The sequence below is a fragment of the Arthrobacter sp. NPDC093128 genome, from assembly GCF_040683875.1.
In the GTDB taxonomy this organism is placed as follows: domain Bacteria; phylum Actinomycetota; class Actinomycetes; order Actinomycetales; family Micrococcaceae; genus Arthrobacter.
In genome coordinates this window covers 1-112792 of sequence record NZ_JBFBEY010000004.1, presented here as the reverse complement: position 1 = coordinate 112792, position 112792 = coordinate 1, and the positions used below count along the sequence as shown (strand labels likewise).

Below are 112792 nucleotides of genomic sequence, written 5' to 3'. Positions count from 1 at the left end.
GAGGGATGAGAACCAACGAACAGGACGACCATCTTCGCCCTCGGTGCACTTCACTGCGCCAGCAAGGCAGGCCACATCGAAGTTATTCTGACCTTCGTCCAGGCAAAGATACTCAACCTTGTAAGAATTCGGATCTTCAGGAGGCGATTGAGGGCTGTCCACCCAACCCCCGATGCCAGGATCGTAGCGCCATACACCAATGCCGGGACCAGACCAGGAAAGATCGGAATCACCGTCCGCCGCATGTACTAATCCGCTCGAAACGGTAAGAGCCCACAAGCAAGAAACAGCGAGAATCGATAGCCTCCCCCAGGCGACCACGAATTACCCGCCCAGTCTGTCGACATTGAGCGCCCGCCAAGATCCTCCGTCGTATTTCGCCACCATAAGGTCGCCTAGCATCCCGGATTCAGGAACCGTTTGACCGACACTGGCATCGGCATTGTGGAGGGTGCCGGGATATTGCTGCGACTGAACCGCAACCTGAAACTCCCCTTGCCCAGTTTCGACGAAATTTGTCTGAGCAGCGTGCACGGTGATGCTCGCGCCAGCGACCCATCTTCCATCTGCGTTCCATTTCACGATGCCGGGAAATATCTTGTCGCACATCGCGCAAGGGGTTCCTGTTACTGCTTTGACTGGTTCCAGGTCGCCGGTTTCGAAGGCGTAGTTCAGCAATGAATACCAATACTTCGCGAAAGCCTCTAGCCCCTCCTTCGTCTCCGCTTTCGCCGCCTCCGGCAGCACCGGGACCGGCACATTCTGGGCTTTGCCTTTGGCGTCGGCCGGTTTGTAGGCAGCGGACGGTGTAGGTGTGGGACTCGGCGTGGCTGGGGCCGACGCTGACTCGGAAGCCGGCGGAGACGTCGGGTCGTTGCCCGGCGGATTGCTGCCGCCATTGCACGCTGCCAGGACAAGGGCGGAAGCAGCAAAGACTGCAGCCGCGGAATAGCGCAACCGTGTGAAGGGCGAAATGCGAGATGTCATGGGCAGCTATTCCCCCGATAGTTTTCAAGACGTCCGAGCCGCCCGCCAATAAATCCGGACGATTATTAAAGGGTAACCGAGGTCACACTTTGAGGCTCAAAGTTATCCACAGCCATTGACTCCGTTCTTACCACTCGGCGCACTCGTTAGGAAGTCACAAATATCTCGCCCGGGAGCCAAAAGCCGGTGAACTCCCATTCGCATCCGAATAAGTCGTACGGCGCTGGCCTTTGGCCGCCGACGGCGGAACAATGGGCCCATGATGTTCACACACGCAGACGGCAATCCCATTTTGAATCTCGACGATGACCAGTCTTGGAGGCTTCTCGAGGGCACAAAACACGGCCGGCTGGTAGTGACTGTCGCCGGAGAACCGGACATCTTCCCCGTCAACTACGCAGTGGGCGACCGGAAGCTCTACCTCAGGACTGCTCCGGGAAACAAGCTTGCGGAGCTGACGATCAACTCGAAAGTCCTCCTTGAGGCGGACGGCATCTTGGCCGATGAGGCGTGGTCTGTGGTGCTTCGCGGAACAGCCCGCGTCCTGGATAACTCTGCCGATATCGCGGCGGCAGAATCACTCGGTTTGAAGTCATGGGTGCCCACACTGAAGGACTTCTATGTAGAGATCGAGCCGGTCTCACTCAGCGGCCGGCACTTCCAGTTCGGCGAGCAGCCGGAGCGTGAATTCTAGGCTACCGCTGCCCCCGGCCCCGGCCGCGTCGGATGTGGCCCGCCTAGACTTGAACTATGGTTGACCGGCTGACTCCAGAACTGCGCAGCTGGAACATGTCCAGGATCCGGGGCAAGAACACGAAGCCGGAATTGTTGGTTCGGAGCCTGTTGCACGCGAAGGGCTACCGCTACCGCCTGCATGGCAGTGCGCGCGGCGGCAAGCTACCCGGCAACCCTGATCTGGTGTTCGCGGGACGGCACAAAGTCATCTTCGTCAACGGCTGCTTCTGGCATTTCCACGACTGCAGGGCGGGTCAGCACTCCCCCACTGCGAACGCAGAATTCTGGGAAGCCAAACGGACGCGCACAAGGAACCGCGACGCCGAGCAGCGCCAGCTGCTCGAAGCCTCAGGTTGGCAGGTACTCACCGTCTGGGAATGCGAGCTCAAGGACATTTCTGCCTTGGAACTGCAGCTGGAGCGGTTCCTGGCGTGAGCCCTGTCACCACAAAACATCCGTGACGGTAAATCTGCGAAGACCTTGATGCAATCTTGAGGCTATGCCCGGACATTTACTGAGACAGGGCCAACAGGATGGATCCAGTGGCCCGGAAAGAGGGCCTTGAACTCCGTCTAAAGAGGCCATCTTGCAGTCAGCTCTACCGGCCACCACGGCGTCTTTGCCGGAGAACCTGGATTCCCGGGAGGCGGCGTGGCAACTGAGGGTAGTCGTCCTCGTCCCCGCGTACAACGAGGCCAACTCCATCGGTGCCACCCTTGATGGTCTGATGGTCCAGTGGCGCCCGGCGGACCGGATCGTGGTGATCCCCAACGGCTGCTCGGATTCAACCGCATGGGAGGCCCGGAAGTACCCCGTCACCGTCATGGAACTGCCGCGGCTCGAACACCGCAAGTCCGAGGCGTTGAACCTCGCGTGGAATGAATACGCGTATGACGCCGACGTGGTGATCTGCCTGGACGCGGACACAGTGCTGCCGCCCAACGCATTGGCAGCATGGGCCCAGGAATTCGCCGCGTCAGAGACGCCTTCCGGAAAACCCCTGGGCGGGTCGTCGTCGAAATTCACCATGCAGGATCCCGGCATCCTTAGCCGGCTGCAAAAGGCGGAGTTTGCCACGTGGACCGACGTCGCGCTCCGGCGCGGGCGGACAAGCGTGCTGGCAGGAACCGGCTGCGCCATCAACAACAGTGTCCTCCGGCAGGTCGCAGCCCGGGCCGACCGCGAAGGCCCTTGGGTCTATACCTCCCAGGTTGAAGACTTCGAACTCACCTACCGCATCCGGGAACTCGGCTATACCTGCCAGGTCTCCCCGGATGTCCGCGCCTACACGGACTCGATGAAGTCGGTGAAGGCGCTGTGGGGCCAGCGGATGAAGTGGCAGGTGGGCACGGTGGAGGACCTGCTCGACCTGGGCGTCAACCGGCTGACCCTGCGCGACTGGGGCCAGCAGGCCATGGGTTTGCTCGGGGTGTTCCTCAAGCTCCTGTGGCTCGCCGTGATGGCGGCGTCCCTGGTGCTCGGGGTTTTCCGGTTTGTCCTCTTCTGGTGGCTGGTGCCGATCCTTTTCGTGGCTCTGGACATCAAGCGGGCACGGCGGATTCCGCACCGCGACTGGAAGGACATTGCCCTCGCGGCTTCTTTCTTCCCGCAGGAAATTTTCATGTGGCTCCGGTCCGGATGGTTTCTGGCCTCCTGGTGGGCCGTGCTTACAGGCAAGATCACCCGGCGGCGGATTGACCGCTGGGAAGCGCAATACACAGCAGAGGAAATCAACTAAACATGTACGGAATGAACGCTGCAATGCCCGCGACTGGTGCAGGCGCCACTTTGGCCTACACCGGGCTCAATCTGGGCGCAGGCCTGCTCACCGCCCTCGGTATTATGCTGATCGGCGCAGCACTCCTGGCACTGGCCCGCCCCAGCGGCAGGGTCCGTCCCTAAGCGGCTCGGCGTCCCCAAGGGGTCGCGCGTCGGCCTGCACCAGCCGCTACGACGCCCGGCGGGCCGCCAACGCAGTTTTGAATGCGGCCGCCGAGGCGTCGGTGCTGTTGATGCGCCAGTCGGTTTCCTTTTGAAGGTGGAACCAGACGAAGCCCATGACATCAGGCTGGGCTCCAAGATAGCTGACCAGATCGGTGTTCCAGGCCGCTTTGGAGCCGCCGGCCTCACTCGAAGCCGTCTCTGCGATAAGGATGGGCACTCCGGGTGCCAGAGCACGCAACTGGGCTATCCCGGGGGCGAACAGGTCCTGCGGGGAAATCCAGCCGCTCCACGACGCCGAGGTTCCCCAGTTGTAGCCGTCGAGGGCCACGACGTCCACGTAGCTGGCGCCCGGGAACAGGCCGGCAAGGTCCGTGGACCCGAAGTAGGGAACATTTGGGCTCCATACCCAGGACACGTTGCTGGCACCGGCCGCGGCAACGACGTCGTGAACATGCCGCCAGGCCTGGACGTAGTCCCCGGACTGGTTTCCGTTCACGCCTTCGGCCCACGGGTACCAGTTGCCGTTCATCTCATGGGCGAACCTCAGCTGGACGGGCTGGCCCCACGACGCCAAGGCCTGGCCCCACTGCGCAATGTGGGCGTCAAAGTCGCCTGCGGCAATCCTGTCCAGGGAGTAGGCGGGCTGTTCCAGGCCGCCGCCCCAGGCCCAGGGTTCCCACGTGACCAGCGGGACGGCGCCACGCGCCCGTACGGCGTTCATCTCTGTGATGGGCGGCGCCTGGAGGAAGTCCTTGTAGAAGAGCACGATGGAGGGGCTCTCCCCCGCCAACTGCGACACTTCGTCCAGTTCAGCACTCGCCAGCGGGCCGCCGGGCGTGGCCACTCCAAAGCGCAGCGCCGCGGTGCTGACCGGCGGGACGGTGGGCGCGGGGGCAGCAACAACCTTGAACACGGACGATGCTTTGACGGAGGAGGTTTTGGCCGTGATGGTCAGCGAACCAGTGGCGGCGGCCGGGATCGTAATGGAAGTACTGAAGGCACCGGATGCCGCCGTGTTGAACGAAAAGGTGGAGGACCCGACGATGACGGTTCCTGTAGTGGACACCTTGAACCCTGTTCCACTGACTGTCACCGAGGACCCTGCCGGTCCTGTATTCGGGTTGAGTGAAATCTGTGCGGCCGCCGGCGCTGCCTGGACGGGCTGGATGGCCGCCAAGGTCAGTCCCAGCCCGACGAGAAGGCCGACAAGAAGTCTCTTCACGGTCCTGAACAAAGCGATCCCCGCAATCGGCTGGTGGCCGGAAGACCACAGGTCAGTTCGGTGCCGACAGGCACTTGTCCCGATCCTAAAGCTCAAGCGGGCCAGTCCGATCAAGATTGGCGCAAATTTTTTTGGAAAACGCATTCCGCAGCCGCGGGAGCCCTACTGTAAAAGAGGCAAGGTTTATGTCCGCACCCGCTATCCCAGCTGTGCGAGGCAAAGGGAAGGGGTGTCCAATGGATGGACAGGATGGCGCCAGCCAGCCGTACGTTGACCCCGCCGTGCTTCAAACACTCCGCTGCGAACTCGAGCCTGACCCGGACTACTGCGTCGTGTTCGTCAACAGCTACATCCAGCAATTGCCCCGACGGCTGGACCGGCTCCGGCATGCCGTGGAAGCCATGGATTTGGATGCGGCCATGGACGCCGTGCTGAGCGTCAAGACGTCCAGCCAGATGGTCGGGGCGGCGTATCTGGGGATGCTCGCTGACGAACTCGAGACCATCCTGAGGCACCTGGAGACCTCTCCGGGGATCCCCGGAGAGCAGCCTGCGTTACTCCAGTTGGCTCTTCTGGAAAGCATGGACGCCTGCACGGGCCAGACGGTGGCCGGGCTCTCCGCCGCCGTCGCGGCCTGAGCCCAGCGCCCTAAGCCCGCGGCCCAGCGCGCCCGGAGCTAGCGGCCGCAGAGCACGGGCGCAACTCTTGGCAGTCAGCGTTCGGCCGGGGCCAACCTGTATCCAACGCCGCGGACAGTCTGGAGCCACCGCGGATTCTGCGGGCTGTCGCCCAGCTTCTTGCGGAGGTTTCCCATGTGCACTTCAACGGACCGTTCGTCGGCTTCGGAGATGTAGCCGCCGACGTCGTACGGCTCGTCCCGCAGGCGCTTCACCAGTTCCGACTTGGTCCGCACCATCCGTCCGGCCTCAAGAAGGGCGTGCAGAAGGTCGAATTCAGTGCGGGTCAGGTGCAGTTCGCGCCCGTCCACGCTCACGGTCCGCGCCTCGTAGCTGAACTCAAGGCCGTTGTGCGTCAGCGTGTGGCCGGTGCCGCCCGCTGCGGCAGGTGCCTTGCCACCGGCAGAGGAGTCCGACGTCGAACGCGGACGCCGCATCATGGCGGCGACTCGTGCGCGCAATTCCCGGGGACGGAAGGGCTTTGTCAGGTAGTCGTCAGCCCCTGATTCCAGGCCGATGAGGGTATCCAGTTCCTCGGCACGCGCCGTCAGCATGACGATGTAGGCGTCGGAAAACTCCCTGATCTGGCGGGCGACTTCGAAGCCGTCAATGTCCGGCAGCCCCAGGTCCAGGGTGATGACCGCGGGATTGAGCTCCTTGGCCGCTACGACACCGGCCGCCCCGCTGCTGGCCACTTGGACATCGAACCCGGCCTGGACCAGCACAACCCGCACCAGTTCACGGATGTCGTGGTCGTCCTCGATTACCAGACCCACACGTGATTCACTCATCGCAGCCCCCTCAGTCCGCTCGATACCGTCAGAAGTATAGCGGTCGCCGGATATCGTGGTGGTATGCGTCCACTAAACCGCACTTCCTTTTTCGCCCTGTCATGAGCGGCAACCTCACCTGGGACATCTCATCCGGCCGGATATTGTTCTTCCGCCGGCCGTTCCACGAGTACTCGATGCGGGGGCGGGTGATGCTGAGCCAGATCCCGCTCGCCATCACGGCAGGGCTCACGGCCGTCCTGATGCTGATGTTTTTCCCCGGCACCCTGGCCAATCCCCTCTTCATCGCCTTCATGGTGACGCAGGTCCTCATTCTGGGCGTGTGCTACTTCACACCGTGGGACCGGCTGCCGTACGCCAGCTTCCTGGCGATCCCGTTCCTCGATTTCGTCTCGATCGCGTTGGGGCGGGAAGGCGGACAGGAAAGCCTCACGGGCATCAGCCTCCTGGCCGTCTTTCCCGCTATCTGGCTGTGCGCGTCGGGGATATATCCGCGCACTGCCCTGCTCATGTCATTCCTCGCTCCCCTGTGCATCATCTGGGTGCCCTTGTTTGTTCGCGGCGACGTCACTGGGCAGGATCTGGCGAAGTCCCTGCTGCTGCCCGTGATGATGCTGGGCATCGGCGTGTCAGTGAGCGTATTGACCCTCAGCATGGTCCGCCAGCAACGCGATCTTGAGGAGAAGGATGCGCAGCTGCGGATCGCCCTCGAGGACAGCAAGCGGCAGGAACGGCTGCTCAACTCGGTGCTGGAAACGGTGCACCTGGGGGTCCTGGCCGTGGACGCGGACGGGCATGACATCCTCATGAACCGGAAACAGCGGGAAAACCACCGGCTCGCCGCCCCGGCGGGAAACAGCGACCCGAACGAATCCCAGCTCCTGGTGTTCCAGCCTGACCGGATCACCAAGGTACCGGTGGAAGAGCGGCCTGTCCGCCGCGCGGTGTTGGGCGAGAATTTCACGGACAACCTGGTGTGGCTTGGCAGCGGCAGTGAACAGCGCGCCATTACAACCAGCGCCCGCGCCATGCGGGACCACGACGGCGCCTTCGCCGGCTCCGTCATTGTGTTCAGCGACGTCACGGACCTGGTGAACGCGCTGGCGGCCAAAGACGACTTCGTCGCCAACGTTTCCCACGAGTTCCGGACCCCGCTGACCTCCATCCTCGGCTACGTGGAGTTGCTGTTGGATGACGGAGAGGAACTGCAGGATTCCCATCGTGAACCGCTCAACATCATCCGGCGGAACTCCGAGCGGCTGCTGGGGCTTGTCTCGGACCTGCTTGCCAGCCGGAGCGGGCAGCTCATCGTGAGCCCGCAAGCGGTCAACGTGGCCGAACTTGTGCGGTCCAGCGTCAGCGCCGCACTCCCCCGCGCCGCGGCAGCCAAGGTCCGGCTCCATGCAGAAGCCCCTGAACGGCTGGAGGCCCACGTGGATTCCGCTCGCATGTCACAGGTACTGGACAACCTGGTCTCCAACGCCATCAAGTATTCGCCCAATGGCGGCGACGTGGTGGTGTCTTTGGGTTCGGAAGGATCAGAGCTGGTGTGCCACGTCAGTGATTCCGGCATGGGCATGAGCGAAAAGGACCAAGCCGAAGTGTTTAAGAAGTTCTTCCGGACCGGCAACGTGCGGAACACGTCCATCCCGGGAGTGGGGCTTGGACTGTCCATCAGCAAGGCCATTGTTGAGGCACACGGCGGCAGCATCCAGCTGCGGAGCGCGCTGGGAGAAGGCACCACCTTCACAGTCAAGGTGCCGGTCTAGGGTTGTGGCCGGAACTCCTCGATCAGCGTCCGGGCCATACGCTGGGCACGCTTGGAGGCTTCCAGGTCGCCTTCCGTCGCGGAGATGATGGACCCCTTCATCAGGATGTGCCATGAGCGGGAGAAGTCCTCGGCGTCCCGAAGCCCTGCCTCCTCCGCGAGCTGCTGGACGTGGCCCCGGATCCTGGCGAGGTAGTCAATGCTCGCACGTCCCAGCGGATGGTTGGCGCCCATTTCCAGCAGGATGTTGATAAAGGAACACGCCTCAAAGTCATCCCGGCGGAACCAGTCACCGAAGACATCGAAGATCGCCAGCAGCTGCTCGGTGGGGGTGCTGCCGCGGCGTCGGGCATCGGCCACGATCAAGTCCACGGTCCACACCCGGTCGCGTTGCTCGAGGAAGGCGAGCACCAGTTCATCCTTGGATGCAAAGTGCCGGTAGAACGTTGCCTTGGCCACCCCGGCACTGCTGATCAGCTCGTTGACGCCCACGTCGCGTATTCCCCGGCGTGCGAAAAGCTGGTATGCCGTATCGACAATCCGCTGCCTTGCGTCGGCAGGACTCATCACAGCCGCGCCCTGGGGCGCAGGCTGTACCGATACAGAATCTGGCGTTGGGGTCATTACAAATAGTCTAGCGCAAGGGGCAGACAGACTTGTCTGTCTGCGATAGGATTCTTACATTCCGGTCGGTCGAATTCCCAGGCGTTGAGCCAGGGCGCTCGTGCCACAGGAGGGTAAGAGATGCCGAAGAAGATGTTGTCAGCCGTTGAGTCCCACCAGGGCGATTCGTGGCAGGCGCGGTCCGGGATCCATGCCGTTGGGGGGCCCATCAGCGGGCGCGTGAATCTTGAGCCGATTCGTCACCAGTCGTGGGAAATTATCAATGCAATCCTGACGGACACCGATCCGGAGGGATCTGAAATCCGCACTCAACTGCGCCGTTGCCTCAACAAGAACCAAGGCAACCCTGAGAGGGCATTGCTCATGCACCTCATGTCAATGCCGGGCCGCTCCGAGCCCGCGATCCTTGATTAAGTCGGTTAAGTCCTGCCTGCCGCACCACTTCGCCCCAGGACTGCTGTGCCAGGTCAGCAACAGCTGCCAGAATGTCCGCCGGCGGCAGGGACAGATCAAGCGGGTACTCCACCACGTCGATGTCGGTATTGAGGATGCGGCGGAGCTTCATTTCTCCCGAGCCTGCATACACCAGCCAGGCGGTGGGAACCCGTAGGGCCGTGCAGAACGCCAGCATCTGGAAGTGGTCCGCGGACAGTGACGCGCCCTGGTCCGTCGCTGCGCGGTACTTCGTGTCGTAGACCACCACGGGACGGCCGCCCAGGAGGTGCACTGCGTCGGGACTCACCGTGAGCCGGTCCGAGTCGCGCACGGCCTCGTTCAGCAGGGCGTTGTACTGCAGCCGCATTTCGCCGGGGTGGGCAGCCATGGCCTCGCGGAGTGCCGCCCCCACGAAATCCTCGAACACCTGCGCCATGTCCACCACAAAGGACGCCGTCTGTTGCTTTCCGTCGCCCGCTTCGGCCGAGGCATTGCGAAGGATCACCTCGGACAGTCGGAGCACCGCGTGGTACCGGGTATTTTTCCGGCTTGCCTGCCACGGCGGCAGCGGCGCTCCGGACTGAAGTCGCGTGACGGCGTCGAGCTTTCCCTTCAGCTGCCGCAGGCGGCTCTGGACATCGGGCCGCACGCGAGGAACCCTGGCCATGCGCTCAAGGGCAGCCCGAAGGATGCGGTTCTCGGCAATGTCCTCGGTGAATTCGTCGTACGAGACTTCCAGCGGCACGAGCATTCCCGGCCGGCGGGAAATCTGGTCCGAGATCCGGATCCTGCCCTTGACCGTCCGCAGCGATTCGTCAACTGTGAGGTAGCCCTGCAGGACCCCGCGGCTCAGGGCACGGTCCGCCAGCTGCGCGAGCGATTCTGCCAGTGCGCTCCACAGGTCCGAGTCCTCCACGGCGGCCACCGGATCGTCGCGGAAGCCCTGGTTCCCCGCGTAGCTGAGCAGAAACAGCAGCCGGCTGAGGCCAAGGCGGTCCTTCGGCCGGACCTCCAGCTGCACCGTGGGTGTGCGCACGGACCCCACCATGCCCACCGGCTCGATCCGGAACAGTCCCATCCCCATCGGGGACGCCTTGGCCAGGCCGCTGGAGTTCAGGAAGGCGGCGCTGGCGGCGTCAAGCTTGTCCACCACGCCGCCGGAAAGCTCGTCCAAAACGATGTGGCGGACAGCCTGCACCGGGGTGGCGGGCTGCCGTGCCGGCAGCGGCGGAACAGCGACCTGCAATGCGTTAGCGGGACGCAAGGCGGCCCATCAGTTGCTCAAGCCCGAAGCGCTCTTGCAGCTGGGCCCGGTTCAGCTGCCCGTGGTAGTGCTCCTCCAGCAGGGGCATCAGCTCGTATTTCCAGATCCGGCGCAGGCCGGAAGGAGTCTGGGCCGCCTTCTTCATGAAGTAGGACGGCCCGATCATGAGGTCCCGGTCCCATTCGTCGATCGCGTCGTTGAGGGCGTCGAGCAGGAGGGCCGGGGTGGTGTCCAGGTCGCGGGCCTGCAGGAAACGCAGCAGCGAACCCTTCACCGGTTCGGTCTTGGGGTGCAGCTCGATGAAGGAGAAGCGCCGGCGGATGGCGGCGTCCATCATGGCGATCGAGCGGTCCGCGGTGTTCATGGTGCCGATGATGTACAGGTTGTCCGGGAGCGTGAATGGCTCATTGGGGCTGTACTGGAGGTAAATGCGGTCATCGCGGTACTCCAGCAGGAAGTACAGCTCACCGAAGACCTTGGCCAGGTTGGCGCGGTTCATCTCATCGATGATCAGGAAGTACGGCTTCTTTTCATTGCCGGGCTTCGCAGCTTCCTCCGCCAGCCGACGCAGCGGTCCGGCCACGAGCTTGAAGGACACCTGCCCCTCGTCGGTCTTGTCCGGGCGGAAGCCTTCGAAAAAGTCCTCGTAGGCGTACGACGGGTGGAACTGCACCAGCTTGACGCGTTCGTCCGTGCTGTCAGCGGCGAGCTCGGCCGCCAGGTGCTTGGCGAGGTAGGTCTTGCCCGTTCCGGGCGGGCCGTACAGCACGAGCTGCCGGTTCTCCTCCAGGAGCTCCGCGATTTCCTGTAGCGGTTCCAGGTCCATGTGCATGGACGCCGCGAACTCCTCCGTCAGCGGACGGAACCCTTCCGGGACAGGTTCGACGACGACGGCCGGCGCGGCGGCGTCGTCGGCCTCCGCTTCCGCTTCGGCGGGCAACAGCGCCTGCAGCGCCTGCACCACCCGGGTGACGTCCACAATGACCCCCGGCGTGGCCAGCTGGCGCTGGACGTGGCGGGGAAGGTCCGTCATGGTGTGTGCTTCATCGAACCAGCGGACCTTGCGCCGCATCCTGCGGTTGTCCTCGTTGTGCTCCGGCTCGCCCAGGACCACGCCGAGGCGAACAGCGCCGGCGTGCTGGTACAGGACGAGGTCGCCCGGTTTCATGACCGTGAGGAAAGCGAAGACGGCGGTCTTGTTGTCCTCGCGCTCCACGTAGCCAAGGTGCTTGTAGTCCTCGTCCACGGCGTGCTGGACCAGTCCCGCAGTGACGCCGGGGCCCAGGAGGCGCAGGTGCTCGACGTCGAGGGTCACCTTCTCTTCCCCGCGCCACGCCGCCAGCAGGTCCTTGGCGTCATGGTGGGTGCGCAGCAGCCATGCACGGCGGCCCGGGTCCCCCACCTTGCGCCACTGGCTCACCAGCTGGCGGGCATACCAGTCGATGCGCTGGCCCGCCTGTTTGTCGAGGTAGAGGCGGATGCGGTGGATGTCAGCGGTGATTTCTTCGTCGCTGTCGCCCTTGGCGCCGCCCACCAGGGAAGCAAAGGCATCCCGGATTTCCTGCCGCTCAACGTCAGCCACCACCGGCTCAAAGTAACTGGGCCAGGCCAGGTATTCGATGCTGCGGCGGATTGCGGGCTGGTCATCCGGTGTCGCGGCCGCGAGCAGATGGAAGGCCAGGGGATCCTTCAGTGCCTTCGCCATGGTGTCCGGGGCCTGCTGGTCCACGTGCTGGACAAAACGGCACAGCCACCTCAGGTGGTCCCAGATGGTCCAGTTGAATTCGGCAGTGCGGTCGCGGATGACGCCGTGGTCCGTCATGCCCTGGTAAAGCTCGCCGGGCAGTTCGAGCGGCGGCTCAAGCCATGAGGCCGCTTCTGCCACCCTGGCGCGCTTGACCTTGAGCGATTTCACTTCGTGGGCCAGCGGCAGCGACTGCAGGAAGAGCATCTCAACGGCCAATTGCTTGGCTCCGCGGGAGGCACCCGTCAGGTTCTGGCGCAGGTTGGTCATCATGGGGGCCTTGGGGTCCGCAACGCCCCGTTCCAGGCGCTCCAGGAGCTCTGCAGCGGCGCTGGCGGTCCATGTGGCAGTCCGCCCGTCCAGGGCCGACGGCCTGCCCTGCAGGCCGGCCCCGAGAACAAACCACGCCGCGTCCTCGATCTCCTTGGAGATACCGGGGGCGCGGGTCATGGCAGGCTTCGCGGTTGGGGTCATGCCTTCAAATTTACAGGCTAAACCTGAACGCCAACACCAAGGACCGCCGCCCGCTACTGATCGGTAGGTGTTGGGCCATTATGTACGTTGACTCGGCCGTTGGCCAGGGTTTCCCGCTATTTTCGGGCTCCTGGACACGTACCGGCCGGGGTTGATCGGCTACTTCGGGGCGGCGGGCAGGTTCTTGCGCCCGAACACAAAATAGCTTCCCGGACCCACGAAGTTGATCAGCGTGACCATCCGCCAGACCGCCTTGCTGCCGCGGATCTGCTCCGCGGGCCGGCGGGAAATGTCCCGCTGGGCTGCGACCAGGAGCGAGAGCTGCACTGCAGCTGCCACCAAGGTCCCAAAGCGCGCCAATGGCGGCATTTCCTTCCAGGACTTTTTCTTTTTCTTCGTGGCCATGGCCAATGCTCCTTGGTTCCGATAATGGTGCCGGGTGGTTCATCGTAGTGACGATCATAGGGATTCCGACCCGCCCGAAGGTAGGGGCTTTAGGCTCAGGCCACGAACGGCGCGAGCCGTTCCTTCTGCTCCGGAGTCAAGCGAAGCACCCTGCCGGTACCCTCATCCACGAATGCCAGGTGCGTGGTGGCCTTGACGCAGTCCTCCCGGGTCACCGGGTCCTGCACCAGGTAGTGGATGTCGAAGCTGGCACCTTTCACGGCGCCGATCCACAGCTGGACCACGGCCGGCACATTCCGGTATTCGAGCGTCCTGACGTAGCGGATCCTGTGTTCCACCACCAAGGCCATGGTGCCCTCCTCAACATCGTTGAAGAGGGACACCTTCGGCTCGATACCGGGCAGCCCGGCCCCGCGGGGCGGTCCGAAGGCCGCGATGCGGGCCTCCTCCAGCATCCGTACGATCTGCACATTGTTGATGTGGCCGTAGGCATCCATGTCGCCCCACCGCATGGGGATGAGGACCTCGATGCGCCGGCCGGCGGCGCTCAGCTGTGCACCGCCGTCGCGTCATCTTCCAGCGACTGCTCTGCGTCCTCGCCGGCGAACTGGGACATGTAAAGGCGGTAGTAGGCGCCCTTGAGTTCCAGCAGGTCGTGGTGGTTCCCCTGCTCCACGATCCGCCCGGCTTCCATCACCAGGATGGTGTCTGCGTCGCGGATGGTGGACAGCCGGTGCGCGATCACAAAGCTCGTGCGGTCCGTCCGCAGGGCCGCCATGGCCTTCTGAACCAGGACTTCGGTGCGTGTGTCCACCGAGCTGGTTGCCTCGTCCAGGATGAGCAGGGACGGGTTGGCCACAAAGGCACGCGCGATGGTGATGAGCTGCTTCTCACCGGCGCTGACATTGTTGCCTTCTTCATCGATGACGGTGTTGTAGCCTTCCGGGAGTGCCCGGACGAACCTGTCCACAAACGTTGCCCGCGCCGCCTCCATGACCTGGTCCTCGGTGGCGTTGAGGTTTCCGTATTTGATGTTGTCGTAGATGCTGCCGCCGAACAGCCAGGCATCCTGCAGCACCATGCCCACCTTGGCCCGCAGTTCGGACCGGCTCAGGTGCGTGATGTCCACACCGTCCAGCGTGATGCTTCCCGATGTGAGCTCGTAGAAGCGCATCACGAGGTTGACCAGGGTGGTCTTGCCCGCACCGGTGGGGCCGACGATGGCCACGGTGTGTCCCGGTTCTGCGTTGAAGGAAAGGTCCTCGATCAGGGGCTTGTCCTCCGAGTAGCTGAAGGTCACGTGCTTGAACTCGACGTGGCCGTCGGTCTTGGCAGGAAGGTGCTCTGTGGCAGTCTCGGCATCCTGTTCCTCGGCATCCAGGAATTCGAAGACCCGCTCAGCCGAGGCAACGCCGGACTGCAGCATGTTGGCCATGCCGGCCATCTGTCCGAGCGGCTGCGTGAACTCGCGTGAGTACTGGATGAAAGCGGTGGCGTCGCCCAGGCTCATACCGCCGGAAGCCACCCTCAGCCCGCCGACCACAGCGATGCCCACATAGCTGAGGTAGGAGACGAACTGCATGACCGGCATGATCATGCCGGAGACGAACTGGGCTCCGAAGCTGGCCTTGTACAGGGCTTCGTTCCGCTCGTCGAAGCGTTCCAGGATGTCGGCGTCACGGCCGAAGACACGCACGAGGTCGTGTCCGGAGAACGATTCCTCGATCTGGCCGTTGAGCTGGCCGGTGTTCTTCCATTGCGCGGCGAACAGCTTCTGGCTTCGTGAGCCGATGATGCCGGCGGCCACTCCGGACAGCGGGAGTGCCACCAGGGCGATGAGGGCCAGCTGCCACGACACGATGAACATCATGATGACGATGCCGAGCACCGTGAGCGCGGAACTGATCAGTTGTGCGAAGGCCTGTTGCAGGGCCTGCTGGATGTTGTCGACGTCGTTGGTGACGCGGGACAGGGTGTCGCCACGCTGACGCGTGTCGAAGTAGTTCAGCGGCAGCCGGTTGAGCTTCTTCTCCGTGTCGTCTCGCAGTTTGCGGACCACGCGCATGACCAGCACATTCAGGACATAGCCCTGCAGCCAGGTGAAGATGTTCGCCACGAAGTACATCACCAGCACAATGCTGATCAGGAACGACAGCTTCTGGAAGTCGATCCCCACGCCCGGAATGAGTTCCATCTTGGCGATCATGTCCGCGAAGTTGTTTTCGCCCTGGGCGCGCAGCCCGTCCACGAACTGGTCCTTGCTGACTCCTGCGGGCAGTTGCTTTCCCACCACTCCCCCGAAGATGACGTCCATGGCCTGACCCAGGATCTTCGGGGCGATGACATTGAGGACCACGGCGACCGTCACCATGGCGAGCACCAGGGCGATGCCGGCGGACTCGGGTTTCAGCAGGCCCATCAGGCGCTTGGCGGACGGCCAGAAATGCTCGGCCTTCTTCGCCGGCGTGCCGCCGAACATATCGCCGTCGGCCTCGGTGGGCTTGTATTCCTCTTCGTAGAAGTCGTCGTCCTCCACGGGAAGTGTGTCCTGCCCTGCGGGGAGTTTCTCGTTGGTGCTCATGCCACTTCCTCCGCGGTCAGCTGGGACTCGACGATTTCCTGATAGGTGGTGGAACTTAGCAGCAGCTCATCGTGCGTTCCCCGGTCCACGATCCGGCCGTTGTCCAGGACCAGGATCTGGTCGGCATCGGCGATGGTGGACACGCGCTGGCCCACGATGATCACCGTGGCATCGGCCGTTTTCGCCCTGAGCGCACGGCGAAGCCGGGCGTCCGTGGCGACGTCGAGGGCGGAGAAGGAGTCATCGAACAGGTACACCTTGGGCTGGGTTACCAAGGCCCTGGCGATGCACAGACGCTGGCGCTGGCCGCCCGAGACGTTGGTGCCGCCCTGGGCGATCCTGGAACCGAGGCCGTTCTTCTTGTCCCGAACGAAGTCCGCGGCCTGGGCCACCGTGAGCGCGTCCCACAGCTCCTCGTCCGTGGCCTCAGTCTTCCCGAAGCGCAGGTTGTGCTCGATGGTTCCGGAGAAGAGGTAGGGCCGCTGCGGCACCATGGCCACCTGGCCGGTGATTTCGGAACGCTCAAGGTTGGTGATGGGGACGCCGTCGAGCAGCACCTCGCCCGACGCGACGTCGTAAAGCCGCGGCAGCAGGGACAGCAGGCTGGTCTTGCCGGCGCCGGTTGAACCGACAATGGCCACGGTCTGGCCGGGCTCTGCGGTGAAGCTGATGTCGCTTAGGACGGGTTCTTCGGCCCCGGGGTAAGCGAACGAAACATTGCGGTACTCCACGCGACCGGTCCTGTGGGTGGGCGCCACCGGCGCCTCGGGTTCATGGATGGAGGGTTCGACGTCGAGCACCTCGCCGATGCGGTCCGCACAGACCGAGGCCCGCGGAATCATCATGGCCATGAACGTGCCCATCATGACCGCCATCAGGATCTGCAGGAGGTACTGCAGGAAGGCCGTCAGGGAACCGACCTGCATCTCCCCGGCATCCACCCGTTGGCCGCCGAACCACAGCACGGCTGCGGTGGAGACATGGAGGATCATCCCGATGGCCGGGAACATCAGCACGAACAAGGAGCCAATTTTCAGCGAGACATCGGTGAGTTCGCGGTTGGCCCCGCCAAAACGCTCCGTCTCGTGCGGTTCCCGGACGAAGGCGCGGACCACGCGGATGCCAATGATCTGCTCGCGGAGGATGCCGTTGATGCGGTCGATTTTCGTCTGCATGGAACGGAAGAGCGGCATGAGGCGGACCACGAGGTACCCCACCACGGCAATCAGCACCGGAACGGAGACCCAAACCAGCCAGGACAGGCTCAGGTCCTCGCGCAACGCCATGATGATGCCGCCGATGCACATGATGGGCGTGGCCACCATGAAGTTCAGCCCCATGAGAACCAGCATCTGGACCTGCTGGACATCGTTGGTGCCGCGGGTAATCAGGGTTGGTGCGCCGAAAACATTGACGTCCTTGGCCGAAAAGCTCGTCACCTTCCGGAAGACACCACGCCGCAGGTCCCGGCCGAAGGCCATGGCCGCCTTGGACCCGAAGTAAACACCGGCGATGGCGGTGGCTACCTGGATCAGTGCCACGCCGAGCATGACCCCGCCCGTTCGCCAGATGTAGTCGGTGTCTCCTCGGGAGACGCCCTCATCGATGATCTGGGCGTTCAGGCTGGGAAGGTAGAGGGCCGCAATGGTGGACGCCAACTGGAAAACAATGACTGCCGCGATATACGGCAAATACGGCTTGGAGTAGCGCCGTATGAGGGTGACAAGCATGCCCGGTAATCCTTTGGAAGAGCGCGAAGTGAATTGGAAGAAGTAAAACCAGCGAGGGCTGACACTCTTAGCCTTCCCACTCTACGAAATCCGTTGCCTATGCGAAACAACAGTAGGGAAATATCATCCGAAGGGCGTATCCGTGCCAGGGTGGCGGCAGAGCCCCACGTGCGTCCTGTTACGGGTGAAACGGGTGTTATCCCTCGGTCCCGAGGGAAGGGAATGTGAAAAACGGGTACCCAGTCAAGTATCGGCTACTCGCGACTACGCCAGTGCCTGAGCCTTAGCGTGAAGTGGTCAGTTAATTGACAACTCTGCAGGAGAGTCGCAGGCGATCTGGGCACCTACGGCCAACGGCCGGCCTCCGCCATGGGGCCTCCCGCTCCCGCAGTCTGGTCAGTCCAAAATGATCCAGATGGAGAATCCCATGAAGAGAATCCTCGCAACGGCCGGTATTGCGGGCATTGCGTTAATTGGCGTTACAGCCCCCGCAAATGCCGGCGACGACAAAGTCAGCATTTGCCACGCAACGGGCTCGGAATCGAACCCCTTCGTGAGCATCACGGTCAGCAAAAGTGCGCTCAACGGAAACGGCCATGCCTCGCACAGTGGCGACCTGATTCCCGCGCCTGCGGCCGGCTGCCCTGGCGGGTCAAAGGGTGACCACGACCCCAAGGACGACGACGACGAGGGCCACGGCTCCAAGAAGGTCACCATTTGCCACGCGACGGGATCCGACAAGAACCCGTACGTCGTCATCACCATTCCCGAAAAGGCGTGGTGGAACGGTCACAAGGACGGACATAACGGCAGGGCCGACATCTATCCGGTCCCGGCGGGCGGTTGCGACGTGAAGGGTGAAGAAGAAGAAGAGAAAGAGACGAAGCCGCCCGTTGTGGTCCCGCCGGTCGTAACACCGCCTGTTGTGGTCCCGCCGGTCGTAACACCGCCTGTCGTGGTCCCGCCGGTCGTAACACCGCCTGTCGTGGTCCCGCCGGTGGTTGCTCCGCCGGCAGTTGTCGCCGTGCCTGCTGGAGCCGCAGCGGCCCCGGCTGCCGCCCCGGTGGTCAACCGCGGATTCAACGCCCAGACAGCGGCGGGAAGCCAGACAGATGCCGGCATGCCCGCTTGGTTCGGTGGGTTGGCTGCACTGCTTGGCGCGACGGGACTGGTCGCCCTGCGGCACAGGGGACGCCTGCAGAACTTCGGGGCGTCGAAGTAGGGCAGTTCCTGTGGTCAGGACGGGCATCCACCGTCACGGTGCGGTGCCCGTCCACACCTATATCTATGGAGGAGTCCGATGTCCTTCCCCAACCGCCATCACGTAGACAGCCGGCCCCTGGACCGCGATATCGCCGCGCCTGGTGCGGGCGGGCGGGGCGGAGCCCTGGACGCCGGACCCGCCGAGGACAGGGTTCCGGAGGACGGCGCTTCAGATGACAGGGCTCCAGGGGGCAGGACGCCGGAGAAGGAGGCGGTAGCCGGAAACGGGGCCCACCATCAACGGCTGTTGGAGCGGTGGCGCAGTGACCCTTTAAGCCTGAGCCGTTTTCTGCTGGCGAGCCTGCCGCCGAAGATCAGGGCCTTAGTAGTCCGGTCCCTGCAGGTCTGGTCCTCGAAGGACTGGTCCGTCCGCAACTGGGCGTCTGGGAACTGGGCGCCCGGGAACTGGTCTTCGCGAAGCTGGCGGCCGCCAAAAGGCCTGTCGCTGAGCCGCCTGTCGCTGAACCGCGGCGATCTGCTGCTGCTCCTCGCCGGCGTCGTGGCCTTCTTTGTGTTGACGTTCCTCCCCGGCATCGTCGCTCCCGGGGACACGTCCGGCAGGGCCGGGTCCCACCCGGCGGCTGCCCCGTATACGCAGTCGGCCGAGCTGGCTCTGCCTGGCTATGCCGTCCCGCCGGACACTTTCCCCTGGAGCGGCAAGGAGACCCCGACAACTTCGCCCGCGGCGCAGGAACCGCCGCCGAGCCTGCCCAGCTATCCGCCGGCCGCAGCCCCCACCAGGATCGTCTATCCGGCGGCCGGGCTGGACGTCGTGATTCATCCGCTGACCCCGACGCGCGAGGAACTGGAGTCCCAGGCGATCGTGCCGCCGATCACCGTGGATGGCTACTGGGTGTCAGACTTCGGCATGCCCGGCGCCGGGTCCACCAACACGACGTACATCCTTGGCCACAGTTGGGAAGGCCGCGACGCTCCCTTCAACCGGCTCAGCGCCTTGAGCGTCCCCGGTGACATCTTCGAAGCCACAACCGCATCGGGAACCATGCGCTACAGGGTGGATTCGGTGGATACCTACGTGAAGGCCAGCCTGAAGGACAGCCCGATCTGGACCGCAGTTCCCAACCGGATTGTGCTGATCAGTTGCTATACGGAAGATCCCTGGGGGAAGAACGTGGTGGTCGTTGCGTCTCCGGTCCCCTCACCCTGACAACGGCGACGGCGGCGCTGTGCCGCCGCCGCCGCTACGGTGTTGTGGGCGACTATTCGCCCCGGTGCCGCCCGTGCGTGGCGATGTAGTCCGCCGCGGCGCGCTGCAGTTTCCGTTCCTTGGCGAGCTGCCGCCGGATGGTGGTGATCTCCCCGCTGATGCGCGCCTGTTCGGCAGCGATCTCCCGCTGCTCCGCAGTCTGTTCGTGGACGGCACGCAGCGCTTCGGCCAAGTGGAGCTGCTGTTCGGCCAGCAGCTGCTGCGTCTGCAGCAGCAGGGGCACGACGTCGGCGGCTTCCGGCTGCGGGTCGGCCACCAAGGTCCGGGAACGCACCCGGGAACCTTCCCGTTCGGCAGACGGGGCGTCGCCGTCGAGGTGTCCGCGCCCTTCGCGGGTGGTGCTCCGATCCTGGCGTGCCGCGTCGGGAAAGCGGGACTCGTGGGCGCGCTGCCTGCTCAGGACCTCGATGAACTCCCGGTCGAGGTCCACGATGCCGGCGTCGGCCGCGGCCGTCGGCGCTGAGGCCGGAGCGGCGTTGCCGTTGTTTGAATCGGCAGGTGCCGGGACGATGTCAACGGTGCGGCGCAGGGGCTGTTCCTTGATGCACAGGACCGCTACGAGGGCGATGATGCCGATCACCGCGGAGATCAGGAAAATTTCGGCTGTCGCGTCACCGTAGGCCGCCCTCATGATGTCCCGGATCGGGGCCGGCATGTCCTGGAGGTCCATGCTGGCTCCGGCGGAGCCGCCTGCGGTCGGGATCCCGGCTGCGGCCAGGCCCTCGGTGGCCAGCTCCTTGACGCGGTTGGCCAGGACGGCGCCCAGCACGGACACTCCGATCGCACCGCCCACGGAACGGAAGAATGCCACGGAGGCGCTCGCCGTACCGATGTCTGTGGCCCGGACGGTGTTCTGGACTGCCAGCACGAGGTTCTGCATCAGGAGGCCGAGCCCCAGGCCGAGGACCGCGGTGTAGAGGCCTGTCAGCCAGAGTTCGGTGGTGTGGTCGATGGTTCCGGCCAGCCCCAGGCCGCCGATCAGGAGGATGGAGCCGGCTACGAGGTAGCGCTTCCATTTGCCGGTCCGGCTGATGAGCTGGCCCGACAGGACCGAGCCGATGAGGTTACCGGCGATCATGGGCAGCGTCAGCAGCCCCGCTTCGGTGGGAGTGGCACCGCGGGCCACCTGGAAGTACTGGCCCAGGAAGGCGGAGGAGCCGAACATGCCGACGCCCACGGCCACGGAGGCGAGGATGGCCAGCGCTGTGGTGCGTTCGCTGATGATCTTGAGCGGGATGATGGGCTGCTCCACTTTGGACTCCACCACCACGAGGAGGGCCAGGAGCAGCACGCCGCCGCCCACCATGGCCGCAGTCTGCCAGGACCACCAGTCGTAGTATTCCGGGTTGCCGGCGAAAGACACCCAGATCAGCAGCAGGCTGACGCCGGAGGTGAGGAGGATGGAACCGAGCCAGTCGATCTTCGCGTGGCGCTTGACGTGGGGAAGCTTCAGCGTGATCTGCAGCAGGATGAGGGCGATGACGGCGAGCGGGACACAGACGAAGAAGGTCCAGCGCCAGCCCAGCGGGCTGTCCACTATAAATCCGCCGAGCAGCGGGCCGCCTGCGGTGCCCACAGCCATGACGCCGCCCATGTAGCCGGAGTACTTGCCGCGGTCCCGGGGCGGGATGATGGAGCCGATGATGGCCTGCGCCAGCGCGGTCAGGCCGCCCATGGCGACGCCCTGGATAACGCGTGCGGTCAGCAGCAGCGGGATCGTCTCGGACAGGCCCGCCATGACGGAACCGGCCACGAAGATCACGATGCTCAGCTGGACAAGCACCTTCTTGTCGAAGAGATCGGCGAGCTTGCCCCAGATCGGGGTGGTGGCAGCGTTGGCCAGCAGGGCAGCCGTGATGACCCAGGCGAAGTCCGTCTGGGTGCCCTTGAGCTCGGACATGATGGTGGGCAGCGCGTTGGCCACGATGGTACTGCTGATGATCGCCGTGAAGAACGCGGCCAGCAGCCCGGTGAGGGCCTCCATGATCTGGCGGTGGCTCATCGCGGGCTGCGGCGCCGGTGCGGATGGTTGCAGTGATGTATGCGGTGGTGTTGTTGACAGGATCCGGGACGGACCGGTGGCTGTAGCGTGGCTCGCCATGTGCAGCTCCTAAGCGGTTGGAATGTTTTCGATGGATCCGGCCGTCTTTGCCCGGGCTGAATCCCTGAGGGATTCGGCAAGTTTCTTCAGGACTTTCGCGGTCTCTTCGGCGTCGTCCTCGCTCCAGTCCTGCAGGTAACCCTGGAGCGTCGCAGTGCGCTGCTGCTCTATCTCGCGCAGCTTCCCCGCTCCGGCCTCGGACAGCGCCACAAGCTGGGCCCGCCCGTCCTCCGGATCAGGCCTGCGGACCACCAGGCCGTGTTCTTCCAGATCGGCAATATGCCGGCTCAGGACGGGAGCGCTGACCCCCAGGCGCGCGGCGAGATGCGTGGCCCGGGACTCCCCCTCCCCCACGAACCGCAGGACGCCCTGGAGCGCCACCCCGGTTTCCTGCCCGCGCAGGCTTGAGACCGCGACGCAGCGGACCGCCCGCTGGAGGTCGAAGATCTGGTAAACGAGATCGGCCGCGGTTTCCGGTGCAACTGCCATGCTGAATAACCCCTTTGCTTGCCTAGGGCAACTATACGGGAAAATGGTTGCTTTGGGAAACTAAGAAGGGACAGGCTGGGTGGGTAGTCCCTTAAACGCCAAGCGCGAACGGACAGTTGAGGCCCCCGCTGTTGGGGCCTCAACTGTCCGTTCGCGCTATGTGGTGGCTGTTGGCTTGAGGAACGCTCAGACGCCCAGGTGGGTGGGGCCGAACATCTTGAGCAAGGTTTCGACGACGACGACGTTAGGCCCGTCGGCGGCGAAGCCCGCCTTGAGCGCGTCCCCCACGTTCTCCGGGGTCACCCGGACGGCCGGGACGCCGAAGGCTTCGGCGAGTTTGACGAAGTCGGGGCGGGCGAGTTCGGTGGCTGTGGCCTGGCCAAAGGCGCCCACCATGTACTCGCGCAGGATGCCGTAGCCGCCGTCGTCCACGATCAGCCAGGTGACCGGGACGTTGTGCTGCTTGGCGGTGGCCAGTTCGGAGATGGAATACATGGCCGAACCGTCGCCGGAGACCGCGAGGACCCGGGCTGATCGGCCGGAGTTTCCCGTGGTTTCCAGCCCCACTGCCCCGCCGATGGCGGCGGGGAAGCCGAAGCCCAGCCCGCCGGCGCCCTGGGCGGAGTGGAACTGTCCCTCGCGGGCGTCCCAGCAGCTCCAGCCCCAGTATGCGGAGATGGTCATGTCCCAGAAGGTCTGCATCTCCGCGGGCACGGCTTCGCGGATGTCGGCCATGAACGTCAGTTCCTTGCCGAGGTCCTGGGACTCCAGCCGGGCCTTGACCTTGGCCAGGGATTCCTTGACCAGCGCCTCTGGTGAAGTGCCGTGCCAGTCGGCCCGCTCACCGTGCGGTTCGGTCAGAGCCGCGTCCAGGGCCGCGAGGGCCTGGCCGGCGTCGGCACGGATGCCCAGGCCGGGCCGGTTGGACTCCAGGACCCGGGGTTCGGCGTCGATCTGGATGATCCGGCCGCGCGGCTCGAACGTGAAGTAGTTGGACGTGACTTCCCCGAGGGAGGAGCCGATGACGATCAGCACGTCCGCGTCCTCGAGCAGGTCCGTCATGTACCGGTCCTCGATCCAGGACTGCAGCGAAAGCTCGTGGTTCCACGGGAACGCACCGTTGCCGCCGGGAGTGCAGATCACCGGTGCCCGCAGCTTCTCCGCGATGGACAGCAGGGACTTCTCGGCCCGGCCGCGGCGCGTGCCGCCGCCGGCGATGATCGCTGGACGTTCCGCCGTCGACAGCCATTTCACTGCCTCGCGGACCAGCTCCACCCGGGGCGGGTTGTCCGCCGCTTCGGCGAGGGCGTCCTCCACTGGCGGGACCATGATGGGATCCAGCAGGACGTTCTGCGGGATCTCCAGCCAGACGGGGCCCTGCGGGGAGGAAATCGCCTCGGTCCAGGCGTCCTGGATGGCCGAGGGAATCCCGGAGGCGTGCTGGATCAGCCGCTGGCTCTTGGTGACGTTCGCGGCCGAGGCCTTCTGGTCATCGAGCTGGTGGAGCATGCCCTTGCGGCGGGCACCGAGCCCGTCCAGCGGAATCTGGCTGGCCACCACCACCATGGGCACACCCGTGGCGTAGGCTTCCTGCAGCCCGGCCAGGGACGTCAGCGCACCCGGGCCGGTGGACAGGAACAGCACGCCCACCTCGCCCGTGGCCCGTGAATACCCGTCCGCCGCGAACGCTGAATTGTTCTCCACCCGCGAGGACACGAAGTGCAGGTTGCCCCGGCCCATCGCATCGAACAGGCCCAGCGCGTGCTGGCCCGGAATGCCAAAAACCGTCTTCGCACCCAGCGCTTCAAGGGTCTCGACGACGAGATCCCCGCCGTTGCGGACGCTGGTACCCTTCGTCGGAGCTGCCGCGCCCGGATCGAAATCGATCACTTGGAGAACTCCTCGACGGCCGGACGGATGATTCCTCCGGGCTGGGCAGCGGCGGCAAACCCTGCCTGGTGCCGCTTCTCCTGCCCGAGCGCCTGCGCGGCATAGCCGTTGGCGGCACCGAACCTGTTCCCCTCAACCGCGGAGTCCGCCATGAGGGTGACGAGTTCGTAAGCGACATGGCTGGCCGCGACGCCGGTGATTTCAGCGTGGTCGTAGGCCGGAGCCACCTCAACAATGTCCGCACCGACCAGGTTCATGCCGCGGAAGCCGCGGATGATCTCCAGCAGTTCCCGGCTGGTGATGCCGCCGGCCTCCGGGGTTCCGGTGCCCGGCGCGTGCGCGGGGTCCAGGACGTCGATGTCTACGGAGATGTACAGCGGGCGGTTGCCGATCCGGTCCCTGACCTTGGCCACGGTCTCCAGGACGCCCTGGTAGTAGACGTCGGCCGAGGTGACGATGCCGAAGCCGAAGCGATGGTCGTCGTCGAGGTCCTTCTTGCCGTACAGCGGGCCGCGGGTTCCGATGTGGCTGATGGCCTCGGTGTCCAGGATGCCCTCCTCGACAGCGCGGCGGAACGGCGTGCCGTGCGTGTATTCGGCCCCGAAATACGTGTCCCAGGTGTCCAGGTGCGCATCGAAGTGCAGCATGGCCACAGGCTCCCCGGCGCGCTCGGCGGCGGCACGGAGGAGCGGCAGGGCAATGGTGTGGTCCCCGCCAAGGGTGACCAGCTTGCTGCCACCGGCAGTCAGGTCCAGCGCGTTCTGCTGGATCGTCTCGATGGCTTCGTTGATGTTGAACGGGTTCACGGCCATGTCGCCGGCGTCCGCCACCTGGACGTTCTCGAACGGGCTGACGTCCCACGCCGGGTTATAGGGGCGCAGCAGCCGGCTGGCCTCGCGGACGTGGTTGGCGCCGAAGCGTGCACCCGGGCGGTAGGAGACGCCGGAGTCGAAGGGCACCCCCACCACAGTGATGTCGGCCTTGGCCACCTGGTCCAGCCTGGGCAGTCGGGCGTACGTAGCAGCCCCTGCGTAGCGGGGAATACGGGATGAATCGATAGGGCCAAGGTTGCCGTTGGCCTCGATGCGCAGCTCTTCCAAAGGAACGCCTCTCCTTCGAGGATGGATCGGTAGTGTGACACCCATCATACACTCAAGTTTCCCGTTGTGCATCAAGTGTTTACCAATCCATCTGGGCGAGCGTTCCCTCACGCCTGCGCGTATCCCTTAGTCGATGGCGGACGCCCCCCGCTCCCCCGTCCTGACCCTGACGGCGTCGCAGATGGAGAGGGTCCAGATCTTCCCGTCCCCAAACCGACCGGTGCTGGCGCCCGATTCGATGGCCGCCATCACACCGTCCATGGCCTCCTCGGTCACCAGCACCTCCACGCGCGCCTTCGGCAGAAGGTCGGAGTTGTATTCGGTTCCGCGGTACACCTCCACATGGCCCCGCTGCTGACCGTAGCCGCTGGCCTGGCTTACGGTCAGTCCGCTGACGCCAAACCCTTCCAAAGCCGCCCGGACAGTCTCGACCTTTTCCGGACGGACGATGGCCGTGATGAGTTTCACGTCCGCACCCTGCTGTTCTCTGACTGCCGGCCGAACTGGCCCGCCGCCGCTACTTCCGCAGGCGTTTCCGCGGAAGCACCCTCAGGCGTGCCCGCCTCACCCTCCGGAGGAACGGTCTTGCTGTGGTGTTCGCCCGGATGGAACGCGCCGCCAACCATCAGCAGCTCGTAGGCGGTTTCGGCGTGTTCGGTAACGTCGATGCCGGACCGCTCGTTGGCTTCGGACACCCGCATGCCCATCATCTTGTGGATGGCGAATCCGATCAGCGTGGTCATAAGGGCGCTCCAGGCGGTGACGATCAGCGCGGTGAGGACCTGGGGCCAGAACTGTGTCAGGCCGCCGCCGTAGAAGAGCCCGCCCTCGGTCTTGACCGACGGGACAGCGAAGAATCCCAGTGAGAGCGTCCCCCACAGGCCGCCGACAAAGTGCACGGCCACCACGTCCAGCGAATCATCCAGGCCGATCTTGAATTTGAGTCCGACCGCGAGCGCGCAGACCGCCCCGGCCACGACCCCGATCAGGATGGCACCGATCGGGTCCACGAACCCGCAGGCCGGCGTGACGGCGACCAGGCCGGCGACGGCTCCCGATGCGGCGCCGAGGGATGTGGCGTGACCGTCCCGGAGCCTTTCGATCAGCAGCCAGCCCAGGAGTGCCGCACTCGTGGCCAGCAGGGTGTTGGTCCAGGCCAGGCCGGCGATGGCGTCGGCCGCGAGTTCAGAGCCGGCATTGAAGCCAAACCAGCCGAACCACAGGAGCCCTGCGCCGAGCATCACGAAAGGCAGGTTGTGCGGACGGATGTTGGGATCCTTCATGAATCCGAGGCGTTTTCCGAGCACGACGGCGAGCATCAGTCCCGCTATGCCCGCGTTCATGTGGACCACAGTTCCACCGGCGAAGTCGAGGGCGGAGATCTTGCTGCCGACGACGCCCGTGGGGCCGAACAGTCCGCCACCCCAGACCCAGTGGGCGATGGGGGCGTAAACGAGCGTGACCCACAGCGCCGCGAATAGCAGCCACGGCCCGAACCGGACCCGTTCCGCCACCGCTCCGCTGATCAGTGCGACGGTGATGATGGCGAACGTTGCCTGGAAGCCGATGAACACCATGTCCGGGAGCCCGGGCGCCTTGCCCCCGATGATGCTGGTCAGTCCGCTCAGGCCGGGGTTGGCGAAGGGATCGCCGACGAGCCCGGCCATGGTGTCAGGCCCGAAGGCCAGTCCATAGCCCCACAGCGCCCAGACCACGGCAACAACGCCCATGGCGCCAAAGCTCATCATCATGATGTTCAGGACGGATTTCATCCGGACGAGGCCCCCGTAGAAGAATGCCAGGCCGGGGGTCATCAGCAGGACGAGTGCGGACGCTGCCAGCATCCAGGCCGTGGCGCCGGGATCGAGCACCGCGGGATCCACTGCCATGCCCACATTGACTAGAGAGATGTTCATTTCGGGAGCCTTCCTCAAGAAGTGGCGCTCCTGGGCGCCAGCTACGGCGAGACCATTCAAAACGACGGTGCAACTATGGGTTCCCCGAGTCCGACGCTACAACCGCGGTGTTTCCGCAATAGCCACGTAGTTTTTCCGGGACGTTAAACAGCAGGGCCGGGCATGAACCCTGCGTTTCCGGCAGGTTTCCAGAATGTGACGTACATCTCACCATCGTTGCGCCGACGCGCCATCCAGCCGCGAAGGTCACTGGCCACGCGCTTCTGAGCAGAAAGTAACGACGGTCACACCGGGCGTAAAGGTTTCGTTAAGGCCTGCATCCTGCGCACGTTCCCGGGCCTACGCTCCAATCAGGAGCAGCACCACGGTCCTCAGACGACCGAAAGCCACGCTGCGCGAAAGGATACCGTGACCACGCTCACCCGGCCGCCCGCCGACCCCTCCGACAGGTTCAAACGCAAGCCCCATCGGCTGAGGGGCTGGCTGCTGGAGGGCATGCCCGAAGGATCCGGCAAACGGCAGGGTCCCCACGGCCAGCCGCAGGCGAACCACACACCCCAGCCCTGGTGGAAGGTCATGTGCCTCACCGGCGTGGACTACTTCTCCACCCTTGGCTACCAGCCCGCCATTGCCGCGCTTGCCGCCGGAATGGTCTCTCCGCTGGCGACCGTGGTGCTGGTGGCCGTCACGCTCCTGGGCGCCCTGCCGGTGTACCGGCGGGTGGCCTCGGAGAGCCCCCGCGGCGAGGGATCGATCGCCATGCTGGAGCGGCTGCTGCCCCGCTGGGGCGGCAAGCTGTTCGTCCTGGCACTCCTGGGTTTCGCCGCCACGGACTTCATGATCACCATGACCCTCTCGGCGGCGGACGCCAGTGCGCACGCCATCGAAAACCCGTTCGCCCCCGACTTCCTGCATGGCCAGGAAGTGGCGATAACGCTGGCATTGATCGCAGGCCTGGGCGTGGTCTTCCTCCGCGGCTTCAAGGAAGCCATCAACGTGGCAGTTGTCCTGGTGGCGGTGTTCCTGCTGCTCAATGCGGTTGTGGTTTTGGTAGGCCTCGCCCATGTCTTCAGCGAAGCCCACGTGGTCACGGACTGGTGGGCTGCCCTCAACCAGCAGCACGGAAACCCCCTCGTGATGATCGGCATCGCCCTGCTGGTTTTCCCCAAACTCGCGCTGGGGCTCTCCGGCTTCGAAACGGGAGTGGCAGTCATGCCGCAGATCCAGGGCAGCCCGGACGACACCGAGGCGAAGCCGACCGGCCGGATCCGCGGCGCGCACAAGCTCCTGACCACGGCCGCCCTGATCATGAGCGGGTTCCTCATCGCCTCCAGTTTCATCACCACGTTCCTTATCCCGGCAGCCGAGTTCGAACCGGGCGGCAAGGCCAACGGCCGGGCGCTGGCCTTCCTGGCCCACCAGTACCTGGGCGACGGTTTCGGAACCGTCTACGACCTGAGCACTATCGCCATTCTCTGGTTCGCCGGAGCCTCGGCCATGGCGGGGCTCCTCAACCTGGTACCCCGCTACCTCCCGCGCTTTGGCATGGCACCCGCCTGGACCCGGGCCGTGCGGCCCCTGGTGCTGGTGTTTACCGCTGTAGCTTTCCTCATCACGCTGGTCTTTGAGGCCAATGTGGAAGCCCAGGGCGGTGCATACGCCACCGGCGTCCTCGTGCTGATGACATCAGCCTCCATCGCCGTCACGTTGTCCGCCCGGCGCAAGCAGCAACGCGGCCGTACGGTCGCGTTCGGGGCGATCGCCGTCGTCTTCCTCTACACCACCGTGGCGAACGTGGTGGAACGCCCCGACGGCCTGAAGATCGCGGCGATGTTCATCCTCGGCATCGTGGTGGTGAGCTTCGCGTCGCGCGTCAGGCGGTCCTTCGAACTCCGCGCCACCCACATCCGGCTGGACGAACAGGCCCTGGAGTTCATGGCCGCCAGCGAGGAGGGCCCCATCCGGCTGATCGCGCACGAGCCCAAACGCCTCAGCGCCGCGCGGTACCGGGCCAAGCTGGAGCACGCAGAACTGGCCAACCATTTGCCGGCGGACAGCGACGCGATCTTCATTGAGATCCTCGTTGATGACTGTTCGGACTTCGAGCAGGAACTGATGGTCACCGGGAAGGTCCGGCACGGCTTCCGCATCCTGGAAGTCCACAGCAATAACGTGCCCAACACGCTGGCGGCCGTGCTGCTGCACCTTCGCGATGTCACGGGCCTGATGCCGCACATCTACTTCCGTTGGACCGAGGGGAACCCGCTGACCAACCTGACCCGGTTCCTGCTGTTCGGCGAGGGCGAGATCGCCCCCGTCACCCGGGAGGTGCTGCGCGAGGCCGAGCCTGACGTCACCCGCCGGCCCTGGGTCCACGTGGGCTGAGCCTCGCCCCGCCGGGTCAGCGGCTGGCGGCCGGGACCAGCACCCAGAGCACCTCGACGGCGTCGTCCGTGGGGTTGATCCAGGTGTGCGGCTCCCGGCCGGGGAACGTCACAGTGTCGCCGGAGCTGAGCTCGTATTCCTCATTCGTGAGGATCAGCCGGATCCGGCCGTTGATCACGTGGAGCACATCGACGTCGCAGTCCACGGCGTAGAGCTCGGATTCGCCGCGGCCGCGGGGCTCGATCACAGCCTGGATGATCTGGACGCGCCGTTCCGAGCGCGCCGTCAGCAGGCGCTCGATGATGCCTTCGCCGCCCAGTGAAATGCGCGGTCCCTCGTCCTTCTTGGTGAGGTGGGTTTCCGGCGCGGCAAACAGGTCGCCGATGGAGATGGAGAGCACCTGGCACAGCGTCACCAGCGAAGCCACCGACGGCGACGTCAGGTCGCGTTCAACCCGGCTCAGGAATCCCTTGGTGAGGCCAGTGGCGTCTGCCACCTGCTCGATAGTGAGCCGCTGGGACTGGCGGGCGGCACGGATGCGCGAACCGATGGCAACTGGAATGTTGCTCGGTTCAACTGGTAGAGCCTTCATTAACGAACCTTTCGCAGCCGGCCGCACGGCCCCATCGCTGGAGCCATACTAGCTGGATACCCACCTTGTGACGCGGGAACGGGCCGTTGGTGTCAGATGCACCTTGACTGTTACCGCCGTCACAACTACTCTTTTAGGCAACAAGTGTTGTCTATTAGACAATCACACGAGAATCACCGAGTCACCATCAGGGATCTCCCCCTGCATCAACCGCAACATAGCAGCGGATTTCCGGCACTGCGCTGACGCTCCCGCGAATTCCCGCCCTGCTGCCAATCAGCTCCAAGGAGCATTTTCATGGACGCAAATTTCGTCAACATCGCCATTGTGGTGGTGTACCTGGTCGCCATGCTGGCCTTCGGGTGGTGGGGTAAGTCCCGCACCAAGAACAACAGCGATTTCCTGGTGGCCGGCCGCAGGCTTGGCCCGTTCCTTTACACCGGCACCATGGCCGCCGTGGTCCTTGGCGGCGCCTCAACGGTGGGCGGCGTGGGCCTCGGCTACAAGTTCGGCATCTCCGGCATGTGGCTCGTGGTGGCCATCGGCAGCGGCGTGCTGCTGCTGAGCCTCCTGTTTGCCGGCACCATCCAGAAGTTGAAGATCTACACGGTGTCGCAGATGCTGACGCTCCGCTACGGCAGCCGGGCCACGCAGACCTCGGGCATCGTGATGCTGGCCTACACGCTGATGCTGTGTGCCACCTCCACCGGCGCCTACGCCACCATCTTCGTGGTGCTGTTCGGCTGGGACCGTGCCCTGGCCATCGCCATCGGCGGCGCAATCGTCCTGGTGTACTCGACCATCGGCGGCATGTGGTCCATCACCCTTGCGGACCAGGTCCAGTTCGTCATCAAGACCGTCGGAATCTTCTTCCTGATGCTGCCCTTCACGCTCAACGCAGCGGGCGGCCTGGACGGCATCCGCAGCCGCGTTGAGGACAGCTTCTTCCAGATCGATGGCATCGGGATCCAGACCATCATCACCTACTTCGTGGTCTACACCCTGGGCCTCCTGATCGGCCAGGACATCTGGCAGCGCGTGTTCACGGCCAAAACCCCCACTGTTGCCCGCTGGGGCGGCGCAACGGCCGGCGTCTACTGCATCCTCTACGGCGCGGCAGGTGCCCTGATCGGCCTGGGCGCACGGGTGGCGCTCCCGGAGATCGACGTCGCCACGCAGGGCAAGGACGTGGTCTACGCCGAGGTGGCGCAGAATCTGCTGCCCATCGGCATCGGCGGCCTGGTGCTCGCAGCCGCAGTGGCCGCCATGATGTCCACCGCCTCCGGTGCACTCATCGCAGCCGCAACGGTGGCCCGCGCCGACGTCCTCCCCTTCGTGGCCAGCTGGTTCGGCAAGGACATCAACACCGATGACTCCGACAACCCTGAGCACGACGTCAAAGCCAACCGTATGTGGGTCCTTGGCCTGGGCGTTATAGCCATTGTCATCGCCATCATCACCAAGGACGTAGTGGCCGCACTGACCATCGCGTACGACATCCTGGTTGGCGGACTCCTGGTCGCCATCCTGGGTGGCCTGGTGTGGAAGCGCGGAACCGGTGTTGCCGCCGCAGCCTCCATGGCCGTGGGTTCCGTGGTCACCCTCGGCACCATGATCTACCTGGAGATCAATGCCGCCGCCCCCTTGGACGGCATTTACGCGAACGAGCCGATCTACTACGGCCTGCTCGCCTCGGCCGCTGTCTACGTAGTGGTCTCGCTACTGACCAAGCCCACGGACGCTCACGTTATGAAGAACTGGTACAGGCGCGTTGCCGGCAACGCTTCCGAAGAAGAGGCAGTTCCGACGCTCGCCAAGTAGAACTGGCCAAGTAGAACTGCACAAACAACGCACGACGGCGGTGCCTCCCCTGCGCGGGAGGCACCGCCGTCGTGCGTTTACAGCTTGGGATGGCTCACTCCTCGTCCGCGGGCTCAGGGAATTCTTCACCGTTTAGAGGCACCACGGGCTTCTCGTCGCCGAGGAAATCCTCCTCGACCAGGGGAACACGCCTGCCGGCCTCCTCGAGCAGTTCCTCTTCCTCGGTCTCCACTGCGTCATCGATAGGCGCGTCCTCGGCGAAGTCATAGGCGGGATCGGATTCGATGGTGTCGCGTTCCGGCTGGATGGGCCGTGATCCGGTGGTGTCCATGGTGCAAACCTCCGTGTCTGGTTGTGCGGCCAGCGGCCGGGCTGTGGAAGCACCTGCCCTGGCAATCATCACAGCACCGGCATTACGCGGGGTCAAGAGCCGGTGCTTTGCACCCTCCGAAAGCCCGCAAACCACTGCGGTTTTTACGGTCCGCCTAAACTTCCCGGTGAGGACTACCGGCCGAAAATTGGCGCGAAACCGCGGTAGGCTGGACCTGCAATGGGGCCGAACCATGCCCTATCAAGCCCAGGAGTGTTCGTGTCTCAGCACGCTAAATCTGACCGAAACCAGCCCTGCCCCGCCGGCACCCCGGCCGCAAGCGCCCCGGAAGTCAACGCAGCAACCACCCCCGCCGCCACCCCCGGCCACGCCGACATCAAGCGCTGGCGCCAGTACCTTGCCGACGAACGTGCCGAGGCCGCCGTCTATCGCGACCTGGCCCAGAACCGCCGTGGCGAGGAGCGGGACATCCTGCTGGCCTTGGCCGAGGCCGAGGGCCGCCACGAAGCGCACTGGCTCCGGCTCCTCGGCGATCACGCCGGGAAGCCCCGCCCGGCATCCCTCCGCAGCCAGCTGCTGGGATTCCTGGCCCGGCATTTCGGTTCCGTGTTCGTCCTGGCGCTGGCCCAGCGCGCCGAGGGCCGCTCCCCTTACTTCTCGGACCCGTCGGCCACGCCCGCCATGGTTGCCGACGAGCAGATCCACGAGGAAGTTGTCCGTGGACTCGCCACCCGCGGCCGGAACCGGCTGGCGGGCTCCTTCCGGGCCGCCGTGTTCGGCGCCAATGACGGCCTGGTCAGCAACCTTTCCCTGGTGATGGGGATGGCCGCATCCGGCGTCGGCAGCCAGGTGGTGCTCCTGAGCGGTGTGGCCGGGCTGCTCGCCGGAGCGCTGTCCATGGGGGCCGGCGAATTCATCTCCGTCCGTTCCCAGCGCGAACTGCTGGCTGCAACGCGGCCCACCCAGATCACCCTTTCCGCCGCCCCGCTGCTGGACATCGAGCACAATGAGCTGCTGCTTGTTTACCTGGCCCGCGGGATGTCCCGGGAAGCCGCCGAACACCGCGTGGCGGAACGAATGGGCCTGCTGAGCTGCGACTGCGATCCCAGCCTGTCGCTCCAGCCGGAGCTCCCCGAGGCCGAGGACCAGCATGAGGCGGTGGGCACGGCCTGGAGCGCGGCGGCGTCGAGCTTCTGCTTCTTCGCCTCCGGCGCGATCATTCCGATCATCCCGTTCCTGCTTGGCATGACGGGCGTCGCGGCACTGGTGGTTTCCGCCGTGCTGGTGGGCCTGGCGCTCCTGGTGACGGGCGGCGTCGTCGGACTGCTGTCCGGGACCTCCCCGACGAGCCGCGGTTTCCGGCAACTGGCCATCGGCATGGGCGCCGCCGGCGTCACGTACCTCCTCGGCCTGGCGTTCGGCGCGGTGGTCGCCTAGTGGACAGTCCCCCGCCCGGTCAACGGCGGCCGCGGCATTCCGGCCGGATGGGCATGACCGCCCGGATTCTGCGCAACGTGGCCCTCACTGCCCTGATAGCGGTGACGGCGTTTACGGCTGCCGGACTCTTCTACGGCGATCCGCGTTTCGTGGGGCTCTTCGAGTTCCGGAACAGCACGGTCCCCAACGGACAGGCCGCGGACCAGCAGCCGGGAACAGCTGCGGAAACTGTTAGGTCCGATGCGCCTCCCCCGGGACTGGAGGAAGAGGACTCCCCGCTGGGAACAGCGGACGAGCCACCCGTCCCCAGCGATTCCTACAAGTTCCTGGCGATGAACGACGACGGCACTCCCGTGGGCTATTCGCCGTGCCGCCCGCTGCATTACGTGGTCAATGCCGGGCTGGCTCCGGCCGGCACGGAAGGCTTGGTGGAGGAAGCCGTCGGCACCATAGCCCGGGCCACCGGGATCCGCTTCATCAACGACGGACCGTCCACCGAAGCGCCTTCCGAGGACCGCGATCCCTACCAGCCTGAAACTTACGGCGAGCGGTGGGCGCCGCTCCTCATCTCGTGGACCACTCCTGAGGCCTCCCCCAAGCTCAAGGGGCAGGTGATCGGCACCGGCGGGAGCACACACTACAGTTTTGACGGCGGCCCGAAGACCTTCGTCACCGGCAGCCTGGACCTCGACGCACCGCAGATTGCCGGCGAACTCGAGCGGCCCGAAGGCTCCGCCTACGCCACCGCCGTGATCCTGCACGAACTGTCCCATGTGATGGGGCTGGAGCACGTCGATGACCCGTTGCAGCTGATGTACCCGGAAATCGGCACCCCGGACGGCCTCGCCGCCGGCGATCTTAACGGCCTGTACCAGCTGGGCCAGGCGGACTGCCGCAAGGACCTTTAGCCGGCCGCTGCCAACGGGACCCTGCTAACGGGACACTGCTAACGGGACACTGCTAACGGGACACTGCGTCGAGGGCTTCCTCCACGGTTTCCACCAGGAAGATCCTGTCCGCCATGGACTTGCCCGCCGCAAGGCTCTGCAGCAAGGGCCACGCCGGATACCGCCGCTTCCAGTGCTCGCTGCCGACGAGCACCATGGGCCTGATGGTTTCGGAGGCTCCGTAGTAGTTCTCGCACGCGTCCTGGAAGATTTCCTGCAGGGTGCCGGCGGACCCGGGCAGGAAGATCACACCGCCGTCGCAAAGCTCCAGCAGGATCGCTTCCCGGATGGCGTTGGCGAAGTACTTGGCGATGTGGGTGGCGAAATAGTTGGGCGGCTCGTGGCCGTAGAACCAGGTGGGAATCCCCAGCGACGGCGTCCCGCCCGGATGGCGTTCTACGACGGCGGCGGCCGTCCGGGCCCACGCGGACACCGAGGGACGGAAGCCCGGAACGGCTGCCAGCTGGGTCAACGCAGCGTGGAAGTCCGCTTCCGGCAGTTCGCTGAGGTACGCGCCCATGTTGGCGGCCTCCATGGCCCCCGGCCCGCCGCCGGTGGCCACCACCCGGCCGCTCCTGGCGAGGAGCCGTCCGGCGACGGCGGCCTCGATGAAGGCAGGCGTTCCGCGCCTCGCGGTGTGGCCGCCCATCACCCCCACCATCGAGCGGCCGCCCAGCTCGGAACGCGTCAGTTCATCGAGGGCGTCGCCGATCGAATGGTCATGCAGCGCCGCGGCGAGCGTGGCATCCAGCCGGTGGCGCTGGCCGGGCCGGATGCTCCAGTGGTAGATCCGGGCGTCCAGCGTCGCCTCGTAGGGCGCCCCGGGCGGACCGGAGTAGAGCTCCTGCGGTGAGTAGAGCTGCCCGCGATAGGGATTGAAGGGGACGGACTCCAGTCTGGGGAAGATCAGCGCCCCGCGGTCCCGCAGCGACTCCTCCACGCCGTCGTCGAAGGTGCAGCCAAGGAAGATCGCACCCTGCGCGTCCATGCCCTGCAGCGACGCGGTGCGGCCGCGCAGGTCCAGCGATTGGGCATGCCAGCCATGCATGGTGCGGACGCCCGCTTTCACCAGCCGGTCGAAGCTGTCCAGGCTTTCAACCTCAAGGGTTCTGGGGCTGGGGCTCAGGCTGCCGGCGGCGTTCATGCAGTCAGCCTAGTCCGCAGCGGGCAGAGCAGAAGCGCCCCGGCGGAAATCCGCGGGGCGCTTCTGCGGCAACGTTCAGGCGTTCACGTGCGGGGGGCCGCCGCGGATCAGGAAACCTGGAGCCCGCCGTTGATGTCGTACGTGGCGGCAGTGATGTAGCCGGAGTCCTTGCCGAGCAGGAAGGAGATCAGGGCCGCGACTTCCTCGCGGGTGCCAACGCGTCCCATCATGATGCCCTCGGACATCTGGGCCTTGCGCTCCTCGCTCAGGGTGCCGCCCATGATGTCGGTGTCGATGGGGCCGGGTGCGATCGCGTTGACGGTAACCCCGAACTCCCCCACCTCGCGGGCAAGGGCGCGGGTGAAGCCGATGATTCCGGCCTTCGACGCGCTGTAGGCCACCTTGGAGTACGTGCCGCCGCCGCGCTGGGCGGAAATCGACGAGATGCTCACGATGCGTCCGAGCTTGCGCTCGATCATTCCCTTGAGCACGCGCTGGGACACGATGAAGGTTCCGCGCATGTTGATGGCGAAAACCTTGTCCCACTCCTCCACGGTGGTTTCCATGAACGTCGTGGGCGAGCTGATGCCCGCAAGGTTCGCGAGGGCCACGATGGGCGGCAGGGATTCTTCGATCTCGCTGATCGCCCGGTCCACGGAGGCGGCATCGGAAACGTCGGCGCCAACACCGATCGCCTTCACGGCGCGGTTGGAGCCGATCTCGGCAGCTGCGGCCTTGGCGTCCTCGGCGTTGATGTCCAGGATCGCGATCGACCAGCCGTCGCTGGCCATCCGGTCAGCGGCTGCGCGGCCAATGCCGCGGGCGGACGCCGCTCCGGTCAGTACTACGGTGCGTTCTGCGGGAAATGAAGTGGTTGTCATGAGGTTTCTTTCGTCGGTAACTAGGTGTCAGGAGACTTTGGTGGTGTTCACTGCGGCTGCGGCGGCGACTGCGGGATCGAGGGCCGCGTCGCCTTCAGGGCGCTTCCGTGCGTAAAGGTAGGTAGCCACGGCCGTGACGCACAGGCAGAAGGACAGGAACATCAGTCCGCTCTGGTTGTTGCCCGTGGCGTCCTTGAGCAGGCCAACTGCGTAGGGGGCCACGAAACCGCCGAGGTTGCCCAACGAGTTGACCAGGGCCAGGCCGGATGCAGCTGCAGCTCCGGTGAGCGCGGCGGACGGCATAGACAGGAACGGGGCGATTGCGCCGTAGATCCCCATGGCCGAGGCGGTCAGGGCGATCAGGGCCAGGACGGGATTGACCGGGAGCAGGAAACCGGCTGCCAGCAGGCCCATGCCCGCCAGCACCATGCTGACGGCGGTGTGCCAGGCGCGCTTGCCCGTCCGGTCCGCCCGCTTGCTCCAGAAGTACACAAAGACCGCGGCGATGGCATAGGGAATGAGGACAATGAAGCCCACTTCCGCGGTGGAGAACTTGCCCAGTGCTGCAACGATGGTGGGCATCCAGAGTCCGAGGCCGTAGATGCCGCAGACCAGGCCGAAGTACAGGGCAGAGTAGACCAGCGTGCGCTTGTCCTTCAGGCCAGCCAGGAAGTTGTGGTTTCCACCCTTGGACTTGGCGGCCAGTTCGGCATCCATGGTGGTGGCGAGCCATTCGCGCTCGTCGTTGTTGAGCCACTTGGCGTCCCGCGGGCGGTCGGTCATCAGGATCGGGGTCAGCATGCCCAGCAGGATGGCGGGGATGCCTTCGATGATGTAAAGCCACTGCCAGCCGTGCAGGCCCATGATGCCGTCCAACTGCAGCAGCAGTCCGGACACCGGGGCGCCCAGGGCGTTGGACACGGGCTGGGCAAGGATGAAGATGCCCAGGACCGTGACTCGCTGCGCGGCGGGGAACCAGAGCGTGAGGTAGAAGAGGATCGCGGGGAAGAACCCGGCCTCGGCCGCACCCAGCAGGAAGCGGATGATGTAGTACGTGCTTTCACCGTTGACCATGGCCATGGCCGTGGCGAAGATGCCCCAGGTGATGAGGATCCGCGCGAGCCATTTGCGGGCCCCGAACCGGTACATGCCGGCGTTGCTCGGAACCTCCAGGAGCGCGTAGCCGAGGAAGAAAATGCCGGCGCCCAGGCCATAGGCGGCGGCGCTGAGGCCGATGTCCTCGCTCATGGTGAGCTTGGCGAATCCCACGTTGTTGCGGTCAAGGTAGGCAACAAAGTAGAGCAGGACAATCAGCGGCATGACGCGGCGGCGAACCTTGCGAAGTGTGCGTTCGCCGAGCTCGCCGAGTCCTGCGGACTGCATGGAGAGTGAAGTCATCGTCGACCTTCTATCTGACGGATGCGGCGCCTGAACAGCAGCTGGATCCGATGGGGGATGTTGAGGGGATTCCGTCGATTAGTAACTAAGTCTGATGTCTGACATCTGACGGAAGAACATGAGAAAGATCATAGGAGCGTGATCCGGGTTACGTCAAGCCTTGCGTGTTTCGGCGGGCGCCCGATTGGTCGGCTCCGCAGCGGGAAACGTCAGGGCTGGGGGTGGTGGACGTAGCGCTCGTAGTCGCGGTACGTCTGGTCCATGTGTTCGTCCATGGTCCGCCGGGACACTTCGGCGTCGCCGCTGAGGATGCCATCCAGCACCTTCTGGTGGTACTCGATGGCGTGCAGCTGGATTTCCGGCACGGCGGAGGTCTCCCGCCGCGTCATATAGAGCAGCTGTCCCAGTTGCGCGAACAGCGCCCGGACAAAGGGATTGCCCGAGGCCTTCAGCACGGCGTCATGGAACGCGATGTCGGCCTCGACAAAGCGGTCCAGGTCCCCGGCCTCGTGGAAGCGTTTCATGTCCGCGATGCACTCACGCATTTGCTCGGCATGCTCGGGAGTGTGCCGCTTGGCGGCAAGGGCGGCGGCGCCGGTTTCCACCATGCGCCGCATCTCGATGAGCCCCACGGAGACCTGGTCCGCGCCGTTACCGTGCGACGCGGCCTTGAAGATCGCGTCCAGCCCGGTCCAGTTGTCCGAGGGATTGACGAACGTTCCGCGCCCAGCCTTGACGTAAAGGATGTTCTGCGCCCTCAGCGCCTTAAGGGCTTCCCGCACGGTGAGCCTGCTGACCTCGTAGGCCTTGGCGATGTCGGCTTCGGGCGGGATGGCATCGTGCGGCTTCAGCTTGCCGTCGAGGATGTCTTCGAGCAGGCCGTCGACGAGGTCGTCAACGAGTGTCCTGCGGCCCATCCTGGCTCCTGCCTTCGGTCTTGCCCTCTGCTGCTGGCGCTTTCCACATTACTGTCGAATGCCGTCCGGATCAGCATCATGGCCCCAACCGGAGACATACTTGTCCGGCTTTGCCAGGGCAGCCTCTATGTTCGCGGAGTGGCCGGGCGGAGCGGAGTGGCCGGGCGGCGGTGGAAGCCTAAGCGCTTCAGGCTGTTGCAGAATGAATCATGCGCACTCCGCCCCTGCCCTCGCCCGGCCGCCCCCGGATCGGAATTCCGGTCCGCCTCAGCAGCTCCCTGGACCCGGACCCGCGGGTGGGGGAAGCCAACGAGCTGTTCGATTTCATCGTGGACCTGGTCCACGACGGCGGCGGGGAGCCGGTACTGCTTAAGGCGGACTCCGGGGACGGCCGGCTGGCCGAAACGCTCAGGGGGCTCGACGGCGTCGTACTCCCCGGCGGGGGCGACCTTGACCCGCGACTTTACGGCGAGGAGCAGGGCGACGCGTGCTACGACGTGAACCTCGCGCAGGACACACTGGACCTGGCCGTTGCCCGCGGGACTATCGATCAGGGCCTGCCGCTGCTGGGGATCTGCCGCGGACACCAGCTCCTCAATGTCCTTTATGGCGGCACGCTCGTCCAGGACATGGCTGTCAGCGCCGTGACACACCACGAGCCCGCGGCCACTGCTGGCGCAGGCCCGAACGGTCCCGACGGCGCCACCGGCGGCCCCTGGGCATGGCACGACGTAGACGTTGCCCCGGGCTCCAAGGTGGCGGGACTGTACGGCCCGCCGGGCAGGAGGGAAGCCCTCACGGTCAAGATAGCCTCCGGCCATCACCAGGCAGTGGCCAGGGTCGCGGACGGGCTGGTGGTGACGGCGGTTGCCGGCGACGGCACCGTGGAAGCGCTCGAGGACCCGGACCGCTGGGTGGCGTCCGTTCAGTGGCATCCCGAAGCACGGGAGCTCCCGGCGGAGGAACGCGTCCGCCCGTTCCGTGCGTTTGTGGAGGCCTGCCGCACGCGTCAGCGGGCCTAGCTGGCAGGCTAGGCCGCTGGTGGGTGAACGCCGCAAACATCGGAAGGCCCCCGGTTGCCGGTCCTTGGCACCCCCCAAATCAGCCTGCTATTATCGTCAAAAAGGCAGTATGTCCTATCAAGAGAACATACGCTGACATACGCGGGTTCTCCGGCACAATAGGAACCCCGCGGAGCACAAGGGAGCGCTCAGTGGCGAATCAACTTAATCTCAGCATCGACCGCTCTTCACCGGTGCCCCTCTACCACCAGGTGGTCCAGGGCATCGAGTCCGCCATCCACACCGGACTACTCCCCCCGGGCAGCCGGCTCGACAACGAAATCGACCTTGCCGCCCAGCTGAACCTGTCCCGCCCCACCATGCGCAAGGCCATGGACGAGCTGGTGCGTTCCGGCCTCCTGGTACGCAAGCGCGGCGTGGGAACGCAGGTGGTCTCCAGCCAGGTCCGGAGGCCGCTGGAACTCTCCAGCCTCTTCGACGACCTCACGAACAACGGGAGCAAGCCCACCACCGACGTGCTCAGCTTCTCCCATATCGAGGCCGACGCACCGACGCGTGAAGCGCTCCAGCTTCCCGCCGGCGCAAAGGTCTACCACTTCACCAGGCTGCGCAAGGTGGGCGGCAAGCCGCTGGCGCTGATGGAAAACTGGGTCCGCGACGACATCACCCCCATCGACGAAGCCCAGCTCGGCGCCCAGGGCCTGTACGCGATCCTGCGCAACGGCGGAGTGAACTTCCGGCTGGCCTCGCAGCGCATCGGAGCCATGGTGGCCAACGACTACCAGGCGCCCCTGCTGGACACGCCGCCCGGTTCGGCGCTGGTGACCATGGAACGCACCGCGGTGGATGACACCGGCCGCATGGTGGAAACCGGGCACCACGTCTACCGCGGCGACTCCTACAGCTTTGAAATGACCCTCGTCCAGCGCTAGGCGCCAGCGCCAGGCGCTGCAGGCAGCACGCACGTAAACGAAAAGAGTAAATCTATGGCCAACTGGGTATATCCGCTGGGTTCCGCTGCCGACGGCAGCTGGGACGTCTCGCTGGGAACTTCGGACTCCGCCCTGGCGGTGGACGGCTGGGCCCACACCGGGCTCAAGGTCGCGACCCTTGCGGCCGGTGCCGCCGTCGAACTTCCCGCCGCCGGTGAGGAACGCATTGTGGTTCCGCTCAACGGGTCCTTCACCGCCACGGTCGACGGCGAGGATTTCCGGCTCGCCGGCCGGGCCAGCGTGTTCAACGGCCCCAGCGACGTGCTCTACACGGGCACCGGGAGGACCGTCACGATCAGTTCGGCCGACGGCGGCAGGGTGGCGGTCGCAACGGCTCCCGCGAACACTGCCTACCCGACCCGGCTCGTGACGGCCGCCGAGACTCCAGTGGAGCTGCGGGGCGCCGGCAACTGCTCCCGGCAGGTGCACAACTTCGGCACCCCCGCAGCGCTGGAAGCGGACCGCTTCATCGTCTGCGAAGTCATCACCCCGGCCGGCAACTGGTCCTCCTATCCCCCGCACAAGCACGACGAGGAAAAGGACGGCGAAACCAGCCTCGAGGAGATCTACTACTTCGAGACCCGGGTGGCACCGGGCGGTCCGGCCGCACCCGGCCCGCAGGGGGACGCCATCGGCTACCAGCGGGTGTACGCCTCGGACGAGCGGCCCATAGACGTCTCGGCGGAGGTCCGCACGGGCGACGTGGTCCTGGTTCCCTACGGCTGGCACGGCCCGGCGATGGCTGCCCCGGGTTACGACCTGTACTACCTCAACGTCATGGCTGGCCCCGGCCCGGTCCGCGACTGGCTCATCAGCGATGACCCGCACCACGGCTGGATCCGCCAGACCTGGGAAGGCCAGGACGTGGACCCGCGGCTCCCGTTCGGAGCCTAGGCGTCAAAGACAACTGATGCCCCTCACCGCATGCGGTGAGGGGCATCAGCGATGTTCGACGGCGGTTCCGGGCCGGGTCTAGCGGGCCACTTTCTGGGCCACGCGGACCGGGACTCCCGTTGCCAGCGATTCCTGGGCAGCATCGGCCACCCGGGATGCAGCCACAGCGTCTTCGGGGGTGCACGGGTTCTCCCGCCGGCCCAGGATCAGTTCCACGAAGGCTTCCATCTCGGAGCGGTACGCCTGGTCGAACCGTTCGGCGAACGTCTTGTGCGGCTCCCCCGCCGGGAAGCCGACGCCGGCTTCGGCCGAGGCCACCGCCGTCTTGTCGTCCAGCCCCACTATCAGCGAACGGCGTGAACCCTGGATTTCCAGGCGGACGTCGTGTCCGGCTCCGTTGTACCGGGTGGCTGAGACGGTTCCGACCGTCCCGTCGTCGAACGTCACCAGTGCCAGGGCCGTGTCCACGTCGCCCACTTCCCCGATGGCCGGGTCGCCGTTGTTGGAACCCTTGGCGTAGACCTCGACTATTTCCCGGCCGGTCAGCCAGCGAAGGATGTCGAAATCGTGCACGGAGCAGTCCCGAAAGAGTCCGCCGGAGGTGGCCAGGAACTCCACGGGCGGAGGCGTCATATCGCACGTGACGGCGCGCAGCGAATGGATCCAGCCCAGCTCCCCGGCCTGGTAGGCACGGCGGGCTTCCAGGTAGCCGGTGTCAAAGCGGCGCTGATGGCCGATCTGCACCACGCCCTTGTTGTCGCGGATGTAATCCAGCACGGGCAATGCATCCGCCACGTTCATGGCAACCGGCTTCTCGCAGAAGACCGGGATCCCGGCATCCACTCCGGCCCGGATCAGCTCAGGGTGGGTTCCCGTCCCCGTGGCAATGACCAGGCCGTCGATACCGGAAGCCAGGAGGGCCTGCACGGAGGGAAGGAACCCGGCGCCGAGCCCGGCCGCGACTGTCCGGGCGTGGTCTGCGGCCACGTCCGTGAGCCGGAGCCTGACGTTGATGCCCTCCGGATTGAGGACCCCGTTCAGTGCGGCGATGTTGTTGGCGTGCATCACGCCGATCCGCCCCACTCCGACCAGGCCCAGAATGACGTCCTTCATGATTTCTCCTCCGCATAAACAGTGAACGCTGCCCGGAAGGCATCCAGCGCCGCGGCGCTGTCGCCCTTGGCCCAGGCTTCCATGCCCACGGTGCCCTCGTAGCCTGCGTCGGCGAGCGCCCTCGCGACAGCCGCATAGTTGATTTCCCCGGTCCCGGGTTCGCAGCGGCCGGGGACGTCCGCCACCTGGATCTCGCCGATATAGGGCAGGGCCGACCGCACGAGCTCAATGAGGTTGCCCTCCCCCAGTTGCGCATGGTACAGATCCAGCATCAGTTTCGCGTTGGGGTGCCCGGCGGCTTCCACCAGCGCCAGCGTGTCCTTCGCGCGCGCCAACGGTATCCCCGGATGGTCCAGCACCGTGTTGAGGTTCTCGAGGCAGAACGTCACGCCGTGTTGCTCACCAAGCCTTCCGAGGCGTTCCAGGGTCCGGGCACCGGTGCTCCACATGCGGCCGGTGGAACGGTAGAGGGGCCGCGCGGCATGGCCGTCGATGAGTTCCGCCGGGTGCACCACCATGCGGCTGACACCCAGTTCGAGCGCGGCCGGGATCAGCGACTCGGCTGTTTTCACCACGTCACCGGCTGTTTCCGGGTCCACCAGGCTGCCTGAGGTGTACCCGGTCATGGAGGAAAACACCGCACCGGTGGCCTTGAGCGCACTGATGTCCTTCGTGCGCGAATCCCACAGCTCCACGTCGAAGCCGGACTCGTGGATGCGACGCACGCGCTCCACAAAAGGCAGGTCGGTGAAGACCATTTCGGCGCAAACTGCCAGCCGCATCAGACTCCGGCCTTGTTGCTGATCCCGGATGCTGCTGCGAGCCCGGCCACGGCCACCGGAGCGCCTTGCTTGACCGACTCGATGCAGGCCAGCGCCATGGCCAGTGCGCGCCTGGCGTCGGCGGCACCCGGCGTAAGGGTGACATCGGACGACGACGGCGGCATGCCGTCACGCTGTGAACGCACCGCAGCCGCGAAATCGGCCAGTTCATCCGTGTACGCCTGCCGGAAAAGTTCAACGTTGAGCCTCGGCGTGGCGGCGGACATTCCCTCGGACGTGTAGCGCCGCGCGGCTGTTTCCGTGGCACGGCCGGCCTGCACCATACCCTTCGAACCGAAAACCTCGCCGCGGATGTCGTAGCCATAGAGCGCGCTGAAATTCGCCTCCGCCACGGCCACGGCACCGTTGCTGTAGCGGATGGTCACCACCGCCGTGTCCAGGAACCCCTGGTCACGCAGGCCGGGCTCCACGAGGGCGTCCGCAATGGCGTAGACCTCCACCGGCTCGGCACCTTCGTTGAACCAGTTGAGGGTGTCGAAGTCGTGGATCAGGGTCTCCAGGAAAATGGTCCACGCCGGGACCCTGGCGGCATTCGGGATACTTCCGTTGCCCGGGTCGCGGGTCAGCGAACGCAGGAGTTGCGGCGTGCCGGCCACACCGGCGGCAAGGTCCTTCTTGGCGGCCCGGAAATCTTCGGCGTACCGCCGGTTGAAGCCGACCTGGAAGTGCACGCCCGCTGCTTCCACCGCGGCCAGGGCCGCATCGAGCTCGTCGAGCCCCTGTCCGGCGGGCTTCTCGCAGAAAACGTGCTTCCCTGCGGCAGCCGCCTGCGCGATGAGGGAAGAGTGGAAGCGCGCCGGGCTCGCGATGATCACCGCGTCGACGTCGGGATCCGCCAGGATGTCCTCGGCGTTGGCCGTCACTTTGGCTGTGCCCAGGGACCGGGCCAGTGCCTCAGCCGATTCAACGTTGGGATCGGCGATGGCCGCAAGGACGGCACCCGGAACGCGGCGGGCGATGCTTTCCGCATGGAACGCCCCCATCCAGCCGGAGCCGATGAGCCCGATCCGCACGGGAGCCGGGGCTCCGGAGGAGGTTTGGGTGATGTAGGCCAATGTTCTGGTCCTTTCGATTATTCAAAGATGCTTGGGCCCGGCAGTTGCCAGGACGTGGCACGGCTGAAACGGGACTAGGCATCGGCCCGGCCCCGTCCTTCCGCAGCTGCTACGTGTACGCCTTGCCCGTGGTTTGGGCGACGTCGGCAACTTCGCTCTTGACTTCCTTCACGACGTCACCGTGGCCGCCGAGCTGTTCGAGTTCGTGGGCCAGCTCGGCCAGTTCCGCGCCGCCGGCCATCTGGGCGGTGAGCTCGTCGAGCGTGATGTCCTTCTTGTCGTAGTAGCCGATCGATTTGCCACGCTTGAGCAGCAGGAACCGGTCACCTACGGGGAAGGCATGGTGCGGGTTGTGCGTAATGAAGATGACCCCGAGGCCGCGGTCGCGGGCCTGCAGGATGTAGCGGAGCACCACACCGGACTGCTTCACGCCTAGGGCCGCTGTGGGCTCGTCGAGGATCAGGACCTTCGCGCCGAAGTACACGGCGCGGGCGATCGCGACACACTGGCGCTCACCGCCGGAGAGCTGGCCGATCGGCTGCTCCACGTCGCGCAGGTCGATGCCCATCTCGGCGAGTTCCTTGAGCGTGATGTCCTTCATCTTCTCGACATCCATGCTCTTGAACGGGCCAAAGCCGCTGGTCAGTTCCGATCCGAGGAAGAAGTTACGCCAGATCGGCATCAACGGCACCACTGCGAGGTCCTGGTAGACGGTGGCGATCCCGACGTCCAGGGCGTCACGGGGCGAGGTGAACTTCCGTTCCTCGCCCATGACGTTCAGGACCCCGGCGTCGTGCTGGTGCAGGCCTGCGATGATCTTGATCAGGGTGGACTTCCCGGCACCGTTGTCGCCCAGGACGCAGGTTACCCGACCGTTGTCCACCGCCATGGTCACATCGCTGAGTGCGATGATGTTGCCGTAGTGCTTGCCGACCCCGTCGAGGGAAAGCAGGTGCACCGGGGTGTGCGTGAGGGGGTCCTTCTCATTCTGGAGCAGCGTCTGCTGGTCAATGTCGTTGGCATTCATTTCTCCGGCCCCTTTACTTCAGTTCCGCGCGGCGCTTGACGATGAGGTTGACGATGGTGGCCAGCAGCAGCATCAGGCCCAGAAAGAACTTGAACCAGTCCGGGTTCCACTGCGCATACACGATGCCCTTGTTGGCCATACCGAAGATGAACGCGCCGATCGCGCCGCCCACCGCTGAGCCGTAACCGCCGGTGAGCAGGCAGCCGCCGATGACCGCGGCGATGATGTAGAGGAATTCATTGCCCACACCCTCACCGGACTGCACGGCATCGAAAGCGAACAGGTTGTGCATGCCCAGGATCCAGCCGCAGAAGCCGACTGCCATGAACAGGCCGATCTTGGTCTTGGTCACCGGAACACCCACGGCACGGGCAGCGTTGGCGTCCCCGCCAACGGCGAAGATCCAGTTGCCAACCTTCGTGCGGAGAAGCACCCACGATGCAACGGCTACGAGGATGATCCAAAAGAACACCGTAATCTTGACCTCGACACCGCCGAGGCTGATGGACGAGGCGAACACCGCGTGGGCGGAATCGAAGCCGTCGAGCTTGGAGATGGACGGCGAGGACACGCTGCCGCCGATGAGGCGCGTCAGGGCGAGGTTGAGGCCCGTCAGCATCAGGAATGTCGCCAACGTGACGATGAAGCTGGGAAGTTTCGTCTTGACGAGGATCCAGCCGTTAATGAAACCAATGCTGAGCGAAACGACCAGCGCCAGCACTACACCGACCCACGCGTTCAGCGAGAAGTTCCAGCTGAACAGGGAGGCGGTCAGTGCGGACGAGATCACGGCCACACCGGTGGAGAGGTCAAACTCGCCGCCGATCATCAGCAGCGACACCCCCACAGCCATGATCCCGATCGTCGAGGAACCGTACAGGATGGTCGCCAGGGCATTGGGCTGGGTAAAGGTCGAGGAGACCAGCGCGAAGAAGACGAAAAGGACCACTGCCCCAACGAGCGCACCCACTTCGGGGCGGCCCAGGAGCTTCTGGAACGGGCTTCGTTGCCCTATACGTTCGTCAGCACGTGGCCGGGGGGCCGAAGCCGGCGCCGGCGGCAGGGTTGCTGTGTTTGCCATAGGAAGAACTCCTTGTTGGTCAGGCCGCGCGGCGGTCACCCGTCGCGCGGCCAGAATCCTGGATCTAGCGGACGCCTTGCTGGGCGAATTTGAGGACGTCGGAAGCGTTCGACTTGTCCACGATGGTGGGACCGGTCAGCACAGGCTGTCCGCCGCCAAGCTTGAAGCCGCCGCGTTTGGCCTGCCAGAGGGAATCAATGGACATGTAACCCTGAAGCCACGGCTGCTGGTCGACAGTGAAGATTACGGAGCCATCCACGATTTTCTGGGCGAGGTCGGCGTTCAGGTCGAAGCTGGCCACCTTTGCCGAGCTGCCCGCGTCCGTGACCGACTTGAGCAGCGTCAGCGTGATCGGGGCGCCCAAACCGATGATCACGTCTGCATCCTTGGCTGCCTGGAGCTTTGCGGTCGCCGTGGACTGGACCGCGGTCATGTCCTTGCCGTCAACGTAAAGGATCTCGGTTCCGGGGACTTTGGCCTTGACGCCGGCGCACCGCGCCTCGAGGCCCACGTGGCCCTGCTGTTGAATAACGCAAACGGGGTGCTGGACGTTCTGTGACGCGAGCCGGGTGCCTACCGCCTCGCCGGCCAGCTTCTCATTGGAACCGAAGTGGGTGAAAGCCCCGAGCTGAGCAGACACGCTCTCGCCGGCGTTAAGGCTCACAATCGGAATGCCGGCATCGGTGGCCTTCTTCAGGACGTCCTTCAGGGCGTCAGGCGTCGCAAGGGTGACAGCGATTCCGTCCACCTTCTGGTCGATTGCCTGCTGAACGAGCTGCGCTTGGCGCCCAGCTTCGGGGTCACTGGTGTAGAGGAGCTCGACATTGTCCTTCGAGGAGGCTTCCTCTGCACCCTTGCGAACGATGTCCCAGAATGTGTCGCCTGCTGCGGCGTGGGTGATAAGAGCCACCTTCATTCGGGGAGTGCTTGCTGCCTGTCCGGCGCCGCCGGCGTTGCCGCTGTCAGCCGGCTTACCGCCGCTGCTGGAGCAGGCGCTGAGAGCCATCATCGGGACTACCGCTGCGACGAGAGCCGCTTTGCGCCAGGAAAATTGTGCCACCTTAATCTCCTTCGATCTCAGGTTCCGGGCCGCCACTCTGCAGCCTCCGGAGCACTGTCTACCTCGATCATGGTGATTCAGTTCACTAATGTCAATAGTTTGTCCTGACATTAGGATGTTTTAACTTGGATCGGGGTCTTATTGCACCAAAAAAGCCGGGGGAAGCGGCTATTGCCACCACCCCCGGCTTGTCATCCGGGGACGTTCCGGAGCACCCGCCTAGCCGTGGAAATCAGCCGGGTGCGGACCGGTGCGCCCGTCGCGCTCGAGTGCGTCAACCGCCGCAAGCTCACCTGCTGAGAGGGTGAATCCGAACACGTCGAGGTTCTCCCTGATGCGGGAAGGAGTCACCGATTTGGGAATGACAACCCTCCCCTGCTGCAGGTGCCAACGCAGCACCACCTGGGCCGGGGTCCGGCCGTGACGGGCCGCAATGTCAACGACGGCCGGATCGTCCAGCACCGCGCCCTGCGCCAGCGGGCTCCACGCCTCAGTGGCGATGCCGTGAGCACCGTTGAACACTGCGACGTCGCGCTGCTGCAGTGCAGGGTGGAGTTCAACCTGGTTGACTGCCGGCACCGTTCCGCCCAGGTCAACGAGCCGCTGCACATGTTCGGGCAGGAAGTTGGAGACCCCAATGGCCCGGACCCTGCCGTCGGCATGGAGCTTCTCCAGCGCCAACCATGAGTCCGCGTACTTGTCGAATTCCGGAGCCGGCCAGTGGATCAGGTAGAGGTCGAGGTACTCCAGCCCCAGCTTGTCCAGGCTCGCCTCGAAGGCGGCAAACGTCGGTTCGTAGCCGAGGTCCTCGATCCAGAGCTTGGACGTGATGAACAGTTCCTCACGGGGAATGCCGGACTCCGCCAATGCGCGGCCGGTGCCTTCTTCGTTGGCGTAGATGGCAGCCGTGTCGATGCTGCGGTAACCGGCGGCGAGGGCGGCGGTGACCGCGGCGGTTGTTTCGTCGTCGGGGACCTGGAACACGCCGAAGCCGAGCTGGGGCATCTCCACGCCGTTGTTGAGGGTGACGGTAGGTATTGAGGTCATGGTGTCTCCAGAGGTTGTAATGCGGTGTCGCGATGCAGTGGTGGTGATGCAGTGTCAGCGGGCGGCGACCGGCTCGGCGGCGGCAGGGACGGACGTTTCCGACGCCGGCGCTTCGGACGCGGACCCGGCGGCGGTGTGCCGCTTGGCGCTGGCTGCGGCGACCGCCATCACGCCGAGGCCGAGGAGGGTGATCCCGGCGCCGGCCCAGATCGGTGAGGTGTAGCCGAGGCCGGCGGTGATGGTCACGCCGCCGAGCCAGGCGCCGAGGGCGTTGCCGACGTTGAACGCGCCGATGTTGGCGCCGGAGGCCAAGGTGGGGGCGCTGTGGGCGTAATTCATGACCCGCATCTGCAGTCCCGGGACCGTAGCGAAGCCGAAGCCGCCCATCAGGACGATCGAGGCGATGGTGAGGGGCTGGTTGCCGGCGGTCAGTGCGAACCCCACGAGCACCACGACGAGCACAGCCAGGACCACCAGGAGGGTGCGGTCCACGTTCCGGTCCGCCGCCTTGCCGCCCACGGTGTTGCCGATGAACAGCCCAACGCCGAAGAGGACCAGGAGCCAGGGCACGGTGGAGGCCGCGAAGCCGGTGACCTCGGTGAGGGTGAAGGCAATGTAGGTGAAGGCGCCGAACATGCCGCCGTAGCCGAGGATGGTGACGAGGATGGACAGCCAGACCTGGCCGGAGCGGAAGGCGCTGAGTTCGCTGCGGAGGCTTCCGGGGGCGGTGTCGCCGCGGCCGGTCCTGGGCACGAGCGTCAGGATGCCCACGAGGGCCAGGACGCCGATGCCTGTGATGGCCCAGAAAGTGGAGCGCCAGCCTGCCGCCTGGCCCAGCATGGTGCCGAACGGAACGCCCAGGACGTTGGCGGCGGTGAGTCCGGTGAACATGATGGCGATGGCGCCGGCCTTCTTGGTGGGGGCCACCATGTCAGCGGCCACTACCGCCCCGATGCCGAAGAACGCACCGTGGGCCAGAGCGGCAACGATCCGGCCAATCATCATCATGGAGTAGTCGGGGGCGAGGGCGGAGATTAGGTTGCCGCCGATGAACAGCACCAGCAGGACGGCGAGCACGGGTTTGCGCTCGAACCGCGTCACGGCTGCAGTGAGCAGCAGGGCGCCGACGACGACGGCGAGGGCGTAGCCGGAGATCAGCCAGCCGGCCGTGGCCTCGCTGACGCTGAAGTCAGCGGCAACCTCGGGCAGCAGGCCCATGATCACGAACTCGGTGAGTCCGATCCCGAACCCGCCGAGGGCGAGGGCTATCAGGCCAATAGGCATGGTGAAGCTCCTTCAAAAACTGTACGGAATGGGGTAGGGCGCGTAAGCTAGTAGTTGCAGACGCGTTATTTATTGTTGCACAAGCAGATACCACGCGCAAGCAACTATTATTTGTTGTGCCCCGTTTCACATCCGCGGGTACACGATCCGAAGGGAAGTACCAGATGGGCATCAAGGACGACGCCGTTGAAGTCCGCGCGCAGGGCTGGCGGACCCTCGCGGCCCTGCACGGCCTGATCGAGTCGGAACTGGAGCGCTCGCTGCAGGCCGAAGCCCAGCTGTCCGTCGTCGAATACACGGTGCTCGACGCCCTCAGCCGGCAGGACGGCTGGCACATGCGCATGCAGCAGCTGGCCCGTGCCACCGCGCTCAGCGCCAGCGCCACCACACGGCTGGTGAACAGGCTCGAGGACCGCGGCCTGCTGACCCGCATCCTTTGCGCCGATGACCGGCGCGGCATCTACACCGAGCTCACCGACAGCGGGATCAGGCTGCTTGAAGAGGCACGTCCCGCCCACGACGCCACGCTGGAACGCGCCCTCACCGAGGCCCAGGGAGTACCCGAACTGGCCCCGCTGGTGGACGCACTGCCGAAGCTGCACGCGCACGCCTAGGACCCAAAGGAGCCACACACGGCAAAAAGCCCCGCGCCGCGCCGAAGCGCGCCCGCGGGGCTTTTGCTGCTTTACTGGCCCTACTTCCCGGCGGGAATCCGAAACCGATCAGGAAGTTCACGATCCACAGCACGAACGCCGAGGCGCCCACGTCATAGGCTGACCTTTTGGACGTACTGCTTCATTGTCTCCAGCTGGTAGCGCGAAACGTCCGCCGCGTTGTCGTCCTCGGCAAAGACGCTGGACACCATGACCGTGTCGTCGCGGTCCACGAAGCCGATTTCCTGCAGGCCGCCGAAGAACTCGTCCCAGTTGACGTCGCCGTCGCCGATCTTCAGGTGCTGGTGCACGCGGACCGCGTTGCCGGGCGGGTTGGTGATGTAGCGCAGGCCGTGCGAGGCATGGTGGTTCATGGTGTCTGCAACATGGACCAGGCGGAGCTTATCCCCCGCGGCGCGCATGATGTCCAGTGGCGCGTTCTTCATGTGGAAGCTGTGCGAGGCCACGTACACCAGACCCACGTTCTTGGAGTTCAGGCCGCGTATGACGCGGATGGCAGCAAGGCCCTCCTCCACAAAGTCGTCCGGGTGCGGATCGATCAGCAGGTCGATGCCTTCCCGTTCGATGATGGGCAGCAGCTCTTCCATGGAGCGGTAGAAGGCGCGCTCTGATTCTTCGGCCTTTTCCGGGCGGCCGCTGAATTCGGTGTTCATGGTGCTGACGCCCAGGTCCACGGCGATCTGGATGGCGCGCTTCCAGTAGCGGACGGCTGCCTCGCGCGCATCCTCGTCCGGCCCGGACCAGCGGAGCACGGGCAGGACCGAGGCAATCTCGATCCCGGCGTCCTTGCAGGCCTTGTTGAGCTGGCCCACCAGTTCGTCATCAGCCTTCGGGTGGTTGTAGAACGGGATGAAGTCGGCGTGCGGGGTCATCTGCATGTACTTGTAGCCGAGGTCCGCCACCACCCGGGGGAATTCAAGCAGGCTGTGCGAGTGGTGGAACGGCGTGGGGTCAAGTGCGATTTTCACGAGGGACACTCCATTGTGGATCAGTCAGGTAACAAGCGGAGTTTTTGTCCAGATCAAGGGATCTCGAGGGCCTCGAAGTCGCTCGATCTGGACAAAAACTCACGTGAGGGCGGGGCCTAGCTGTAGAGGGCAGGCTTGTCGTTCAGTTTCACGGCGACCTTTTCGCCGTTCTTCTGTGCTTCCACGCCTGCTTCGCAGCATGCCGCGGTGGCGTAGCCGTCCCAGGCGGTGGGGCCGCCGATTTCGCCGCGGAGTGCAGCGTCGACCCAGGCCTGGATTTCGACGTCGTAGGCCGCACCGAAGCGCTCTTCGAAGCCGGGGGTGACGTTGCCGCCCCAGCGGCCGGCGCTGCGGGTGTACGGTCCCTTGTCGCCGCCAATGTTGACGATGCCGTCTTCGAAGGAGGCCTGCGTGGCCACTTCGTAGCCGAACTTGGCGTTGACGTAGATTTCGACGTCGGCGAGCACGCCGGACTCGGTTTCCACCAGGACATGCTGGGGATCGTGCTGGCCGGCCGGGGCGTTCTTCGTGGCCTTGCCCAGGCGGACCTGGACGCTGGTGATTTCCTCGCCGGTGAAGAACCGGATGGCGTCGAATTCGTGCACCACGGAGTCGTTGATCAGCATCTCGTTGGTGAAGCCCGGCGGCGTGGTGGGGTTGCGGTGCTGGTGGTGGAGCATCAGCAGTTCGCCCAGTTCGCGGTCGCGGATGACCTGGCCCAGGGCGGCATACTCGGCGTCGAAGCGGCGCATGAAGCCGACCTGGATGCGCTTGTGGCCCAGCTTGTCCTCGGCCTGGACGATCTTCCATGCTGATTCGGCGTCGGGCGTGAGCGGCTTCTCGCAGAGGATCGGGATGTCCCTGGCGAGTGCTTTCAGCAGGATGTTCTCGTGCAGGAAGCCGGGGGTGGCAATCAGTACTGCGTTGACGTCGCCGTTGTTCAGCGCCTCTTCAGCATCGGAGAGGGCCACTGCGCCCGGGATGCCTTCGATGGCTGCCTGGGCGCGGGCGAGGTCAACGTCCACGACGGCGGCGACTTCAGCGCCGTGGATGCGCTTGCTGAGGCGCTGGATGTGGTCCGCGCCCATGCGGCCGGCGCCGATGACGGCGACGCGAAGGGTTTCAGTCATTGTTCTTTCCTTACGTTTCAGATGGCCTGGGCGGCTGTTAGTTGACGGCCGTGCGGGAGCCGCAGGACAGCAGGTAATTGCGGGTGCGCTTGGCGATCGGCATGGGAACGTCGAAGGCCACGGGGTACATGTCCTGCTCCACGATGCCGAAGATGGGGCGGTTCAGTGCCTCCACTGCTTCGATGACGGCGCGGAGGTCGGGCAGCCCGTTCGGCGGCTCGGTCATGACGCCGGCAAGGTTTGCGGCGGCCCAGGTCATGTTTTCCTCGTTGACCTTCCTGAGGATGTCCGGGTTGATCTGCTTCAGGTGCAGGTAGCCGATGCGGTCCGGGTAGTTCTTGATGAGCTCCAGGCTGGAGGCCCCGCAGTATTCGGCGTGGCCGGTGTCCAGGCACAGGTTCAGGTATTTCGAATCCGTGGCGGCCAGCAGCGTTTCGATGTCTTCCTGGGCTCCGACATGGGAGTCAGCATGGGAGTGGAACTGCTGTTTCAGGCCGAAGTCCTCCAGCAGGGTCTTGCCCAGGCGGTTGTGGCCGGCGAACAGGTCGCTCCAGGCCTTCTCGGTGAGCTGGCCGCTTTCCACCGCTTCGCCGGTGACGTCGTCGCGCCACATGGCCGGGATGACCACGATGTGCTCGCCGCCCATGGCCGCCGTGAGCTCGGCGACCTTGCGGGCCGGTTCCCAGGCTGTCTCCCACTGGTCGAGCCCGCGATGGAATGCGGTGAAGACCGTTCCCGCAGTGACCTTCAGGTCGCGCTGCTTGAGCTCCTCGGCCAGCCGGGTGGGGTCATTCGGCAGGTAGCCGTAGGGGCCGAGTTCGATCCACTTGTAGCCGGATTCGGCCACTTCGTCGAGGAACCGCTCCCACGGGGTCTGCTTGGGGTCATCCGCGAACCAGACGCCCCAGGAGTCCGGTGCGGTGCCGATGATCAGCTTGTTGTCGGTCATTTCTGTTCCTTCTCATCGATTGCTCCGTAACCGCCCTTTTGGACGCTCAAAACGGCGGTTACGGAGCAGTCGATCGGGGTTCGTCGGGACTAGTTGGACGGGAAGTTGTAGGAGGCACCCGAGGCGTGGGTGGGCTCGGGCCAGCGGGAGGTGACTACCTTGCCACGGGTGTAGAAGGAAACGCCTTCCGGGCCGTAGATGTGCTTGTCACCGAACAGGGAGGCCTTCCAGCCGCCGAAGGAGTGGTAGGCCACCGGGACAGGCAGCGGCACGTTGATGCCGATCATGCCCACGGTCACCGAGCGCTGGAACTTGCGGGCGTTGGCGCCGGAGGAGGTGAAGATGGCAGTGCCGTTGCCGTAGGGGTTGGAGTTGATCAGGCTGATGCCTGCATCCAGGTCCTCCACGCGGACGACGACGAGGACCGGTCCGAAGATTTCCTCGGTGTAGGCGGTCATTTCGGCCTTGACGTGGTCCAGGACGGTGGGCCCGACCCAGAAGCCTTCCTCGTGGCCGGGGACCACCAGGTCGCGGCCGTCCACCACCATGGCGGCTCCCGCGGCTTCGGCTTCGGTGACGATCTTCACGATGCGTTCCTTGGAGGCGGGCGTGATGACCGGGCCCATTTCGGCGTCGGGCGCGGTGCCGTTGTTGACCTTGACGGCCAGGGCGCGTTCCTCGACCTTCTTGACCAGCAGGTCGGCGGCATCGCCGACGGCGACGGCGACGGAGATGGCCATGCAGCGTTCGCCGGCGGAACCGAAGGCGGCGGCGGCCAGGTGGTCGGCGGCGTTGTCGAGGTCCGCGTCGGGCATCACGATCGCGTGGTTCTTCGCCCCGCCCAGGGCCTGGACGCGCTTGCCGTGCTTGGTGGCGGTCTCGTGGACGTACTGGGCGATCGGGGTGGAGCCGACGAACGAGATGCCGTCCACGTCCGGGTGGGTCAGGAGCCCGTCAACGGTTTCCTTGTCGCCGTGCAGGACCTGGAAGACGCCGTCGGGCAGGCCGGCCTGCTTCCACAGCTTGGCCAGCAGCATCGAGGCGGACGGGTCGCGCTCGGAGGGCTTGAGGATGAAGGCGTTGCCGGTGGCAATCGCCATCGGGGCCATCCACAGCGGCACCATGACGGGGAAGTTGAACGGCGTGATGCCCGCGACGACGCCGAGCGGCTCGCGGAAGGAGAAGACGTCGATGCCGGTGGAAACCTGGTCGGAGTAGTCGCCCTTGAGCAGGGTCGGGATGCCGCAGGCGAACTCGATGACCTCCAGGCCGCGGCCGATCTCGCCCTTCGCGTCGGAGAGGACCTTGCCGTGCTCGGCGGTGATCAGTTCGGCAAGCTCGTCCACGTGGGAAGCGACGAGTTCGCGGAACTTGAACAGCACGGTGGTGCGCTTGGCCAGGGAGATGTCGCCCCAGCTGTCGGCGGCGGCGCGGGCGGCGGCCACGGTGGCATCCAGGTCCGTCCGGTTTGCCAGCCGCAGCTCCGCGGACACGGCGCCGGTGGCGGGGTTGTAGACGGGCTGCGTGCGGCTGCCTTCGCCGGCGGTCTCGGCGCCGTTGATGAAGTGGTTGATAGTGGTGGTGACGGTCGTCGTTGACATGTGTTGGACTTCCTTGGTCTGTGGGGAGTTCTAGCCGAGCAGCTTGCGCTGGCGGTTCTTGTGGTCGGTGTAGCTCTGGAAGGCCTGCCGGGTGGAATCGAGGTCGGAAACCTGGGAGACCGGAACGTCCCACCATGATTCGGAACTCGGGGCATCCAGCAGCGGGTCGGATTCGACGTGGATCAGGATGGGCCCGCCGCGCTCGGGGGCGGCCTTGGCGTCGCGGATGGCCTGCTCGAGTTCGGCGATGACCTTCTCCCCCGGTTCGATCCTGATCACCTTCACGCCGAGGGACTCGGCGTTCAGGGCCAGGTCCACCGGGAGCGTGTCGCCTTCGTCGAAGCTGTGCTGCTCCTCGTTCAGCGCCCGGTACTGGGTGCCGAACCTCTGCGAACCCAGCATCTCGGAGAGCGAGCCGATGGAAGCGTAGCCGTGGTTCTGGATCAGGACCACAATCAGCTTGATCCGCTCGGCGACGGCGGTGACCAGTTCGGTGTGCATCATCAGGTAGGAGCCGTCCCCCACCATGACCACAACGTCGCGCTGTTCACCGCCGCGCGCGGCCTCCGCCAGCGCCGCGCGCTTGACGCCCAGCCCGCCCGGGATTTCGTAGCCCATGCAGGAGTAGGCGTATTCCACGTGGTAGCCGAAGGGGTCCCGGACACGCCACATCTTGTGCAGGTCACCGGGCAGCGATCCGGCGGCGCAAATGACGACGTCCGCCGCGTCCATGGCCCGGCTGGTGGCACCGATGATCTCGTTCTGGGCCGGCAGCGGCGTGAACCGGGTGTCGAACGCTTCGTCCACCGTGGCGTCCCAGCGCTTCTTCTCGGCAGCAACCTGCTGTTCCAGGTCGGCACCGACACGGTAGCCGCCCAGGGCCTGGTTCAGCTTGACCAGGGCCTTGCGGGCATCGGCCACGATGGGCAGCGAGGTCCCGTGCTTGTACGCGTCGATGGCGGCGACGTTGATGTTGATGAATTTCACGTCCGGGTTCTGGAACGCGGTCCGCGAGGCGGTGGTGAAGTCCTCGTAGCGCGTGCCGATCCCGATGATCAAGTCCGCCTCGGCAGCGATGGCGTTGGCCGCCGTCGTGCCGGTGGAGCCGATCGCGCCGAGGGAGAACTTGTGGTCCCAGGGCAGGACGCCGACGCCGGCCTGTGTGTTGCCCACGGGGATGCCCGTCAGTTCGACGAACTTCGCGAGTTCGTCGTTGGCGTAGGCGTAGAGGACGCCGCCGCCGGCGATGATGAGCGGGCGCTTCGCGGCACGGATGGCTTCCGCGGCACGGCGGATGTCCCCGTCGTCGGCGTCGGGGCGGCGGATGCGCCACTCGCGCTCGGCCAGGAACTCCTCGGGCACGTCGAAGGCCTCGGCCTGGACATCCTGCGGCAGCGAGATCGTCACGGCGCCGGTTTCGGCCGGGTCGGTGAGGACGCGCAGGCCGTGGTGGAACGCGGAGAAGAGCTGCTCGGGCCGGGAGACCCGGTCGAAGAACTTCGACAGCGGCCGGAAGGCGTCGTTGACAGTGATGTCGTAGGCGTAGGGCTGCTCGAGCTGCTGCAGGACGGGGTCCGCAGCGCGGGTGGCAAAGGTGTCACTCGGGAGCAGCAGCACCGGCAGGCGGTTGGTAGTGGCCAGGGCCGCCCCGGTGAGGAGGTTCGAGGAACCCGGCCCGATCGAGGTGCTGATGGCGAACGTCTGGCGGCGCCGGGTGTGGCGCGCGTAGCCCACAGCCTGGTGCGCCTGGGCCTGCTCGTTGCGGCCCTGGTAGTACGGCATGATCGTCGGATCGAGCTGCTGGTACTGTTTGAGGGCCTGGCCGACGCCGGCAACGTTGCCGTGTCCGAAGATGCCGAACGTTCCGGGAATCAGGCGTTCCCGGTAATCCAGCCCGCCGACAGAGTCAACGGTGTACTGCTTGGAAAGGTATTCCACCACGGCCTGGGCCACGGTCATTCGACGGGTTCCGGTTGCTGTTCTCGTCCCCATGGGAAGTTACTCCGATACTTCTGCGGTGTGGGCTGATGCGGTGTGGTGAAGGAGGGAGGCGGCGGTGGCCACGGCGCCGGCAACATCGCCGTCCTGCGGATACAGGAGGGTGCGGCCGACAGTGAGGCCCTGCACGCCGGGGAGGGCCAGGGCGGCTTCCCAGGTGGCGAAGACCTCGTCCTGCGTACCTTCCGGATCCCCGCCCAGCAACACCGTGGGCATGGTGGTGGCGGCCATCACGCGCTCCATCTCGGCCACCACGGGCAGCTTCATCCACGTGTACGCGCTCGTGGAGCCCAGGCCCTCGGCGATGGCGATGGACTTGATGACGGCGTTGGTGGACAGGTCGTTGCGGACCTTGCCGTGTTCGCGGACGGACAGGAAGGGCTCCACCATGGCGATCAGCTTGCGTTCAGCGAGGGAGTCGATGACCTTGGCCGTTGCTTCCAGCATGGACACGGTGTCCGGGTCGCTGAGGCAGATGCGCGTGAGCATCTTGCCGCCGTCGGCCCCCAGGGCTTCCAGGGCTGCGGCGGTGTGGCCGGTGAAGCGGTCATCGAATTCGTTGACCAGGCCGGCCAGCCCGCCGCGGTTCATCGATCCGAAAATCAGTTTGCCGTCGAGTGCCCCGAGCAGCAGCAGGTCGTCCATGATGTCCGGCGAGGCGAGTACGCCGTCCACGTCGGGGTTGGCCAGCGCGATCTGCAGGCGGTCCAGCAGCTGCCGGCGGTCCGCCATGGCCACCGGATCGTTGCCGACCGCGAGGGCGCCCCGGGCGGGGTGGTCTGCGGCGACGATGAAGTTCTGCCGGCCGTACTTAAGCCCGGGGTGGCGGCGCCGCGCCTTGGCAGCGCGGGCAATAGCGTCCGGATCCTCCAGGCGGATGGTGCTCAGGTGCGCGTAGCGGCGGGGATCATCGTCGAGGGCACTGTTCGAGGCGATGGGCGTGAGGGTCACAGTGCTGCTCCTTCTGTGGCGAACTGCCCGGGAACCAGGCGGCCGCGTTCGGCCAGCAGCGAGGTGACCTCGGCCGGCGTCGGCATGGCGTCGGCGCAGGACAGGCGGGACGCGACGATCGCGCCGGCGGCATTTGCGTAATCCAGGACCTGGGCCAGGGGCCAGCCGGACAGCAGTCCGTGGCAGAAGGCGCCGCCGAAGGAGTCTCCGGCGCCGAGGCCGTTGACGGTCTCCACCGGAACGGGGGCGGACACCACGCGTTCGGTGCGGGTCTTGGCCATCACGCCTTCGGGGCCGAGCTTGACAACGGCGATTTCAACGCCGGCGGCCAGGAGCCGGTCTGCCTGCTCGTCCGGGGTTCCCTCCCCCACTGCGACGGCACATTCCTTGTCGTTGCCGATCGCCACCGTGACATGCGGCAGGATCTTGGCGACCTGGGCACGGGCTTCCGCTTCCGAGGCCCAGAACATGGGCCGGTAGTCCAGGTCCAGGATGGTGTGCTGCCCGTCTTTCAGCCCGGCATGCGGGCGGGCTTCGTGGGCCTTGATGTGTGCTTCGCGGCTGGGCTCCTGGCACAAACCGGTCACGGTGGACCAGAAGATCCGCGCCTCCCGGATGGCGTCCAGGTCCAGCTCTTCGGCCTTGATCTGCAGGTCCGGGGCCGTGGGAAAACGTCCGTAGAAGTACAGCGGGAAGTCTTCCGGCGGCTTGATCGCACAGAACGTGACCGCGGTGGGCCATTCCTTCACCGGCGTCACGAACGTATCGTCCACGTTGAACTTGTGCAGTTCGCGGTGCAGGTACGTGCCGAAGGCGTCATCGCCGGTGCGGGTGATGACACCGGTCCGGCGGCCGTGCCGCGCGGCTGCCACAGCCACGTTGGACGGTGAACCACCAAGGTACTTTCCGAAGGACGTGACGTCCTCCAGATCCACCCCGATGTCGTTCGGGTAGATATCAACACTGATGCGCCCGATCGTGAGCAGTTCGTGGGTCACGGTAATCGCGGACCTTTCTGGTTTGAACTCTGTACCTCTGAACAGATAGAGCTCCGGTTCCTGGCGGACCCCCGTGAGCGGGGCCACAACCACTACTTTGCCCTAGAAATAATGTCCTGTCAAAGGTTTGTACTGACATATTTACAACTTGGCATAACGTGCCGGATAGACACCCGAGGGACCTCCCGGCGGGGGCAAAAAAGCCCGGACTACTTCCGGGGAACCGCCAGCTCACCGGTGACATACTGGGCCCGGCCGAAGCCGAAGGACCAGTCACCGGCAGTGTTCTCCACGTATCCGATGAATACGTCCTCGCCGGCCACGCCCAGCTCACCCAGCTTGCCCGCGATCGCCGCAAAGAGGGATTGCTTGGCTTCCTGGCTCCGGCCGCCTTGGGTAAAGATCTGGATCATCACCACGTCCGGCGTGCGCTCAAAGCCCAGCCCGGCATCCTGGGCAAAGATCTGCCCGCCGGGATGTTCGGTCAGGACGTGGAAGTAGTCGCGCTCGGGGATCCCGTATTCCGCCAGGATCGCATCATGGATCCCCCGGCTGAGACGGCCCAGATCCTCGGCGCTGCGGCCCTGGTTGACATCAATTCGCACGAGAGGCACGCTATGCTCCTTCACTAGTTTGTCCTGACATACTAACAAACTATTGATCGAGGGGACAAGCTGGCAGTGCAGCGAAATACCCCTTGTCTGGGGGCTCCAGCAGGCGTAGGGTTAAACAACCAACAGGTTGATAAAGCGATTGATTGACTAAGGGCAGGTGATTGGCAGGCCATGGACACCGGCGACGATGAACTGCTCGATGCGGCCTTCATGGCCCTCGCCGATCCGGTCCGCCGGCGCATCATCTCCCGGCTCAGCCGGGGCCCGGCAACCGTGAACGAACTGGCGGAACCCTTCGCGATCACCAAACAGGCGGTCTCGAAGCACATCCAGGTCCTCGAGCAGGCGCAACTGGTCACCCGCACGCGTGACGCCCAGCGCCGGCCCGTCCACCTGAACCCCGCACGGCTGGAGGCGCTCACTGCATGGATTGACCAGTACCGGTTGGTCCGCGAGGGGCAGTTCCGCAGTCTCGATGCCGTACTCCAATCCAGGGCCGCCGCAGGCGGCACACAGGCAAAGGACCCATCATGAGCAACGAACTGAAACTCAGCATCCCCGAGGGACTCCCGTTCATTGACTACGAACGGGAATTCGACTTCCCGGTGGCGGACGTGTTCCGCGCCCACAAGGAACCGGACCTGATCGTCCAGTGGCTCGGCCCCCGGGGACTCAAGATGGAAATCGACCACTACGATTTCCGCACCGGCGGCAGTTACAGCTACCTCCACACGGGGCCGGACGGTGCCGCGTACGGGTTCAGCGGCGTCTTCCATACTGTCCGCGAGGACGAGTTCGCCGTCCAGACCTTCGAATTCGACGGCTACCCGGACGTGGCCAGCCTCGAGTTCCTCACCTTTGAGGACCTGGGCGGCGGCCGGTGCCGCATCAAGGGCCATTCCGTCTACCCGAGCCAGGAGTCCCGCGACGGCATGGCGCAGTCCGGCATGGAGGGCGGCATGACGGAGGGCTATGAGCGGCTCGACGAACTCCTCGGCGGGGCCGCCGGCAGCCGGGTGGCCGGGGAGGGAACGGCATGAGCAACGCATTGAAGCTCGTGGCCCCGGAGAACCCGCCGTTTGTGGACTCCGAGCGCGAGTTTGATTACCCGGCGGCAGGATATCCGGATGTCGTCACGCTGGAGTTCGGAACGTTCGAGGATTTGCCGGGCGGGCGTTCCAAACTCACCTCTAGGTCCGTTTACCCCAGTGTGGAAGCATGCGCCCGGTTCCTGGCTGACGGCATGGAAGCCGGCATTGCTGCCGGCTATGAACAGCTGGACGAGCTGCTCGGCCGGTGAGGCATCCGGCAATTAAAGAAAATTACGACGGCGTCCGGTCATCTTCCCTGGGGAAGGCGGCCGGACGCCGTCGTACTTTTGGTGCTGTGGACCTAGAGGGTCGCGAAGACCTCGCGCAGCAGCTTGGCGGTCTCGGACGGCGTCTTGCCGACCTTCACGCCGGCAGCCTCGAGGGCTTCCTTCTTGGCCTGGGCGGTGCCCGCGGAACCGGAGACGATGGCGCCTGCGTGGCCCATGGTCTTGCCTTCCGGAGCGGTGAAGCCTGCCACGTAGCCAACAACCGGCTTCGTGACGTTTGCCTTGATGTAGTCCGCGGCACGCTCTTCAGCGTCGCCACCGATCTCGCCGATCATCACGATCGCCTTGGTCTCGGGGTCCGCTTCGAACGCTTCGAGGGCGTCGATGTGCGTGGTGCCGATGACGGGGTCGCCGCCGATGCCGATGGCGGTGGAGAAGCCCAGGTCCCGCAGTTCGTACATCATCTGGTAGGTCAGGGTGCCTGACTTGGAGACGAGGCCGATGGGGCCCTTGCCCGTGATGTTTGCCGGCGTGATGCCAACGAGGGCCTCGCCGGGGGTGATGATGCCTGGGCAGTTCGGTCCGATGATGCGGGTGACCTGCTTGCCGTTGGCGTCGACCTTGGACTGCGCCAGTGCCCAGAACTCAGCGGAGTCCTGGACCGGCACGCCCTCGGTGATGACGACAACCAGGCCGATGCCGGCCTCGATGGCTTCAACAACGGCGTCCTTGGTGAACGCCGGCGGCACGAAGACGATGGAAACGTCGGCGCCGGTCTCGGCAATGGCTTCCTTGACCGTGCCGAAAACGGTGATTTCGTTATCGCCGTGCAGGACTGTGGTGCCGGCCTTGCGGGCGTTGACGCCGCCCACGACGTTGGTGCCGGCCTTGAGCATCAGGGCGGTGTGCTTGGTGCCTTCGCCGCCGGTGATGCCCTGGACGATGACCTTGGAGTCCTTGTTCAGATAGATAGACATGGTGCGTCCCTTTACTTAGCTGCGTTGGCGAGCTCGGCGGCCTTGTCGGCGCCCTCGTCCATGGTGGCGGCCAGGGTAACCAGCGGGTGGTTGGCCTCGGCCAGGATGCGGCGGCCTTCTTCGACGTTGTTGCCGTCGAGGCGGACAACCAGCGGCTTGTTGGCGGAGTGCCCCAGCTCAGCCAGTGCACCCACGATGCCCTTTGCCACAGCGTCACAGGCGGTGATGCCGCCGAAGACGTTCACGAACACGGACTTGACCTGCTCGTCGCCCAGGATGACGTCCAGACCGGCAGCCATAACCTCGGCGGACGCTCCACCGCCGATGTCCAGGAAGTTGGCGGGCTTGACGTTGCCGTGGTTTTCACCGGCGTAGGCAACGACGTCAAGGGTGGACATGACCAGGCCGGCGCCGTTGCCGATGATGCCAACTTCGCCGTCCAGCTTGACGTAGTTGAGGTCTTGCGCCTTGGCCTTGGCCTCGAGCGGGTCAGCAGCATCCTTGTCTTCGAGGAATGCGTGCTTGGGGTGGCGGAAGTCCGCGTTCTCGTCCAGGGTGACCTTGCCGTCAAGGGCAACGATCTCGCCGGCGCCGGTCTTGACCAGCGGGTTGACCTCAACCAGGGTTGCGTCTTCCTTCTTGAAAACGTCCCACAGCTTCAGGATTACGTCGGCGACTTTGCCACGCAGTTCCTCCGCGAAGCCTGCAGCGGCAACGATTTCATCGGCCTTGGCCTGGTCGATGCCCACAGCGGGATCGATGGCGATCTTGGCGAGCGCCTCGGGGCGTTCGACGGCGAGCTGTTCGATTTCCATGCCGCCTTCTACCGAGCACATGGCCAGGTAGTTGCGGTTGGCCCGGTCCAGCAGGACGGAGAAGTAGTATTCCTCGGCGATGTCCGCGCCCTGGGCGATCATGACCTTGTTGACCGTGTGGCCCTTGATGTCCATGCCCAGGATGTTGGTGGAGTGCTCCAGAGCCTCATCGGCGGTCTTGGCGACCTTAACGCCGCCGGCCTTGCCTCGGCCACCGACCTTAACCTGTGCCTTGACGACAGTTACGCCGCCGATCTTCTCGGCAGCTGCCTTTGCTTCTTCAGGGGTGTGCGCCACGATGCCAGCAAGCACGGGTACACCGTGCGCCTCGAACATATCGCGCGCCTGATATTCAAACAGGTCCACGGTTTAGTGTCCTTCTACGTCGAAGTAGTTTCTGTACAGCCGGACCCCACGTAGTCGTGGTTACCGGGCTGCGGAATAAACGCACCCTGCGGCAGGTTTGGAAACGAGCCACACGGCGCAATGCTCCTTTCGGAACTCTAGTCCTTTCTGCGGACCGGCCCGTTCCAGAGTACCTGTTATGTGAGTAAGGACACTATTCTATGGAGCGTAGAAAAACGCCTAGATTACGGGCTTTTTGGCCCCTCCGAGGGCGTCGCTGAGGCGTTTTCACTGCCGCCGGAAACTAGTTCGTAACGGTCCCGGGAAATGAAGAAGGCAACACCGGCTGAGACGTTTCCGCAGGCCACGCCGCCGTTGTAGGCCGAGCAGCGCAGGCCGTTCCGCTCAAGGTTCTGGCCGTCCTCCAGGACAGGGAGCTGGGATACGGGGCCGGCTTTGCTGCCTTTGGGCCCGAATTCGGCTTCCATCTGGGTCACACCGGAGCGGCATTCGCCGTAGCTCGCCTTGTCCGGCGTGAGCAGGGCCGCGCCGCCCAGGTAGCCCAGGCCGGTGCCGGCGCAGTCGTCCGTGACGTCCGCGGGATCAGGTTTGGCATACCTGGCCAGCTCGCAGTGCGCCACCGGCACGATGGCGAGCTTGTTGTTGCCGGGGTCGCTGAAAGCGTTGGGTTCATACGGCAGGTTGACGTGTTCGCCGCGCGCCGACGTGAGGGAGCAGACGGTGTTTCGGTCCGCCGTGACGAAGCTGAGTACGTCCTCGCCTGCTGAGAACGGGGCGGCGTCCGCCACGGGCGCCTGTTTCAGCTGCTCCAGCACGGGAAGCGGCGGCGGGGGCACGTAGTCCGGGTCCTTCTGCGTGACGGTGCACGCCGTGCAGGCCATCAGGAAGAGGGCGGCCAGGATCCCCAATACAGTCCGTCGCATGGCACCCATTATGCGTCATGACCGCCGTCAGCCCGCCCCGGGAGCCAGCACACTCTCGACGACGGCGGCCGCGGCGTCCGCCGGGTCACGGGTATTCAACTCTTGTTGCATGCTCCTGGCGCGGCTCTTCCAGCCGGGATCTGACAGGACCGTTTCCACTGCCTTGGCCAGGTCCGCGGGTTTGGGCGCCTCGGTGCGCAGGTTGATGCCTACTCCCGCGTATTCCACCCGGGCATTGACATCGCTTTTGCCCTCATTGATGCCGGACACCACCAGGGGTACACCCTTGGACAGGCTCAGCTGGACTCCGCCGAATCCGCCGTTGGTGACGAAAGCGTCAGTAAAGTCGAAGACTTTGGCGAAGTCCACATAGTCGCGCACCAGGATATTGGGCTGCTGATAGCGTGCCTGCAGGGCCGTAGTGCCGCGGCCGCCGGTGGCCACGATGACCAGCGCGTCCATCTCCTTTACAGCTTCGAGCGCCGGGATGATGAGCTTGTCCTGGTCGGCATTGTCGACCGTCCCCTGCGTGATCACGAGGGTTTTGGAATACCCTTTCGGCCACCCATCGCCCGGGCCGGCCGCCCCGGCGTCGGCATCCGTGGTAGCCCCTGGCAGGCGGTATGGAAGAAGGGCGCCGACATACCTGACCTTGGGATTGGCGTTGCGGCGTGGGAAGTCCAGCTGCGCCGGGCCCGTCTGGATGGTCGCGTCGGAGCAGCGGTAGGGTTCGTCGGTGAGCCGCCCTCCCCGGGGCACCTCCTGCCCGAAGGCTGCATGTTGCCGCCGGTAGCTTTGTCCTGCGGGTCGAAGAATGACTCTGTCCGAGATCAGGCCTGCAGCAGCCTGCAGGGCCCGTTCCACGGGATTGCGCGGCGGAAGGAACCCAAAGAAGAGCGGCGGAACCTGCGGGTCGCTTTCCATGTTGGGGATCGCCACAAAGTTCACCACCGGTTTGCCCAACAGATGCGAAACGAGCCGGTGGATGAACATGGAACTGTCCGCTACCAAGACGTCGAAGGGAAAGTCCCGGTGCAGGTCGCGGATGTCCTCGAAAAAGTTGGTGACGTTGCTGGCGAAGATCTTCTCGCCGTCGAACCCAATGGCCCGGGGCCCCTTCAGCCGTGCCCGCTCCGGATAGAGTTCCGCGAGGTTGTCCGCCCGGTGCTCCGTGGCACGCCGGAACGGAAAGAGTGGAATGCCCAGGCCTTGGAGCTTGTCCCGGAAAACAGGCCCTGTGTACCAGCGGACGTCGTGTCCGTGCTCCTTGAGGCGCATCGCCACACCGGTCATGGGATTGAAATGGCCGTCGATGGCCTGGCTGGCGAAAAGGACGTTCATGCGGATCTGCTCCTGGTGAGGCTGATGACACGAGCTGAGATCCCTGAACTGTAATCCTGCCGCCAAGGCCCGGCAAGGGTCGCTGCCCTGCGGCGGGACGCCTTGCCGCCCTGGAAGGGGTATTAGGCGTCGAGCTTTGTCAGCGGCGCGTACCTCAGCAGCAGGCGTTTTTCGCCGACGCTGAACTTCACCTTGGCCACCGTCTTGTCCCCCGCGCCTTCGACGGCCAGGACGGTGCCGTTTCCGAAGCTCGTGTGGTTCACCTTGTCCCCGACGCTGACGGCAACGACTTCCTTTTGCGGCTGTACGCGGTTCTTGGCGACGGCGGCCGGAACATCGGCATTGAAGCCGGCGGAAGGGCTTGCCGCGTTGCCGCGGGCCGTGCCCGCACCCCAGAACGATCCGCCGTACCGGCTGGACCCGATGGACGCCCCGCTGCCCCAGCCGCTGACCTGCCGGGAGGTGCCTTCACGCCGCCATTCCACCAGGTCGGCGGGAATTTCCTCGATGAACTGGCTGGCCGGGTTGTACTGGCTCTGGCCCCACATGCTGCGGACTTCCGAACGCGTCACATAGAGGCGCTTCCGGGCACGGGTCAGGCCCACATAGGCCAGCCGCCGTTCCTCCGCGAGCTCCTTGGGATCCGTGGCCGAACGCTGGTGCGGGAAGAGGCCGTGCTCCATGCCGGTAAGGAACACCACCGGGAATTCCAGCCCCTTGGCCGTGTGGAGGGTCATGAGCGTCACCACGCCCAGCCGTTTGGCTTCGGCCACGGCGGCATCGATGTCAGCGCCCGGGGCGTCCGGGATCTGGTCGGCGTCCGCCACGAGTGACACCTGTTCCAGGAAGGCGCCCAGGGAACCTTCGGGGTTCTCCTGCTCGTATTCGCGCACGACGGCGACGAGTTCGGCGAGGTTTTCCACCCGGGACTCATCCTGGGGATCGGTGCTGGACCGCAGTCCCGCCAGGTACCCGGTCTGCTCCAGGACAGCTTCCAGGGCAGCCGCGGCACCGGAGCCGCTGGCCACTTCGGCGAGGTCATCCAACAGCTTCACGAAACCCAGCACCGCGTTGACCGAGCGGGTGGCCATCCCCGGTGCCTGGTCCGCACGGCGGGCGGCGGCCATGAACGAGGTCCGTTCGCGTTCGGCCAGGGCCGCCACGGCACCCTCGGCGCGGTCGCCGATGCCGCGCTTGGGTTCGTTGAGCACCCGGCGCAGGTTGACGTCGTCGTCGGGGTTTACCAGCACGCGCAGGTACGCGAGGGCGTCCTTGATTTCCTTGCGCTCGTAGAAGCGCGTACCGCCCACCACCTTGTACGGCAGGCCAACGCGCACCAGGACATCTTCAATGGAACGGGACTGGGCATTGGTGCGGTAGAAGATCGCGACGTCGCCGGGGCGGAGGTTGTCCTCGTCCTGCAGCCTGTCGATTTCCTTGGCGATGAACTGGGCTTCGTCGTGTTCGTTTTGGCCCACGTAGCCGATGATTTTGTGGCCTTCACCCTCGGCGGTCCAGAGCCTCTTGTCCGGACGGTTGGGGTTGCGGGAAATCACCGAGTTGGCGGCCGTGAGGATGTTCTGGGTGGAACGGTAGTTCTGCTCCAGCTTGATGGTGCGCGCGTTCGGATAGTCCTTTTCGAATTCCACGATGTTGCGGATGTCCGCCCCGCGGAACGCGTAGATGGACTGGTCCGAGTCGCCCACCACGGTGAGTTCGGAAGCCCCGGGACCCTCTCCCACAATTTCGCGGACCAGCGCGTACTGGGCGTGGTTGGTGTCCTGGTATTCGTCCACCAGGACGTGCCGGAAGCGCCGGCGGTACGATTCGGCGAGCGCCGGGAAGGCGCGGAACATATAGACGGTTTCGGCGATGAGGTCGTCAAAGTCCATGGCGTTGGCCTGGCGCAGCCGCTGGGTGTAGCCCTTGAAGACGTCGGCCACGGCCTGTTCGAAGGGATCGTTGTAATTGGCGGAGGAGGCGTACGAATCTGCGTCGATCAGCTCGTTCTTCAGCGCCGAGATCTTGTGCTGGATGGCCTTGGGCGCGAACTTCTTGGGGTCCAGGTCCAGGGTTTTGGACACCTGGGTGACAAGCCGCAGGGAGTCCGCGGAGTCGTAGATGGAGAAATTGGACTTGAGTCCAACGTTGGCGGCTTCCTGCCGGAGGATGCGCACGCAGGACGAGTGGAAGGTGGAAATCCACATGATCTTGGCGCGGCCGCCCACCAGCGCTTCGATGCGCTCCCGCATTTCCGCGGCGGCCTTGTTGGTGAAGGTGATGGCCAGGATCTCGCCGTGATGCGCCCTCCGGGTGGCGATGAGGTAGGCGATCCGGTTGCTGAGTACGCGTGTCTTGCCGGATCCGGCCCCGGCGACGATGAGCAGCGCGCCGCCGGTGTGCTTGACCGCTTCTTCCTGCTGGGGGTTGAGGCCCTGCAGGAGTTCGTCCACGCCGGGCAGCTTGGGACGTGCCCGTTCTCCCTCGGATTCCGGCCCGCCGTTGCCGTAGCGAGCCGGATCTTCCCCTGCCCCGGGGCGCGACTTGGTGAGCGCTGCCGCTTTCGGGGCAGCCTTGAACGGTCCGTCAGCATACGGGTCAAACAACATATCCATGGTGCTATAAGTCTAGGCGGTGGGGCCGACACTCACTTCCGGACCGGCCTGCGTTCGGCTCAGAGCGTGACCAGGGGGCCTTACTCCACCGAGCCGGACTCAAGGGCTGCGCGGAGCTGCCGGACCGCCGTCGTGCCTCCTGCAACGAACCACTCGAGGCCGTTGACCCGCACGACGTCGACGGCGCCGCCGGCCGCAAGCACAATGGCTTTGCCGGGGAGCCAGTCCCATTCGGGGCAGCTGTGCTGGAACCAGCAGTCGAGCTCGCCGTCGGCCACCCGGCCCAGGTCGCAGGACCCCGATCCGAACATCCGCAGCGACGCAGCAGCGGTGGCCGCGGAGTGCCAGGGCATGGCGCACAGCGGGTCCGCGAGCCATGAGGGGTGGATGTAGGTTGCGGCGCCCTGTTCGGCCAGCGGCTGCAGGGTCCGCGCCCCGCCGTCCGTATGGAAGGACGTCAGCCGTTCACCGTTCAGGGTGGCCGGCCGGGTGGTTCCGCCCAGCCAGAGCTTGTCCTCTTCGGGCTGGAAAATGGCGCCAAGAACCGCGCCGGCGGCGTCCTTGAGGGCGAGCGCGGAGCACCAGTACGTGGAGCCGTGCAGGAAGTTGTAGGTGCCGTCCACGGGATCGATCACCCAGGTCCGGCCGCTGCTCCCCTCCACAGAGGCGCCCTCTTCCCCCAGGATGCCGTCGTCCGGGCGGCAGCGCCGCAGCTGTTCGAGGACATAGGCTTCTGCGGCGTGGTCGGCAGCCGTGACCACATCGGAGACCGAGGTCTTCTGCTGTCCTTCCAGGCCGCCCTGGCGCATCATGAGGGCCAGCATCCCGGCTTCCCGGACCAGTGCCTCGGCCAGCTGGTAATCGTCCAGGCCCGCGCTGAGTTCCGCCGCGCTGTGCCTGCCAAGTTTGTGTCTTCCAAGTTCCGTCACGCGTCCCAGCCTATCCGCGGCCTCCGGCGCTGAACAGGAACGGGGAACAGGCCGGGACAGGAACGGGGAACAGGCCGGGACAGGAACAGCGATAATGAACCCATGGCCAAGACACCAGCACAGCGGATCAAGAAACATGGCGCCAACGCGTCCGTTCCCCAGCACCACCTGCCGCCGGTGATCAACCCCACCACCCAGCGGTCGCCGGAGAAGGCGCGGAACAACAGCAACGTGATCCTCATAGCGGGCGTGGTGGCCAGCCTTTTCCTGTTCTGGTACCTGCATTTGCTGACGCTGAACCAGCTCACGCAGCTCACCGGCGGCCTGCCCATGCCCGATTCGCTGATCGGCGGCTTTGACCAGGGGTTCGTGGACCAGCTGAGGGCGGCGATGAATGAGGAAGCCCGCGGCCAGCTCAACTATGTCCACAAGACGGCGGGCACGCTGTTTCCGCTGATTTTCGGCTTCACGTGGCTCCTGCTAATCGGGACCAATGTGGCACGCAAAACGCTCCGCTGGGCACTCTGGGCGCTCCCGCTCCTCTTCGCCGCCGTCCGGCTGTGGGGAAACGCTGCCATCGATTCCATGCTGTCCGCCTCAACGGCCGACGGCGGCCAGGTGGCCCTCGCGTCCGCCCTCACCGTCAGCGGCTGGGTACTGCTCGTGGTGAGCCTGCTGGCAGGCGGCGCCGCCGTGTTCCTGGGGCGGAAGCCGAAGGGCCGCTAGAACCTCAAAGGGTCCTGGTTGCTTGGGCGGTTGCCCGCGCCTTCCGGGCCTTCAGTTCCTGCCGCACCCGCTGGCCAATGACCAGGCCCACAGTGGCCAGGCCGATGGTGACCGGATAGCCCATGAACCGCTCCAGCGTGCCCGGTTCCGGGACCTCCATGCCGGTGGCACCGCCAAGGCCCAGTGCCACGAATGAGGTTGCCCCGCACGCCAGGATGAACCAGCCGAGTGGCGATTGCCGCAGCCAGAGCGCACCCACCAGCAGCAGCGCGAGGGCTCCCCCGATGAAGAACATCAGGGCGCCGGCCAGGTGAACGGCGAAGAATCCGGCGTCCTCGGGGACCAGCCCCACAATGATTGTCCCGGCGCCCGCGGTGAACGTGAAGACCTTGGCCGCGAGGGCCGTGTACCAGGGAACACGGTGGCCGGGACCGAAGGCGAGCCGGACGCCGGGCCGGGCTGCGACGCACAGGAGTGCCGAGCTGAGGAGCAGCGCCCCCACCAGCATGCCCATGCCCTGCACCACGAACGAGGCATTCATTACCGCGTGCAGGGGCGAGCATACGTCCCGGTCCTCATGGATGCCGCAGTGGATGGCCCCGAGGTCGCTGATGAATCCGGTTCTGCGGCTGTACGGCTCCGGTCCCGCCCAAGCACCGATTACGGCGGCTTCGGCCACGAAATACTGCAGGACAGTCAGCTTGGCCCACGCCCCGAAATACTCCCGGGCGGAGGCTATGTCCGGGAGGAATCCGGCCCGGATGGACGTTGCTGGTGTTGCTGCAGTCATGCCAAGAGCGTAGTACGCGCCTGTACCTTGTATGCTTGTATCCGTGCCCGAACAGGACGGCCTGGTGCCAACCCAATTCGGACGCCCGCCCTCGTAGCTCAGTGGATAGAGCACGGCTCTCCTAAAGCCGGTGTCGTTGGTTCGATTCCAATCGAGGGCACTTGAACTTCCAGCCGCAGAATGAGTCGCAGACCCAGGCGCAGGATTTCGATCTGCGCGCCTACCTGCTGGGCAGCTGGTCTGTAGAGCGCACCCTGTGGGACCGTAGCTCCGACGCCCGCGGAACCTTCACCGGCGTCGTCCGCTTTTCCCCGAACGACGACGGCGGCCTTGCCTTCCATGAAGAGGGCACCATGCGCTGGCCTGCTCCCGCCGGCGACACGTTCACCGGCCCCGCGAGCCGGGACTACCTCCTGCATCCCACGGCCTCCCCCGACGCGCTGGACATGACGTTCCCCGACGGCCGGCCGTTCCACCGGATGAGCTTCCGGGCCGAGTCCAGCCACGACGAGCACTGGTGCGCCCCGGACACCTACCGCGTCACCTATGCGCTCCTGGGCCCGGACGAATTCAGCTATTCCTGGGACGTTCACGGGCCGCGGAAGAACCAGCTCCTGGAATCCGTGCTGCGCCGGATGGCGCGGGATGGAACAGGTCCGGACGGGCCGGCGCCGGACATGGCGGGCTCCAATGGGCTAGGGTCGTAGCCGTGAAAGACCGCATTGTTGTATCCGCCGTCTGCGTCTACGACGATCGAGGCCGCCTGCTGACCGTCCGCAAGCGCGGCACGGACAAGTTCATGCACCCCGGCGGCAAACCCGAACCCGGCGAAACCGCAGCCCAGGCCGCCTCGCGTGAACTGCTGGAGGAAGTGGGCATCGAGGTGGCGCCTGAAGACCTGCGGCCCATGGGCGTCTGGCTTGCCGACGCCGCCAACGAGGCCGCCACGGACATTGAGGCAACGGTGTTTACCGCCCCGGGCACCTGGGGTGCGCACCCCTCGGCGGAGATAGCCGAAATCCGTTGGCTGGACCTGGCCGCCGAGCTGCCGGCCGACCTTGCACCCCTGCTGACGGACCACATCCTGCCCGCCTTGGCGGCAGACCGCGCGTAGGGGCCCGGCCTAGAACTCCGGAACGGCCTCCGCCGCCACGGCCGTGGCCTCGGCGAACTGCGTCTGGTAGAGCTCGGCGTAGCGGCCCTCGGCCGCGAGCAGATCGGTGTGGTTCCCGCGCTCCACGATCTGCCCGTCCTCCACCACGAGGATGACGTCGGCGGCGCGGATGGTGGACAGCCGGTGGGCAATCACGACGGCGGTGCGCCCCTCGAGCGCGGCCCCCAGGGCCGCCTGCACGGCGGCTTCGTTCGTGGAATCCAGTGCGGCGGTCGCCTCGTCCAGGATGACCACCCGTGGCTGGGAGATCAGCAGCCGGGCGATCGTGAGGCGCTGGCGTTCGCCGCCGGAGAGCCGATAGCCGCGCTCCCCCACCACGGTGTCCAGGCCGTCGGGCAGGGACCGGATCATGGTCTCAAGGCGGGCCTGCCGGATGGCGTCCCACATGTCCTCTTCGGTGGCGTCCGGCCGGGCGAGCCGGAGGTTGGAAGCGATCGACTCGTGGAACAGGTGCCCGTCCTGGGTGACCATGCCCAGCGTGTCCCGCAGGGAATCGAAGGTGGCGTCCCGGACGTCCAGCCCCGTCCCGGGAAGGGTGCCGCCGAGCCGCACGGCGCCGGAATCGACGTCGTACAGCCGGGAAAGCAGCTGCGCGATGGTGGACTTTCCGGCGCCGGAGGAACCCACCAGGGCAACGGTCTGCCCTGGTTCCACGCGGAAACTGATGCCGTGCAGCACCTCTTCGCCGCCACGCGTGTCCAGCGTGGACACTTCCTCGAGCGAGGCCAGCGAGACCTTGTCCGCGGAGGGGTAGGCGAAGCGGACGTCGTCGAACTCCACCGAAACGTGCCCCGGCGGGATGGCCACGGCGTTGGGCTTCTGCTGGATCAGGGGCTTGAGGTCCAGGATCTCGAAGACCCGCTCGAAGCTGACCAGGGCGCTCATGATTTCCACGCGGGCGTTGGAGAGGGCGGTGAGCGGGGCGTAGAGGCGGGTCAGCAGCAGTGCCAGGACCACCACGTCGCCCGGGGCGAGCTGCCCGCCAATGGCCAGCCAGCCGCCCAGTCCGTAGACCAGGGCCAAGGCGAGCGCGGATACCAGCGTCAGCGCGGTGACAAACGTGAACTGCAGCATGGCCGTGCGGACGCCGATGTCCCGGACCCGGCCGGCCCGGAGCGCGAACTCGCGGGATTCCTCATCAGGCCGGCCGAAGAGCTTCACCAGCGTGGCGCCCGGAGCGGAAAACCGTTCGGTCATCTGAGTGCCCATGGCTGCGTTGTGGTCTGCGGCCTCACGCCGCAGGTCCGCGAGCCGGGAGCCCATCCGTCGGGCGGGAATGAGGAAGATCGGCAGCAGGATCATGGCCAGCACGGTGACCTGCCAGGACGTCCCGAGCATCACGATCAGCGTTAGCACCAGGGCCACCACGTTGCTGACCACACCGGACAGGGTGCCGGCGAAGGCGGACTGGGCGCCGATGACGTCGTTGTTCAGGCGGCTGACGAGTGCCCCGGTGCGGGTACGGGTGAAGAACGCAATGGGCATCTTCTGCACATGGTCAAAGACCCTGGTGCGCAGGTCCACAATCACGCCTTCGCCGATGTTGGAGGACAGCCAGCGGCTGACGAGGCCCACGCCGGCTTCGGCCACGGCCACCGCGGCGATCAGCATGGCCAGCCGGATCACTTCGTCGGTGCCGGCCTTGGCCACAATGGCGTCTACCACCTGGCCGGCCAGCACGGGCGTGGCTACAGCCAGGAACGCCATCACGATGGACAGCGCCACAAACGCGATCAGTTTTGTCCGGTGCGGGCGCGCGAAACCCAGGACCCGTTTCAGGGTTGCTTTGGAGAAGGGCCGGGAGCCGCTTTTGGCCCGGGAGATGTTGTACAGGGAGTGCCAAGCGACGCCGTCCATGCTCATCGCTGTTGCTCCGTTGCGTCTGCCATCAGTTCAGTTACCATTCCGTTGTCCACATTCCACCGGACATCCAGCTGAACGTTCTCCAGCAGCCTCCGGTCATGGGTTACTAACAGCAAAGCACCCTCATAACTTCCCAGCGCCTCTTCCAGCTGCTCAATTGCGGGCAGGTCCAGGTGGTTGGTGGGTTCGTCCAGGACCAGCAGGTTCACCCCGCGGGCCTGCAGCAGCGCCAAGGCCGCGCGCGTCCGTTCGCCCGGGGAGAGCGAGTCGACCGGGCGCGAGGTGTGGTCCGCCTTGAGTCCGAACTTGGCCAGCAGGGTGCGGACTTCCGCCGGGGTCAGCTCCGTCAGGACAGCCTCGACGGCGTCACCGAGGTTGAGGTCACCGGCCAGCAGGCCGCGGGCCTGGTCGATTTCGCCAATGGCCACGGAGGCGCCCATGGCGGCGTTGCCGGAATCCGGCTGCCGGATCCCCAGCAGGAGCCGGAGCAGCGTGGACTTGCCGGCCCCGTTGGGACCGGTGATGCCGATGCGCTCCCCGGCGTTGAGCTGCAGGTTCACCGGCCCCAGCGTGAAGTCACCCTGGTGGACGACGGCGTCGCGCAGCGTTGCCACAACGGCACTGGATCGCGGGGCCTGGCCGATGCTGAACTGCAGCTGCCACTCCTTGCGCGGCTCCTCCACTTCGTCGAGCCGGGCGATCCGGGATTCCATCTGCCGCACTTTCTGGGCCTGCTTCTCCGAGGATTCGGTGGAGGCCGCACGGCGGATCTTGTCGTTGTCAGGGCTCTTCTTCATGGCGTTCCGGACGCCCTGGGAGCTCCACTCGCGCTGGGTCCGGGCGCGGGAAACGAGGTCCGCCTTCGTGTTGGCGAACTCCTCGTACCGCTCCCGGGCATGGCGGCGGGCCACGGCGCGTTCCTCCAGGAACGCCTCGTAGCCGCCGTCGTAAACGGCCACGGAGTTCTGGGCGAGGTCCAGTTCCACGATGGTGGTGACACAGCGGGCCAGGAACTCACGGTCGTGGGATACCAGGACCGCACCACCGCGGAGCCCCTGCACGAACGCCTCCAGCTTGGCCAGCCCGTTGAGGTCAAGGTCGTTGGTGGGCTCATCGAGCAGGACCACGTCGAAGCGGCTCAGCAGCAGGGCGGCCAGCGCCACACGTGCCGCCTGCCCGCCGGACAGCCCCGTCATGAGCGCCTCCGGCCCCACCTCCAGGCCCAGGTCGGCAAGGACCGGCGCGATCCGGTCGTCCAGGTCCGCAGCGCCGGAGGCCATCCAGCGGTCGAAGGCCAGGGAGTAGGCGTCATCGGCGCCGGCGGCGCCCGAGCCCAGGGCCTCCGCCGTTGATTCCATGTCTGCCGTTGCCTGTGCACAGCCGGTCCGGCGGGCGACGTACCCCGCCACTGTCTCACCGGCGACGCGTTCGTGTTCCTGCGGCAGCCAGCCAACGAAGGCATCGGCCGGGGCCAGGCTCACCGATCCGGCCAGTGGCTGGTCCACCCCTGCCAGCAGCCGGAGAAGGGTGGATTTGCCGGCGCCGTTCGGGCCAACAACGCCCACAACGTCGCCCGGGGCCACGGTGAGGGAGAGTTTTGAGAAGAGTGTGCGGTGGTCGTGACCGCCCGAAAGATCTTTGGCAACAAGGGTTGCAGTCATTAGTCCATCCTCTCACTGCGGCCCAAAACGGCCTGAAATCCCGCCGGGCATGGAAGAACCCGCTGGTCCGGACTTGGGGGGTGTACGGACCAACGGGTTCGACCATCTAGCATAGTTCACATACCCCCCGCCGTAAAATCGACTGGCGCTACTCCAACCGCCCCACCCGCAGGAAGCCATCCATGCCACTCCCCGCCAAGGCGTTCCAACGCTGGCTTCACGGAATAGCGCCCCAGGCGAGCACTGCCGATATCTGCAGGATCTCCGGGGTCAAGCGGACCACCCTGGCGCAGCAGCTGGTCCGCGGGAAGGTGGCGGAAAGCACCGTCGTCAGCATCAGCCGCGCCTTCAATATCAACCCGGTGGCGGCGTTGGCCACGTTCGCGAGTTACAGCGAGCTTGCCGGAAGCCCCGTGCCGCCCACTGCCGCGGAACTGGTCAGCCAGATCGCCACCATGGACCTCCTGAGTGCGGTCATTGCCCGCTCCGCCGGTGCAGCGGGCGGCGGCGACGCGGACACACCGCCGCCCGCCCCGCCGCTCACACCCGCTCCGCATACGACCTCCGTGAAGAACTGGGTAGACGCAATCGACGACGGCGAACTCCGGCACCGGGTTTCCGCCGCCACCGGGATCGCCCCCCAGAATTACTCCGCGCAGCTGACCGCCAACCGACTGACCCCGGAACTGGCCATCGCCACGTCCAGGGAAGCCGGCGTTGGGCCGACGGGCGGCCTGGTGGCCACGGGAATGATTACCGAGTCCGAGGCCGGCTGGCCGCCCGGCGCACGGCAGGCAGCCCTGGACGCCTTGTCCGACGGCGAGCTCGCCGCCCTGGCCGGCGAGCGGCTGCAGGCGCTCGGAAAGACCCTCAAGCGCCAGGAACAAGACCACCAACAAACCAAAACGATCTGGGAGAACCTCGGATGATCGAGATCCTGCAATGGTCCACCCTGGCCGTCTGCTGCGCCGCTGCGGTGGCGCGAATTCCAAGTGCGGTCAGGGGCGAGAACAGGTCACTCTTTTACATCTTCGTGCTGGCCACACTCGCAATCCTCCTGAGCATTGACGGCCCGTATGTTGCCATCGACGGCCTGCTCGGCGGCAGCAACGTCGCCAACCTCATCCTGCGCTTCGTCCTGTTCGCCGTCATCTTTTTCATTGGGCTGCGTTGCGTTAATGCCTTCGGTGCCGATAAACAGAGGCGCTGGCTGGTCGGGCTGCCCGGACTGCTGGTGTTTGGCCTCATCTCTGCCGTCATGGTCGTCTTTTTCACCATGATGGATTCGTTTGGCTCGTCGGCGGGGCTCATTGCGGTGTACGAGCGCAGCACCCGCAATGCCCACCTGGTGGAGTATTACGGTGCAGCCGGGCGCGCCTACCCGGCCTACGTTTCCCTGGTCCTCCTCCCCGCCATGGTGAAGGCGGTTGGCGGCCGGCTGCCGGGGCTGGTGCGGGCGGGTGCCCTCCTGCTGGCCATCGGCGGTGTCTGCCTGACCGTGAGCCTGCTGTTCCCCTTCTTCCCGCCACAGTTGACTCCCCTGAAGTTCGTCATCAATTACGGGGCCGCGCTGTGCTTCGTGGTGGGCCTCGCCGCCTTCTGGATCGCAAGGGTCCGGGCAACGCAATCCGCCCCGCAAAGGTCATCTACTGCAAAGTAGACTTAGGGCTTTCACAAAATCATTAGAACGTGAGAGAATCATGAATGTGTGAAAGTGGCTTCTGTCTGGAGTCGGGAATGGGGACAATCCGTTCGACGCCGGGCAGCCACTGAGCGCTATTGGGGGGATGAGTGGTGGCGGGCCGTTGGGGACCGCCCCCACTCAGCCTGTTTTAACGGCCGTTGCGCCTCAGCGGGTGAATCGCAGGGTCACGAGCTGGAACGGGCGGAGCGTCAGTTTCGCGGAATCCAGGCCCGCCGTCACGCCCTGGCCCGCAATTGGACGCTCCAGCAGATCCACGGCGCGCACTTCCTTCGTGTCGAAGTTGGCCGTCACCATTCCCTCGGACCGCTCCCCCAGGGATTCGTAGAGACGCACAATGACATCGCCGGAGCCGTCTTCCGCCAGCTTCACCGCCTCGACCACGATTCCCTGGTTGAACACCGTGAACAGGGGGCTGACGGCGTGCGCGCCCTTCACGATGCGCGGTGCAAGGTTGGTCCGGTAGCCCTCTTCCACGGCGTCGGCGATGGCCGTCCCGGGCCTGATGGTCACCAGGAGTTCGTGCCGGCCACGGTCCGCACCCGGATCCGGGTACTTGGGGGCACGCAGCAGCGACGTGCGGACCGTCGTGGTGGTGCCGCCGTCGTCCCTCACGCTTCGGGTGACGTCGTGGCCGTAACTGGAGGCGTTGGACACCGCGACACCGTAGCCCGCCTCCGCCACGTGGATCCAGCGGTGGGCGCAGATTTCGAACTTCGCCGCTTCCCAGGACGTGTTGGTGTGGGTGGGCCGGAACACATGCCCGAACTGGGTCTCCGACGCCGAGCGGTCCGCCCGGAGGTCCAGCGGGAAGCCGATCTTGAGCAGCTTTTCCCGTTCCTGCCAGTCCACGGCGGTCAGGATGCTCAGTGATCCGGAGCCTGCCTCAAGCGAAATCCGCTGGGTGATGGCTGACGATCCGGCCAGCCGTTCCACCACCACGACGGCGTCCCAGCCGCCCCGCTCCAGCGTCACCGAACGCGCTTCGGTCAGTGAGGTGACGTTCCGGCGGTAGAACTCGTCAATGTCCCAGGCGTCCCATTCGTTAGGCGTGTCGCGGTGGAGTTCCAGATGGTTTCCGAACTGGCCCGGGGCAATCGCTTCGCGGCCGCTGGCATGGTCCAGAAGCGAGGTCAGGAGCCCGTTGGCGTCCAGCGCCGCCCTGATCACGCCGTTGTCCAGGATGTAGCCCCCGCCGGATTCGGTCACCGTCACCGGGTGGTCGCTCCGGACGGGTTCGGCGGCGGCCAGGGCGGGAACACCGCTGCGTTCGTGCGGCGCGGCGTTGAGCAGGAACTCGCTGGTGCCCTCCCCGAGTGCGGCGCGCGCGGCGCCGGCGATGATGGCCTCAAGGGCATCCGCGACGGCCTCATAGTTCCGCTCGGCATCCTGGTGGACCCACGCGATCGAACTCCCGGGCAGGATGTCATGGAACTGCTGAAGCAGGACCAGTTGCCACAGGCGTTTCAGTTCGGCGGCCGGGTAGGGGAACCCGCCCGCGGTGCGGACGGAGGCGGTGGCGCACCACAGTTCGGCTTCCCGGAGCAGGTGTTCGCTGCGCCGGTTGCCCAATTTGGTTTTTGCCTGGCTGGTGTACGTTCCGCGGTGCAGTTCCAGGTACATCTCCCCCACCCACACGGGCAGGGACGTGTATTCAGCCTGCGCCTGCGTGAAGAAGCTGGCGGCAGTGCCGATCCGCACCTTCGGGGAGCCTTCGAGGTCGGCCGTGCGGTGGGCTGCGGCGATCATTTCCCGGGTTGGTCCGCCGCCGCCGTCGCCGTAACCGAACGGGACCAGCGAGACGGTGCCCCGGCCGTGGTCCCGGTAGTTCCGTTCGGCGTGCGCCAGTTCGCGGCCGCTCAGTTCCGAGTTGTAGGTGTCAACGGGCGGGAAGTGGGTGAACAGCCGGGTGCCGTCGATCCCTTCCCAGTTGAAGGTGTGGTGCGGCATCCTGTTGACCTGGTTCCAGGAGATCTTCTGGGTCAGGAACCACTTGCCGCCGGCCGCCTTTACGATCTGGGGCAGCGCACCTGAATATCCAAAGGAATCAGGCAGCCAGGCTTCCTGGCAATCCACACCAAATTCATCCAGGAAGAACTTCTTCCCTTCGATGAACTGCCGGGCCATGGCCTCGCCGCCTGGCATGTTGGTGTCCGATTCCACCCACATGCCGCCCACCGGCACGAATTGGCCGGCCTTGACCTTCTCGCGGATACGGCCGAAGAGTTCAGGGTAGAACTCCTTCATCCAGGCCAGCTGCTGCGCGGACGAACAGGAGAAAACGAAGTCCGGAGACTCGTCCATCAGGGCGACGACGTTGGAGAACGTGCGGGCACACTTGCGGATGGTTTCCCGGACCGGCCACAGCCAGGCGGAGTCGATGTGGGCGTGGCCCGTGGCAACCAGCTGGTGGGCCGAGGCGTAGGCCGGGCGGGACAGGACCTCGGCCAGGGCTGCACGGCCCGCCGCCGCGGTGCCGGGAACGTCGTCCGGATCCATGACGTCCAGCATCCGTTCCAGGGCGCGGAGGATCTCGTGCCGGCGCGGCAGTTCCATGGGGAGCTCGTGCATGAGGCCGCTCAGGGTCCAGACGTCCTGCTGCAGTGCCCAGACGGTCTGGTTGAGTTCGGCGATCGCGATGGTGCCAAGCCGGTATTTGGGGTCCTGCCCCGCGGTCGCCTTGTCGCCGTAGGGCATGGCTGCGAATGTCCAGCCCTGCGCGACGTCGGGATTGGCGGCTGCCTCGACGTAGAAGTCCACTGCCATGCCGCTGCCCAGGAGCTTCAGCGGTATGTACTGGTTCCGCGGTGAGATGGCCTTGATGATGGTTCCGTCCGGCCGCCATGCAATTCCCTCGCACTGGAAGCCGGGTGCCTCCCGGCTGAATCCGAGGTCCACGACGATCTCCACCGCGGTGTCAGGAGCGGTTCCCCATGAGTCCGGCACCTCGCCCTGAAGCCTCATCCATTTGGTGCTCCACGGGCGGCCCCACGGCGACCCCTGGTCCAGCGGGGTGAAGTCGTGGTGGAGGGCTTCCATGACGGGAACTGGCTCGTCCGGAACGTCCCAGCTGCTGAGGTTCAACGGGACGCTGCGGGTATACACCGCGGTGTCCACGCGTTCGCGCATGAAGCGGTCGAGACGGACTTCCGTGATGCGTCGGTCGTCGTGCAATGTGGTCCTCTTTAATGCCTGTGGCCTGGGAGCTGACAGCTGGTCCGCGGTACGTGCCTGCCCGCTGGGTTCAGCTTATGCGCGCACCCTGGAGCTCGGCCGAAGGAGCGGATCGGCGCGTCCAATCGATGGATAAAATCTACTGCGCCCAGTCCGTTAATCCAAGCGCTTTGCCTATCCGGGCACCGGTGCGGGAGCCGTGATCCGGTGTTGTCCGGCATAGACATTAAGCCTGTTGCCCCTGCTGAAGCCTGCCAGCGTCATGCCGCTGGCTTCCGCCAGCTCCACGGCCAGGCTGGAAGGTGCACTGACAGCGGCCAGCACCGGGATGCCGGCGAGGGCGGCCTTCTGCACGAGTTCGAATGAGGCCCTCCCGGAGACCTGCAAGACCGTGCCCGCCAGCGGCAGCAGCCGTTCCCGCAGCGCCCAGCCAACCACTTTGTCCACGGCGTTGTGGCGCCCCACGTCCTCACGCAGGCACAACAGCTCAGTGCCGCCGTCGTCCGTGATCCGGAAGAGCCCGGCGGCGTGGACACCCCCCGTGGCCTCGAAGACGGCCTGTGCCGCGCGGAGTTGGTCCGGCAGCCCGGACAGCGTCTCCACAGGGACAGTCAGCGGATCCGCCGCGGGGCTGAAGTGCGACGACTTGCGGACGGCGTCGATGGAATCGGTGCCGCAGATGCCGCACGAGCTTGAGGTGAAGATGTTCCGTCCCCTGTCGGGGAGGACGACGTCGGGCCGCAGCTGCGCTTCCACAACGTTGAAGGTCTGCACGCCGTTCTCGTCCTCGCCCGCGCAAAACCGCAGCGAGACGAGTTGCTCGGGGGCCCAGATGATGCCCTCGGACACCAGGAATCCGGCCACAAGGTCAAAATCGTCTCCGGGCGTCCGCATGGTTACGGTAAAGGGAAGGGATCCCAGCCGTATTTCCAGCGGCTCCTCCACCGCCAGCACATCTTCCCGGTGCCGCACGGGAAATTCAAGGGACTGGGGTGAACCGTCCAGGACAAACTTGTGGATCTTGCGGCGTTGCGTCATGCGGGCCACGATGTGCTCCTAACAGTGCGGGGTATGACCATCATTGCAAGCCGGGACCGCCTTCACCAGCGGGGACCGTATTAGCCCAGCAGTGCACTCCAGTCCACGGGACCGTCCGAAGCCGCGGGCTTCCGGGAAGCCTTGCGTGGAGCAGTCCTGGGCTTCGCGGCTGCAGGTTCCGCCTGCTGGATCGGCGCGCCCCAGGGCAAGGCGAAGGCGGGCACCGCCTCCCCCAGCTGAACGCCGTGCGGCGGAACCACCAGGACGCCGTCCGCCGCCGCAAGGCCGCGCATCATGCCGGGACCTGCGTGCTGGGCCGGGGATGCCATGCCGTACAGGAGCCTGAACGGCATCAGCCGTGTCCGTCCCGGATCCGGGTCGATCGTCGTTCCGCACGGCACTTCACCGACCGGCGGCAGAGTTCCGTGGCCCAAGGCGGCCAGCAGCGGCGCACCCACCGTGCAAAGCGCCATCATCGCGGCAAGGGGATTGCCGGGCAGCCCAAGGATGAAGCGGCCGTCCGGCAGCTCGGCGAGGACCGCCGGGTGCCCGGGACGCATGGCGATGCCGTCGATCAATAGACGGCCGCCGAGTTCCGCGACAGCCCGGCGGAGGTGGTCGGTCCCGGAACGGCCGGTTCCGCCGGTGGTGATGACGACGTCCGCAGGCGCCTCTTCAGCTGCCGGCTCCCCTGTTTCCTGCCGGAGCCCCGACCCGTCATCCGGCCCGGCGTCTTCCAGGGCGGCAAGCCATTCGTCATAGTCGTCGCCGATCTTCTCCTGCCCGGCGCTGATGCCACCAAGCATTTCAACCACGGCTCCAAGCTGCGGGCCGAAGGTGTCACGGACCTTGCCCGGCGCGGGCAGGCCTGCCGCGACCACCTCCGATCCTGTCAGCAGGAGCTTCACCACAGGTTTGCCCTGGACCCGGAGGGCGTCATGGCCGGCCAGCGCCGCGAGGGCCAGGTGGGCCGGGTTCAGGACCGTGCCGCTTTTGACCAGGATGTCCCCGGCAGCCGCTTCCTCGCCCGCCTTCCGGATGTGCTGGCCGTTCTTCGGTTCGCCGGGCCGTGCGGCCCCGCCGAGGGCCAGGACCGGGAGCCCTTCGTCGTCCGTGGTTATCGTGCCGCTCTCGCTGCGGAGAACAGCCTTCGCCCCGGGCGGAATGAGGCCGCCGGTGACGATGGGGCTGGCTTGATGGGGTGCGAGCCGATGTCCGGGGTCCGCCAGGATCCAGGGCCCTGTGCCGTTGACTGCCCAGCCGTCCATGGCGGACGACGCGTAGTGCGGCATGTCCTGGAGCGCCGTAATATCGGCTGCGAGCGTTCGGCCAAGGGCATTCCTGAGCGGCACCAGCCCTGGCGGAATGGGAGTTGCGCAATCGAATGACGCCTGCCGGGCCTCCTGCCACGTGTGCGCCAAATGGCTGTGCCCGGTATCGGCGGACCCGGCTGCCGTAGCAGCGGCGTCCTCAGCTCCGGGATCGGCGGAGGACCCGCTGGCGCCTCCGCCAGGGCGCGGGTCGGCTGAATCTTCGATTTCGCCGCGTTCGGGCCCGTCGCTGGCGGCGTCACCCCCGTCCGGCGGCGCAGCCGTCATGCGCCGGTGTTCCCGCTGCTGACCGACGGTCCGGGCGCAGCGTCGGTCCGCACCGAACCGGGTCCGGCCGGATCAGTCGGGCCAGCCGTGGAGTCGGCCGCTGCGTAATCCATTGCCAGCGCCCGTGCCACTCCCAGGGCCGCCTGCATTGAGACCGCATCCGGCGCCTGCCCCGAACCCGACGCCATGCCCGCCGCGAAGCCGGCGATGAAAGTGGTCAGCGGCGCCGCCGGCCGCACCACCGAATGGGCGGCGACGCCGGCCAGCGCAAGCACTTCATTGACGTCCACCTCGACGTCCTCCAGCTCGAAGGCTTGCAGCAGGGCCCGGCACCAGTCCTCCAGCGTTTCGTCCTGGCTTTTCACTGTTGCCTCCATACTCAAATTCAGTTGCGGTGCCACTGCACGGTCCCCCACCAACGGTGGATCATGACCCCTGGCGGGACACCCCTAGCGCGGTGGCATCGTCCCACGTGTCCACGTCATCCGTGGCGCCGGCAGGGACAGTAACAGCCCGCACGTCAAGCCTAGCAAGGAGGGCGAAGACTGATGCCCCTGTGAGCCCACCGCCCTTCTCCATTTCGTCCACCGCACGTTCTAGCGCAGCTGTGCCATAAAAGCCGGCAAGCGGCTGTTTGCGGCCATCCGGAGAAACCGCCATGACTCCTTCGGATTCGGTGGCATTCCGGCTGTCATGGGCCAGGGCGGCCTGCAGGGCGGCAACGGCCTGATCCGCTTTGGGCATGTCGCAGGCCAGGATCAGCGTCAACGCCGCCCGGAGCGGGCCACGCGAGCGGTCAAGGGACGCCAAACCTGCAGCGATCGCCGCCGCAGGTCCCGCGAACGCCGGCTCCTCGCGGCACGTCAGTACGCCCGGTGGCAACGCGCCCGGGTCAGGTCCCACCACTACCGTGGCGGCCGCACCGGCGGATGCTGCCAGCGACAGCGCCAGGAGGGTGGCGCCGTCGTACACGAGCTGGGACTTGGGCACGCCGCCCAGGCGCGATGAACGCCCGCCGGCCAGAATCAAGGCATCAAACTCCACATGGCCAGCCTAGCCCCGGACACTTGGCCCGGTGCAGACGTGACGCCTCAAGCGGCGGATTCGGGCAGAAGGAAAGGGTCCCACGCTGGCGTGGGCTTCTCCAGCTCCTTGATCTGCCAGATGGTGCCGTGCGGAGGCGCCGGTACGAACCGGAGCTTCCAGCCCATCTCGGCCGGCGTGTGGTCACCCTTAACGTTGTTGCACCGCAGGCAGGCGGCCACCAGGTTTTCCCAGGAGTCCGCACCGCCCCGCGATTTCGGGTGGACGTGATCAATGGTGTGTGCTGCCTTACCGCAATAGGCGCAGCGGTGGCCGTCACGGCGCAGCACGCCCCGGCGGCTCACAGCCGTGGTTGTGTTGTACCGGGGCCGGATGTAGCGGTTGAGGAGAATCACGGACGGGCGGCCCAGGATCTCCTGCGGCCCAACGACAGGATCGTCGCCTTCGGCCACCACGCTTGCTTTTCCGGTCAGCACAAGAACCAGCGCCCGGCGGAAGGTCACAACCGCCAGCGGTTCATATCCAGCATTAAGAACGAGAGTGCGCATGCACATACCTCTTCACGGCCGCACCCGTCAGGGGCTCGAGGGCCGGCTGCCCTCTGCTTGTCCGGGCTATGGATCGACAACACAAGAGTAAACACTCAAGTGCCCGATCACCGAATCGGGCCTTTACCACACACTGCGTGTCGGTAAAAATTCACCTGCCGGGAACGCAGAAGAACCCCTGCCGATGGCAGGGGTTCTTCTGGAAGTCGCTAGCCGGAGGCTTTAGCCGCCAACGCGGATGAAGACCGGGCCGGAGCCGACGTTGACGCTGAACAGGGAGGTGGTTCCACCGTTCCAGCCGCCGTGCACGGCCTGGCCGTTGCCGACGTATACAGCGATGTGGGCCATGCCCATGCCGCCGTTTTCGTAGTAGGCCAGGTCGCCCGGCTGTGCCTCGGCTGCACTCACGGTGCGGCCCAGGGACAGGTAACCTGCCGGCCAGCCGTGGTAGTTGATGCCCACAGCAGCAAGCGCGTTCGTGGCCAGGGCGGTGCAGTCCTGGGAAACACCGAGCTGGGCGTAAGCGGCTGCTGCAATGGAAGCACCGTTTCCGCTGGCGGCGGCAGGCGCGGCGGGAGCTGCCGGGGCGGACACAGTTGCCGCAACGCCTGCGGGAGCGGCCTCGGGAGCAGCTTCCTGAACCTCGACGACCGGCTTCGGAGCCTCAACGACCGGGGCCGGGGTGGTGGAAACAGCCGGCTTCTCGAAGGAGATGGCGATGCTGGAAGCGGCCGAGATGTTGGCCGGAGCGGAAGACTGAACCTCCAGGGTGGAAGCGGAGGTTGCTTCGCGCTGAACGTTGGTGTCGGCAGCGTTGGCTGCGATACCGCTCGTCAGGACCAGACCGGAAGCAGCAGCGATAACCGCAGCCTGACGGCCCATGCCACCGGCGTTGTCGCCGACGGCCTTGGCAATGACAGCAAGCGAGTTGGTTTTGGTAACCTCGGCGCGGTGCCGTGCGATGGCACGAGTAGTCATTATTTCTCTCTTTCGTTTTCCTCAGACTGCGTGGCAGGCCGTGGTTTTTGGACGCTCCGGCATCTTGGGGGTAAGCCGGAACGGCCCGAACGGGTTTTTAGCGAAGTACGCGCGCTTCAGCGAAGGGAAGCGCGTGTTTTAGCGAAGCGTGTAGAACGCAGACGTGCCCGTGGCGGACACGGCGTGCAGGATGGTGCCCTGCGACGGGTTCAGTGCGCTGATCATCATGCCGTTGCCGACGTAGATGCCAACGTGAGCGCCGCCGTTTTGCATGACCAGGTCGCCAGGCGCCGGGGTGGCGGTAGGCGTCATGGCGTTCCATGCGTTGGTGCGGGGGATGCTGATGCCGGCCTGGGCGTAGACCCACTGGGTGAAGCCTGAGCAGTCCCAGCCGCTGGGGGTGGTGCCGCCCCAGACGTAGGGGCTGCCGATCCCGGTGTAGGCGATCGCGGCGAGGCCCGATGCGGCAGCGGAGGAAACGGCGTCGGCGAGCTTGCCGGCTTTCGCTTCTCCGTCAGCCTCAGTTGAATCTGAACCGGTCGACTGAGCCCGTACGGTTTCAACCTTGGGCGCTGCCTTCGTGGTCACTGCCGGACGCTCGAAGGAGATAGTCGCTGTCGGTTCCGCGGTAACGGCCAGCTGGGCCGACTGTGAGCCGGACTCCGTGGAAGCGGACACTCCCAGGTTGGTGTCTGCGGCGTTTGCCGGCATACCAACGCTGAGGATCAGTCCGGACGCGGCTGCAATGACAGCCGCCTGGCGACCTACGGTCCCGGCGTTGGCAGTAACAGCCTTGGACACGGAGTTCAACGGGTTCGTACGAACCGTTTGCGCACGGTGGCGCGCAGAATTGTGACGTGTAGACACGAAGGTAGCCTCTCCCAATGCCTACGAGGTGAGCTGTCGGATTCGGATGGGAGTCACCCGGCCACTCCGCTTCCTGGGAAGCTTTGCGACTTAACCCCAAGGTCTTCTTGCGAAGACCAAAATTGGTTCCCCCGCCTCTGCCAGACGATGTAATGCGAACGGACCTTGAGCGGTGGCAGAGTTAGGCAATCCACTCAAGAGCGCCAACTTCGGAAAAGTTGGCGTGCTTTAGACGGTACAGGAATTCCGCGTGAATGTCACATTCAGGTCACGGCATGTCACAGGAATGCGAGAGTGTTCCATCGGATTGGATCAGAGCCAGCCGGTGGGGTCAACGACTTCGCCGTTGACCATCACTTCAAAATGGAGGTGGCAGCCGGTGGAGGCGCCGGTGGTTCCGCTGAGGGCCACAACGTCGCCACGGCTGACCTTCTGGCCTACCTGGACGTTGGACGAGGACAAGTGGTTGTACGTGGTCTCCAGGCCGTTGCCGTGGTCAATCACCACGCGGTTTCCGCCGCCGTAGGGGTGCCATCCGGTGAACGTCACCGTTCCGCTGGCCGCGGCCATAACACTTGTGCCGCACTGGGCCGCATAGTCCTGCCCGCGGTGGAATTCGCCGGTGCCGCCGGTGATCGGGCTGACACGAAAGCCGAAGGGGGATGCGGAAACCATCTGCGCCAGCGGTGCTCCGAGGCTTCCGGTGGATGCTGCACGGGTAATGGTGCCGGCGGACTGCGCGCTCAGCAGCTGCTTGAGCTTGCCGTCGGGATCGCCCTTGGTGGCGATATAGGTCCGGTTGAAGTCGATTTTGGCGCCTGCAGCCGCGGAAACCTCAGGCTGCGCCGTTACAGATGCGGCGGCCGCGGACGTGTTTCCGGTGTCCGCTGTGCTCATCATGGGTCCGGTTGACGGGACGGTCACAGTGAGGACCAGTCCGGTGGCGGCCAGGGCAATGCCGGCCTTCTGACCCACACCGCTCGCGGAAGCGAACTCCGTGACCTGACTGAACAGGCTCCGGCGCCGGCGCGCATCACGATGTGCATCGCGTGGCCTGACCGTCATAACGGCTTCGGCCACGGGGTACTCCGAAGCGGGACCAGTCGCCCTGCGGCGGCCCCTGACGGTCTGCGTGGTCAAGAAATATCCTCTCTGGATAGCCTGCGGAGTTAGCTGTCGGATTCGGGTCAGAGAGATCAAAGACCCGGTCCGCCAATGCAAGGCATCCGGCACAGGGGTATCCCTAAGGATTCCTTCGTCGGAGATGACTTGCCGCTGACGGACTTCACCCCAAGGCCGCTTTTCAACGGCCGGTTGTGGTTCCCCCGCCTCTGCCAGGAGGTGTTTCGTACGCTGATCCGCTGGCAGAGCTCGGCTTCGGATCAGGTAACGCTTTAGTATCGGCGCTAGTCCCCAACTATAGGTGATTAATCAGCGCGGTAATAATTCCGTTATCTACGTCTCAGTGAGTTGTAGGTGGTCCTATGAGGTGTGCGGTTAGCTGACGGTAACAAACACGTGGGCCGCAACTTCCGGCGGCAGCTCGAGGGCGCCTTCGATTTCAGGCACGCGCACCGAGATGTACTCCCCTACCCGCTCCAGGGCGAGCGTCGCGCCCGGCCGGATTCCGCCTTCATCGAGCTGGACCAGCAGCTCCGGTTCAACCTGGATGGGTTCGGCCAGACGGCTGACGGTGATGCGCGAGTCGGCCCCGTACCCGGTCATCGCGTCGAGCAGGTTCACCACACCGTCGGTGAACAGAGGAGCCGGTTGGCCGCCAAGCGCCGCCAGGCCGGGAATGGGATTGCCGTAGGGGGAAACCGTGGGGTGGTTCAGGAGTTCGAAGATGCGCCGTTCAACGCGCTCGCTCATGACATGTTCCCAGCGGCAGGCTTCGTCGTGGACATACGCCCAGTCCAGGCCGATGACGTCAGCCAAGAGCCGTTCCGCCAGCCTGTGCTTGCGCATGACTTCGGTGGCCCGTTTCCGGCCGGTTTCCGTGAGCTCAAGGTGCCGGTCGCCGGAAACAACCACCAGCCCGTCGCGCTCCATCCGGCCGATGGTCTGCGAAACGGTGGGCCCTGAGTGGCGCAGCCGTTCGGCAATCCGGGCGCGGAGAGCCACGATGTTCTCTTCCTCAAGCTCCAAGATTGTCCGAAGATACATCTCCGTGGTGTCGATCAGATCCGTCATCCAGCTCAGCTCCTCGAGCACAGTCCTTGCGTCAGTCCCACCGTACCGCGCGGAGGCGTTCTCCGTCGGTCTCGTCAAGTGGATCTGCATCCACCGATCAGCCTTGGGAACAGCCCTCGGGGATCAGCCCGGCCGGCGTCGCGGCCCGCTGTACGTCAAGGTCAAGCCTAGCCTATTTTGAATTACTCCGGATAATCCGCCGCAGTACAGCCGGCGCAACTGAAGTGCGCCGACCGCCGGGATGTCTCAGTGACTGGACTATGACGGGTGCCGTTCCGTCCCCCGCAGGCACGTCAGGCAGAATATAGGGGATTCCTCCGGCAGGAACCCGTGTACTGCCGGGCCTCTCCCACGTCCACGCCGAAAAATTGGAGCCATCGTGAGCGACACCAGCATCACTATCCCCGCCAACCTCCTGCCCAAGGACGGACGGTTCGGCGCCGGGCCTTCAAAGGTCCGCCCGGAGCAGATCGAGGCACTTTCCGCCGCGTCCGCCACGTTGCTGGGCACCTCCCACCGCCAGGCCCCGGTGAAGAACCTCGTGGGATCGGTCCGCAACGGCCTCAGCGAATTTTTCCGCGCGCCGGAGGGCTACGAGGTCGTTCTTGGCGTGGGTGGCTCCACCGCGTTCTGGGACATCGCGGCGTTCGGCCTGGTGGACAGCAAGGCCCAGCACCTTTCCTTCGGCGAGTTCGGCTCCAAGTTCGCCTCCGCCACGAACAAGGCTCCGTTCCTGGACGCCTCCTCCATCCTCAAGGCCGAGCCCGGGACACGGCCCACAGCCCAGGCAGAAGCGGGCGTGGACGTGTACGCCTGGCCGCAGAACGAAACGTCCACAGGTGTGGCTGCCCCGGTCAAGCGGGTTGCCGGTGCGGACGAGGGATCGCTGGTGCTGGTGGATGCCACGTCCGCCGCGGGCGGCCTGGATGTGGATGTCTCAGAAGCCGACGTATACTACTTTGCGCCGCAGAAGAACTTCGCGTCCGACGGCGGCCTGTGGCTGGGCCTCTTCTCCCCCGCCGCGCTGGAGCGTGCCGCGAGGATCAAGGAAAGCGGCCGGTGGATCCCGGACTTCCTGGACCTGCAGACCGCCATTGACAACTCCCGCCTGAACCAGACGTACAACACCCCGGCGCTGGCTACCCTGGTGACGCTGGACGCGCAGGTGCAGTGGCTGAACGCCAGCGGCGGCCTCGATTTTGCCGCTGCCCGCACCGCCGATTCAGCCGGACGCATCTATTCCTGGGCCGAGGCCTCCGAGTACGCCACGCCGTTTGTCACCAAGGCCGAAGACCGCTCAAACGTGATCGCCACGATCGATTTCGACGAGTCGATTGATGCCGCGGCCATCGCCAAGGTCCTCCGCGCCAACGGGATTGTGGACACGGAGCCTTACCGCAAGCTGGGGCGCAACCAGCTGCGCATCGCCACCTTCGTTGCGATCGAGCCGGACGACATCTCGGCCCTCCTGTCCAGCATCGACTACGTAGTGGGCGAACTGCGGAAGTAACGCATCAGCTGACGCTGACCCCGTTAGCGTTCGACGGCGTCGTCCGGGTTTTGCTCCCGGACGGCGCCTTCTTCTTTGCCTTCTTGTCTTTCCGCTTCGCTGGTGTGGCCGGACGCGCCGGATACCAGTCGGAAATACCGCATCCCCCGGGCCCGTCGGTTGAAGCCCAGCCTCAGCTGCTTTGCCCGGATGATCCACACCATTCCGATCAGCGCGGCCAACAGCCCGGAAACCGCTGCCACGGACATGGACCAGCGCGGGCCTGCAACGTTGGCCACCCAGCCGACCAGGGGCGCCCCGATGGGGGTTCCGCCCATGAAGATGGCCATGTAGAGGGCCATCACACGGCCGCGCATGACCGGGTCCGTGGTGGTCTGCACGTAGCCGTTCGCGCTGGTCATCATCGTGATGGCAAAGAGGCCCACCGGCACCAGGGCCACGCCGAACCAGAAGTAGCTGGGTGCCAGGGCCGCCAGCCCTGACGTGACGCCGAACGCGCCGGCTGCTCCGAAAATGATCCGCAGCCGTGGCCTGCTTCGGCCGGCGGACAGCAGCGCTCCGGCCACGGAGCCGATGGCCATGATGGAGTTCATCAGCCCGAAGGCACCGGCGTCCAAACCGAACTCTGTACCCACCATGGCCGCGATGAACAGGACAAAGTTCAGGCCGAGGGTGCCCACAATGAATACGGCCACGAGGACCACCACGATGTCCGGGCGGAACCGCACGTAACGAAGTCCTTCACGGATCCTCCCCTTGCCGGGAGCCGCGCGGGGAAGGAGGCGCAGGGATGAAGCAGGAATCTTCCACAGGCTGAACAGGAGGGCCAGGAACGTGGTGGTGTTGATCAGGAAAACCCATCCCGGTCCGACGGCCACCGTCAGCACGCCGGCCACCGCGGGTCCGATCATCCTGGCGACGTTGAAGGAGGCACTGTTGAGTGCCACCGCGTTGGGCAGGTAGTCGTCCCGCACCAACTCGGAGACGAAGGTCTGCCGCACGGGTGCGTCCAGGGCGGAAACAAGGCCCAGGAGCAGGGCAAAAGCGTAGACATGCCACAGCTGCCCGGCGCCGAGGACCACCAGGAGGCCCAGCCCGGTGCTCAGCAGCGCCATGGTGGACTGGGTCAGCACCAGGAGGTGCCGCCGGTTGAAGCGGTCCGCCACCAGGCCGGCCACGGGCGCCAGGAAGAGCTGCGGCCCCAGCTGCAGGGCCATGGTGATGCCCATGGCCCCCGCGTCATGATCTGTCAGATGGTCAAAGACCAGCCAGTCCTGGGCGGTGCGCTGCATCCAGGTCCCGATATTGGATATCAGGGCACCAACGAACCAGAGCCGGTAGTTGAGGATATGCAGGGACTTGAAGGTGGACATCATCGCCGGCCTCCGTGTTGCCTGGTCCCCGTTATTTCAGCTGGCTAGTCAGCCTCGCGGAGCGATTGGCCAGCGTCTGATTCCACGTGGCCGGCGTCAGGTCGGTCGTCGGATTCCTCTTCCGCGCCGCCGTCGGAAACGGCATCCTCGTCGTCGTCGGAAACGGCATCCTCGCCCATCAGGTCCGGGGCCGTATCGTCCGCGGTTGCGTCGTCCGCAGCGTCCGCGGCGATCCCGTCGACGGCTGCGCCGGCGTCCGCAGTTTCGGCGTCCGCAATTTCATCATCCTGGGCATCTTCGGGGCGAACCCGTTCTGCCCACGGCACCCATTCCGGCGCAAGGATTGAATCCTCCGAGGGCAACAGGCCGAGTTCGTTCACCGTGATGACCTTGGAACGTGAGTTGCGTGTGAGCACCGCGTACCACTGCCACCCCTGGTACCCGGCCAGCAGGGACTCAAAGAGATGCGTGACAACACGGTCCCCCTCGGTCTTCGCACCCAGGTGCCGTCCGATCTGCGAGGCCGGGGCGATGCCCTCAACCGCAGTCCGGGCAAAGTCGGCGGCTGCAGCGAGCACGGCATCCGGCTTGCCGGTGCGCCATACGGGGACGCCGGCACGGGGCCTTGAGGCCGGTTTGGGGGCGCCCTGATCAGGTTCGGAAGTCATACGGATGCCTAAGCGTCCAGCTCGTCGGCAACCTTACGGAGGGCGGCGGCAATCGCCTTGGCCTTGTTGCCTTCCGGGTACTTTCCGGCGGACAGCGTTCCGGACAGGTTATCCAGCACGGTCACCAGGTCCTGGACCAGGGGGGCCAGGTCCTTGGCGCTGGGACGCTTTGCCTTGGCGATGGACGGTGTCTTGTCCAGCACGCGCAACCCGAGCGCTTGTGCGCCCTTGCGACCGTCAGCCACGCCAAACTCCACCCGGGTGCCGGCCTTGAGCTCCGTTACGCCCTCGGGCAGGGCGGATTTGGGCAGGAATACTTCCTGGCCGTCCTCGCCCGCGAGGAATCCGAAGCCTTTTTCCTTGTCATACCACTTGACCTTGCCGGTAGGCACGTAATCAACCTTCTTCGTTCTGGACTTCCTGTGACACGGCCGGCGGCCACCGCATCCGCATTGATATGCGGGTTCAGGGTATGGCTGCCTGGACCATGTTGGTCTGTATCTTCAAGGTTATCCTGCCGGGACCCGGTTTCCCGCTTTGCGGCACGGGCACGGCCGGGCTGTTAGCGTTACTTCCATGACACCCTCCCGCTACCGGCGGCCACTGATGATAGTTGCGGCGGTCATTGCCGTTTTTTCCCTGGCCGCCGTGGGCGCCGTCATGGCCATTGCCTTTGCCGGCAGCGCAGCCCCGGTGTGGGTCACGTCCTTTGCCCTGTACGGCCTGCCGCTGGCATTCCTCCTGATGATTATCCTGGTGATCGACGGCGTTGCCGCCCGGCGCCGGGCAGGAAAGTCCGGCGGGCGGTAACGTTGAACTGATGTCCCTTATTCGCGCGCTCAGCAAGGAATTGGAGGCACGCAGCGATGACTCGTTGCGGGCCTTGTTCTCCGCGCGGCCGGACCTCATCTCACCGAACGTTCCGGACTTCCCGGCCCTGGCGGCCCGGGCCAGCGCACGAGTCAGTGTGCAACGGGCGCTGGAGCGGCTGAACCGGCCCCAGATGCAGGTCCTGGAGACCCTTCACCTTTGCACCAACACGGACACTGCCCACAGCGCTTCGGCTGCGGGGCTGAAGAAACTGGTCCACGGCGCGTCGCTTTCCGCCATTGAACGGATCCTGCATTCCCTTGAGGAACTGGCCCTGGTGCACCGTGCCGATCCCCCGCACGGCGCCGCGCTGCCTGCCGGTCCCCGCCAACGGTTCTATCTTCCGGTGGGAAGCCTTCGGGACGTCGTGGGAATTTATCCGGCCGGGCTGGGCCGTAGCTACACGGAGCTGGTCCGGCTCCAGCCGGCCTTCGCCCAGCGCGTGGTGCAACTCGTAGCCGAGCTGCACCACAGCGGTGCCGCCATCCATCCCGCAACAACGCCCATGGAAGCCGCCCTGGCGCTGCAGCACTGGACGGCCACGCCGGAGGCGCTGAACCGGATCCTCGCCACGGCCCCGGAGCGGACCACCGGGCTTCTGGCACGCTTCGGGAACTGGGCCATGGGCGCGGTCCCCCAGGCGCAACGGCGCGCTTCGGTCCTTAACGAAGGTTCCGACGTCGGCCCGGTGGACTGGCTCCTGGCGAGGGGCCTGCTGGTCCCGCTGGACGCCGCGCACGTGGAGTTGCCGCACAGCGTGGGCATCTCGCTCCGCGGCGGAGCCGTGATCGAGGATTTCACCCTGACTCCCCCTGTCCCCAGGCTTGGACAGACCACGGCGGCACTGCGGCGCAATGCCGCCTTGGGCGCCATCGCAGAAACCCTCCGGCTGACAGGCGACCTCCTGTACTGCGTGCGCGAGCAGCCGCTCGTGACATTGCGGAGCGGCGGCGTCGGGGTGCGCGAGATGAAGCGGCTGGCCGACTCGCTCCGGATCGAACTGCACGACGCCGGCCTGCTGGTGGAGCTCTGCGCCCTCGCCGGACTCGTCCGGCTTGACGTTGACAGCTCCGCCTGGGTCCAGCCAGAGCAGCTGGAGTGGCTTACGCTGCCGCGGCAGGAGCAGTGGCTGTGGCTGGTCAATGCCTGGCTGGCCAGCGAGCGCGCCCCGTCGCTGGTGGGGCAGCCCATCACCGGCCCCGGCGCGGGCCCCGCCCCGCATCGTGCAGCGGCCGGCACCACCATCAACGCACTGTCCGCTGAAGCCCAGCGGCCCGACGCCCCAGTGGTCCGGAAACGGATTCTGGAGATCCTGAACGAACTTACGCTTGAGGCGGCCGAGGCGGATGGCAAGGCGCCGGTCCTTGACGCCGCGGCGGTGCTGCAACGCGCCGAGTGGACCCAGCCGCGCATGGCCAGGCGTTTTAGTTCGCTGATCCGCGGTGTCCTCGCCGAAGCCGAAATGCTCGGCCTCATCGGTTCGGGTGCGCTCAGCCAGCTGGGCTCGGCCATAGCCGCCGAGCGTCCGGATGAGGCTTTGGACATCCTGGGAGAGCATCTGCCGGCCGCACTCAACCACGTCCTGCTGCAGGCCGACCTTACCGCTGTGGCGCCGGGATACCTGGCACCTGAGCTGAGCGAAAAGCTCCTGATGATGGCCGACGCCGAGGGCCAGGGTCCGGCCACTATCTACCGCTTCTCGGTGGCCTCGATCCGTCGCGCCCTCGACGCCGGCCACGACGCCGCCAGTTTGTTGGGCTTCCTGCGCGAGCATTCGGCCACTGTGGTGCCGCAGCCGCTTGAGTACCTCGTGGAGGACACCGCGGCGCGTCACGGCAGGCTCCGGGTGGGTGGCGCCTCCAGTTTTATCCAGAGCGACGATGAGGACGCCCTGCTGGAGCTGGTCAAGGAATCCGGCGCGTCCGGGCTGGGGCTGGTACGCATCGCGCCCACGGTCCTCATATCCCGCGCGGGGCCCAAGGAAACCGCCCAGGTTTTGCGTGCCCTGGGATTGTCGCCGGCCGTCGAGGAACCGGAATCAGCGCTGGTCCGGCTGCGCCGCACCACTGCCGTTCCGGGCAGCGGGCGCCCGGTATACAGCGCGCCGCGGACGGCGCCTCCGGAGGCCGACGTCGACGCCCAGCTGGCGATTCTCCGCAGCCACAAGGGCCCCCACGGCGGGAACGGCAACGGGAGCCACCGCCCGCCGGCCGGATCAACGGGTGAGGAAGCAACGCAGCTCGGGCTCGAAACCCTGCAGAAGGCCATCCGGCTCCGGCAGTCCGTAGTGATGAACGTTGTGGACAGCCAGGGGAATTCCAGCCGGGAAACGGTTGTTCCGGTGTCTGTGACCGGAGGACGGGTCAGGGTGTTCGACCCCGCCCGCGAAACCGAGCGGGTGCTCTCCATTCACCGGATCATCGATATTGAGGCGGAAGAGGAATTCCAGCAGTGACCAGCATCCACCCGACCGGGAGCCTTCGGGCGTTGGCGCCGTGAACGACGGCCCCCTGATTGTCCAGAGCGACAAAACCATCCTGCTCGAAGTGGACCATGAGCAGGCAACGGAGGCCAGGCACGCCATCGCCGCCTTCGCCGAGCTTGAGCGCGCGCCGGAGCACGTGCACAGCTACCGGCTCACTCCCCTGGGCCTGTGGAACGCCCGCGCAGCAGGGCTGGATGCTGAACGGGTGCTGGACACCCTCCTGAAGTATTCACGTTTTCCCGTCCCGCATTCCCTGCTCATCGACATCGAAGAAACCATGTCCCGGTACGGCCGGCTGCGGTTGGAAAAGGATCCGCAGCACGGACTGGTGATGCGGACCAGCGATTACCCCGTGCTCGAGGAAGTCTGCCGTGCCAAGAAGATCCAGCCGTTGCTGGGCCCGCGCATCGACGGCGAAACCGTGGTGGTCCATTCCTCGCAGCGGGGGCAGCTAAAGCAGTTGCTCCTCAAGATCGGCTGGCCCGCAGAGGACCTCGCCGGCTACGTGGACGGCACGCCCCACCCCATCATGCTCAATGAAACCGGCTGGAAGCTCCGGCCGTACCAGAAGCTGGCCACGGAGAACTTCTGGGCCGGCGGCAGCGGAGTGGTGGTGCTCCCCTGTGGCGCGGGCAAAACGCTGGTGGGCGCGGCGGCCATGGCCATCAGTTCCACCACGGTGTTGATCCTCGTGACCAACACCGTGTCCGCCCGGCAATGGAAGGACGAGCTCATCAAGCGGACGTCGCTGACGGCGGACGAAATCGGCGAGTACTCCGGCTCGGTCAAGGAAGTCCGCCCGGTCACGATTGCGACGTACCAGGTCCTCACGACGAAACGCGGCGGGCTCTATCCCCACCTGGAACTGGTGGACGGCCACGACTGGGGCCTGATCATCTACGACGAGGTCCACCTGCTGCCGGCACCCATCTTCCGGATGACCGCGGACCTGCAGGCCCGGCGGCGGCTGGGCCTGACGGCCACCCTGGTGCGCGAGGACGGCCGCGAGGGCGAAGTCTTCAGCCTGATCGGCCCCAAGCGCTACGACGCCCCGTGGAAGGACATCGAGGCCCAGGGCTACATCGCGCCGGCGGACTGCGTGGAAGTCAGGGTGGACCTGCCGCACGACGAACGTGTTGCGTACGCCATGGCTGAAGACGCCGACAAGTACAGGCTGTGCGCCACCTCCGAAACCAAGTCCGATGTGGTGGAACAGCTGGTGGCGCAGCACCGGGGTGAGCAGCTGCTGGTGATCGGTCAGTACATTGACCAGCTGGACGAACTGGGCGAACGACTGCAGGCCCCGGTCATCAAAGGCGACACGTCCGTGAAGGAACGCCAGAAGCTGTTCGACGCGTTCCGGGCGGGCGAGGTGCACACCCTGGTGGTTTCCAAGGTGGCCAACTTTTCCATTGACCTTCCCGAGGCCTCGGTCGCCATCCAGGTGTCCGGCTCCTTCGGTTCCCGGCAGGAGGAAGCCCAGCGCCTGGGCCGCCTGCTGCGCCCCAAACAGGACGGCCGCGCGGCGCGGTTCTATTCACTGGTGGCACGGGACACGCTCGACCAGGACTTCGCAGCGAAGCGCCAGCGGTTCCTGGCGGAGCAGGGCTATGCCTACCGGATCATGGATGCCAAGGACGTTGGGCGGAATCCCACAGCCACCTGAGCGGACCTCCCAAGGCCGGACCCATGGGACACACAACATTCATTCAGAAAACTCCCAGATTCTGGGAGCATCATGGGAGATATGAAAAAGAACGGTCCCGAAGCCAAGCTGCTCGTCGTCGATGATGAACCAAACATCCGCGAGTTGCTCTCCACGTCGCTGAGGTTCGCCGGCTTCGAGGTCGTCTCGGCCGGCAACGGACGCGATGCCCTCGCCGCCGCCGAGCTCCACTCCCCCGACCTTGCGGTCCTTGACGTCATGCTGCCCGACATGGACGGCTTCACGGTGACCCGCCGGCTGCGGGCCGCCGGCAAGCACTTCCCCGTCCTCTTCCTCACCGCCAAGGATGACACCGAAGACAAAGTCACCGGACTCACGGTCGGCGGCGACGACTATGTCACCAAACCCTTCAGCCTGGACGAGGTGGTGGCCCGGATCCGCGCCGTACTCCGGCGCACCCAGCCAATGATTGACGACGACGCCGTGATCCGGGTGGACGACCTGGAGCTCGACGACGACGCCCACGAGGTGCGGCGTGGCGGGACAGTCATTGAGCTCTCGCCCACCGAGTTCAAGCTCCTGCGATACCTCATGCTGAACCCGAACCGGGTCCTGTCCAAGTCCCAGATCCTGGACCATGTGTGGGAATACGACTTCAACGGCGACGCCTCGATCGTGGAGTCCTACATCTCCTACTTGCGCCGCAAGGTTGACATCGACCCCGATGCCCCCGCCCTCATCCAGACCAAGCGCGGGGTGGGCTACGTACTGCGGACAGCCGAGAAGCGCTGACCTTGCTACACCGTTGGAAGTCGGCCTCACTGCGTTCCCAGCTGGTGGCCATCATGATGGCGCTGATGCTGGTGGCACTCGCCGTGACCGGTTCCGGCACGCTCACGCTCCTGCACAGCTACCTGCAGGGGCAGGTGGACGACAAGCTCAAGGTCGCCGTCAACTCCGTTAAGCAGCAGCAATCCTTCAGCCAGTTGCAGGAACAGAACCCGAATATCCCCACGGATTATTCCCTCATGCTCCTGCGCCCGGACCAGGACCCCTTCCCGTTCGGCGGCAGCAAGGACTCCCACCCGGACATCGACAGCCTGTCCCCGGCGGATGCCAAGAGGCTCGACCTCGACCCGTTCCAGGTCCGCGGAACCGACGGGCGCAACTGGCGCGTGGTGGCGCTGAACGTGCTGGACGGCAACCAGCGCAACGCCGTCGTGATTATCGGGCTGCCGCTGGCCCCCGTGGACTCCGTCGTGGAACACGCTGCGCTGGTGGTGATCGGGGTGGGCTTCCTGACGCTGGTTCTTGCCTTCTTCATTGCCACCTGGACGGTGTCCAGGTCCTTCCTCCCGTTGACGCGGGTCGAAAAGACAGCAGCCGCCATCGCTGCGGGTGACCTGTCGCGCCGCGTCGATGTGGAGAATCCCGCCACGGAAGTGGGCCGGCTGGGCGGCTCGCTCAACGCGATGCTCAGCCACATTGAGTCAGCCTTCGCAGCCCGGATGGCCTCGGAAGAGCGGATGCGCCGCTTTGCTGCTGACGCTTCGCATGAGCTTCGCACTCCCCTCGTGACGATCCGGGGGTTCTCCGAGCTCTACCGCCAGGGTGCCCTGACCAAGGAAGAGGACGTGGCCACCGCGATGGGGCGGATCGAGAGCGAGGCCAAGCGGATGGGCTCCATGGTGGAGGACCTGCTGCTCCTGGCCCGGCTGGACGAGCAGCGCCCCCTGCAGCAAAAGCCCGTGGACCTGCTGCTCCTGGCCAACGACGCCGTGGTGGACACCCAGGCCAGCGACCGGGACCGGAACATAGCACTGACCGGCCTCGACGGCGGGCCGCCGTCTCCGGCGCCGGTGCTGGGCGATGAGGCGAAGCTCCGCCAGGTGGTGGGAAACCTGGTGGGCAACGCCCTGCGCTATACCCCGGCAGGAACGCCCCTTGAACTCGCGGTGGGCGTACGGACCGGCGATACCGGCCAACGCCACTCTGTCATCGAGGTGCGCGACCATGGCCCCGGGATCTCCGAGGACGAGGCTCCGCGGATCTTCGAGCGTTTCTACCGGGCGGACACCTCGCGGACCCGCGAAACAGGCGGCAGCGGCCTGGGTCTGGCCATCGTGGCGGCCATCGTGGGCTCCCACTCCGGCTACGTCCGGGTGGAACAGACCGACGGCGGCGGTGCCACCATGGTTGTCAGCCTTCCGTTCCAGGACGAATCAGCAGACTATGCAGACAGTAACCGCGACGGCGGCGACGGCGGCGAGGTTGTCCACATATAGGCAGTGGTTGTAGCGCGGTTTTCCGCCCACTTCCTAGGCTCGACGTAGCGGTCCCGACACCCAGGGCCGTCCGCAGGCTTGAACAAGCGTGCGCACTGCGTCGAAGGGCAATAACCATGAGCATCATCTCTGTTGATACCGAACTGCTCCAGCTCAAGTCAGCGAACGTCAAGGCCACGGTGGACCGCATCAGCGCGGACGTCCAGGCGATGAAGCGCGGGCTGGATGAACTGCAGGGCACCTGGCGCGGATCCGCTGCCACCAACTTCCAGGCGCTGATCACGGAGTGGACCCTCACCCAGGGCAAAGTCGAGGCTTCCCTCGCCTCCATCAACCTGGCCCTCACCTCGGCGGCCGCCACCTACGCCCAGGCCGAGCAGGGCAATGCCCAGCGGTTTAGCTAAACCGGACAGACGATGTGTGCTGCCCACTCCTTGGGCCAACCTGTTTGGCGGATGTGCGGCCGGGCTGCACCGCCGGGCCGCGGCTTACGCTTCCGGTGTTCCCTGGTGGAAGCGCAGGCGCCACTGGGATCCGTCGAGGACCCAGAGCGAACTGCGGAGCGAGGATCCCGCCCTTCCCTTGCTGCGGTAGGTCAACAGGACTGCCTCAGCTCCGACCCGATCGGCACCGATCAGGTCCAGTTCAGCTCCGCCGCCGGGGTTTTCCTCGAGCGCCATCATCATTGAATCCCGCGTCCACAGCCGCCCTGACGTGCCGATCTCCGTGAACTCCGGGTGCAGCAGCACTCCTGTACGCCCGATGTCGGCGCGGGTGTCGGGGCGGAGCAGCTCCCGTTCCTGTGCCTCCACGATGGCCTCAGGGGCTGCTTCCGGCCCGGCCGGCGCGGCGAAGGGATCCGCTTCCAGCTCACTGAAAAGGTCAGGCTCGCTGAAAAGGTCCGGCTGATTGCTGCGTCCCGGCGGGGTGAGGAGCTCCTGCTGCACTGGCGCCTTGAGGGCGGCGGCTGCGGGGGCTCCGCCCGATGCACGGTCTGTTCCACCGCCGGCTCCCGTGCGCGGCCGGGAGGCCGCTTCCTCGTCCCCGCGCACGAAGCCCGGCCCCGACCGCACTGCAACGCCCTGCTGATAGGCGGTCGCGGCGGCCCTGGCGCGGTCGTCAGCAGCTTCGTTCAGGTCATGGCCGGCGTGACCCCGCACCCATTCAAAGCGGTACTTGCGTCCTGCAAGCGACTGGTCGATTTCGCGAAGGATCTCCACGTTCAGCACGGGTTTGCCGTCCGCCTTGCGCCAGCCCTTGCGCTTCCACCCCGGCATCCATTTGGTCACCGAGTTGATCACGTATTGGCTGTCGCACAGGATGTGCAGTTCCTCGTCCGGAAGGTGCGCTGTGCAGCGGAAAAGATCCAGCACAGCCATCAGCTCGCCCTGGTTGTTTGTACCGTGCGGCCAGCCGCCCGCCCGCCAGCAGTCATCGTTCACGTACCAGGCCCATCCGGCCGGACCGGGATTTCCTAAAGCCGAACCGTCGGCCGCTGCAGTAATCGTCACCGCACTATCCTGCCAGACCGGCCCGACATTGTGGTTCTCCGCAGCATGAACCAGTTCAGTGGGCGCGGGTTCAGTACCCGCCTAGCGGGACTGTAAGCGGTCGCCTCCAGCCGTCCGTGCCGACTCGACTTGGGCCGGCAAACGCAAAGTGCGGCCCCCTCGAATCGAGGGAGCCGCACTTAGTGTGTGCGTCAGGCGCGGTTGGACAGGTTAGAAACCGCCCATGCCGCCCATCTCGTCGCCGCCACCCATGGCCGGAGCGTTCTTCTCCGGCTTGTCGGCCACTACGGCCTCGGTGGTGAGGAACAGGCCCGCGATGGAAGCGGCGTTCTGCAGTGCAGAGCGCGTTACCTTGACGGGGTCGTTGATGCCGGCAGCCAGCAGGTCAACGTACTGTCCGGTTGCAGCGTTCAGGCCGTGGCCTGCAGGCAGGCCGCGGACCTTGTCCACAACAACGCCCGGCTCAAGGCCGGCGTTGAATGCGATCTGCTTCAGCGGTGCGTCGATGGCAACGCGGACGATGTTCGCGCCCGTTGCCTCGTCGCCTTCGAGCTGAAGGTTGGCGAATGCCTTAGCGCCGGCCTGGATGAGGGCTACGCCACCACCGGCAACGATGCCTTCTTCAACAGCAGCCTTGGCGTTGCGGACAGCGTCCTCAATGCGGTGCTTGCGTTCCTTGAGCTCAACTTCGGTAGCGGCACCGGCCTTGATGACTGCAACGCCGCCAGCCAGCTTGGCCAGGCGCTCCTGCAGCTTCTCGCGGTCGTAGTCGGAATCGGAGTTCTCGATCTCGGCGCGGATCTGGGAAACGCGGCCGGCGATCTGATCTGCGTCGCCTGCACCCTCGACGATGGTCGTCTCGTCCTTGGTGACAACAACCTTGCGTGCCTTGCCCAGGAGTTCGAGGCCGGCGGTCTCAAGCTTGAGGCCGACTTCCTCGGAGATGACCTGGCCACCGGTGAGGATGGCGATGTCCGCGAGCTGCGCCTTGCGGCGGTCGCCGAAACCCGGAGCCTTGACGGCGACGGACTTGAAGGTGCCACGGATCTTGTTGACGATCAGGGTGGCCAGGGCCTCGCCCTCGATGTCTTCGGCAATGATCAGCAGCGGCTTGCTGGACTGCATGACCTTTTCGAGGACAGCAACCAGTTCCTTGACGTTGGAGATCTTGGAGTTGACGATCAGGATGTACGGATCCTCGAGGACCGTTTCCTGGCGCTCAGCGTCGGTGACGAAGTAAGCGGAGATGTAGCCCTTGTCGAAGCGCATGCCTTCGGTGAGCTCAAGCTCGAGGCCGAAGGTGTTGGACTCCTCGACGGTGATAACACCTTCCTTGCCAACCTTGTCCAGCGCTTCAGCGATCAGCGCGCCGATTTCGTCGTCACCGGCGGAGATGGATGCCGTAGCGGCAATCTCTTCCTTGGTTTCGATTTCCTTGGCGGAAGCGAGCAGCTCGATGGTGACGGCTTCAACAGCCTTCTCGATGCCGCGCTTCAGGGACAGCGGGTCAGCGCCGGCTGCGACGTTGCGCAGGCCTTCCTTGACCAGGGCCTGTGCCAGCACGGTTGCCGTGGTGGTGCCGTCGCCAGCGACGTCGTCCGTCTTCTTGGCAACTTCCTTGACCAGCTCGGCGCCGATCTTCTCGTAGGGATCGTCCAGCTCGATCTCCTTGGCGATGGAAACACCATCGTTGGTGATCGTGGGGGCGCCCCACTTCTTTTCGAGGACGACGTTGCGTCCACGCGGGCCGAGGGTGACCTTGACGGCGTCGGCGAGGATGTTCAGGCCCCGCTCAAGGCCGCGGCGTGCCTCTTCATCAAATGCAATGATCTTGGCCATAACGGCAGTAGTCCTTTCGGGACAGTCGTTAAGAATGAACCTTCGCTGCGGCGCCCGCGACGGACGACCCTTCACCGTCGGCCTCTGTATGCCGCGCGGATGGGATCTCACCCCAGCAAGGTATTTCTTTCGCTCCTTAGTCCTTCCCGCTTACTCCACAACCGGCCGGAACCGGGCGTCGATTTAGCAGTCAGTCCGTGGGAGTGCTAAGTCAATAATTAGCACTCCCCCGGGGAGAGTGCAAGCAGAGACTGCGGGAAATGGCGCGCCTGCGGCCCCCGCTACGCTAGGAGCGATCAGCCGCCGGCGCGGGCGGCAGTTTCGCTGCCGGTCATCCTGGCCTTGTTGTCCGCGGAATAAGTGAACACCATGTAGTTGGCCGAGGTCACGTCCCCGTTGGCATCGAAGCCGATCCGGCCGGACTCGCCGTCGTAATCCGCGGGCTTTCCGGCCTTGATGGCGTCGGCGCATTCCTTGTAGTTTTTGCACACCGCGGCCGCGTCCTCCCCCGAAGCTGCGGACGGCACTGTTCCGCCGGACTTCGCACTCCCGCCGGAGACGGCAATCAGCCCCGCGGCAATGGAGGATCCGGCATCGTCCTGGGCCGCGGCCGCGGCGATGGCCGCCAGGTTCACCGCGTCGTAAGTTTCCGCGGCAAACGTCATGTCCTTGAGCCCGGGATCCACCGCCACGAGCTCGCCCTGGAAGTGCGCCGACGGGAAGACGCCCGGAAGGATCCCGCGGGCGCCGTCGAGGGCCTTGGACCCGAGGGCGGAGCCGTACTGGTTGATGGCGCCGTCGCTGAGGATGAGCTTTTTGCCGGCCAGACCTTTGTTGTTGAGTTCTGCAATGGCGCCCTGGGCACCGGTGCGGGCCACCAGGATAACGGCGTCCGGGCCGGCGGCCTTGGCGGCCGTGGCCGCCTGTTGTGCCTGGCCAGGCGTGAATTCAGCATCTGCGACGGTGCCAAGGCCGGCCGCCTTGGCGGCGGCTGAGACTGCCACGGAGACGTCCTTGCCGTAGCTGCCTTCCTCGTGCAGGACCGCTATGGTCCTGGCCCCGCCGTCCTTGGCGAGTTTGACCAGGACGGGAGCCTGGGCCACGTCGGCTGCTGACGTGCGGAAGTAGTACCCGCCGCTCCGGTACCGGGAGAGGCCATGCGCGGCATTCGCCGGGGAAATGACAGCCACTTTGGCGCGTGCCAGGACATCAATCGCGCCCGGCGCGCGGCTTGAGTCGGTGGGACCGATGACTACATCAGCCTTCGCCGCCACGAGTTCCTTGGCCTGAGCCGTTGTGTCCTCGCTGATTTTCTCCGGGAGCAGTTCCACCGGCCGCCCCTTGTGGCCCCCTGCGGCGTTGATCTCCTCGACGGCGAGCTTGGCCGCTGCGAGCTGCGAGGAGTTCAGGAACGACTGCTTTCCCGTGTTGTCCAGGATCAGGCCGATCCGCAGCGTCCCGTCACCGCCGGCATCGACCGCGTCGACACGGGCGTTTCCGGTCTGGCCGGAGCAGCCGGCCAGCACCAGTGCCGTGCCTGCGGCAATCACCACAGCGGCGGCGAACCGCAGCCGCGCAACGCCGGAGCGGACGGGAACCGTTGTGCCATGCACCGGCGCGGAAGGAAGCATCAGGCCGGCCGGACGTTTTCTGCCTGGGGACCCTTTTCGCCTTCGCCCACTTCGAACTGCACCCGCTGCCCTTCGTCCAGGGCCCGGTAGCCCTCGCCCTCGATGGCCGACCAGTGGACGAAGACGTCGTCGCCGGAGCCGTCAACGGTGACGAAGCCATAGCCTTTTTCGGCGTTGAACCATTTGACGGTTCCCAATGCCATGATGCCCACTCTTTCCGGTTGCTTCTGTTCGGCCCACGTCACTGTGCGCCGTCGGGACGGTCCGCGCGTTGCGGCGCGGCATCCGGAATCACTCTAGCTATTGCCGTTGCCGGGCGCAGGACCGCGGCCTGCGAGCCTCCAATAGTTATTCAGGCGTAACCGAATTCCCCTACTGGAAGCCGGGCCCGAGGACCACCACGACAGGCTGCTGGAATTCAGCGGAGTCCACGAGCGAGGTGATGTTGAGGAGTTCGCCCAAGGCCTCGGCGTTGGCTTTTTGCTCAGCCCCGCTGTAGTAAATCACGGAGGATTTCTGCGGCATTCCGCCCCAGTTGCCCACCGGTCCGAGTGTCCAGCCGTCCGCCGAAACGGTGTTGCTCACCCGGCCCGCAAGCCCTGCAGTCGCGGTCCCGTTGTAGACCGCCACGGGCTGGGACTTGTCAACAGCCGGTGCGTCGTCCTCGGGAGCGGTGGATGGAGTGCCGGTGGTGGGGAGCACTTCACCGGCGGAGGGAGTCGTGCTTGGATCCGCGCTGGGCTCGGCGCTCTGGGATGCTGTCTGCGACGCCTCAGCGGAGGAGGAAGCGGAAGGACTTTCCTGGGCGGACCCTGCCGCCATGAGCGGGCTGCCGGTGGGGGCGAATCCCAGTTTAGGCAGGAACAGGAAGGCAACCAGGCCGATGGCGAGAGCCACAACGCCGACTGCCAGAATGGGTCCCAGCCGGCGCCGGGGAGCATCGGAAGCGACCCGGTGGACACCCTGTCGTGAGGAGGTCTCCGGGACCTTGTCGAATTCATCCCGAGCGTATTTGGTCATGGTAAAACGATGTCCTTGCTGGTACTTGCTGATTTCTCAGCCCTGACTCTTACGCGTCTGAGCCCAAACGGCGCGCCGTGCGTGCCCGTTGGCGTGACGTACGTAGTCTACGCAATCTCTTCACGAGCATGGGGTCGTGGGCGAGGGCGTCCTCGGTATCAATCAGCGAGTTGAGGATCTGGTAATAGTGGGTGGCCGAGAGGTCGAACAGCTCCCGGATGGCTTGCTCCTTTGCCCCGGCATACTTCCACCACTGCCGCTCCAGCCCCAGCATTTGCTGGTCCCGCTCACTCAGCCGTGAGCCCGGCTGCAGGGCGGGCAGGAGGTCCAGGGTCACCGCGGTTTGGCTGCCGGTGTCCGCAAGTGACAGATCATCGCGCACTGGTTCGGCCACGGCAAACTCCTTCACTTGATCCGGATAAAGTCTCTTTCCATGGTACGGGCGAATAACACGCGTGTCATTTACGCAGTGTGACGCGCCGCCGTGAGGCTGGCGGGACCCATTCACCGGCTCCTGGAACCCATCACTGCGAGAATAGACTCGTGTTTGATTCTGAAGCTTTATTCGAGCTGGAGCCGGCTGCGGGCGCGGGTTTGGGGTTCGCCGAGATGGCGCGGATGCCGTTGGCGGAACTGGTGGCTCCCGACTGGGCCGCGGCGCTTGCCGCTGTCGAAGCAGAACTGCGCAGCGTCCTGAAGTTCCTGGCAGCAGAAGTGGCGGCCGGGCACCCGGTGCTTCCGGCGCCGTCGAACGTCCTGCGCGCCTTTCGGCGACCGCTTGCTGACGTCAGGGTGCTCATCGTGGGCCAGGACCCGTACCCGACCCCTGGCCACCCCATCGGGCTGTCCTTCGCAGTTGACGGGCACACCCGGCCCATTCCGCGCAGCCTGGCGAACATCTACAAGGAACTTGAAGCCGACCTGGGCCTGCCGGCCCGTATCCACGGTGACCTGTCACGGTGGGCGGAGCAGGGGGTACTCCTGCTGAACCGCGTCCTTACAGTCCGCGCTGGCGCGGCGGGATCCCACCGCGGCAAAGGGTGGGAGCCCATTACAACGGCGGCCATTGCCGCCCTTGCCGGACGGCGCTCTGCCGACGGCGGCCCTGTGCCCTTAGTGGCCGTCCTGTGGGGCAAAGATGCCGAGAACGTCCGGCCCCTGCTGGGGAACGCACATGTGCTGGCCAGCGCCCATCCCAGCCCCTTGTCAGCCTCGCGCGGATTCTTCGGTTCCCGGCCGTTCAGCCAAGCCAACGAAACGCTCCGGTCATTGGGTTCGGAGCCGGTGGACTGGGAGCTTCCCCCAGTTACTTAGCCTAGGCTTACTTACATGACTTCACTGCCCGCAACCACTTCAGCCAGCCGAAAATCGCGTCCCCAGACGAATCTCACGGTCCTCAGGCGCGAGGAACTCTCGCCCCACATGGTGCGGATCGTGGCCGGCGGCGAGGGCTTCTCCAGCTACGTGAACAACGATTACGTCGACCGTTACGTGAAGATCGCCTTTCCCCAGCCCGACGTCGAATACCCGCTCCCCCTGGACCTCTGGGCGGTCCGGGAATCCATGCCGCGTGAACAGTGGCCGCACACCCGGACGTACACGGTTCGCTGGGTTGATGAAGAAAACCGTGAGCTGGCCATCGACTTTGTGATCCACGGCGACGAGGGCCTGGCGGGGCCCTGGGCGGCCAAAGCCCAGCCCGGCGACAGCCTGGTGTTCACCGGGCCGGGCGGTGGCTACAACCCCGACCCTGCTGCCGACTGGCACCTCTTCGCCGGAGACGAGGCCGCCCTCCCTGCAATTGCAGCCGCCATCGAGTCGTTGCCGGCGGAGGCCCGTGGCCTGGCGTTCCTGGAGGTGGACAGCGACGCCGAGATCCAGCCGATAGCGGCACCGGCCGGGCTGCAGATCCGGTGGCTGCCGCGTGACGGCGTCCCTGCCGGAAGCAGCGAACTGCTGATCAACGCCGTACGGGATGCCGAGTGGCCTGGCGGCCGGGTGCAGGTATTCGCCCACGGCGAGCGCGGCTACATGAAGTCCCTCCGGGAGGTCCTCTTCCGTGAGCGGGGCCTGGAACGCGGGCAGGTATCGCTTTCCGGGTACTGGGCCTGCGGGCGAGTGGAGGACGACTTCCAGGCTGAAAAGAAGCTCCCCATCGGCCAGATCTAGCGGACCGATCCAGCGGACCGCGGGCGGGAACTGATCCGGAAGCGGAGGCTGTGCCCGGCTAGCGGCGGCGGGCGCGCCGGCGTTCGTTGCTGGCCAGGCTGCGGGTCAGCGGACGGGCCAAGGTATCGCCCAGGACGATCCCGGCGGCAACGCCGAGAACGATCGCCCCTGCGTTCAGCATGCCCCCGGCGCCCAGCAGGATATCCGACTCTTCGATCGTCAATACATACATGGACCGGAATATGGTGAGTCCCGGCAACAGGATCAGTGCGGCGGGGACGGCAACCACCAGCTGCGGGGCGCCCATCCGGAGTGCCACCACCCGGCCGAGCAAGCCGATGACGACGGCGGCCAGGGCCGGCGAAAAGCGCGGCCCGATTCCCAGTGCCTCTCCACCGATGAGGACCAGATAGCCGATGACACCCACGGCCGCCGTGGGGAGGAGAAGCTTCCAGGTTGTCTGTTCGGTGATCCCGATCGCGACGACGGCGATGGCAACGAAGACTCCAATTGCCCACCACGGGTACGCCGGAGGGAAGGTTTTGGTGACGTCGATCGGCTCCATGCCGGTCTTTGCGACCACCACGAAGCCGACGGCGATGCCGGTCACGAGGGCGCCGAAGGTCAGGATGGTCGACAGGAAACGGCCGGCCGCGGTGACCGGGAAGCCGTTGATGGCATCCTGTACCGACGAGACGAGCCTTCCGGTCGGAAGCAGCAGCAGGATGCCGCCGACCACCACGATCTCGGGGGCGATCTGTATCCCCACCGGGCTGCCGAAACGCGACACGAGCAGGGCGATGAAGGTGACCAGGAACGCGCACGATGCGGTAATAAAGAAGTCCGGTGTGCGCCAGCGGCTCAGCCGCCGGGCCAGGAAGCTGACCAGCAGGTTGGAGACGAAGGCAACCGCGGAGGCTCCGAGCCCGCCACCGAGCACGCCGACGAAGACGGCGGCGAACACTGCGAACGCGACCGTAACCATCCACCGCGGAAATGGCTTGGAGCTCCGGACGATGTCGTCCAGCCGGCGTACTGCTTCGTCGCGGCCCACACCGCCGGCCACAATCTCCGTGACCAGCTGGTGCACCTGGGCCAGGCCCGCGTAGTTGTTGGTCCAGGACCGTACCACCCGCAGCAGGGTGATGGGTGTCTGGTCCTTGGGGGCGTAGTTGATGGCCACCGATTGGTTGGTGATGTCCACTTCGATGTGCTTCAGGCCCAGGGCGGCGGTAATAGCGATGATGCTGGTCTCCACTTCCAGGGCACCAGCGCCGTACCGGAACATGGACTCGGCCAGGTGGAGCGCGAAGTCGATGGTCTTGCGCGCGGACGTGTCCACTCCCCCCACCTGGATCATGGGGTTGGCGTACGGACTGCCCGCAAGCCTGTCCACGATGCTCATAGGGGCCGTGGGCGGGTTTTCGCCATGTACCAGCCTCCGCAGCATGCGCTTTGCCGCGGCGTTCTGCTGTACCTGGGACGCGGTGAGTGGTTCGGTCGGGGGCAGCGCCCCCGTCGGCGGCCTGCGGCGACCGTCCGGTGCTTTGGTCATTGCGGCCTCCTCAAGGGCATCACAAAGGGTTTCTAGTAGAACTGCTGGCCTGTTCGCCGGGTGTACAGCTGGCGCGCGACGCGTTCGCCGGCGGCCAGCCAGGCCTTGTATTTCAGCGGGCCGATCACCTGGTCGTAGCATCCCACGAAGTCGGTGACCGTCTTGCTGAAACTCGTCTTGAACAGCCCCAGCCCGTGGAACGGGTTGGAGGTGTCCTTGAGTCTGTCGCTTGGCGGCGTTCCGCAAAAGTCGTATTCCGTGCAGCCGAGTTCCTTGACCTGGTTGATCGCCGTCCATTGGACCAGGTGTGAGTCGCCGTACTGGCTGCGCTTCTGCAGCGAACCGCCGTCCTTGTACGTCCCCTTCCGGCCGTAGTTGATCACGAAGGCGCCCACGGAGGGGACCCCGTTCTCGTAGACGAACAGCAGCCGGCCCTGGCCGCGCTCAATGAAGTTGGTCCAGAACTTCCGGTAGTACTCGTATTCCCGGACCCTGACCTGCGACTTCGCTTCCACCGTGGTGGTCATGAGGGCGTACATGGCCCTGAAGTTCTCCTCGGTGGCCTCCGCGTTGTGGACTTCCACACCCTCCCGGATGGCCCGGCGGACGGCGTTGCGCCCCCTGGAATGCAGGTTTCGCAGCAACTGGTTCTCGTCCGGCGCGATGTCGAGCAGCGCGGTGGAGTCGTTCGGCTGCAGGTTGTGGGTCTTGACCAGGCCCGCGCCCTCGATCACCCGTTTGGCATCCTCGGAGAGGATGATGTCAGGCTCGATCTTGATGGCGAAGACGCCGAGCTTTGCCCGCTTAACGAACTCGGCGTTTGCGGCGGCGATTCCCGGGATGTCCTCCACTGCTGCCACGTCCGGCCCCTTGATGAGATACCAGAGCTTGCCGAGGACCGGGAAGGACTTCTCCAGCACCAGGTTGTAGCTCGTGTAGTCGGCAGTTTCGTAGACCAGGTGGAGGGGCTTCCAGCCGAAGTGCTGCTTGACCTGGGCAAAAGCCTCAGACTGCAGCAGGTTTCCGCCGTTCGGGTTCGCAGTGACGTGGGTGTCCCAGTTGGCGACCTCCTCGGCGGAGGCAAAGCGGGCGGTGAATTCTCGCAAGTGCGCGGTGTCCAATCTTTGCAGGCAGGGCTTCGGCTGCATGCCGGGCATGCAATCCACAAGTCTATCGGCCCTGCCTCGGAAGACACTGACCGGGCACCCTCCCCCCCGGCCGCGTCCTCAGAGCCGGATCTGCTCCATGGATTCGAGCCGTAACGCCATGGGTTCCTTGCCCCGGGAGCGCTGGCTTTTGACGAGCCGGTCCGCGTTTTCGAGCCGGGAAAGGCTCAGCCCGGTCAGCTCGGCGATATGCCGCACCGGGACCTGAAAGGTGCGGAACGGGCCAAGCGGCGGTGGTTCGTCCGCCAGAAGCCGTTCCCGGATAGCCTTCTTGAGCTCCAATTTCCCCAGCAGCGGCGACTGGTCCAGCAGGAATCCCGCTGCAGCAAGTTTGCCGTCCATGGTCCAGGCAGCGACCTTCCAGAACTTCCTGGGAATCTGGACGCCGCGGTAGGGCAGGTCGTCCTCCTCCAGGACGGGCCCGGTGAAGACGCTGAGCTTGGCGTCGTTGAGGTCGGCATGGTTGAGCACGTGGTCCTCCAGCCCGACCCACAGTTCCTTGCCCTGGTTGAAGTCGTCAACCTGGGGTGCGGCGTTGGTGAAGGCGAAAGTGTCCTGGTTGGCTGCCTTGGCCGTGGTCGTGTCGCCCCAGACGGGATCCAGCCGCCGCACGAGATGGCCGCGGTCGAATGCGTTGTTCTTGTAAACGTCCGGCCCTGCCTGCTGCTCCTTCGGAACCCGCGAATCAAAATGCCAGGTTCCTTCGCGGGCCAGCGGCACAAGCTCGCGTCCGTTGATGTTCACCCCGACGACGGCGGCCAGTTTGCGCGCGGCACGCAGCCGGACCGAAAAGTGGATGTAGTCAAGCAGAACCGTTGCTGCCGGCGGGCTAGGCAGCTCAAGGCGTGCCCGTAAGAAGTCCCGGTCATATCCCCCAGTCATAGCTCCATAGTGGCACTGCCCCCTGACTGTGAACAGAGTCAGGGGGCAGAGCGGGTGGAGGGGGAAACCCAGTGCCTACGTGGCCGGTGCCGGTCCGGCGCTTGACGCGGCACTCCGGACTGGCAAGGGTTGAAGGATGCAGGCTCACCGCGAACAGTCCATGGCCGGTCCCGGCGCGTCCGTCCGCGGGTCCGGGTCCGGCCTCGAAAGCCACAGCGCCGGCGTTCAGGTGCTCGGACTGGCGGTGTTCCTGGCTGCTTCCGCACTGGTGTCCTGGCTGGGTGCCATCGCCACGCTGAACAATGTGAACGGCTGGTACGTCGCCGCGGACAAGGCCCCGTGGTCACCGCCCAACTGGGTATTCGGCCCGGTCTGGACGCTGCTCTACACTGCCATGGCAGTGGCTGCGTGGCTCGTCTGGCGCCGCCGTGCTGAACGCTCCACACCTGCGTTGGTTGCCTACGGAATCCAGCTGCTGCTGAACCTGCTGTGGACGCCGGTGTTCTTCGGCCTCTATCCGGTGATGGGCACGGCGGCGCTCTGGCTCGGCTTCGCCGTCATCATCGCCCTGATAGTAGCTGTGACCGTAACCGTCCTGTTCTTCGGCCCCATCAGCCGTGCCGCGGGCCTCCTGCTGTTGCCCTACGTCTCCTGGCTGGTGTTCGCCGCCAGCCTGAACTTGTGGGCTGCACTATACAACTGAGTCAGCATTCCACGACGTTGACGGCGAGGCCGCCCATGGCGGTTTCTTTGTATTTGGAGCTCATGTCCTTGCCGGTTTCGCGCATGGTGACGATGACTTCGTCGAGGGAGACCCGGTGTGTGCCGTCGCCCCAGAGGGCCATTTTGGCGGCGTTGATGGCCTTCGCGGCGGCGATGGCGTTGCGTTCGATGCAGGGGATCTGCACGAGCCCGCCGATCGGGTCGCAGGTCAGGCCGAGGTTGTGTTCCATCGCGATTTCCGCGGCGTTTTCCACCTGCTGCGGGGTCCCGCCCATGAC

Annotated in this window: 106 protein-coding genes, 1 tRNA gene and 2 riboswitches (1 of these 109 cut by a window edge); of the genes, 36 read left to right on the top strand and 71 right to left on the bottom strand. The window is 65.6% G+C overall.

The genetic code is table 11. The annotated features are described in order from the left end of the window. Together AB0N24_RS06260 and AB0N24_RS06255 are read right to left on the bottom strand one after the other, a co-directional pair. A protein-coding gene (locus tag AB0N24_RS06260) for a hypothetical protein (protein ID WP_364121909.1) crosses the window boundary here: on the bottom strand, positions 1 to 162 show its 5' end (the start). 594 nt of this gene lie to the left of the window's left edge; 162 of the gene's 756 nt are visible here — the first part of the coding sequence; the start codon lies at positions 160 to 162; its stop codon lies beyond the left edge, outside the window. Positions 163 to 324: 162 nt separating this feature from the next. Next, on the bottom strand, positions 325 to 987 hold the full coding sequence (locus tag AB0N24_RS06255) for a DUF6318 family protein (RefSeq protein WP_364121906.1): 663 nt from the start codon (positions 985 to 987) through the stop codon (positions 325 to 327). A 259-nt stretch (positions 988 to 1246) separates the two neighbouring features. Between AB0N24_RS06255 and AB0N24_RS06250 the strand changes: the two genes are divergently transcribed. From AB0N24_RS06250 to AB0N24_RS06235, 4 genes are all read left to right on the top strand, one after another. Then, entirely contained in the window at positions 1247 to 1681 is a 435-nt protein-coding gene (locus AB0N24_RS06250; protein WP_364121904.1) for a pyridoxamine 5'-phosphate oxidase family protein, read from the top strand. Positions 1682 to 1737: 56 nt separating this feature from the next. Beyond that, complete coding sequence (locus tag AB0N24_RS06245; protein ID WP_364121901.1) at positions 1738 to 2157, top strand: very short patch repair endonuclease; 420 nt, start codon at positions 1738 to 1740, stop codon at positions 2155 to 2157. Positions 2158 to 2308: 151 nt separating this feature from the next. Then, positions 2309 to 3460 (top strand): glycosyltransferase family 2 protein, encoded by a 1152-nt coding sequence (locus AB0N24_RS06240; protein WP_364121898.1) that lies wholly within the window; start codon positions 2309 to 2311, stop codon positions 3458 to 3460. An 11-nt stretch (positions 3461 to 3471) separates the two neighbouring features. Continuing rightward, entirely contained in the window at positions 3472 to 3624 is a 153-nt protein-coding gene (locus AB0N24_RS06235) for a hypothetical protein (RefSeq protein ID WP_364121895.1), read from the top strand. Between the two features lie 46 nt (positions 3625 to 3670). Here AB0N24_RS06235 and AB0N24_RS06230 read toward each other — a convergent pair whose 3' ends face one another. Next, entirely contained in the window at positions 3671 to 4888 is a 1218-nt protein-coding gene (locus tag AB0N24_RS06230) for a glycosyl hydrolase (RefSeq protein ID WP_364121892.1), read from the bottom strand. 236 nt (positions 4889 to 5124) lie between these two features. Here AB0N24_RS06230 and AB0N24_RS06225 point away from each other — a divergent pair, with 236 nt between their 5' ends. Continuing rightward, positions 5125 to 5526: an Hpt domain-containing protein gene (locus AB0N24_RS06225; RefSeq protein WP_364121890.1), complete on the top strand. Its 402-nt coding sequence runs from the start codon at positions 5125 to 5127 to the stop codon at positions 5524 to 5526. A gap of 74 nt (positions 5527 to 5600) precedes the next feature. Here the strand turns inward: AB0N24_RS06225 and AB0N24_RS06220 are convergent, their stop codons facing one another. Then, positions 5601 to 6356, bottom strand: a complete 756-nt coding sequence (locus AB0N24_RS06220; protein WP_214950543.1) for a response regulator transcription factor — start codon at positions 6354 to 6356, stop codon at positions 5601 to 5603. 101 nt (positions 6357 to 6457) lie between these two features. On the opposite strand from AB0N24_RS06220, the gene AB0N24_RS06215 reads away from it, so the two are divergent. After that, complete coding sequence (locus AB0N24_RS06215) at positions 6458 to 8125, top strand: ATP-binding protein (RefSeq protein ID WP_364121887.1); 1668 nt, start codon at positions 6458 to 6460, stop codon at positions 8123 to 8125. Here AB0N24_RS06215 and AB0N24_RS06210 read toward each other — a convergent pair. Then, positions 8122 to 8691: a TetR/AcrR family transcriptional regulator gene (locus AB0N24_RS06210; RefSeq protein WP_364122382.1), complete on the bottom strand. Its 570-nt coding sequence runs from the start codon at positions 8689 to 8691 to the stop codon at positions 8122 to 8124. The two genes, AB0N24_RS06215 and AB0N24_RS06210, sit on opposite strands and share 4 nt — an antisense overlap. Positions 8692 to 8868: 177 nt before the next feature. On the opposite strand from AB0N24_RS06210, the gene AB0N24_RS06205 reads away from it, so the two are divergent. Beyond that, positions 8869 to 9162, top strand: coding sequence for a hypothetical protein (locus AB0N24_RS06205; RefSeq protein ID WP_364121884.1), 294 nt, complete (start codon positions 8869 to 8871; stop codon positions 9160 to 9162). Here the strand turns inward: AB0N24_RS06205 and AB0N24_RS06200 are convergent. The 6 genes from AB0N24_RS06200 to AB0N24_RS06175 all read right to left on the bottom strand — a co-directional run bounded on the left by AB0N24_RS06200 (position 9119) and on the right by AB0N24_RS06175 (position 17381). Further along, the gene (locus AB0N24_RS06200) at positions 9119 to 10429 is read right to left on the bottom strand and encodes an McrC family protein (protein ID WP_364121881.1); all 1311 of its coding nucleotides are present in this window, start codon (positions 10427 to 10429) and stop codon (positions 9119 to 9121) included. The genes AB0N24_RS06205 and AB0N24_RS06200 overlap by 44 nt on opposite strands. Positions 10430 to 10433: 4 nt before the next feature. Further along, positions 10434 to 12665 (bottom strand): AAA family ATPase, encoded by a 2232-nt coding sequence (locus AB0N24_RS06195; protein WP_364121878.1) that lies wholly within the window; start codon positions 12663 to 12665, stop codon positions 10434 to 10436. A 159-nt stretch (positions 12666 to 12824) separates the two neighbouring features. Further along, on the bottom strand, positions 12825 to 13070 hold the full coding sequence (locus AB0N24_RS06190) for a PLDc N-terminal domain-containing protein (RefSeq protein WP_364121875.1): 246 nt from the start codon (positions 13068 to 13070) through the stop codon (positions 12825 to 12827). A gap of 95 nt (positions 13071 to 13165) precedes the next feature. Further along, entirely contained in the window at positions 13166 to 13582 is a 417-nt protein-coding gene (locus AB0N24_RS06185) for a thioesterase family protein (RefSeq protein WP_364121872.1), read from the bottom strand. A gap of 35 nt (positions 13583 to 13617) precedes the next feature. Continuing rightward, the gene (locus AB0N24_RS06180; RefSeq protein WP_364121869.1) at positions 13618 to 15651 is read right to left on the bottom strand and encodes an ABC transporter ATP-binding protein; all 2034 of its coding nucleotides are present in this window, start codon (positions 15649 to 15651) and stop codon (positions 13618 to 13620) included. Next, positions 15648 to 17381, bottom strand: coding sequence for an ABC transporter ATP-binding protein (locus tag AB0N24_RS06175; RefSeq protein WP_364121867.1), 1734 nt, complete (start codon positions 17379 to 17381; stop codon positions 15648 to 15650). Before AB0N24_RS06175 ends, AB0N24_RS06180 begins: the two co-directional genes overlap by 4 nt. Before the next feature lie 427 nt (positions 17382 to 17808). Here AB0N24_RS06175 and AB0N24_RS06170 point away from each other — a divergent pair, with 427 nt between their 5' ends. Together AB0N24_RS06170 and AB0N24_RS06165 are read left to right on the top strand one after the other, a co-directional pair. Further along, positions 17809 to 18603, top strand: a complete 795-nt coding sequence (locus AB0N24_RS06170; protein WP_364121864.1) for a hypothetical protein — start codon at positions 17809 to 17811, stop codon at positions 18601 to 18603. 78 nt (positions 18604 to 18681) lie between these two features. Further along, complete coding sequence (locus AB0N24_RS06165; RefSeq protein ID WP_364121861.1) at positions 18682 to 19812, top strand: class F sortase; 1131 nt, start codon at positions 18682 to 18684, stop codon at positions 19810 to 19812. Positions 19813 to 19864: 52 nt separating this feature from the next. Here the strand turns inward: AB0N24_RS06165 and AB0N24_RS06160 are convergent, their stop codons facing one another. The 6 genes from AB0N24_RS06160 to AB0N24_RS06135 form a co-directional block, all read right to left on the bottom strand. Further along, a complete protein-coding gene (locus tag AB0N24_RS06160; RefSeq protein WP_364122380.1) occupies positions 19865 to 21874 on the bottom strand; it encodes an MFS transporter in 2010 nt (669 codons plus the stop codon). Between the two features lie 108 nt (positions 21875 to 21982). Beyond that, positions 21983 to 22462: a MarR family transcriptional regulator gene (locus tag AB0N24_RS06155; protein ID WP_104173577.1), complete on the bottom strand. Its 480-nt coding sequence runs from the start codon at positions 22460 to 22462 to the stop codon at positions 21983 to 21985. Positions 22463 to 22648: 186 nt separating this feature from the next. Next, the gene (locus AB0N24_RS06150; protein ID WP_364121858.1) at positions 22649 to 24352 is read right to left on the bottom strand and encodes a thiamine pyrophosphate-binding protein; all 1704 of its coding nucleotides are present in this window, start codon (positions 24350 to 24352) and stop codon (positions 22649 to 22651) included. Next, a complete protein-coding gene (speB, locus tag AB0N24_RS06145) occupies positions 24349 to 25452 on the bottom strand; it encodes an agmatinase (protein WP_364121856.1) in 1104 nt (367 codons plus the stop codon). The genes AB0N24_RS06150 and speB overlap by 4 nt, the downstream gene beginning before the upstream one ends. A 126-nt stretch (positions 25453 to 25578) precedes the next feature. Next, a complete protein-coding gene (locus AB0N24_RS06140; protein WP_364121853.1) occupies positions 25579 to 25920 on the bottom strand; it encodes a P-II family nitrogen regulator in 342 nt (113 codons plus the stop codon). After that, a complete protein-coding gene (locus tag AB0N24_RS06135; RefSeq protein WP_364121850.1) occupies positions 25917 to 27368 on the bottom strand; it encodes an ammonium transporter in 1452 nt (483 codons plus the stop codon). Before AB0N24_RS06135 ends, AB0N24_RS06140 begins: the two co-directional genes overlap by 4 nt. A gap of 408 nt (positions 27369 to 27776) precedes the next feature. Between AB0N24_RS06135 and AB0N24_RS06130 the strand changes: the two genes are divergently transcribed. After that, positions 27777 to 29753, top strand: coding sequence for an amino acid transporter (locus tag AB0N24_RS06130; RefSeq protein WP_364121847.1), 1977 nt, complete (start codon positions 27777 to 27779; stop codon positions 29751 to 29753). Positions 29754 to 29769: 16 nt separating this feature from the next. Here the strand turns inward: AB0N24_RS06130 and AB0N24_RS06125 are convergent, their stop codons facing one another. Then, positions 29770 to 30345: a cupin domain-containing protein gene (locus AB0N24_RS06125; RefSeq protein ID WP_104173583.1), complete on the bottom strand. Its 576-nt coding sequence runs from the start codon at positions 30343 to 30345 to the stop codon at positions 29770 to 29772. Between the two features lie 297 nt (positions 30346 to 30642). On the opposite strand from AB0N24_RS06125, the gene AB0N24_RS06120 reads away from it, so the two are divergent. Next, positions 30643 to 32166, top strand: coding sequence for a sodium:solute symporter (locus AB0N24_RS06120; protein ID WP_364121845.1), 1524 nt, complete (start codon positions 30643 to 30645; stop codon positions 32164 to 32166). Between the two features lie 94 nt (positions 32167 to 32260). Here the strand turns inward: AB0N24_RS06120 and AB0N24_RS06115 are convergent, their stop codons facing one another. After that, a complete protein-coding gene (locus tag AB0N24_RS06115; protein ID WP_364121842.1) occupies positions 32261 to 32497 on the bottom strand; it encodes a hypothetical protein in 237 nt (78 codons plus the stop codon). A 258-nt stretch (positions 32498 to 32755) separates the two neighbouring features. Between AB0N24_RS06115 and AB0N24_RS06110 the strand changes: the two genes are divergently transcribed. After that, a complete protein-coding gene (locus tag AB0N24_RS06110) occupies positions 32756 to 33934 on the top strand; it encodes a VIT1/CCC1 transporter family protein (RefSeq protein ID WP_364121839.1) in 1179 nt (392 codons plus the stop codon). A 53-nt stretch (positions 33935 to 33987) separates the two neighbouring features. Continuing rightward, on the top strand, positions 33988 to 34842 hold the full coding sequence (locus AB0N24_RS06105; RefSeq protein ID WP_364121836.1) for a matrixin family metalloprotease: 855 nt from the start codon (positions 33988 to 33990) through the stop codon (positions 34840 to 34842). A 52-nt stretch (positions 34843 to 34894) separates the two neighbouring features. Here AB0N24_RS06105 and AB0N24_RS06100 read toward each other — a convergent pair whose 3' ends face one another. The 4 genes from AB0N24_RS06100 to AB0N24_RS06085 all read right to left on the bottom strand — a co-directional run bounded on the left by AB0N24_RS06100 (position 34895) and on the right by AB0N24_RS06085 (position 39221). Continuing rightward, the gene (locus AB0N24_RS06100; RefSeq protein WP_364121833.1) at positions 34895 to 36025 is read right to left on the bottom strand and encodes a Rossmann fold nucleotide-binding protein; all 1131 of its coding nucleotides are present in this window, start codon (positions 36023 to 36025) and stop codon (positions 34895 to 34897) included. Between the two features lie 107 nt (positions 36026 to 36132). Then, entirely contained in the window at positions 36133 to 36906 is a 774-nt protein-coding gene (locus AB0N24_RS06095; RefSeq protein ID WP_364121830.1) for an SDR family NAD(P)-dependent oxidoreductase, read from the bottom strand. 27 nt (positions 36907 to 36933) lie between these two features. After that, entirely contained in the window at positions 36934 to 38304 is a 1371-nt protein-coding gene (locus AB0N24_RS06090; RefSeq protein ID WP_364121827.1) for an MFS transporter, read from the bottom strand. A 209-nt stretch (positions 38305 to 38513) separates the two neighbouring features. Then, the gene (locus tag AB0N24_RS06085; RefSeq protein WP_364121824.1) at positions 38514 to 39221 is read right to left on the bottom strand and encodes a FadR/GntR family transcriptional regulator; all 708 of its coding nucleotides are present in this window, start codon (positions 39219 to 39221) and stop codon (positions 38514 to 38516) included. Positions 39222 to 39430: 209 nt separating this feature from the next. On the opposite strand from AB0N24_RS06085, the gene AB0N24_RS06080 reads away from it, so the two are divergent. From AB0N24_RS06080 to iolB, 3 genes are all read left to right on the top strand, one after another. Continuing rightward, positions 39431 to 40243, top strand: coding sequence for a gamma-glutamyl-gamma-aminobutyrate hydrolase family protein (locus AB0N24_RS06080; RefSeq protein WP_364121822.1), 813 nt, complete (start codon positions 39431 to 39433; stop codon positions 40241 to 40243). A 191-nt stretch (positions 40244 to 40434) separates the two neighbouring features. Further along, a complete protein-coding gene (locus tag AB0N24_RS06075; RefSeq protein ID WP_364121819.1) occupies positions 40435 to 41175 on the top strand; it encodes a GntR family transcriptional regulator in 741 nt (246 codons plus the stop codon). 54 nt (positions 41176 to 41229) lie between these two features. Further along, complete coding sequence (iolB, locus tag AB0N24_RS06070; protein ID WP_364121817.1) at positions 41230 to 42129, top strand: 5-deoxy-glucuronate isomerase; 900 nt, start codon at positions 41230 to 41232, stop codon at positions 42127 to 42129. Between the two features lie 78 nt (positions 42130 to 42207). On the opposite strand, the gene AB0N24_RS06065 is transcribed toward iolB, so the two are convergent. From AB0N24_RS06065 to AB0N24_RS06030, 8 genes are all read right to left on the bottom strand, one after another. Further along, on the bottom strand, positions 42208 to 43242 hold the full coding sequence (locus AB0N24_RS06065) for a Gfo/Idh/MocA family oxidoreductase (protein WP_364121814.1): 1035 nt from the start codon (positions 43240 to 43242) through the stop codon (positions 42208 to 42210). Continuing rightward, entirely contained in the window at positions 43239 to 44024 is a 786-nt protein-coding gene (locus tag AB0N24_RS06060) for a TIM barrel protein (RefSeq protein WP_364121811.1), read from the bottom strand. The genes AB0N24_RS06065 and AB0N24_RS06060 overlap by 4 nt, the downstream gene beginning before the upstream one ends. Then, on the bottom strand, positions 44024 to 45139 hold the full coding sequence (locus AB0N24_RS06055; protein WP_364121808.1) for a Gfo/Idh/MocA family oxidoreductase: 1116 nt from the start codon (positions 45137 to 45139) through the stop codon (positions 44024 to 44026). Before AB0N24_RS06055 ends, AB0N24_RS06060 begins: the two co-directional genes overlap by 1 nt. Positions 45140 to 45248: 109 nt before the next feature. Beyond that, on the bottom strand, positions 45249 to 46166 hold the full coding sequence (locus tag AB0N24_RS06050; protein WP_364121805.1) for an ATP-binding cassette domain-containing protein: 918 nt from the start codon (positions 46164 to 46166) through the stop codon (positions 45249 to 45251). Between the two features lie 13 nt (positions 46167 to 46179). Next, a complete protein-coding gene (locus AB0N24_RS06045) occupies positions 46180 to 47247 on the bottom strand; it encodes an ABC transporter permease (RefSeq protein ID WP_364121803.1) in 1068 nt (355 codons plus the stop codon). 64 nt (positions 47248 to 47311) lie between these two features. Further along, positions 47312 to 48307: a substrate-binding domain-containing protein gene (locus tag AB0N24_RS06040; protein WP_364121800.1), complete on the bottom strand. Its 996-nt coding sequence runs from the start codon at positions 48305 to 48307 to the stop codon at positions 47312 to 47314. Between the two features lie 219 nt (positions 48308 to 48526). Then, positions 48527 to 49354, bottom strand: coding sequence for an aldo/keto reductase (locus tag AB0N24_RS06035; protein ID WP_364121798.1), 828 nt, complete (start codon positions 49352 to 49354; stop codon positions 48527 to 48529). Positions 49355 to 49408: 54 nt separating this feature from the next. Then, entirely contained in the window at positions 49409 to 50638 is a 1230-nt protein-coding gene (locus AB0N24_RS06030) for an MFS transporter (RefSeq protein ID WP_364121795.1), read from the bottom strand. Between the two features lie 164 nt (positions 50639 to 50802). On the opposite strand from AB0N24_RS06030, the gene AB0N24_RS06025 reads away from it, so the two are divergent. Further along, entirely contained in the window at positions 50803 to 51252 is a 450-nt protein-coding gene (locus tag AB0N24_RS06025) for a MarR family transcriptional regulator (protein ID WP_364121792.1), read from the top strand. Positions 51253 to 51404: 152 nt separating this feature from the next. Here AB0N24_RS06025 and AB0N24_RS06020 read toward each other — a convergent pair whose 3' ends face one another. From AB0N24_RS06020 to AB0N24_RS05985, 8 genes are all read right to left on the bottom strand, one after another. Continuing rightward, positions 51405 to 52280, bottom strand: coding sequence for a sugar phosphate isomerase/epimerase family protein (locus AB0N24_RS06020; protein ID WP_364121789.1), 876 nt, complete (start codon positions 52278 to 52280; stop codon positions 51405 to 51407). 116 nt (positions 52281 to 52396) lie between these two features. Beyond that, a complete protein-coding gene (locus AB0N24_RS06015; RefSeq protein WP_364121786.1) occupies positions 52397 to 53410 on the bottom strand; it encodes a Gfo/Idh/MocA family oxidoreductase in 1014 nt (337 codons plus the stop codon). Between the two features lie 37 nt (positions 53411 to 53447). Continuing rightward, positions 53448 to 54359 (bottom strand): sugar phosphate isomerase/epimerase, encoded by a 912-nt coding sequence (locus tag AB0N24_RS06010; protein WP_214950422.1) that lies wholly within the window; start codon positions 54357 to 54359, stop codon positions 53448 to 53450. Between the two features lie 89 nt (positions 54360 to 54448). Then, positions 54449 to 55960 (bottom strand): CoA-acylating methylmalonate-semialdehyde dehydrogenase, encoded by a 1512-nt coding sequence (locus tag AB0N24_RS06005; RefSeq protein WP_364121783.1) that lies wholly within the window; start codon positions 55958 to 55960, stop codon positions 54449 to 54451. 30 nt (positions 55961 to 55990) lie between these two features. Then, positions 55991 to 57919, bottom strand: coding sequence for a 3D-(3,5/4)-trihydroxycyclohexane-1,2-dione acylhydrolase (decyclizing) (gene iolD / locus AB0N24_RS06000; RefSeq protein WP_364122378.1), 1929 nt, complete (start codon positions 57917 to 57919; stop codon positions 55991 to 55993). Positions 57920 to 57958: 39 nt separating this feature from the next. Beyond that, positions 57959 to 58909, bottom strand: coding sequence for a deoxyribose-phosphate aldolase (locus AB0N24_RS05995; RefSeq protein ID WP_364121780.1), 951 nt, complete (start codon positions 58907 to 58909; stop codon positions 57959 to 57961). Beyond that, on the bottom strand, positions 58906 to 59907 hold the full coding sequence (gene iolC / locus AB0N24_RS05990) for a 5-dehydro-2-deoxygluconokinase (protein ID WP_364121777.1): 1002 nt from the start codon (positions 59905 to 59907) through the stop codon (positions 58906 to 58908). The genes AB0N24_RS05995 and iolC overlap by 4 nt, the downstream gene beginning before the upstream one ends. Before the next feature lie 209 nt (positions 59908 to 60116). Next, entirely contained in the window at positions 60117 to 60521 is a 405-nt protein-coding gene (locus tag AB0N24_RS05985; RefSeq protein WP_364121774.1) for a tautomerase family protein, read from the bottom strand. A gap of 171 nt (positions 60522 to 60692) precedes the next feature. Here AB0N24_RS05985 and AB0N24_RS05980 point away from each other — a divergent pair, with 171 nt between their 5' ends. From AB0N24_RS05980 to AB0N24_RS05970, 3 genes are read left to right on the top strand one after another with little or no spacing between them, the layout of a single operon-like run. Then, positions 60693 to 61055: a metalloregulator ArsR/SmtB family transcription factor gene (locus AB0N24_RS05980; RefSeq protein WP_364121771.1), complete on the top strand. Its 363-nt coding sequence runs from the start codon at positions 60693 to 60695 to the stop codon at positions 61053 to 61055. Continuing rightward, entirely contained in the window at positions 61052 to 61561 is a 510-nt protein-coding gene (locus tag AB0N24_RS05975) for an SRPBCC family protein (RefSeq protein WP_364121769.1), read from the top strand. Before AB0N24_RS05980 ends, AB0N24_RS05975 begins: the two co-directional genes overlap by 4 nt. Next, on the top strand, positions 61558 to 61821 hold the full coding sequence (locus AB0N24_RS05970; RefSeq protein ID WP_364121766.1) for a hypothetical protein: 264 nt from the start codon (positions 61558 to 61560) through the stop codon (positions 61819 to 61821). Before AB0N24_RS05975 ends, AB0N24_RS05970 begins: the two co-directional genes overlap by 4 nt. Positions 61822 to 61913: 92 nt before the next feature. Here AB0N24_RS05970 and sucD read toward each other — a convergent pair whose 3' ends face one another. From sucD to AB0N24_RS05940, 6 genes are all read right to left on the bottom strand, one after another. Beyond that, a complete protein-coding gene (gene sucD, locus AB0N24_RS05965; RefSeq protein ID WP_214950403.1) occupies positions 61914 to 62816 on the bottom strand; it encodes a succinate--CoA ligase subunit alpha in 903 nt (300 codons plus the stop codon). A gap of 11 nt (positions 62817 to 62827) precedes the next feature. After that, positions 62828 to 63997 carry an ADP-forming succinate--CoA ligase subunit beta gene (gene sucC / locus AB0N24_RS05960; protein ID WP_364121762.1) on the bottom strand — a complete coding sequence of 390 codons (1170 nt, stop codon included), beginning with the start codon at positions 63995 to 63997 and terminating at the stop codon, positions 62828 to 62830. A gap of 224 nt (positions 63998 to 64221) precedes the next feature. Continuing rightward, positions 64222 to 64929: a hypothetical protein gene (locus AB0N24_RS05955; RefSeq protein ID WP_364121759.1), complete on the bottom strand. Its 708-nt coding sequence runs from the start codon at positions 64927 to 64929 to the stop codon at positions 64222 to 64224. An 18-nt stretch (positions 64930 to 64947) separates the two neighbouring features. Next, complete coding sequence (locus AB0N24_RS05950) at positions 64948 to 66261, bottom strand: nucleotide disphospho-sugar-binding domain-containing protein (RefSeq protein ID WP_364121756.1); 1314 nt, start codon at positions 66259 to 66261, stop codon at positions 64948 to 64950. A 122-nt stretch (positions 66262 to 66383) separates the two neighbouring features. After that, on the bottom strand, positions 66384 to 68876 hold the full coding sequence (gene pcrA, locus AB0N24_RS05945; RefSeq protein ID WP_364121753.1) for a DNA helicase PcrA: 2493 nt from the start codon (positions 68874 to 68876) through the stop codon (positions 66384 to 66386). A gap of 80 nt (positions 68877 to 68956) precedes the next feature. Continuing rightward, positions 68957 to 69805, bottom strand: a complete 849-nt coding sequence (locus AB0N24_RS05940) for an inositol monophosphatase family protein (RefSeq protein ID WP_364121750.1) — start codon at positions 69803 to 69805, stop codon at positions 68957 to 68959. A gap of 102 nt (positions 69806 to 69907) precedes the next feature. Here AB0N24_RS05940 and AB0N24_RS05935 point away from each other — a divergent pair, with 102 nt between their 5' ends. Next, positions 69908 to 70531 (top strand): hypothetical protein, encoded by a 624-nt coding sequence (locus AB0N24_RS05935; RefSeq protein WP_364121747.1) that lies wholly within the window; start codon positions 69908 to 69910, stop codon positions 70529 to 70531. Between the two features lie 4 nt (positions 70532 to 70535). Here AB0N24_RS05935 and AB0N24_RS05930 read toward each other — a convergent pair whose 3' ends face one another. Further along, positions 70536 to 71321 carry a hypothetical protein gene (locus tag AB0N24_RS05930; RefSeq protein WP_364121744.1) on the bottom strand — a complete coding sequence of 262 codons (786 nt, stop codon included), beginning with the start codon at positions 71319 to 71321 and terminating at the stop codon, positions 70536 to 70538. Positions 71322 to 71408: 87 nt separating this feature from the next. On the opposite strand from AB0N24_RS05930, the gene AB0N24_RS05925 reads away from it, so the two are divergent. The 3 genes from AB0N24_RS05925 (at position 71409) to AB0N24_RS05915 (ending at position 72435) form a co-directional block, all read left to right on the top strand. Continuing rightward, positions 71409 to 71481 (top strand) — tRNA-Arg (locus tag AB0N24_RS05925). A 1-nt stretch (position 71482) separates the two neighbouring features. Further along, complete coding sequence (locus tag AB0N24_RS05920; RefSeq protein ID WP_364121741.1) at positions 71483 to 72028, top strand: DUF6314 family protein; 546 nt, start codon at positions 71483 to 71485, stop codon at positions 72026 to 72028. A 2-nt stretch (positions 72029 to 72030) separates the two neighbouring features. Beyond that, positions 72031 to 72435: an NUDIX domain-containing protein gene (locus AB0N24_RS05915; RefSeq protein ID WP_364121738.1), complete on the top strand. Its 405-nt coding sequence runs from the start codon at positions 72031 to 72033 to the stop codon at positions 72433 to 72435. Between the two features lie 9 nt (positions 72436 to 72444). Here the strand turns inward: AB0N24_RS05915 and AB0N24_RS05910 are convergent, their stop codons facing one another. Together AB0N24_RS05910 and AB0N24_RS05905 are read right to left on the bottom strand one after the other, a co-directional pair. Further along, positions 72445 to 74358 (bottom strand): ABC transporter ATP-binding protein, encoded by a 1914-nt coding sequence (locus tag AB0N24_RS05910; RefSeq protein WP_364121735.1) that lies wholly within the window; start codon positions 74356 to 74358, stop codon positions 72445 to 72447. Continuing rightward, complete coding sequence (locus AB0N24_RS05905; RefSeq protein WP_364121733.1) at positions 74355 to 76019, bottom strand: ABC-F family ATP-binding cassette domain-containing protein; 1665 nt, start codon at positions 76017 to 76019, stop codon at positions 74355 to 74357. Before AB0N24_RS05905 ends, AB0N24_RS05910 begins: the two co-directional genes overlap by 4 nt. Before the next feature lie 182 nt (positions 76020 to 76201). Here AB0N24_RS05905 and AB0N24_RS05900 point away from each other — a divergent pair, with 182 nt between their 5' ends. Both AB0N24_RS05900 and AB0N24_RS05895 read left to right on the top strand, forming a co-directional pair. Further along, entirely contained in the window at positions 76202 to 76948 is a 747-nt protein-coding gene (locus tag AB0N24_RS05900; protein ID WP_364121730.1) for a hypothetical protein, read from the top strand. Next, positions 76945 to 77679 (top strand): hypothetical protein, encoded by a 735-nt coding sequence (locus tag AB0N24_RS05895; protein ID WP_364121727.1) that lies wholly within the window; start codon positions 76945 to 76947, stop codon positions 77677 to 77679. The genes AB0N24_RS05900 and AB0N24_RS05895 overlap by 4 nt, the downstream gene beginning before the upstream one ends. Before the next feature lie 189 nt (positions 77680 to 77868). Here AB0N24_RS05895 and AB0N24_RS05890 read toward each other — a convergent pair whose 3' ends face one another. The 10 genes from AB0N24_RS05890 to AB0N24_RS05845 all read right to left on the bottom strand — a co-directional run bounded on the left by AB0N24_RS05890 (position 77869) and on the right by AB0N24_RS05845 (position 89161). Beyond that, positions 77869 to 80895: a glycoside hydrolase family 38 C-terminal domain-containing protein gene (locus tag AB0N24_RS05890; RefSeq protein WP_364121724.1), complete on the bottom strand. Its 3027-nt coding sequence runs from the start codon at positions 80893 to 80895 to the stop codon at positions 77869 to 77871. A gap of 174 nt (positions 80896 to 81069) precedes the next feature. Continuing rightward, positions 81070 to 81942: a formate dehydrogenase accessory sulfurtransferase FdhD gene (gene fdhD / locus AB0N24_RS05885; RefSeq protein WP_364121722.1), complete on the bottom strand. Its 873-nt coding sequence runs from the start codon at positions 81940 to 81942 to the stop codon at positions 81070 to 81072. A 71-nt stretch (positions 81943 to 82013) separates the two neighbouring features. After that, positions 82014 to 83531, bottom strand: a complete 1518-nt coding sequence (locus AB0N24_RS05880) for a molybdopterin molybdotransferase MoeA (RefSeq protein WP_364121719.1) — start codon at positions 83529 to 83531, stop codon at positions 82014 to 82016. Beyond that, positions 83528 to 83896 carry a DUF6457 domain-containing protein gene (locus AB0N24_RS05875; RefSeq protein WP_311380509.1) on the bottom strand — a complete coding sequence of 123 codons (369 nt, stop codon included), beginning with the start codon at positions 83894 to 83896 and terminating at the stop codon, positions 83528 to 83530. The genes AB0N24_RS05880 and AB0N24_RS05875 overlap by 4 nt, the downstream gene beginning before the upstream one ends. 61 nt (positions 83897 to 83957) lie before the next feature. Continuing rightward, the gene (locus AB0N24_RS05870) at positions 83958 to 84575 is read right to left on the bottom strand and encodes an NTP transferase domain-containing protein (RefSeq protein WP_364121715.1); all 618 of its coding nucleotides are present in this window, start codon (positions 84573 to 84575) and stop codon (positions 83958 to 83960) included. A 47-nt stretch (positions 84576 to 84622) separates the two neighbouring features. Continuing rightward, complete coding sequence (locus tag AB0N24_RS05865) at positions 84623 to 85123, bottom strand: HNH endonuclease (RefSeq protein ID WP_364121712.1); 501 nt, start codon at positions 85121 to 85123, stop codon at positions 84623 to 84625. Positions 85124 to 85345: 222 nt separating this feature from the next. After that, positions 85346 to 86101, bottom strand: coding sequence for an NlpC/P60 family protein (locus AB0N24_RS05860; RefSeq protein ID WP_364121709.1), 756 nt, complete (start codon positions 86099 to 86101; stop codon positions 85346 to 85348). Between the two features lie 138 nt (positions 86102 to 86239). Next, positions 86240 to 86902, bottom strand: coding sequence for a C40 family peptidase (locus tag AB0N24_RS05855; protein WP_181038839.1), 663 nt, complete (start codon positions 86900 to 86902; stop codon positions 86240 to 86242). Positions 86903 to 86972: 70 nt separating this feature from the next. Beyond that, a riboswitch (cyclic di-AMP (ydaO/yuaA leader) is annotated at positions 86973 to 87166 on the bottom strand. A gap of 114 nt (positions 87167 to 87280) precedes the next feature. Further along, entirely contained in the window at positions 87281 to 88108 is an 828-nt protein-coding gene (locus tag AB0N24_RS05850) for a M23 family metallopeptidase (protein WP_364121706.1), read from the bottom strand. Positions 88109 to 88111: 3 nt separating this feature from the next. After that, positions 88112 to 88355: riboswitch (cyclic di-AMP (ydaO/yuaA leader) on the bottom strand. 110 nt (positions 88356 to 88465) lie between these two features. Beyond that, positions 88466 to 89161: a metal-dependent transcriptional regulator gene (locus tag AB0N24_RS05845; protein WP_104173688.1), complete on the bottom strand. Its 696-nt coding sequence runs from the start codon at positions 89159 to 89161 to the stop codon at positions 88466 to 88468. 379 nt (positions 89162 to 89540) lie between these two features. On the opposite strand from AB0N24_RS05845, the gene serC reads away from it, so the two are divergent. Then, positions 89541 to 90671 (top strand): phosphoserine transaminase, encoded by a 1131-nt coding sequence (gene serC / locus AB0N24_RS05840; protein WP_364121704.1) that lies wholly within the window; start codon positions 89541 to 89543, stop codon positions 90669 to 90671. A 23-nt stretch (positions 90672 to 90694) separates the two neighbouring features. Here serC and AB0N24_RS05835 read toward each other — a convergent pair whose 3' ends face one another. From AB0N24_RS05835 to AB0N24_RS05825, 3 genes are read right to left on the bottom strand one after another with little or no spacing between them, the layout of a single operon-like run. After that, positions 90695 to 92044: an MFS transporter gene (locus tag AB0N24_RS05835; RefSeq protein ID WP_364122376.1), complete on the bottom strand. Its 1350-nt coding sequence runs from the start codon at positions 92042 to 92044 to the stop codon at positions 90695 to 90697. 44 nt (positions 92045 to 92088) lie between these two features. Beyond that, entirely contained in the window at positions 92089 to 92712 is a 624-nt protein-coding gene (locus AB0N24_RS05830; protein ID WP_364121701.1) for a DUF3027 domain-containing protein, read from the bottom strand. An 8-nt stretch (positions 92713 to 92720) separates the two neighbouring features. Continuing rightward, complete coding sequence (locus AB0N24_RS05825) at positions 92721 to 93104, bottom strand: cold shock domain-containing protein (RefSeq protein ID WP_011690655.1); 384 nt, start codon at positions 93102 to 93104, stop codon at positions 92721 to 92723. A 184-nt stretch (positions 93105 to 93288) separates the two neighbouring features. Between AB0N24_RS05825 and AB0N24_RS05820 the strand changes: the two genes are divergently transcribed. From AB0N24_RS05820 to AB0N24_RS05795, 6 genes are all read left to right on the top strand, one after another. Beyond that, a complete protein-coding gene (locus AB0N24_RS05820) occupies positions 93289 to 93522 on the top strand; it encodes a hypothetical protein (protein ID WP_214950357.1) in 234 nt (77 codons plus the stop codon). A gap of 10 nt (positions 93523 to 93532) precedes the next feature. Next, complete coding sequence (locus tag AB0N24_RS05815) at positions 93533 to 96037, top strand: helicase-associated domain-containing protein (RefSeq protein ID WP_364121697.1); 2505 nt, start codon at positions 93533 to 93535, stop codon at positions 96035 to 96037. Between the two features lie 40 nt (positions 96038 to 96077). Beyond that, positions 96078 to 97733, top strand: a complete 1656-nt coding sequence (locus tag AB0N24_RS05810; protein WP_364121694.1) for a DNA repair helicase XPB — start codon at positions 96078 to 96080, stop codon at positions 97731 to 97733. 81 nt (positions 97734 to 97814) lie between these two features. Further along, complete coding sequence (locus AB0N24_RS05805) at positions 97815 to 98525, top strand: response regulator transcription factor (RefSeq protein ID WP_104173653.1); 711 nt, start codon at positions 97815 to 97817, stop codon at positions 98523 to 98525. Between the two features lie 2 nt (positions 98526 to 98527). After that, complete coding sequence (locus tag AB0N24_RS05800) at positions 98528 to 100018, top strand: HAMP domain-containing sensor histidine kinase (RefSeq protein WP_364121691.1); 1491 nt, start codon at positions 98528 to 98530, stop codon at positions 100016 to 100018. A 116-nt stretch (positions 100019 to 100134) separates the two neighbouring features. Further along, complete coding sequence (locus tag AB0N24_RS05795) at positions 100135 to 100422, top strand: WXG100 family type VII secretion target (RefSeq protein WP_104173654.1); 288 nt, start codon at positions 100135 to 100137, stop codon at positions 100420 to 100422. An 84-nt stretch (positions 100423 to 100506) separates the two neighbouring features. Here AB0N24_RS05795 and AB0N24_RS05790 read toward each other — a convergent pair whose 3' ends face one another. From AB0N24_RS05790 to AB0N24_RS05765, 6 genes are all read right to left on the bottom strand, one after another. Continuing rightward, positions 100507 to 101529: a ribonuclease HI family protein gene (locus AB0N24_RS05790; protein WP_364121689.1), complete on the bottom strand. Its 1023-nt coding sequence runs from the start codon at positions 101527 to 101529 to the stop codon at positions 100507 to 100509. Between the two features lie 210 nt (positions 101530 to 101739). Continuing rightward, positions 101740 to 103368: a chaperonin GroEL gene (groL, locus tag AB0N24_RS05785; RefSeq protein ID WP_104173656.1), complete on the bottom strand. Its 1629-nt coding sequence runs from the start codon at positions 103366 to 103368 to the stop codon at positions 101740 to 101742. Positions 103369 to 103664: 296 nt separating this feature from the next. Then, positions 103665 to 104999, bottom strand: coding sequence for an ABC transporter substrate-binding protein (locus AB0N24_RS05780; RefSeq protein WP_364121686.1), 1335 nt, complete (start codon positions 104997 to 104999; stop codon positions 103665 to 103667). Then, a complete protein-coding gene (locus AB0N24_RS05775) occupies positions 104999 to 105202 on the bottom strand; it encodes a cold-shock protein (protein ID WP_309977048.1) in 204 nt (67 codons plus the stop codon). The genes AB0N24_RS05780 and AB0N24_RS05775 overlap by 1 nt, the downstream gene beginning before the upstream one ends. Before the next feature lie 169 nt (positions 105203 to 105371). Then, positions 105372 to 106019: a LytR C-terminal domain-containing protein gene (locus AB0N24_RS05770; protein WP_364121683.1), complete on the bottom strand. Its 648-nt coding sequence runs from the start codon at positions 106017 to 106019 to the stop codon at positions 105372 to 105374. 49 nt (positions 106020 to 106068) lie between these two features. Then, a complete protein-coding gene (locus tag AB0N24_RS05765) occupies positions 106069 to 106356 on the bottom strand; it encodes a DUF3263 domain-containing protein (RefSeq protein WP_364122374.1) in 288 nt (95 codons plus the stop codon). A 206-nt stretch (positions 106357 to 106562) separates the two neighbouring features. Here AB0N24_RS05765 and AB0N24_RS05760 point away from each other — a divergent pair, with 206 nt between their 5' ends. Then, positions 106563 to 107333 carry a uracil-DNA glycosylase gene (locus AB0N24_RS05760; RefSeq protein WP_364121680.1) on the top strand — a complete coding sequence of 257 codons (771 nt, stop codon included), beginning with the start codon at positions 106563 to 106565 and terminating at the stop codon, positions 107331 to 107333. 15 nt (positions 107334 to 107348) lie between these two features. Then, on the top strand, positions 107349 to 108188 hold the full coding sequence (locus AB0N24_RS05755) for a siderophore-interacting protein (RefSeq protein ID WP_364121677.1): 840 nt from the start codon (positions 107349 to 107351) through the stop codon (positions 108186 to 108188). A gap of 58 nt (positions 108189 to 108246) precedes the next feature. On the opposite strand, the gene AB0N24_RS05750 is transcribed toward AB0N24_RS05755, so the two are convergent. From AB0N24_RS05750 to AB0N24_RS05740, 3 genes are all read right to left on the bottom strand, one after another. Beyond that, positions 108247 to 109743, bottom strand: coding sequence for a threonine/serine exporter family protein (locus tag AB0N24_RS05750; protein ID WP_364121675.1), 1497 nt, complete (start codon positions 109741 to 109743; stop codon positions 108247 to 108249). Between the two features lie 32 nt (positions 109744 to 109775). Beyond that, the gene (locus AB0N24_RS05745; RefSeq protein WP_364121672.1) at positions 109776 to 110849 is read right to left on the bottom strand and encodes a peptidoglycan bridge formation glycyltransferase FemA/FemB family protein; all 1074 of its coding nucleotides are present in this window, start codon (positions 110847 to 110849) and stop codon (positions 109776 to 109778) included. A 120-nt stretch (positions 110850 to 110969) separates the two neighbouring features. Beyond that, on the bottom strand, positions 110970 to 111791 hold the full coding sequence (locus AB0N24_RS05740; protein ID WP_364121669.1) for a DNA/RNA non-specific endonuclease: 822 nt from the start codon (positions 111789 to 111791) through the stop codon (positions 110970 to 110972). A 136-nt stretch (positions 111792 to 111927) separates the two neighbouring features. On the opposite strand from AB0N24_RS05740, the gene AB0N24_RS05735 reads away from it, so the two are divergent. Next, positions 111928 to 112494: a TspO/MBR family protein gene (locus tag AB0N24_RS05735; protein ID WP_364121666.1), complete on the top strand. Its 567-nt coding sequence runs from the start codon at positions 111928 to 111930 to the stop codon at positions 112492 to 112494. Position 112495: 1 nt separating this feature from the next. Here the strand turns inward: AB0N24_RS05735 and AB0N24_RS05730 are convergent. Then, on the bottom strand, positions 112496 to 112792 hold a 297-nt coding region (locus AB0N24_RS05730; protein WP_364121663.1), incomplete at its 5' end, for an L-serine ammonia-lyase, iron-sulfur-dependent, subunit alpha.

What these genes read in the sequence shown, in the direction of transcription:
- AB0N24_RS05845 (WP_104173688.1), bottom strand. Translation starts at nt 89,161, where the DNA reads ATGACGGATCTGATCGACACCACGGAGATGTATCTTCGGACAATCTTG.
- AB0N24_RS06155 (WP_104173577.1), bottom strand. Translation starts at nt 22,462, where the DNA reads ATGGCAGTTGCACCGGAAACCGCGGCCGATCTCGTTTACCAGATCTTC.
- AB0N24_RS05805 (WP_104173653.1), top strand. Translation starts at nt 97,815, where the DNA reads ATGAAAAAGAACGGTCCCGAAGCCAAGCTGCTCGTCGTCGATGATGAA.
- AB0N24_RS06170 (WP_364121864.1), top strand. Translation starts at nt 17,809, where the DNA reads ATGAAGAGAATCCTCGCAACGGCCGGTATTGCGGGCATTGCGTTAATT.
- AB0N24_RS05835 (WP_364122376.1), bottom strand. Translation starts at nt 92,044, where the DNA reads ATGTCCACCTTCAAGTCCCTGCATATCCTCAACTACCGGCTCTGGTTC.
- AB0N24_RS06175 (WP_364121867.1), bottom strand. Translation starts at nt 17,381, where the DNA reads ATGCTTGTCACCCTCATACGGCGCTACTCCAAGCCGTATTTGCCGTAT.
- AB0N24_RS06080 (WP_364121822.1), top strand. Translation starts at nt 39,431, where the DNA reads ATGCGCACTCCGCCCCTGCCCTCGCCCGGCCGCCCCCGGATCGGAATT.
- groL (WP_104173656.1), bottom strand. Translation starts at nt 103,368, where the DNA reads ATGGCCAAGATCATTGCATTTGATGAAGAGGCACGCCGCGGCCTTGAG.
- AB0N24_RS06035 (WP_364121798.1), bottom strand. Translation starts at nt 49,354, where the DNA reads ATGACCTCAATACCTACCGTCACCCTCAACAACGGCGTGGAGATGCCC.
- AB0N24_RS05815 (WP_364121697.1), top strand. Translation starts at nt 93,533, where the DNA reads ATGTCCCTTATTCGCGCGCTCAGCAAGGAATTGGAGGCACGCAGCGAT.
- AB0N24_RS05755 (WP_364121677.1), top strand. Translation starts at nt 107,349, where the DNA reads ATGACTTCACTGCCCGCAACCACTTCAGCCAGCCGAAAATCGCGTCCC.
- AB0N24_RS06065 (WP_364121814.1), bottom strand. Translation starts at nt 43,242, where the DNA reads ATGAAGGACGTCATTCTGGGCCTGGTCGGAGTGGGGCGGATCGGCGTG.
- AB0N24_RS06215 (WP_364121887.1), top strand. Translation starts at nt 6,458, where the DNA reads ATGAGCGGCAACCTCACCTGGGACATCTCATCCGGCCGGATATTGTTC.
- AB0N24_RS05830 (WP_364121701.1), bottom strand. Translation starts at nt 92,712, where the DNA reads ATGACTTCCGAACCTGATCAGGGCGCCCCCAAACCGGCCTCAAGGCCC.
- AB0N24_RS06060 (WP_364121811.1), bottom strand. Translation starts at nt 44,024, where the DNA reads ATGCGGCTGGCAGTTTGCGCCGAAATGGTCTTCACCGACCTGCCTTTT.
- AB0N24_RS06165 (WP_364121861.1), top strand. Translation starts at nt 18,682, where the DNA reads ATGTCCTTCCCCAACCGCCATCACGTAGACAGCCGGCCCCTGGACCGC.
- AB0N24_RS06090 (WP_364121827.1), bottom strand. Translation starts at nt 38,304, where the DNA reads ATGACTTCACTCTCCATGCAGTCCGCAGGACTCGGCGAGCTCGGCGAA.
- AB0N24_RS06210 (WP_364122382.1), bottom strand. Translation starts at nt 8,691, where the DNA reads ATGAGTCCTGCCGACGCAAGGCAGCGGATTGTCGATACGGCATACCAG.
- iolD (WP_364122378.1), bottom strand. Translation starts at nt 57,919, where the DNA reads ATGACCGTGGCCCAGGCCGTGGTGGAATACCTTTCCAAGCAGTACACC.
- AB0N24_RS06030 (WP_364121795.1), bottom strand. Translation starts at nt 50,638, where the DNA reads ATGCCTATTGGCCTGATAGCCCTCGCCCTCGGCGGGTTCGGGATCGGA.
- AB0N24_RS06205 (WP_364121884.1), top strand. Translation starts at nt 8,869, where the DNA reads ATGCCGAAGAAGATGTTGTCAGCCGTTGAGTCCCACCAGGGCGATTCG.
- AB0N24_RS06115 (WP_364121842.1), bottom strand. Translation starts at nt 32,497, where the DNA reads ATGGACACCACCGGATCACGGCCCATCCAGCCGGAACGCGACACCATC.
- AB0N24_RS06185 (WP_364121872.1), bottom strand. Translation starts at nt 13,582, where the DNA reads ATGCGGTGGGGCGACATGGATGCCTACGGCCACATCAACAATGTGCAG.
- AB0N24_RS05955 (WP_364121759.1), bottom strand. Translation starts at nt 64,929, where the DNA reads ATGGGTGCCATGCGACGGACTGTATTGGGGATCCTGGCCGCCCTCTTC.
- AB0N24_RS06245 (WP_364121901.1), top strand. Translation starts at nt 1,738, where the DNA reads ATGGTTGACCGGCTGACTCCAGAACTGCGCAGCTGGAACATGTCCAGG.
- AB0N24_RS06105 (WP_364121836.1), top strand. Translation starts at nt 33,988, where the DNA reads ATGACCGCCCGGATTCTGCGCAACGTGGCCCTCACTGCCCTGATAGCG.
- AB0N24_RS06100 (WP_364121833.1), bottom strand. Translation starts at nt 36,025, where the DNA reads ATGAACGCCGCCGGCAGCCTGAGCCCCAGCCCCAGAACCCTTGAGGTT.
- AB0N24_RS05865 (WP_364121712.1), bottom strand. Translation starts at nt 85,123, where the DNA reads ATGCGCACTCTCGTTCTTAATGCTGGATATGAACCGCTGGCGGTTGTG.
- pcrA (WP_364121753.1), bottom strand. Translation starts at nt 68,876, where the DNA reads ATGGATATGTTGTTTGACCCGTATGCTGACGGACCGTTCAAGGCTGCC.
- AB0N24_RS06160 (WP_364122380.1), bottom strand. Translation starts at nt 21,874, where the DNA reads ATGAGCCACCGCCAGATCATGGAGGCCCTCACCGGGCTGCTGGCCGCG.
- AB0N24_RS06250 (WP_364121904.1), top strand. Translation starts at nt 1,247, where the DNA reads ATGATGTTCACACACGCAGACGGCAATCCCATTTTGAATCTCGACGAT.
- AB0N24_RS06225 (WP_364121890.1), top strand. Translation starts at nt 5,125, where the DNA reads ATGGATGGACAGGATGGCGCCAGCCAGCCGTACGTTGACCCCGCCGTG.
- AB0N24_RS05780 (WP_364121686.1), bottom strand. Translation starts at nt 104,999, where the DNA reads ATGCTTCCTTCCGCGCCGGTGCATGGCACAACGGTTCCCGTCCGCTCC.
- AB0N24_RS05980 (WP_364121771.1), top strand. Translation starts at nt 60,693, where the DNA reads ATGGACACCGGCGACGATGAACTGCTCGATGCGGCCTTCATGGCCCTC.
- AB0N24_RS05950 (WP_364121756.1), bottom strand. Translation starts at nt 66,261, where the DNA reads ATGAACGTCCTTTTCGCCAGCCAGGCCATCGACGGCCATTTCAATCCC.
- AB0N24_RS05900 (WP_364121730.1), top strand. Translation starts at nt 76,202, where the DNA reads ATGCCACTCCCCGCCAAGGCGTTCCAACGCTGGCTTCACGGAATAGCG.
- AB0N24_RS05895 (WP_364121727.1), top strand. Translation starts at nt 76,945, where the DNA reads ATGATCGAGATCCTGCAATGGTCCACCCTGGCCGTCTGCTGCGCCGCT.
- AB0N24_RS06220 (WP_214950543.1), bottom strand. Translation starts at nt 6,356, where the DNA reads ATGAGTGAATCACGTGTGGGTCTGGTAATCGAGGACGACCACGACATC.
- AB0N24_RS05820 (WP_214950357.1), top strand. Translation starts at nt 93,289, where the DNA reads ATGACACCCTCCCGCTACCGGCGGCCACTGATGATAGTTGCGGCGGTC.
- AB0N24_RS05775 (WP_309977048.1), bottom strand. Translation starts at nt 105,202, where the DNA reads ATGGCATTGGGAACCGTCAAATGGTTCAACGCCGAAAAAGGCTATGGC.
- AB0N24_RS06085 (WP_364121824.1), bottom strand. Translation starts at nt 39,221, where the DNA reads ATGGGCCGCAGGACACTCGTTGACGACCTCGTCGACGGCCTGCTCGAA.
- AB0N24_RS06125 (WP_104173583.1), bottom strand. Translation starts at nt 30,345, where the DNA reads ATGAAGGCTCTACCAGTTGAACCGAGCAACATTCCAGTTGCCATCGGT.
- AB0N24_RS05930 (WP_364121744.1), bottom strand. Translation starts at nt 71,321, where the DNA reads ATGACTGCAGCAACACCAGCAACGTCCATCCGGGCCGGATTCCTCCCG.
- AB0N24_RS05740 (WP_364121669.1), bottom strand. Translation starts at nt 111,791, where the DNA reads ATGACTGGGGGATATGACCGGGACTTCTTACGGGCACGCCTTGAGCTG.
- AB0N24_RS06015 (WP_364121786.1), bottom strand. Translation starts at nt 53,410, where the DNA reads ATGACTGAAACCCTTCGCGTCGCCGTCATCGGCGCCGGCCGCATGGGC.
- AB0N24_RS05910 (WP_364121735.1), bottom strand. Translation starts at nt 74,358, where the DNA reads ATGAGCATGGACGGCGTCGCTTGGCACTCCCTGTACAACATCTCCCGG.
- AB0N24_RS06010 (WP_214950422.1), bottom strand. Translation starts at nt 54,359, where the DNA reads ATGACCGACAACAAGCTGATCATCGGCACCGCACCGGACTCCTGGGGC.
- AB0N24_RS06005 (WP_364121783.1), bottom strand. Translation starts at nt 55,960, where the DNA reads ATGTCAACGACGACCGTCACCACCACTATCAACCACTTCATCAACGGC.
- iolB (WP_364121817.1), top strand. Translation starts at nt 41,230, where the DNA reads ATGGCCAACTGGGTATATCCGCTGGGTTCCGCTGCCGACGGCAGCTGG.
- AB0N24_RS05970 (WP_364121766.1), top strand. Translation starts at nt 61,558, where the DNA reads ATGAGCAACGCATTGAAGCTCGTGGCCCCGGAGAACCCGCCGTTTGTG.
- sucD (WP_214950403.1), bottom strand. Translation starts at nt 62,816, where the DNA reads ATGTCTATCTATCTGAACAAGGACTCCAAGGTCATCGTCCAGGGCATC.
- AB0N24_RS06045 (WP_364121803.1), bottom strand. Translation starts at nt 47,247, where the DNA reads ATGGCAAACACAGCAACCCTGCCGCCGGCGCCGGCTTCGGCCCCCCGG.
- AB0N24_RS06120 (WP_364121845.1), top strand. Translation starts at nt 30,643, where the DNA reads ATGGACGCAAATTTCGTCAACATCGCCATTGTGGTGGTGTACCTGGTC.
- AB0N24_RS05975 (WP_364121769.1), top strand. Translation starts at nt 61,052, where the DNA reads ATGAGCAACGAACTGAAACTCAGCATCCCCGAGGGACTCCCGTTCATT.
- AB0N24_RS05750 (WP_364121675.1), bottom strand. Translation starts at nt 109,743, where the DNA reads ATGACCAAAGCACCGGACGGTCGCCGCAGGCCGCCGACGGGGGCGCTG.
- AB0N24_RS06190 (WP_364121875.1), bottom strand. Translation starts at nt 13,070, where the DNA reads ATGGCCACGAAGAAAAAGAAAAAGTCCTGGAAGGAAATGCCGCCATTG.
- AB0N24_RS06095 (WP_364121830.1), bottom strand. Translation starts at nt 36,906, where the DNA reads ATGACAACCACTTCATTTCCCGCAGAACGCACCGTAGTACTGACCGGA.
- AB0N24_RS06135 (WP_364121850.1), bottom strand. Translation starts at nt 27,368, where the DNA reads ATGAACATCTCTCTAGTCAATGTGGGCATGGCAGTGGATCCCGCGGTG.
- AB0N24_RS05795 (WP_104173654.1), top strand. Translation starts at nt 100,135, where the DNA reads ATGAGCATCATCTCTGTTGATACCGAACTGCTCCAGCTCAAGTCAGCG.
- AB0N24_RS06050 (WP_364121805.1), bottom strand. Translation starts at nt 46,166, where the DNA reads ATGAATGCCAACGACATTGACCAGCAGACGCTGCTCCAGAATGAGAAG.
- AB0N24_RS05770 (WP_364121683.1), bottom strand. Translation starts at nt 106,019, where the DNA reads ATGACCAAATACGCTCGGGATGAATTCGACAAGGTCCCGGAGACCTCC.
- AB0N24_RS06180 (WP_364121869.1), bottom strand. Translation starts at nt 15,651, where the DNA reads ATGAGCACCAACGAGAAACTCCCCGCAGGGCAGGACACACTTCCCGTG.
- AB0N24_RS05905 (WP_364121733.1), bottom strand. Translation starts at nt 76,019, where the DNA reads ATGACTGCAACCCTTGTTGCCAAAGATCTTTCGGGCGGTCACGACCAC.
- AB0N24_RS05880 (WP_364121719.1), bottom strand. Translation starts at nt 83,531, where the DNA reads ATGACGGCTGCGCCGCCGGACGGGGGTGACGCCGCCAGCGACGGGCCC.
- AB0N24_RS05860 (WP_364121709.1), bottom strand. Translation starts at nt 86,101, where the DNA reads ATGACTACTCGTGCCATCGCACGGCACCGCGCCGAGGTTACCAAAACC.
- AB0N24_RS05935 (WP_364121747.1), top strand. Translation starts at nt 69,908, where the DNA reads ATGGCCAAGACACCAGCACAGCGGATCAAGAAACATGGCGCCAACGCG.
- AB0N24_RS06255 (WP_364121906.1), bottom strand. Translation starts at nt 987, where the DNA reads ATGACATCTCGCATTTCGCCCTTCACACGGTTGCGCTATTCCGCGGCT.
- AB0N24_RS06025 (WP_364121792.1), top strand. Translation starts at nt 50,803, where the DNA reads ATGGGCATCAAGGACGACGCCGTTGAAGTCCGCGCGCAGGGCTGGCGG.
- AB0N24_RS06235 (WP_364121895.1), top strand. Translation starts at nt 3,472, where the DNA reads ATGAACGCTGCAATGCCCGCGACTGGTGCAGGCGCCACTTTGGCCTAC.
- AB0N24_RS06195 (WP_364121878.1), bottom strand. Translation starts at nt 12,665, where the DNA reads ATGACCCCAACCGCGAAGCCTGCCATGACCCGCGCCCCCGGTATCTCC.
- AB0N24_RS05735 (WP_364121666.1), top strand. Translation starts at nt 111,928, where the DNA reads ATGCAGGCTCACCGCGAACAGTCCATGGCCGGTCCCGGCGCGTCCGTC.